The sequence below is a fragment of the Paenibacillus sp. J31R98 genome, from assembly GCF_056269245.1.
The window spans coordinates 115343-230685 of the sequence record NZ_JBWDNO010000001.1; the positions used below are offsets into that span (position 1 = coordinate 115343).

The 115343-nt window shown below is 50.2% G+C and carries 100 protein-coding genes and 1 tRNA gene (2 of these 101 running past the window's edge); 72 read left to right on the forward strand and 29 right to left on the reverse strand.

What is annotated here, in order from left to right; genetic code table 11:
- Positions 1-198, forward strand: partial view of an excinuclease ABC subunit UvrA gene (uvrA, locus tag AC0YNX_RS00445; RefSeq protein WP_475813692.1) — the 3' end only. The gene continues 2721 nt to the left of window position 1, outside the view; 198 of the gene's 2919 nt are visible here — the last part of the coding sequence; its start codon lies beyond the left edge, outside the window; it ends in the stop codon at positions 196-198.
- Between the two features lie 60 nt (positions 199-258).
- Here the strand turns inward: uvrA and fabV are convergent, their stop codons facing one another.
- Complete coding sequence (gene fabV, locus AC0YNX_RS00450) at positions 259-1449, reverse strand: enoyl-ACP reductase FabV (RefSeq protein ID WP_475813693.1); 1191 nt, start codon at positions 1447-1449, stop codon at positions 259-261.
- Positions 1450-1681: 232 nt separating this feature from the next.
- Between fabV and AC0YNX_RS00455 the strand changes: the two genes are divergently transcribed.
- Positions 1682-3487 carry an MBL fold metallo-hydrolase gene (locus AC0YNX_RS00455; protein ID WP_475813694.1) on the forward strand — a complete coding sequence of 602 codons (1806 nt, stop codon included), beginning with the start codon at positions 1682-1684 and terminating at the stop codon, positions 3485-3487.
- Between the two features lie 463 nt (positions 3488-3950).
- Here AC0YNX_RS00455 and AC0YNX_RS00460 read toward each other — a convergent pair whose 3' ends face one another.
- Positions 3951-4679, reverse strand: a complete 729-nt coding sequence (locus AC0YNX_RS00460) for a YwaF family protein (RefSeq protein WP_475813695.1) — start codon at positions 4677-4679, stop codon at positions 3951-3953.
- Positions 4680-4763: 84 nt separating this feature from the next.
- Here AC0YNX_RS00460 and AC0YNX_RS00465 point away from each other — a divergent pair, with 84 nt between their 5' ends.
- Positions 4764-4907, forward strand: a complete 144-nt coding sequence (locus AC0YNX_RS00465) for a hypothetical protein (protein WP_475813696.1) — start codon at positions 4764-4766, stop codon at positions 4905-4907.
- 98 nt (positions 4908-5005) lie between these two features.
- On the opposite strand, the gene AC0YNX_RS00470 is transcribed toward AC0YNX_RS00465, so the two are convergent.
- Positions 5006-5992, reverse strand: a complete 987-nt coding sequence (locus AC0YNX_RS00470) for a phytanoyl-CoA dioxygenase family protein (protein WP_475813697.1) — start codon at positions 5990-5992, stop codon at positions 5006-5008.
- Positions 5993-6086: 94 nt separating this feature from the next.
- Positions 6087-6980, reverse strand: coding sequence for a helix-turn-helix domain-containing protein (locus AC0YNX_RS00475; RefSeq protein ID WP_475813698.1), 894 nt, complete (start codon positions 6978-6980; stop codon positions 6087-6089).
- 130 nt (positions 6981-7110) lie between these two features.
- On the opposite strand from AC0YNX_RS00475, the gene AC0YNX_RS00480 reads away from it, so the two are divergent.
- The 4 genes from AC0YNX_RS00480 (at position 7111) to AC0YNX_RS00495 (ending at position 10635) form a co-directional block, all read left to right on the forward strand.
- The gene (locus AC0YNX_RS00480; RefSeq protein ID WP_475813699.1) at positions 7111-7956 is read left to right on the forward strand and encodes a stalk domain-containing protein; all 846 of its coding nucleotides are present in this window, start codon (positions 7111-7113) and stop codon (positions 7954-7956) included.
- Between the two features lie 117 nt (positions 7957-8073).
- Positions 8074-8871: an IclR family transcriptional regulator gene (locus tag AC0YNX_RS00485; protein WP_475813700.1), complete on the forward strand. Its 798-nt coding sequence runs from the start codon at positions 8074-8076 to the stop codon at positions 8869-8871.
- 26 nt (positions 8872-8897) lie between these two features.
- Positions 8898-9671: an SDR family NAD(P)-dependent oxidoreductase gene (locus tag AC0YNX_RS00490; protein WP_475813701.1), complete on the forward strand. Its 774-nt coding sequence runs from the start codon at positions 8898-8900 to the stop codon at positions 9669-9671.
- A 58-nt stretch (positions 9672-9729) separates the two neighbouring features.
- Positions 9730-10635 carry a fumarylacetoacetate hydrolase family protein gene (locus AC0YNX_RS00495; RefSeq protein ID WP_475813702.1) on the forward strand — a complete coding sequence of 302 codons (906 nt, stop codon included), beginning with the start codon at positions 9730-9732 and terminating at the stop codon, positions 10633-10635.
- 44 nt (positions 10636-10679) lie between these two features.
- Here AC0YNX_RS00495 and AC0YNX_RS00500 read toward each other — a convergent pair whose 3' ends face one another.
- The gene (locus tag AC0YNX_RS00500; RefSeq protein ID WP_475813703.1) at positions 10680-11441 is read right to left on the reverse strand and encodes an endonuclease/exonuclease/phosphatase family protein; all 762 of its coding nucleotides are present in this window, start codon (positions 11439-11441) and stop codon (positions 10680-10682) included.
- A 115-nt stretch (positions 11442-11556) separates the two neighbouring features.
- On the opposite strand from AC0YNX_RS00500, the gene AC0YNX_RS00505 reads away from it, so the two are divergent.
- The 4 genes from AC0YNX_RS00505 (at position 11557) to AC0YNX_RS00520 (ending at position 16685) form a co-directional block, all read left to right on the forward strand.
- Positions 11557-12399: an amidohydrolase family protein gene (locus tag AC0YNX_RS00505; protein ID WP_475813704.1), complete on the forward strand. Its 843-nt coding sequence runs from the start codon at positions 11557-11559 to the stop codon at positions 12397-12399.
- Positions 12400-12535: 136 nt separating this feature from the next.
- Complete coding sequence (locus AC0YNX_RS00510; protein ID WP_475813705.1) at positions 12536-13954, forward strand: S-layer homology domain-containing protein; 1419 nt, start codon at positions 12536-12538, stop codon at positions 13952-13954.
- 516 nt (positions 13955-14470) lie between these two features.
- Positions 14471-15082: a PadR family transcriptional regulator gene (locus AC0YNX_RS00515; protein WP_475813706.1), complete on the forward strand. Its 612-nt coding sequence runs from the start codon at positions 14471-14473 to the stop codon at positions 15080-15082.
- A gap of 67 nt (positions 15083-15149) precedes the next feature.
- Complete coding sequence (locus AC0YNX_RS00520; protein WP_475813707.1) at positions 15150-16685, forward strand: MDR family MFS transporter; 1536 nt, start codon at positions 15150-15152, stop codon at positions 16683-16685.
- A 56-nt stretch (positions 16686-16741) separates the two neighbouring features.
- Here AC0YNX_RS00520 and AC0YNX_RS00525 read toward each other — a convergent pair whose 3' ends face one another.
- Entirely contained in the window at positions 16742-17320 is a 579-nt protein-coding gene (locus AC0YNX_RS00525) for a GNAT family N-acetyltransferase (RefSeq protein WP_475813708.1), read from the reverse strand.
- A 353-nt stretch (positions 17321-17673) separates the two neighbouring features.
- Here AC0YNX_RS00525 and AC0YNX_RS00530 point away from each other — a divergent pair, with 353 nt between their 5' ends.
- The 7 genes from AC0YNX_RS00530 (at position 17674) to phoU (ending at position 25731) form a co-directional block, all read left to right on the forward strand.
- Positions 17674-19071 carry a stalk domain-containing protein gene (locus AC0YNX_RS00530; protein WP_475813709.1) on the forward strand — a complete coding sequence of 466 codons (1398 nt, stop codon included), beginning with the start codon at positions 17674-17676 and terminating at the stop codon, positions 19069-19071.
- Positions 19072-19111: 40 nt separating this feature from the next.
- Positions 19112-19975, forward strand: coding sequence for a phosphate ABC transporter substrate-binding protein (locus tag AC0YNX_RS00535; protein ID WP_475813710.1), 864 nt, complete (start codon positions 19112-19114; stop codon positions 19973-19975).
- Between the two features lie 109 nt (positions 19976-20084).
- The gene (gene pstC, locus AC0YNX_RS00540) at positions 20085-21044 is read left to right on the forward strand and encodes a phosphate ABC transporter permease subunit PstC (RefSeq protein WP_475815143.1); all 960 of its coding nucleotides are present in this window, start codon (positions 20085-20087) and stop codon (positions 21042-21044) included.
- A 71-nt stretch (positions 21045-21115) separates the two neighbouring features.
- Positions 21116-21961, forward strand: a complete 846-nt coding sequence (gene pstA / locus AC0YNX_RS00545) for a phosphate ABC transporter permease PstA (protein WP_475813711.1) — start codon at positions 21116-21118, stop codon at positions 21959-21961.
- A gap of 164 nt (positions 21962-22125) precedes the next feature.
- Positions 22126-23346, forward strand: a complete 1221-nt coding sequence (locus AC0YNX_RS00550) for a methyl-accepting chemotaxis protein (protein ID WP_475813712.1) — start codon at positions 22126-22128, stop codon at positions 23344-23346.
- A 904-nt stretch (positions 23347-24250) separates the two neighbouring features.
- On the forward strand, positions 24251-25021 hold the full coding sequence (gene pstB / locus AC0YNX_RS00555) for a phosphate ABC transporter ATP-binding protein PstB (protein WP_475813713.1): 771 nt from the start codon (positions 24251-24253) through the stop codon (positions 25019-25021).
- A gap of 50 nt (positions 25022-25071) precedes the next feature.
- On the forward strand, positions 25072-25731 hold the full coding sequence (gene phoU / locus AC0YNX_RS00560; RefSeq protein WP_475815144.1) for a phosphate signaling complex protein PhoU: 660 nt from the start codon (positions 25072-25074) through the stop codon (positions 25729-25731).
- A gap of 149 nt (positions 25732-25880) precedes the next feature.
- On the opposite strand, the gene AC0YNX_RS00565 is transcribed toward phoU, so the two are convergent.
- Positions 25881-26804 carry a LysR family transcriptional regulator gene (locus tag AC0YNX_RS00565; RefSeq protein WP_475813714.1) on the reverse strand — a complete coding sequence of 308 codons (924 nt, stop codon included), beginning with the start codon at positions 26802-26804 and terminating at the stop codon, positions 25881-25883.
- 185 nt (positions 26805-26989) lie between these two features.
- Here AC0YNX_RS00565 and AC0YNX_RS00570 point away from each other — a divergent pair, with 185 nt between their 5' ends.
- From AC0YNX_RS00570 to AC0YNX_RS00625, 12 genes are all read left to right on the forward strand, one after another.
- On the forward strand, positions 26990-27931 hold the full coding sequence (locus AC0YNX_RS00570) for a phosphate ABC transporter substrate-binding protein PstS family protein (protein ID WP_475813715.1): 942 nt from the start codon (positions 26990-26992) through the stop codon (positions 27929-27931).
- A 104-nt stretch (positions 27932-28035) separates the two neighbouring features.
- A complete protein-coding gene (gene pstC / locus AC0YNX_RS00575; protein WP_475813716.1) occupies positions 28036-28974 on the forward strand; it encodes a phosphate ABC transporter permease subunit PstC in 939 nt (312 codons plus the stop codon).
- Positions 28971-29858 (forward strand): phosphate ABC transporter permease PstA, encoded by an 888-nt coding sequence (pstA, locus tag AC0YNX_RS00580; protein ID WP_475813717.1) that lies wholly within the window; start codon positions 28971-28973, stop codon positions 29856-29858. The genes pstC (AC0YNX_RS00575) and pstA (AC0YNX_RS00580) overlap by 4 nt, the downstream gene beginning before the upstream one ends.
- A 14-nt stretch (positions 29859-29872) precedes the next feature.
- Positions 29873-30640: a phosphate ABC transporter ATP-binding protein PstB gene (gene pstB, locus AC0YNX_RS00585; protein WP_475813718.1), complete on the forward strand. Its 768-nt coding sequence runs from the start codon at positions 29873-29875 to the stop codon at positions 30638-30640.
- Between the two features lie 157 nt (positions 30641-30797).
- Positions 30798-32342 carry a diguanylate cyclase domain-containing protein gene (locus AC0YNX_RS00590; protein ID WP_475813719.1) on the forward strand — a complete coding sequence of 515 codons (1545 nt, stop codon included), beginning with the start codon at positions 30798-30800 and terminating at the stop codon, positions 32340-32342.
- A gap of 1 nt (position 32343) precedes the next feature.
- Positions 32344-33513 carry an EAL domain-containing protein gene (locus AC0YNX_RS00595; RefSeq protein WP_475813720.1) on the forward strand — a complete coding sequence of 390 codons (1170 nt, stop codon included), beginning with the start codon at positions 32344-32346 and terminating at the stop codon, positions 33511-33513.
- 156 nt (positions 33514-33669) lie between these two features.
- The gene (gene polA, locus AC0YNX_RS00600) at positions 33670-36333 is read left to right on the forward strand and encodes a DNA polymerase I (protein ID WP_475813721.1); all 2664 of its coding nucleotides are present in this window, start codon (positions 33670-33672) and stop codon (positions 36331-36333) included.
- Positions 36334-36879: 546 nt separating this feature from the next.
- The gene (locus tag AC0YNX_RS00605) at positions 36880-39021 is read left to right on the forward strand and encodes an ADP-ribosylglycohydrolase family protein (RefSeq protein WP_475813722.1); all 2142 of its coding nucleotides are present in this window, start codon (positions 36880-36882) and stop codon (positions 39019-39021) included.
- A 156-nt stretch (positions 39022-39177) separates the two neighbouring features.
- The gene (mutM, locus tag AC0YNX_RS00610; RefSeq protein ID WP_475813723.1) at positions 39178-40050 is read left to right on the forward strand and encodes a DNA-formamidopyrimidine glycosylase; all 873 of its coding nucleotides are present in this window, start codon (positions 39178-39180) and stop codon (positions 40048-40050) included.
- A gap of 96 nt (positions 40051-40146) precedes the next feature.
- Positions 40147-40881: an MntP/YtaF family protein gene (locus AC0YNX_RS00615; protein ID WP_475813724.1), complete on the forward strand. Its 735-nt coding sequence runs from the start codon at positions 40147-40149 to the stop codon at positions 40879-40881.
- Positions 40882-40931: 50 nt separating this feature from the next.
- A complete protein-coding gene (gene coaE, locus AC0YNX_RS00620; RefSeq protein ID WP_475813725.1) occupies positions 40932-41528 on the forward strand; it encodes a dephospho-CoA kinase in 597 nt (198 codons plus the stop codon).
- A complete protein-coding gene (locus AC0YNX_RS00625) occupies positions 41525-42121 on the forward strand; it encodes a lytic transglycosylase domain-containing protein (protein WP_475813726.1) in 597 nt (198 codons plus the stop codon). The genes coaE and AC0YNX_RS00625 overlap by 4 nt, the downstream gene beginning before the upstream one ends.
- A 105-nt stretch (positions 42122-42226) precedes the next feature.
- Here AC0YNX_RS00625 and AC0YNX_RS00630 read toward each other — a convergent pair whose 3' ends face one another.
- Positions 42227-42436, reverse strand: coding sequence for an alpha/beta-type small acid-soluble spore protein (locus tag AC0YNX_RS00630; RefSeq protein WP_090572721.1), 210 nt, complete (start codon positions 42434-42436; stop codon positions 42227-42229).
- 133 nt (positions 42437-42569) lie between these two features.
- Between AC0YNX_RS00630 and nrdR the strand changes: the two genes are divergently transcribed.
- Positions 42570-43031 (forward strand): transcriptional regulator NrdR, encoded by a 462-nt coding sequence (nrdR, locus tag AC0YNX_RS00635; RefSeq protein ID WP_475813727.1) that lies wholly within the window; start codon positions 42570-42572, stop codon positions 43029-43031.
- A 226-nt stretch (positions 43032-43257) separates the two neighbouring features.
- Positions 43258-44277, forward strand: coding sequence for a glycoside hydrolase family 130 protein (locus AC0YNX_RS00640; RefSeq protein WP_475813728.1), 1020 nt, complete (start codon positions 43258-43260; stop codon positions 44275-44277).
- A gap of 766 nt (positions 44278-45043) precedes the next feature.
- Here AC0YNX_RS00640 and AC0YNX_RS00645 read toward each other — a convergent pair.
- Together AC0YNX_RS00645 and AC0YNX_RS00650 are read right to left on the reverse strand one after the other, a co-directional pair.
- Positions 45044-45700: a transcriptional regulator gene (locus AC0YNX_RS00645; protein ID WP_475815145.1), complete on the reverse strand. Its 657-nt coding sequence runs from the start codon at positions 45698-45700 to the stop codon at positions 45044-45046.
- A 167-nt stretch (positions 45701-45867) separates the two neighbouring features.
- Positions 45868-46419, reverse strand: a complete 552-nt coding sequence (locus AC0YNX_RS00650) for a pyridoxamine 5'-phosphate oxidase family protein (RefSeq protein ID WP_475813729.1) — start codon at positions 46417-46419, stop codon at positions 45868-45870.
- Between the two features lie 226 nt (positions 46420-46645).
- Here AC0YNX_RS00650 and pdxR (AC0YNX_RS00655) point away from each other — a divergent pair, with 226 nt between their 5' ends.
- From pdxR (AC0YNX_RS00655) to AC0YNX_RS00665, 3 genes are all read left to right on the forward strand, one after another.
- On the forward strand, positions 46646-47959 hold the full coding sequence (pdxR, locus tag AC0YNX_RS00655) for a MocR-like pyridoxine biosynthesis transcription factor PdxR (protein ID WP_475813730.1): 1314 nt from the start codon (positions 46646-46648) through the stop codon (positions 47957-47959).
- Positions 47960-48154: 195 nt separating this feature from the next.
- Positions 48155-48229 (forward strand) — tRNA-Ala (locus AC0YNX_RS00660).
- A gap of 102 nt (positions 48230-48331) precedes the next feature.
- Positions 48332-49693, forward strand: coding sequence for a hypothetical protein (locus AC0YNX_RS00665; RefSeq protein WP_475813731.1), 1362 nt, complete (start codon positions 48332-48334; stop codon positions 49691-49693).
- A gap of 12 nt (positions 49694-49705) precedes the next feature.
- Here the strand turns inward: AC0YNX_RS00665 and AC0YNX_RS00670 are convergent, their stop codons facing one another.
- Positions 49706-49996 (reverse strand): hypothetical protein, encoded by a 291-nt coding sequence (locus tag AC0YNX_RS00670; protein ID WP_475813732.1) that lies wholly within the window; start codon positions 49994-49996, stop codon positions 49706-49708.
- 87 nt (positions 49997-50083) lie between these two features.
- On the opposite strand from AC0YNX_RS00670, the gene AC0YNX_RS00675 reads away from it, so the two are divergent.
- Positions 50084-50314: a helix-turn-helix domain-containing protein gene (locus AC0YNX_RS00675; protein WP_475813733.1), complete on the forward strand. Its 231-nt coding sequence runs from the start codon at positions 50084-50086 to the stop codon at positions 50312-50314.
- Positions 50315-50735: 421 nt separating this feature from the next.
- Here the strand turns inward: AC0YNX_RS00675 and AC0YNX_RS00680 are convergent, their stop codons facing one another.
- Positions 50736-51416 carry a transcriptional regulator gene (locus AC0YNX_RS00680; RefSeq protein WP_475813734.1) on the reverse strand — a complete coding sequence of 227 codons (681 nt, stop codon included), beginning with the start codon at positions 51414-51416 and terminating at the stop codon, positions 50736-50738.
- A gap of 270 nt (positions 51417-51686) precedes the next feature.
- Here AC0YNX_RS00680 and AC0YNX_RS00685 point away from each other — a divergent pair, with 270 nt between their 5' ends.
- Both AC0YNX_RS00685 and bshB2 read left to right on the forward strand, forming a co-directional pair.
- The gene (locus AC0YNX_RS00685; protein WP_475815146.1) at positions 51687-52031 is read left to right on the forward strand and encodes a YojF family protein; all 345 of its coding nucleotides are present in this window, start codon (positions 51687-51689) and stop codon (positions 52029-52031) included.
- Positions 52032-52052: 21 nt separating this feature from the next.
- Positions 52053-52709 (forward strand): bacillithiol biosynthesis deacetylase BshB2, encoded by a 657-nt coding sequence (bshB2, locus tag AC0YNX_RS00690; RefSeq protein WP_475813735.1) that lies wholly within the window; start codon positions 52053-52055, stop codon positions 52707-52709.
- 61 nt (positions 52710-52770) lie between these two features.
- Here the strand turns inward: bshB2 and AC0YNX_RS00695 are convergent, their stop codons facing one another.
- The 3 genes from AC0YNX_RS00695 to AC0YNX_RS00705 form a co-directional block, all read right to left on the reverse strand.
- On the reverse strand, positions 52771-53619 hold the full coding sequence (locus AC0YNX_RS00695) for a carbohydrate ABC transporter permease (RefSeq protein ID WP_475813736.1): 849 nt from the start codon (positions 53617-53619) through the stop codon (positions 52771-52773).
- Positions 53620-53624: 5 nt separating this feature from the next.
- Entirely contained in the window at positions 53625-54506 is an 882-nt protein-coding gene (locus AC0YNX_RS00700) for a carbohydrate ABC transporter permease (protein ID WP_475813737.1), read from the reverse strand.
- Positions 54507-54611: 105 nt separating this feature from the next.
- Positions 54612-55931: a type 2 periplasmic-binding domain-containing protein gene (locus AC0YNX_RS00705; protein ID WP_475813738.1), complete on the reverse strand. Its 1320-nt coding sequence runs from the start codon at positions 55929-55931 to the stop codon at positions 54612-54614.
- 396 nt (positions 55932-56327) lie between these two features.
- Here AC0YNX_RS00705 and AC0YNX_RS00710 point away from each other — a divergent pair, with 396 nt between their 5' ends.
- Positions 56328-57368 carry a cysteine peptidase family C39 domain-containing protein gene (locus AC0YNX_RS00710; protein WP_475813739.1) on the forward strand — a complete coding sequence of 347 codons (1041 nt, stop codon included), beginning with the start codon at positions 56328-56330 and terminating at the stop codon, positions 57366-57368.
- Between the two features lie 853 nt (positions 57369-58221).
- Here the strand turns inward: AC0YNX_RS00710 and AC0YNX_RS00715 are convergent.
- On the reverse strand, positions 58222-58998 hold the full coding sequence (locus tag AC0YNX_RS00715; RefSeq protein ID WP_475813740.1) for an ABC transporter ATP-binding protein: 777 nt from the start codon (positions 58996-58998) through the stop codon (positions 58222-58224).
- A gap of 113 nt (positions 58999-59111) precedes the next feature.
- On the opposite strand from AC0YNX_RS00715, the gene AC0YNX_RS00720 reads away from it, so the two are divergent.
- From AC0YNX_RS00720 to AC0YNX_RS00760, 9 genes are all read left to right on the forward strand, one after another.
- A complete protein-coding gene (locus tag AC0YNX_RS00720) occupies positions 59112-59939 on the forward strand; it encodes a helix-turn-helix domain-containing protein (RefSeq protein ID WP_475813741.1) in 828 nt (275 codons plus the stop codon).
- A gap of 21 nt (positions 59940-59960) precedes the next feature.
- Entirely contained in the window at positions 59961-60563 is a 603-nt protein-coding gene (locus AC0YNX_RS00725) for a class I SAM-dependent methyltransferase (RefSeq protein WP_475813742.1), read from the forward strand.
- A 150-nt stretch (positions 60564-60713) separates the two neighbouring features.
- The gene (locus AC0YNX_RS00730) at positions 60714-61073 is read left to right on the forward strand and encodes a DoxX family protein (protein ID WP_475813743.1); all 360 of its coding nucleotides are present in this window, start codon (positions 60714-60716) and stop codon (positions 61071-61073) included.
- A 122-nt stretch (positions 61074-61195) separates the two neighbouring features.
- Entirely contained in the window at positions 61196-62107 is a 912-nt protein-coding gene (locus AC0YNX_RS00735) for a M15 family metallopeptidase (RefSeq protein ID WP_475813744.1), read from the forward strand.
- Positions 62104-62634 carry a VanZ family protein gene (locus AC0YNX_RS00740; protein WP_475813745.1) on the forward strand — a complete coding sequence of 177 codons (531 nt, stop codon included), beginning with the start codon at positions 62104-62106 and terminating at the stop codon, positions 62632-62634. Before AC0YNX_RS00735 ends, AC0YNX_RS00740 begins: the two co-directional genes overlap by 4 nt.
- A 37-nt stretch (positions 62635-62671) precedes the next feature.
- Entirely contained in the window at positions 62672-63370 is a 699-nt protein-coding gene (locus AC0YNX_RS00745; RefSeq protein ID WP_475813746.1) for a response regulator transcription factor, read from the forward strand.
- On the forward strand, positions 63363-64460 hold the full coding sequence (locus AC0YNX_RS00750) for a sensor histidine kinase (RefSeq protein WP_475813747.1): 1098 nt from the start codon (positions 63363-63365) through the stop codon (positions 64458-64460). The genes AC0YNX_RS00745 and AC0YNX_RS00750 overlap by 8 nt, the downstream gene beginning before the upstream one ends.
- Before the next feature lie 138 nt (positions 64461-64598).
- Positions 64599-65834, forward strand: a complete 1236-nt coding sequence (locus AC0YNX_RS00755; protein WP_475813748.1) for a stalk domain-containing protein — start codon at positions 64599-64601, stop codon at positions 65832-65834.
- Positions 65792-67630 carry a multicopper oxidase domain-containing protein gene (locus AC0YNX_RS00760; RefSeq protein ID WP_475813749.1) on the forward strand — a complete coding sequence of 613 codons (1839 nt, stop codon included), beginning with the start codon at positions 65792-65794 and terminating at the stop codon, positions 67628-67630. Before AC0YNX_RS00755 ends, AC0YNX_RS00760 begins: the two co-directional genes overlap by 43 nt.
- On the opposite strand, the gene AC0YNX_RS00765 is transcribed toward AC0YNX_RS00760, so the two are convergent.
- Positions 67627-69735 carry an ATP-binding protein gene (locus AC0YNX_RS00765; RefSeq protein ID WP_475813750.1) on the reverse strand — a complete coding sequence of 703 codons (2109 nt, stop codon included), beginning with the start codon at positions 69733-69735 and terminating at the stop codon, positions 67627-67629. The two genes, AC0YNX_RS00760 and AC0YNX_RS00765, sit on opposite strands and share 4 nt — an antisense overlap.
- A 153-nt stretch (positions 69736-69888) precedes the next feature.
- Here AC0YNX_RS00765 and AC0YNX_RS00770 point away from each other — a divergent pair, with 153 nt between their 5' ends.
- Positions 69889-70518, forward strand: a complete 630-nt coding sequence (locus tag AC0YNX_RS00770; protein WP_475813751.1) for a hypothetical protein — start codon at positions 69889-69891, stop codon at positions 70516-70518.
- An 80-nt stretch (positions 70519-70598) separates the two neighbouring features.
- On the opposite strand, the gene AC0YNX_RS00775 is transcribed toward AC0YNX_RS00770, so the two are convergent.
- Both AC0YNX_RS00775 and AC0YNX_RS00780 read right to left on the reverse strand, forming a co-directional pair.
- Entirely contained in the window at positions 70599-71498 is a 900-nt protein-coding gene (locus tag AC0YNX_RS00775) for an NAD(P)/FAD-dependent oxidoreductase (protein WP_475813752.1), read from the reverse strand.
- Positions 71499-71533: 35 nt separating this feature from the next.
- Complete coding sequence (locus AC0YNX_RS00780; RefSeq protein WP_475813753.1) at positions 71534-72184, reverse strand: MOSC domain-containing protein; 651 nt, start codon at positions 72182-72184, stop codon at positions 71534-71536.
- A gap of 151 nt (positions 72185-72335) precedes the next feature.
- On the opposite strand from AC0YNX_RS00780, the gene pdxR (AC0YNX_RS00785) reads away from it, so the two are divergent.
- From pdxR (AC0YNX_RS00785) to AC0YNX_RS00800, 4 genes are all read left to right on the forward strand, one after another.
- Positions 72336-73772, forward strand: coding sequence for a MocR-like pyridoxine biosynthesis transcription factor PdxR (pdxR, locus tag AC0YNX_RS00785; protein ID WP_475813754.1), 1437 nt, complete (start codon positions 72336-72338; stop codon positions 73770-73772).
- A gap of 146 nt (positions 73773-73918) precedes the next feature.
- Positions 73919-75106, forward strand: a complete 1188-nt coding sequence (locus AC0YNX_RS00790; protein WP_475813755.1) for an epoxide hydrolase family protein — start codon at positions 73919-73921, stop codon at positions 75104-75106.
- Positions 75107-75247: 141 nt separating this feature from the next.
- Complete coding sequence (locus tag AC0YNX_RS00795; RefSeq protein ID WP_475813756.1) at positions 75248-76525, forward strand: epoxide hydrolase family protein; 1278 nt, start codon at positions 75248-75250, stop codon at positions 76523-76525.
- 227 nt (positions 76526-76752) lie between these two features.
- Positions 76753-80967, forward strand: coding sequence for a GGDEF domain-containing protein (locus AC0YNX_RS00800; RefSeq protein ID WP_475813757.1), 4215 nt, complete (start codon positions 76753-76755; stop codon positions 80965-80967).
- 282 nt (positions 80968-81249) lie between these two features.
- On the opposite strand, the gene AC0YNX_RS00805 is transcribed toward AC0YNX_RS00800, so the two are convergent.
- On the reverse strand, positions 81250-81657 hold the full coding sequence (locus tag AC0YNX_RS00805) for a MerR family transcriptional regulator (protein WP_475813758.1): 408 nt from the start codon (positions 81655-81657) through the stop codon (positions 81250-81252).
- 118 nt (positions 81658-81775) lie between these two features.
- Between AC0YNX_RS00805 and AC0YNX_RS00810 the strand changes: the two genes are divergently transcribed.
- A complete protein-coding gene (locus AC0YNX_RS00810; RefSeq protein ID WP_475813759.1) occupies positions 81776-82540 on the forward strand; it encodes an SDR family NAD(P)-dependent oxidoreductase in 765 nt (254 codons plus the stop codon).
- 85 nt (positions 82541-82625) lie between these two features.
- Here the strand turns inward: AC0YNX_RS00810 and AC0YNX_RS00815 are convergent, their stop codons facing one another.
- Entirely contained in the window at positions 82626-83366 is a 741-nt protein-coding gene (locus tag AC0YNX_RS00815) for a spermidine synthase (RefSeq protein ID WP_475813760.1), read from the reverse strand.
- A 100-nt stretch (positions 83367-83466) separates the two neighbouring features.
- On the opposite strand from AC0YNX_RS00815, the gene AC0YNX_RS00820 reads away from it, so the two are divergent.
- From AC0YNX_RS00820 to AC0YNX_RS00840, 5 genes are all read left to right on the forward strand, one after another.
- Entirely contained in the window at positions 83467-84456 is a 990-nt protein-coding gene (locus tag AC0YNX_RS00820; RefSeq protein ID WP_475813761.1) for an ATP-binding cassette domain-containing protein, read from the forward strand.
- Positions 84453-85274, forward strand: coding sequence for an ABC transporter permease (locus tag AC0YNX_RS00825; protein WP_475813762.1), 822 nt, complete (start codon positions 84453-84455; stop codon positions 85272-85274). Before AC0YNX_RS00820 ends, AC0YNX_RS00825 begins: the two co-directional genes overlap by 4 nt.
- Before the next feature lie 114 nt (positions 85275-85388).
- Positions 85389-86672: an MFS transporter gene (locus AC0YNX_RS00830; protein WP_475813763.1), complete on the forward strand. Its 1284-nt coding sequence runs from the start codon at positions 85389-85391 to the stop codon at positions 86670-86672.
- Between the two features lie 188 nt (positions 86673-86860).
- Positions 86861-87856: a cell wall hydrolase gene (locus AC0YNX_RS00835; protein WP_475813764.1), complete on the forward strand. Its 996-nt coding sequence runs from the start codon at positions 86861-86863 to the stop codon at positions 87854-87856.
- A gap of 186 nt (positions 87857-88042) precedes the next feature.
- Positions 88043-88954: an exopolyphosphatase gene (locus tag AC0YNX_RS00840; RefSeq protein ID WP_475813765.1), complete on the forward strand. Its 912-nt coding sequence runs from the start codon at positions 88043-88045 to the stop codon at positions 88952-88954.
- Positions 88955-88995: 41 nt separating this feature from the next.
- Here AC0YNX_RS00840 and AC0YNX_RS00845 read toward each other — a convergent pair whose 3' ends face one another.
- Positions 88996-89205 carry a uracil-DNA glycosylase gene (locus tag AC0YNX_RS00845; RefSeq protein WP_475813766.1) on the reverse strand — a complete coding sequence of 70 codons (210 nt, stop codon included), beginning with the start codon at positions 89203-89205 and terminating at the stop codon, positions 88996-88998.
- A 423-nt stretch (positions 89206-89628) separates the two neighbouring features.
- On the opposite strand from AC0YNX_RS00845, the gene AC0YNX_RS00850 reads away from it, so the two are divergent.
- Positions 89629-92865, forward strand: coding sequence for an ABC transporter substrate binding protein (locus tag AC0YNX_RS00850; protein ID WP_475813767.1), 3237 nt, complete (start codon positions 89629-89631; stop codon positions 92863-92865).
- Positions 92866-92943: 78 nt separating this feature from the next.
- Here AC0YNX_RS00850 and AC0YNX_RS00855 read toward each other — a convergent pair whose 3' ends face one another.
- A complete protein-coding gene (locus tag AC0YNX_RS00855; RefSeq protein ID WP_475813768.1) occupies positions 92944-93636 on the reverse strand; it encodes an MBL fold metallo-hydrolase in 693 nt (230 codons plus the stop codon).
- A 111-nt stretch (positions 93637-93747) separates the two neighbouring features.
- On the opposite strand from AC0YNX_RS00855, the gene AC0YNX_RS00860 reads away from it, so the two are divergent.
- On the forward strand, positions 93748-95838 hold the full coding sequence (locus AC0YNX_RS00860) for a response regulator (RefSeq protein ID WP_475813769.1): 2091 nt from the start codon (positions 93748-93750) through the stop codon (positions 95836-95838).
- Between the two features lie 61 nt (positions 95839-95899).
- Here AC0YNX_RS00860 and AC0YNX_RS00865 read toward each other — a convergent pair whose 3' ends face one another.
- Positions 95900-96997: an ATP-binding protein gene (locus AC0YNX_RS00865; RefSeq protein WP_475813770.1), complete on the reverse strand. Its 1098-nt coding sequence runs from the start codon at positions 96995-96997 to the stop codon at positions 95900-95902.
- Between the two features lie 238 nt (positions 96998-97235).
- On the opposite strand from AC0YNX_RS00865, the gene AC0YNX_RS00870 reads away from it, so the two are divergent.
- Positions 97236-97898, forward strand: a complete 663-nt coding sequence (locus AC0YNX_RS00870) for an NAD-dependent epimerase/dehydratase family protein (RefSeq protein ID WP_475813771.1) — start codon at positions 97236-97238, stop codon at positions 97896-97898.
- 39 nt (positions 97899-97937) lie between these two features.
- Here AC0YNX_RS00870 and AC0YNX_RS00875 read toward each other — a convergent pair whose 3' ends face one another.
- The 3 genes from AC0YNX_RS00875 to AC0YNX_RS00885 are packed head-to-tail and all read right to left on the reverse strand — an operon-like array spanning position 97938 to position 101591.
- Entirely contained in the window at positions 97938-99074 is a 1137-nt protein-coding gene (locus tag AC0YNX_RS00875; RefSeq protein ID WP_475813772.1) for a Ger(x)C family spore germination protein, read from the reverse strand.
- On the reverse strand, positions 99067-100161 hold the full coding sequence (locus AC0YNX_RS00880; RefSeq protein WP_475813773.1) for a GerAB/ArcD/ProY family transporter: 1095 nt from the start codon (positions 100159-100161) through the stop codon (positions 99067-99069). Before AC0YNX_RS00880 ends, AC0YNX_RS00875 begins: the two co-directional genes overlap by 8 nt.
- A 32-nt stretch (positions 100162-100193) precedes the next feature.
- A complete protein-coding gene (locus tag AC0YNX_RS00885) occupies positions 100194-101591 on the reverse strand; it encodes a spore germination protein (protein WP_475813774.1) in 1398 nt (465 codons plus the stop codon).
- A gap of 125 nt (positions 101592-101716) precedes the next feature.
- On the opposite strand from AC0YNX_RS00885, the gene AC0YNX_RS00890 reads away from it, so the two are divergent.
- Both AC0YNX_RS00890 and AC0YNX_RS00895 read left to right on the forward strand, forming a co-directional pair.
- Positions 101717-102511 carry a phospholipase D-like domain-containing protein gene (locus AC0YNX_RS00890; protein ID WP_475813775.1) on the forward strand — a complete coding sequence of 265 codons (795 nt, stop codon included), beginning with the start codon at positions 101717-101719 and terminating at the stop codon, positions 102509-102511.
- Positions 102512-103084: 573 nt separating this feature from the next.
- Positions 103085-104200, forward strand: coding sequence for a slipin family protein (locus AC0YNX_RS00895; RefSeq protein ID WP_475813776.1), 1116 nt, complete (start codon positions 103085-103087; stop codon positions 104198-104200).
- 65 nt (positions 104201-104265) lie between these two features.
- Here the strand turns inward: AC0YNX_RS00895 and AC0YNX_RS00900 are convergent, their stop codons facing one another.
- Positions 104266-104961, reverse strand: coding sequence for a TetR/AcrR family transcriptional regulator (locus AC0YNX_RS00900; RefSeq protein ID WP_475813777.1), 696 nt, complete (start codon positions 104959-104961; stop codon positions 104266-104268).
- 173 nt (positions 104962-105134) lie between these two features.
- Here AC0YNX_RS00900 and AC0YNX_RS00905 point away from each other — a divergent pair, with 173 nt between their 5' ends.
- The gene (locus AC0YNX_RS00905; RefSeq protein WP_475813778.1) at positions 105135-106592 is read left to right on the forward strand and encodes a DHA2 family efflux MFS transporter permease subunit; all 1458 of its coding nucleotides are present in this window, start codon (positions 105135-105137) and stop codon (positions 106590-106592) included.
- 625 nt (positions 106593-107217) lie between these two features.
- Positions 107218-108237 carry a zinc-binding dehydrogenase gene (locus AC0YNX_RS00910; protein ID WP_475813779.1) on the forward strand — a complete coding sequence of 340 codons (1020 nt, stop codon included), beginning with the start codon at positions 107218-107220 and terminating at the stop codon, positions 108235-108237.
- Positions 108238-108286: 49 nt separating this feature from the next.
- On the opposite strand, the gene AC0YNX_RS00915 is transcribed toward AC0YNX_RS00910, so the two are convergent.
- On the reverse strand, positions 108287-109114 hold the full coding sequence (locus AC0YNX_RS00915) for a helix-turn-helix domain-containing protein (protein WP_475813780.1): 828 nt from the start codon (positions 109112-109114) through the stop codon (positions 108287-108289).
- A gap of 156 nt (positions 109115-109270) precedes the next feature.
- Between AC0YNX_RS00915 and AC0YNX_RS00920 the strand changes: the two genes are divergently transcribed.
- The 6 genes from AC0YNX_RS00920 to AC0YNX_RS00945 form a co-directional block, all read left to right on the forward strand.
- Positions 109271-110080 carry a phytanoyl-CoA dioxygenase family protein gene (locus AC0YNX_RS00920; RefSeq protein ID WP_475813781.1) on the forward strand — a complete coding sequence of 270 codons (810 nt, stop codon included), beginning with the start codon at positions 109271-109273 and terminating at the stop codon, positions 110078-110080.
- A gap of 163 nt (positions 110081-110243) precedes the next feature.
- Entirely contained in the window at positions 110244-110990 is a 747-nt protein-coding gene (locus AC0YNX_RS00925) for a phytanoyl-CoA dioxygenase family protein (protein WP_475813782.1), read from the forward strand.
- A gap of 35 nt (positions 110991-111025) precedes the next feature.
- Positions 111026-111874, forward strand: coding sequence for a helix-turn-helix domain-containing protein (locus AC0YNX_RS00930; RefSeq protein ID WP_475813783.1), 849 nt, complete (start codon positions 111026-111028; stop codon positions 111872-111874).
- 150 nt (positions 111875-112024) lie between these two features.
- Complete coding sequence (gene ant(6), locus AC0YNX_RS00935; protein ID WP_475815147.1) at positions 112025-112879, forward strand: aminoglycoside 6-adenylyltransferase; 855 nt, start codon at positions 112025-112027, stop codon at positions 112877-112879.
- Between the two features lie 654 nt (positions 112880-113533).
- Complete coding sequence (locus AC0YNX_RS00940) at positions 113534-114667, forward strand: metallophosphoesterase (RefSeq protein WP_475813784.1); 1134 nt, start codon at positions 113534-113536, stop codon at positions 114665-114667.
- Positions 114668-114743: 76 nt separating this feature from the next.
- Positions 114744-115343 carry the start of an alpha/beta hydrolase family protein gene (locus AC0YNX_RS00945; RefSeq protein ID WP_475813785.1) on the forward strand. Its footprint extends 1716 nt past the window's final position, so 600 of the gene's 2316 nt are visible here — the first part of the coding sequence; its start codon is at positions 114744-114746; its stop codon lies off the right edge, out of view.

Sequence of the window (115343 nt, forward strand, 5' to 3'; positions counted from 1 at the left end):
CACCTTGATGTCATCAAAGTGTCCGATTACTTAATTGATCTGGGGCCAGATGGCGGCAAGGACGGCGGGACCGTCGTTGCACAGGGGACGCCGGAGCAAGTCGCTGCAGTTGAAGAGTCGCATACCGGGAAGTTTCTACAATCCGTATTGTCCACAGATTATCAATATTGGACGGAGCCGGTGGCAAGTCCTCTGTAAACGAAGAGAAACCCGCGTATCTAGTGTACGCGGGTTTCTGAGTTTATAACGGATTGAGCTTTAGTATACGTTTGGAGCATTGACGTCCGGTTCAACGTCTGCTTCGTAGTCGACGCCTTCGGTCTCAAAGCCGAACAGCTGGAAGAACTCTTTGCGATAACCTACGAGATCCGACATCTCATTAATATTTTCCGTTGTCATGGCTGCCCACAGCTTTGCAACTTCTTCCTGTACATCCTCGCGCAGCTCCCAATCGTCGATGCGGATGCGGCCTTCAGCGTCCACCGGAACTTCACCGCCGGTGTAGAGGCGCTCTGCGAACAAGCGGTACGTTTGCTCGATGCAGCCCTCGTGAATGCCTTTCTCCTTCATCACTTTGTACAGTGCGGAGATATAGAGCGGAACGACAGGAATTGCCGAGCTCGACTGAGTAACGAGCGCTTTGCTGACAGTTACGTATGCTTGACCTCCGATAGAAGACAGCTGCTCGCTGAGATTCTTCGCAGTCGCTTCCAAGTGGTCTTTGGCCTGGCCGATGGAGCCTTCTCTATAGATCGCTTGCGTGATTTGCGAGCCGATATAGGAGTAGGATACCGTCACAGCACCTTCAGCGAGTGCGCCGCCTTGCTGCAATGCGTCAATCCACAGCTGCCAGTCGTCGCCGCCCATAACATGAACGGTGTCTGCAATTTCTTGCTCCGATGCCGGGTCGATGGATACCATGCTCACTTCGCCGGAATGGAAGTTAACGGTCTTGTTCGTGTATGTATCGCCGATTGGCTTCAGCACCGAATTGAACGTTTCGCCTGTGCGCGGGTCCGTTCTGCGTGCGGATGCAACGCTGTATACAACGAGATCGACTTGGCCGAGCTCCTTGCGGATTAGCTCAACCGCTTTCTGTTTTGTCTCATCTGTAAAAGCATCACCGGTTACGCTGAACGATTTCAGTCCAGCCGCTTGCGCCGCTTGCTCGAATGCTGCGGAGTTGTACCAGCCTGCGGAAGCAGTACGGCCGTTCTTGCTCTCGCCTTGGCGGTAGATGCCGACTGTGTTCGCGCCTGCGCCGAATGCTGCAACAATACGGGATGCAAGGCCATAGCCTGCAGATGCGCCGATCACGAGGACGTTCTTCGGTCCTTGGATGGCCTTATGCTCTTTCACATAGTTGATCTGCTCCTGCACTTGAAAGGCACAGCCTGTCGGATGAGCGGTCGTGCAGATAAAACCGCGTGTTCTAGGTTTGATAATCATTGGGATGGATTCATTTCCTCTCATGCGTTGTCGAATGGATAGCCCTTATAAATCTCAATGTTCTGATAGTACCTTTAATGTAGGGAAAAATGCAACTTTATTGTAGGGAAAAGTGCAACATTCCTGATGGTATCGGCAGCTTTTTTGGTTGCTGGACAGGAGGTTTGCGCGTGTGTGGAGAAATTTTACAGGTGAGAGATGACTAGGCGAGATAAAAGGAGCAGATGCAAAGATGAGACAATTGACCGAGCATTTATTCCAACATGAAGATACTTGCAAGGTGTATGTGATCGTGAATGGTACTGAAGCCGTGCTGATCGACTTCGGATCAGGCTCCGTTCTGGATGAGCTGGCGGCGATCGGTGTGGAGCGTGTAACGGATGTGCTGATGACTCATCATCACAGGGATCAGGGACAGGGGCTCTCGCGAGCTGAAGCTGCGGGCATAAGGATATGGGTGCCGCATCACGAGCAGGATCTGTTCGCAAACGTCGACTTGCACTGGCATGGAAGAGGCATCTATAACAATTATGATGTTCGACAGGATCGGTTTTCTTTACTTGCGCCTGTTGCGATTGCGGGAACGTTGAAGGATCATTCACGGCATGATTTTGGCGGACGTTTCTATCAGATCGTGCCGACGCCTGGACATACAATCGGTTCGATCTCTATTGTGACGGAAGTGGACGGCGTGAAGGCGGCGTTCACCGGCGATCTCATCGCTGGACCGGGCAAAGTGTGGTCGATGTCGGCAACGCAATGGACGTACAACGGCAGCGAAGGCGTCGTGAGTACGGTGCTTTCCGTCTCGGACTTGCGTGAGCTGGAGCTGGACATGCTGCTGCCATCGCATGGCGTCGTCATGGAGGAGCCGGTTGCTGCGATTGATCCGCTTGTGGAGAATTTGAAGCAATTGCTGCGGCTGCGTGGCAATGAAGAAGTTCTGGAACAGTGCAAGGAGCCGGACTATAGGGAGATTACGCCGCATTTGCTCCTCAACATGCGATCTTTTGCCAATTCGTATGTGCTGCTGTCGGAGAGCGGTAAGGCGCTGATGATTGATTACGGCTATCCGTCGTTCAATCAGGCATTCTATGCCGGGGTGGATCGTTCATCGCGACGGCCGGATTTGCGGCAAATCGCTTTCTTGAAGAAACGCTACAACGTGAGCTGTATTGACGTTGTTATGCCGACGCATTACCATGACGACCATCTCGCGGGCTTCAATCTGCTGCGGGATGTGGAAGGCGCGAAGACATGGGTGGCGGAGAACTTCGCGGATGTGCTCGAGCAGCCAGCACGATATGATGTGCCATGCCTCTGGTACGATCCGATCCCGGTGGACAGGCGTCTGCCGCTTGGCGAGCCGATTGCGTGGGAGGAGTATACGTTCAGGCTCTACGAGCAGCCGGGTCATACGCTCTATGCAGTGGCGATTTCGTTCGAGGTGGATGGCAAGCATGTGATTGCGATTGGGGACCAGCAGGGCACGGATGGGAAGCTGAACAACTACGTGTACAAAAATAAATTCAGATCTCATGATTATGTGCTGAGTGCGGAGCTTTACCGTCAGTTGCAGCCGGATATTATCATCTCGGGCCATTGGGATCCGCTAGAGGTGACAGATGGCTACTTGGAGAATCTCGCCCGCGATGGCGAGAGCTTGAAGCAGCTGCATGATGAGCTGCTGCCGTTGAGTGAGATTGATATGGGCGCAGAGGGCTTCTGCGCTTGGATCAAGCCGTATCAGATCGAGCTGGCAGCTGGCGGTTCGGCGGCGATCACGGTTGAAGTGCTGAACCCGCTGCCGGTGAAGGAGCGGGTAACGGTGCGGCTCGTTGCAGCGGATGGCGGCCTCGCAATCGAAGCGCCGGAGCAAGTGGTGGAGCTGGCAGCTGGAGCTATGGGAGAGCTGCGCTTCGACTTGGCGGCGGATGCGGGCATGCGCGGCGTGAAGCGCGCGCGCATCGCCGCTGACGTCACCGTCGGCGCGCGAAGACTCGGTCAGCAGGCAGATGCGATTGTGACGGTGGTTTAGGGGCAGATGCAGTTGTTGGCGCGGGTTGATCTGTGATCACACGGGTGCAAAATGCGGCGGTCGCGGCTCGACTTGGTACTGAGAGAACGTATGTGTGCTTTCAGAGCTCCGAAGCGTGAGTTAGGAGGGGGAATTTCCACTGAGAGAATGTATGTGTTCTCTCAGCGAAAATTTAGAGTGGTTTGTATGGTGAGAGAACGTATACGTGCTCTCAGAGCTCTGTAGTGTGGGTTCGGTGGGGGAATTGGAGCTGAGAGAGGCAAAACCCTCTCTCACTTCCGACAACCGCCGAAGTCCTGCGCGAGAGAGGAATAATCCTCTCTCAAGAGCGTAATCCGCCGAAATATCGGCTCAAGTCCCGCTGAGAGAGGCAAAATCCTCTCTCAGCTCCGAAAACCGCCGAAATCCTGCACGAGAGAGGCAAAATCCTCTCTCACTCCCGAAAGCCGCCGAGACAATCAGATTATCTCAGCCTTCGCTCCAATCGCCGCCCTACAACGAAAGGCAAATACATCAAAGTAAATATCGCAACCGCAATGGCTTCCTCGACCAGCAAGTAGTACGGGTACGGCCCAAGCAGCGAGAGAAGCGAAGCGCCCGCTGGCTTGTGACGGAGGAACATATAGTTGGCGTCGAGCCAGTAGTCGATTCCGCCGACAACGATGACGAGAATGTTGAGGAAGATCATCGTGATCCCGATCGACTTCCAAGTTGGACGATAGCGCTCGACCCATGTGAAATAGAGCGGTGTCAGAATGATCGCGACATGCACGATGAAGAAGTGGAAGAAGCGAAAATGCGGATACGGATAGTCGAGATCGGGGGTGAAAATGGCCTGCAATGCTCCCCCGATCCCTGCAAAAAAGACGATTTGGTAAAGCAACCTGCTGCGTGTGACTAGCAAGAGGATCGCAAGCATCTGCGAGATGCTGCACAGCTCGAGCGGGAGCGTATTCCTTGCATTCCACAGATCCTCGGCGGCATACCAATAGTAGAGACCTGCCTCGGGAATGGCGAGTCCGAGGAGCAACAATGCGAGAATAATCACACGAAGCCTTGCGCGTTCACGAATGGCATCACGGAATAGATACAACAACACGGCAAGCCCGAGCAATATAGCGATCATGATCAGGTGTGGAGCCGCGTAAGCGATAAATGAATCCCCTGTATGAGGCGAGAAAAAGGTATCCATAAGCGTAAGCCCCCTTTGCATACAATTACAATTCGGGAAGCAGTCGCGATATTCCTTTACATATACGAGGAGGCGAGCGTGCGCGTGAGAGAGCTAGTCGGTGAGTGCGGGCTGTGCAACAAATCAGTGTATTGCGAAGACGGGTTCCTAAACGGAGTGATCGCGGAGAACGGTGCGCTCATCTGCTCGGATTGCGCGGGCGAGTTGAATGAGCAAGAAGAGAACTAGTGGTGACAGGAAGCGAAGCCAAATTGTCCAGTTGATGTAATAACGCAAACGAAGCAAAAAGAAGCCGAATGCGGCATTAATCCGCATTCGGCTTCTTCTTATTTCTTTTGCACAACCGGCATCATCATGCCGTCCATGCCCATCATGGCCACGTTCTCTCCATCGGAATCGTCTCCGTCGTAGAGATACACTTCAGTGCCGAACTTCGGCTCGGCATAAGGCAGATGCGTGCGGCCACGGGCAAGAATTTGCCGATAGTTGCCGGAATCGCCGTCGAAGTGATCATGATCCCAAGGCACCCACGAACGTGCATTGCAATAGTGCAGCACGTAAGAGCGGCGGAAGCGATCGACCGTCTGATTCGGATAGGATCTGTGGAACAGATGCGAGTGGAAGAAGAGAACGTCGCCCGGCTGCATCGGCACCGAGATCGGCGGCGGGTACTTCGCAACGACGTGGGATAGCGTGTTGACCTCGTCGTCAAGATGGCTTACATGCTGCACGGCATGCAGGTCGGAGAACGCATCAACCGCGTGCACATTGCCGCCTCCGATGCCGTCCGGCGGATAGATCGGCTCATGATTGGAGCCCGGCACAACCCATAGGCAGCCGTTCTCTTCATCGACCTCTTCAAGCGCAATCCATGCGCCAATCAGCGTATCGGGATGCGTCCGGATATAGCAGGCATCCTGATGCCAGCCTTGACCTCCGCGGCCTGGCGGGTTCAGGAACATCATCGACTGCACCGCATAAACATCCGGTCCAATCAACGCTTCGATAACATCGACGATGCGAGGATTGAGCAGCCCACGCTCTGCAGCTGGTTCAAGCCGGGACAGCATATGGATACGCGTCTGCTGCTTAAATTCTTCATTAAGCGGATCGCCGGCATTGTTGCGATCTTCATTCGGTTTGGTCTTCAGGCGAGTATCTTCGGCAAGCTGGTAGAGCTCGTTGATGTCTTCATTTGACACGAGGCCTCTGGCAACCAGATAACCATTGCGGTGATAATGGGTATACTGGTCCGTGCTTACCAAATAACGGTCTTCCCGTTCGCGAGACTTAGGCGTATAGTAAGTTCCCATCGTTATGAATTCCTCCAGTAAACGTGAATTATGCTTCTATTGTGCAGCAGAAGAGGCAGCGTTTTCAATGGAAGGAAGAGAATAAACGATGTGTTTATTTGATATCTGGATTAACGACAATATGCCGGTTGACGAAAGCAGGGTCACGATTATCCTCAATTGCCGCATGCCTAAAGATCGGGGATTTGCTCCTCTCGATATACTCCGTCGCCGTAATGCCGCGAATGCGCTTATACATTTTTGAGAAATGATGCTCGTCCCCGAAGCCGGCCAGATATGAGATTTGCTTCACCGTGCCTTGGCCCCGCATCATCAATTCCTCCGCATAGTGAAGTCGTCGCTCCAGCAGCATCCGCTTCGGCGTCATTCCGACAGCTGCCACGAACATGCGTGTAAAATGCTCATGCGACCAACCGGACTGCTGCGCAATGGTCTCGATGGTAATCGGTTCTGTCAAATGAGCGTCCATGAACGCGATGCTTCGGGCGATCTGCACGGGGTAGCTGCTGGCTGCAAACTCTGGCGTTTTGTCAGCGAAGGCGGCCAATTCCTCCAGAGCGGCATCGAAGAGAGCGGTGAGCCGGCGCTTCCAATGATGCGATTGATGATTGGCAACGACGACGATTTGCTGCATGATGGCGGCGATGAGCGAGCTGTGGTGGGCTGGAACGACGTGCACCTGCTGCAGCATGGAGGTGAATCTGGGATCCTTCGCACGCAGCAACTCGTAATCGAAGTGGACGAACAGATGCCGGACATTACGTTCGCGGTCGAACAGATAGCGGTGCGAAACGCCTGGCTGAGTCAGCACGAAACAGGGGATGTCGAGCGGGAAGGACAGCTCTTCAACCTCATAGACGGTGTCGGTCCCATCCGGAAAATAGACGAGCTCATAATCTTCGATCGCGCGCGGCCCAAGAATATGACCGCCTGCTTGAACGCGAATATCGCCGATGCTGTTAATGACAGGCGTGCCAGGTGCGTCCATCCGCTAAGCCACTTCCTTTCGGTCTTCTACCATTTATTATTGCTGAGAGGCAGCAGAGGCGCAACTCTTATCACGCATCAAACGTCTATTGAAATGATATTATTGGAAGTTGAAAGGAGTTCAGAGACAGATGCGTCTTCGTCATAAATTGGGAATTGGTTCGATCATACTTTCGCTGCTGGGCTTTGCTGCTGCCGCCGCTGCTGAGCCAAACGCGACCGCTTCGCCAGCCGTGCAGGCGACGGCAAGCGCTGGTAAGCAAGTCATGCCGCTGATCATGAAAGGCAACTATGTCCTGTTTCCGGGGAAGCAGGCACCTTTCCTCAAGTCGGGCAAGCTGATGGTGCCGGTATGGGGATTCGCGATGGCAATCGGGGCGGTGCCGGCGTATCGTACTGCGAGCAAAAGCGTCATTATATTTTCGCATGGAGAATCGGTAGGCAATATTCGTGCAGGTCAGGATTCTGCCGTCTTTGAAGGAGACTTGGGTTTCTCGATTGGAGTTGCGCCTGAGCTTGTAGATGGACGCATGTTCGCGCCAGCGACGCCTATATTGAATGGGCTCAAATATTATCAGTGGTCCGTCATGCTGAATCAGTTGAATCAGAAGAAGTTTATTATTGAGGACAAAACATTTTTCAGCCCTCTGGATGACGCCGATCAGACGGTGACCGATCCTTTCCCAACCGAAACAACGGTACATCCCGATCCGCTCTACCCGCTCGCTCTCGGTCAGGACGCACAATCGGCAGGAACAGATACCTACCAGCTCGAGCTGCAAAATCTATCCGGGCAAGTTATCGAGGCGGGTCAAACCGAGCTGCAGCTGTCAGCGGTTAACCATGATCGGAAGTGGATGAAGCTCTCCGTTCCATCCATTACGAAGAAGCTCGCGAAGGCGGAGAAGGTAACGCTCTCCATCCAGCTCCCTAAAAACACGGAATACGTCACTTTCCGAGCCAGAATCATGAAGTAAATCCAAGCACGGCACTAGCTCCTGCATGAAGAGCTGCTGCCGTGTTTTTTTATATTGAAAATACTTGTGGCGCGAGCTATAGTGGAGATAGATTAGTTTACTATATAGAAGTTGGTTTTGTATATTAAACCACACGGATATGGACAAGGCGATGGTGGAGCTGTGGCAGAGGAACGCAAATATTGGGTGCCTGCGCTTGAGAAGGCAGACAAAGTACTGGCTGTACTCGCGAAGGAGCCGGCCAAGCATAAGCTGATTGACCTGTCGCGGCAGCTGGACATTAACAAGAGCTCAATGTTCTCTCTACTGAACACGATGGAGAAGCTCGGTTGGGTGCGGCGCAGCGGGAGCGGGGGCGATACGTACTCGCTTGGGCATGCTTTTGCCGAGTATGGGTCGTCGTACTTGAAGCAGTATGATCTGCATCACTCGTTTCAGGAGGAAGCGTCCGGGGCGAGAGATCGGCTGCAGGAGACGATTCAGCTGGCGAAGCGTGCGGGCGATCAAGTGCTCTACTTAGGGAAGCTTGAAGCGGTATCACCGGTTCGGCTGCAATCCGAGCCAGGAATGCGGCTGCCGGTGCATGCAACAGCATTAGGCAAAGCAATGCTCGCCCAGCTGAGTGAGGAAGAGCTGCTTCGGTTATTCCCGGAGGAGCAGCTTGCACAGCTTACGCCGTATACGATTAGCACCCGAAGCGCGCTGTTCAAGCAGCTGGAAGCGATCCGTACGCATGGCTTCGCGCTGGACGATCAGGAGTCTGTCATGGGCTTCCGATGCGTAGCGGCTCCAATCCGTGTAAGCAGCGGTGAGCAAGCAGCGGTCAGCTGTTCGATGCTGCTGCATCAATGGGCTGTGAAGTCTGATCAGGCAAGAGCAGAGATGCTCGATCTAGCAAGACGGTTATCCGTGTAAAACTTACGATAAGGGAGATGTGCTGCATGCGGTTGCAAAAAAAGGTCATTCTCATTACAGGCTCGGGTTCAGGTATCGGCAAGGCGACGGCGCTGTTGTTCGCAAGCGAAGGAGCGAAGCTGATTATTAATGACTTGTCCGAGCAGAACGGTCAAGAAACGGTGAAAGAGATCGAAGCGGCAGGCGGAGAGGCCATCTTCATTCGCGCTGACGTTACGAAGCCGGAAGAAGTATCCGCGATGGTCGATCAAATTATCGCGCACTACGGCGTCATTGACGTGCTGTTCAACAATGCCGGCATCAGCGGTGTCGGTGTTCTCCACGAGATCGAGCCGGAAGTTTGGGATCGCGTCATCAATGTGAACATCCGCGGCGTCTTCTTGCCGAGCAAATATGTTATTCCGCATATGATCGAACGCCGCAGCGGCTCAATCATCAATATGTCCTCTTGCATCGCGGAGATCGGTCTAGCTCGCCGCGCATCCTACGCAGCAACGAAGGGCGCTGTGCTTGCGCTGACCAAATCGATGCAAGTCGACTACGCGCAATATAACATTCGTGTGAATGCGCTGCTGCCAGGCACGATTATGACTCCTTTTGTAGAGAATTATTTGAAAACGTCGTATGCCGATCCTGAGGAAGCAATCAAAGGCCTCAAGAAGCGCCAGCTGAGCGAAGAGCTTGGTTACCCAGAGGATGTGGCGAAAGCAGCTCTATTCCTCGCATCGGATGAGTCGTCCTTCGTGATGGGTTCGCCGTTCTACGTCGACGGCGGCGTCGTATTCGGCAAGAACGCGTAATTCAGAATTGAGTTCATAGCAGCATGATTATTATTTTGAATGGAGGCATTTAACTTTTATGAAACTGGTTACGATTTCGAAACAAGGACGCGGCGCGCTTGGCGTTGCTGTCGCAGAAGGCATCATTATTGATATTGAAGCAGCGCTTCAGGTTGTAAAGGCTGAGCAAGAGGTGCCAACTACGGTTACAGCTGTTATCGAAGGCGGAGAATCGGTGCTTGCTGCGCTTCGCAGCTATGTAAGCGCGCTGACTGTGACTGGCGGCGAAGCTTATGCTCGCAAGGAAATCGACATTGAATGGGGGCCGTGCGTCACGCATCCGAACAAGATCATCTGCGTTGGTCTTAACTACCGCAAACACGCGGAAGAGACGAACGCACCGATTCCGGATTACCCGATTCTGTTCAATAAATTCAACAACACGCTGACAGGTCACCTGAAGGACATCGCTGTTCCGAAAGTGACGGAGAAGTTGGACTATGAAGCTGAGCTTGTTATCGTTATCGGCAAGAACACCAAATATGTGTCCAAAGAAGACGCGCTCAGCCACGTATTCGGCTACTGTGCTGTCAACGACTTGTCTGCACGCGACCTGCAGCTTCGTACGCAACAATGGCTGCTTGGCAAGTCCTGCGACGATTTCAGCCCGCTCGGACCTTACTTGGTAACTGCAGATGAAGTCGGCAATCCGAACGACCTGTGGATCAAATCGACCGTGAACGGCGAGGTACGCCAATCGTCGAATACATCGGATATGATTTTCCAATGTGATGAGATTGTGAGCTATGTGTCGCAGCATATGACGCTTGTGCCTGGCGACGTGATCTTGACGGGAACGCCTGAAGGGGTTGTGCTTGGCTTGCCGCCGGAGCAGCAAGTGTACTTAAAGCCTGGCGATGTCGTTACGATCGAGATCGAGAAGCTTGGCGCATTGACGAACCGTTTCGTGCCGGATCAAGGATAGAAATTGTAAAAAGGAGTGCCGAGGCACTCCTTTTTTATAGACAGTTAATCTAGGTTTATGGTTGTGGTGATCGGATAGTGGTCAGAAGGATAGCGTCCGTTATAAAGGCCGCGGTCGATGGTCGTTGAAGAAATTCGTGCATCCTTCGATACGTAAATATAATCGATCGGGCTCCCCGTATCGCCGCCTTGAAAGCTGTGAAAGGTACGGCTCAGCGGTTCTTCCAAGACCGAGAAGGCGGAGATGAGGCCAGCTTCATGAATGAGTTCGATAGCCCTGCTTGTCGGTTCGCAATTGAAGTCACCTGCTAGCATAGATGGAACTAGGCTGTTTGAGTTGTTCATTCTGGAGAGGATGAGCTGTATGCCATTTTGTCGCGCCTCTTCGCTGACATGATCGAGATGGGTATTATAGACAATCCATTCCTTGCCTTCACGACCGGCGAATCTGGCCCATGTGCACATGCGAGGACAGGCGGTGTTCCAGCTCTTATAGCCAAGCTCTTCCGGATGCTCCGATAAGCCGAAGTGTTCGTACTCCTTAAGCGTAACGACATCCTGTTTATAGAAGATCGCGCAGCATTCGTCTGGCGTACCGCTGCTTCGGCTTGCTCCAATGGATTGATAATCGGGTAACAGCGCTTGCAGATCTTGCAGCATGGAAGGCAATCCTTCCTGGGTGCAAACGATGTCTGCTTGTGCTTGTTTGATTGCTGCAGCAACCTCTGCTATCCGGTTCGGCCATGCATTGTCGCCATCCTCCAGAACATGAACACGCAAATTGAATGTCATCAGATTTAGTTGCATCAGTATCCTCCTTAAGATAGGGAATGAATAAATAGCAAGCGCTTACAGATTGTACCTATTATAACAGATGAATGGCTATACGATCATCAAAATATGATTAAGAGGTGTATGAGATATGATCAGAATAGATGCGCATCAGCATTATTGGAAGCTGGATCGTGGCGATTACGGCTGGCTGACGCCGGAAGCGGGGCCGGTTCTCTACCGCGATTATGGACCTGGCGACCTTGAGCCGGAGCTTGAACGCGCAGGTGTGTCCCGTACGATTATTGTACAGGCGGCGGCTACCCATGCAGAGACGGAATATATGCTGCAGCTTGCCGAACAATCGGAGTCGGTTGCAGGCGTAGTGGGCTGGCTAGATTTTGCCGATCCGAAGTGGCGTCAGGCGCTGGAGGCATTCTCCTCTCATCCGAAGTTTGTCGGTATCCGCGTCATGATTCAAGAGATGGAGGATGCGAGTGAGGTGCTGCAGCCGCAATACGTGGAGGCGCTTCAAGAGCTGGCGGAGCTTCAACTGCCTGTCGATCTGCTGCTTGTATCGCATCAGCTTCCTGCTGCAATTGAGCTGTTGAAGCAAGTGCCTGGATTGCATGCCGTTATTGACCACATCGCGAAGCCTCGGATTGGCGAGGGAGTTATTGAGCCTTGGGCGAGTCAGATGAAGGAGATCGCGGAGTCGTTCCCAGGTGTGTATTGCAAGCTATCCGGCATGATTACGGAGGCCAACCATCAGGAGTGGAAGCCGGAGCAATTCGCCGCGTATGTGAGGCATATCGTCGACGTATTCGGCACGAAGCGCGTTCTGTTCGGCAGTGACTGGCCGGTATGCTTGCTCGCTGGCAGCTATAGCGATGTGTGTGATGTGCTTTCTTCAGCACTGCCACCTTCTCTCGAATCGGAGGAGCTTGAGGCGATTTACGGCGGGAACGCTGCGACGTTCTATAAGCTGACCTAATCATAGTCAAAATGAGATTCTCGTTTGCTATAAGCCACTACTCCCTTTATACAACTTTCGCATAATATCCAACAGTTGATGACTCTATGTACAATAGAAGTTAGCTGTTGATCTCTTGTGTGGAGGAGGTATTAGGGTGGTAAGTCTGAAACATAGCCGTACTGGGAAAATGCTGCTGCTCGCATGTGCGATGCTGCTCATGATGATCGCGATGCCGCTTCCGAGGGCGCATGCGGAGGTACACATTTCCAAGTTTCAGTTGTACACGCATGACATACCCTACTTGATCGGCGGCATGAAGACCGATTACAGCATCTCAGATGATGCGGCGATTGGGACAGAGGCGGAAAGCACGAATATTAATTACTCTCCCGACAATGGTCTTAATTGGTATCCTACACAAGAGCTTGATGTGTGGGGTCCGGGCTACGGCGGTTCATTCAGCTTGCCGCTGGATCCATCAATTAAGAGCGTGCTGCTGAGGCTGGATTCCGAGTACTCGCCTATGATTGGCTCCAATAGCCATCCTTCGATTAATATAGGCCCTTTTCCCGTGAAGCAGCCCGTTCAGCTTGACGATCTCACGATTACTGAGAATAAAGGCGGTTCCATGACGCTTGCTTGGAATGATAACTCAAATATGGAATCGTATTATCAGATCAAGCGAACAGGCGGCAAGGACGGCGATAAAGTCTTCTATGTCAAAGATACGATGGAGCATATGGGACCACTTCGTTTCACCGATCCCGTAACGAGTCCCGAGACGTTCTATGTGTATTCGGTATTGATGGTTATCGACCAGGAGACGCTGCCTGAGTATTTGGTGCCTGGCGAAGTGCCGCGACTTGTGCAAACGAAGAAGAGAACGATTACAGCTATCATTTCGGACATTGACGAGATAAGTGTAGCTCCGGGGATTAAGCTTCCGGATTTGGGCGAAATTATCGGCGGCAATTCAGGCGGAACGGGAGCAGGTACAGGTACTGGGGAGCCAACGCTCACTGATGAACAGCTCGCTGCGCTGGTTGCAGGTGCGAGTGAGTGGGCGAAGCCTGATCTGATTGATGCTATCAAGCAGAATCTAACAACCGATATCATACTTGGCAACTATCAGAATGCGATTACAAGAGAGGAATTTGCTGGAATCGCAGTCCGTTTGTATGAAGCCATTACCGGAAACCCCCCGAAACCAATATCATCTAATCCGTTCACAGATACGACGGATATGTTTGTACTGGAAGCGAGTCAGCTTGGCATTGTAAAGGGAACAACGGCAACGACGTTCTCTCCGAAGGCAACGATTACGCGCCAGGAAATCTGCGTGATGCTGTACCGAGCAGCGCAAGCGGCCAATCCGGCATTCGTGCATGTAGATAATCTTGCTTCATTCACGGATGCCAAACAAATTGCCGCTTGGGCTCAAGATGCAGTTGGTTTCATGAATAGCAAAGGCATTATGAAAGGCATCGGCGGAGGCAAGATCGATCCCCTGGGCAAAGTAACGCGTGAGCAGGCGATCGCACTAATTATTCGAGCGTGCAGGACGCTGAGGTAGCCGTCCTGTTGCTGCACAATGCACAATAGAGGCCGAGTGTAGAATGGCCGATGTTTATATAAAAGAGAGAAACCCACGTTCAAGACGGTGGGTTTCTTTTTTGATACTTTTCACTCTCAGACTGTGAGACAGCCGATACCGGCAGCACGGCAAAGCTGAGAGTGCAAAAAATGAACTCTCAGCCAGAAAACCGGCCGAAAGTTGCTCCGAGAGTTCGAAAATTTGACTCTCAGACTGGTTGGCAGTCGATATAGGCAGCATGGCAAAGCTGAGAGTGCGAGAAATGAACTATCAGCAAGAAAATTGGCTGAATGTTGCTCCGAGAGTTCGGAAATTTGACTCTCAAACTGTGAGGCAGTCAATATGGGCAGCATGGCAAAGCTGAGAGTTCAAATTTCAATCTCTCAGACCTGCTCCCAAGAAATCAGTCCCGGGACCGTTGACTTTAATCATTCGAAATCGTATAGTCGAAATAGACTATACGATTTTACTGCGTTTCGAAGGAGTGCATGAGTGATGCTCAAACGGAAAGTGAACAACATGCTGGCACTGGCTGTCTTGTCATTGCTCATTGAGCAACCGATGCATCCGTATGAAATTTCCGCAACGATGAAGCAGCGCGGCATTCCGGATGTGATCAAGCTGAACAACGGCTCGCTCTATTCCGTCGTGGAATCGCTGCTGAAGCAGAAGTGGATTGTTTCGCTGCAGACGGAGCGGGAGGGGAAGCATCCTGAGCGTACGATCTATGCGCCGACGGATGCAGGCCGAGCAGGATTTCATGAATGGATCAGGGAGCTGATCTATTCGCCGGTGAAGGAGTACCCGCATTTCCCGGCAGCTCTGTCGCTCATCGGTCACATTGCGCCTCAGGAGACGATCGACCTGCTTGGACAGCGTGTCGGCTACATCGAGAAAGAAATTGTGGAGCGGCGTGCCAGTATGGAGCTAATCCTAAGCAAGGGGCTTGCGCGAATCTACATCGTGGAGCAGCAGTTCATTCTGCATCAGCTGGAATCGGAGTTTTCGTGGCTTCAGAATTTTATTCGGGAGATCAAAGAAGGGAACTTCACTGAGATTCAAGATGGGGAACAGGTATGGGATCAATCGGTGCCAACGATTGATTGATGGTCAGTAATGAATGGCAGGTAACAACACAATGATAATGAACTGAACTGGAGGGGAGCATCACATCATGATGGCAAAGCGTAATAATGTCGGGATCGTAGTTGCCGGCTTGCTGTTAGGTATTCTAATGGCATCCATGGACAACACGATTGTCGCGACAGCAATGGGAACAATCGTCCATGATCTCGGAGGTATGGACAAATTCGTGTGGGTGACATCCGCCTACATGGTAGCGGAGATGGCAGGTATGCCAATCTTCGGCAAGCTGTCCGATATGTACGGACGGAAACGGTTTTTTATATTCGGGATTATAACGTTTATGTTGGGCTCTATTCTATGCGGAACGGCACATTCGATTATTGAGCTTAGTATTTACCGCGCCATTCAAGGCATCGGCGGCGGCGCTCTCGTGCCGATTGCTTTCACGATTATGTTCGATGCCGTGCCGCTTGAGAGCCGCGGCAAGCTCGGCGGACTGTTCGGTGCCGTATTCGGCATGTCAAGTATATTTGGCCCGCTGCTTGGCGCGTACATTACGGATTACATCCAGTGGGAATGGATTTTCTACATCAACCTGCCGCTTGGTCTGATCGCCTTCGTTATGATTGCCTTCTTCTATAAGGAGTCGGTGGAGCATTCCAAGCAGAAAATCGACTGGGGCGGCGCCTTTACCCTGGTAGCCGGCATCGTCTGCCTCATGTTCGCGCTCGAACTTGGCGGCAAACCGAATTATGCTTGGGATTCTGCGCGTATTCTCGGCTTGTTCGCTGGCTTCGTGGTCATGCTCATCGCGTTTATCTTTATCGAGCGCAAAGTAGCTGAGCCTATTATTAGCTTTAATATGTTCCGCAAACGGCTGTACTGGACCAGCAACGCGATGGCGATGTTCAGCGGCGCTGCGTTTATTACGGCGTCCGTTTACATTCCGATTTTTGTTCAAGGGGTGCTTGGGGGCAAGGCGACAAACGCGGGTCTCGTGCTTCTGCCAATGATGCTAGCTTCCGTTGTTACGGCTTCTGGCGGCGGTTTCCTGATGACCAAATTATCGTTCCGCACGCTTATGTGGCCGACGCTTGCAATCCTGGTACTCGGCAATGTTCTGCTTACAACACTCGATGTCGATTCCACTCGTTTCACGGTAACGATCTTCATGATTCTTGTTGGACTCGGCATCGGCGCTTCGTTCTCGGTGCTCAGCAACGCTGCGATTTATTCGTTCTCTCCTAGAGAACGGGGCGCAGCGAGCGCGACGCTGAACTTCCTGCGTTCGCTCGGTATGACGATTGGTATAACGGTGTTTGGTATCGTTCAGAGCCACGTTATGACCGGCAAGCTCAAAGATGCGTTTGCAGGTTCCAGTGGCGGCCAAGTGCCTGCCAATCTGGATCTTAGCGATCCGCGCGCGATTCTGACGCCGGAGTCACGCAAGCTCATTCCAACGGAAGTGTTGGATAAGATCGTCGGGGCTTTGTCCTCCTCTATCACCTACACCTTCCTGTGGGCGATCATTCCTTCTGTACTAGCGCTTGCCTTCGCGTTCTTCATGGGACGCGAGAAGCTCGACGCGATTGCAGAGAACAGCGAATACGGTCCATCTCACTAAAAATGAAAAGCCTGTCGTTCTAAGCAGATTTGCTTAGGCGGCAGGCTTCTTTATTGTTACGAATTAAGCAATAACGCGAGCATCATGACATCCAGAAACTTGTGCGTTACTTCGTGCATCAGATAGTGCTTCAGCACGCCTTCTTCATGAAATCCGAGCTTGTGGAGTACGCGAAGCGACGCTTTATTCTCCGGCAGCACCTCCGCTTGAATGCGATGAAACCCAATGGAATTGCGGCTGAAGTCGAGAACGCCGTCCAGCGCCTCAGAGGCGATGCCTCTGTTCCAATAATCCGGATGCAGATCATAACCAAGCGACAGCGGAAATTGCGGAACCTCATCGAATGTTCCTCTGGTCGGCATAAGGATGACGGACCCGATGACGCGGTCATCTTCACGCTGGGAAATGCCCCAAACGAACAGCCTTCGATCTGTGTAAGCTTGATTCCGTGATTCGATTAACGACTCCATTGCTTCAACCGTCTGCGGACCTGACCAATCCTGATGCTGCATAACGCGCGGATCGGAATAGAATTCGAAGACGTCGGTCGCATCTGCCGCATGAATCTGCCGTAGGAGCAAACGTTTCGTTTGAATGAGCGGGAAGGTATGAAACAGTGAATGGGATGCAACCATGAATTATCAACCTTCTTAACTATAATGAGTGTCGATAGCATCGTACATCGCAATTCTTAAATGTAAATGAATTTGAGATGAAGAAATAATGTCCATTACTAATACGAACGTAACAGAGCTGCTCTAGTGTCGTTTATTGGCGATAGAAGCGGCTTTTTTGAGCGCTTTGAATAAGTTCTCAGGTACAACGACACTCATTTACAATACCTCCACAATAGATTAACTCTTACTTTACAATACCGTAGACCTAGATTAACGACCTCTTAACATTAGGTAAATATAATCAATCTTGTACATAGTTGCTAGAGGAAAAAAGAAACCATACCAGAAGGGTGAGTTCGAGCCAAATGTCTATGAAAAAAACGCTTATGATTTCTGCACTGGCAGCAGCGCTGAGCACTACAGCAACTGGGGTTGTTTCAGCAGCGACAGCGAATCAAGTTACTTCGGCTACAGCTACACTGAATGTGCTCGTAAACGATTCGGCAGTTCAAGTTCGCACTGTTGGAGCTGGAGTCGACTCGCTCGTATCGCTTCGTGACCTGGGAACAGCGGTAGGCGCATTGTTCGTTGTCAACGTGAAGGCTGGCGTAACGGCTTACTTCCAAGGTCATGCAATTGAGCTTCACTCAAACTCGAACGAAGCTCTTGTTGACGGCGAAGCAGTAACGCTGGCGCAAGCCGTGCAAAACGTAAGCGGAAGTTACTATATCTCGTCCGAAGATTTCCTGAGCGCGTTTGGTCTGGAAGGAAACGTTGACGCATCTGGCACGCTGTCGATTGACGCGACACATAAAGTGCACGCAGACACAGCTAACTGGGTTGATGCAAGCCACCTGCTTGTTTCGGAGCTGACAGAAACTGGCCGTAACGACTACATCGTAGACGCTCAAACAGGCGCAGCTACTTTGGTTCTTAGCTCCGAATCAGCTTCTGATCTGACTGTTTCCCCGAACGGTGCTCTTGCAGCCTACACGAATGAAGATGGCATTGTGAGCGTTATCGACCTCAAGAGCCCGAACTTTGCTGCGAAGCAAGTTTCGACTGACAACACGATCAAGCCAGAGCTCGTATGGTCTGCTGACAGCAGCGCGATCTACTTCTTGCAAGGCGACAAAGGCACTGTCATCGCGAAGATGAACCTCGCTGACGGCGCAGTTTCGAAAGTGCTCGACGACAAAGTAGATTACAAATCTTCCCTGAGCGTATCGGCTGATGGCAAGAAATTCTTCTACGTAGTTACGAAGCCAGGTACAGTAACGGCAGATGCGACTAAGCCAGTTGACGCTGACGACGTTGCAATCGACACCAAAGGCACTGAGCCACAAGTATTCAGCTTTGACGCTACGGTAACAGACGGTAAGCCTGTTCAAGTTACTTCGCAAACAGATGACAAAGTATTCATCGGCTCGTCGACAGACGGTACGAAAGGCGTTTACATCAGCTCTGTAGACGGCAAGAATTCTTCGCTAATTCAAGTAGCTCCTGACAAATCGACAGTTACGCTGATTGGCGACCAAGACGTGTTCGCAGCTACAATTGCTGGCGACACTGTGTATGCGCTCGTTGATTCCGGCACGGCAACAACCCTTGTTAAAGTAAACCTAGCGACAGGCGGCAAAGAAACGGTTCGTACGGTAGATGCGGATGCAACTGAAGTTCTTGCAGCACCAGGCACACCGCTTGCCATTGTAGTTGACGGCATCGTTAATGTTGCAAACGGCAGCACATTCACTAAAGTAACGAAATAATATAACCTTTGTCCAAAATTGAGAGGAGATTTTACATTTTATGAAAACAAAATGGTTTAAAGGCTTTGCATTTGCTGCAATCGCACTCACAGTTGCATTCGGTTCCCTCACTTCGGTTGCCAGCGCTTCGAGCAAGCTGAGCGGACGTATCGTTATCAATGGTTCTTCGGCGCTTCTTCCACTGACGCTGCAAGCGAAGAATGAATTCCAGAAGCTGAACCCGAAAGTGAAAATCTCGGCATCGGCAGCAGGTTCCGTAACAGGTCCACAATCTGTCCGTAAAGGCATCGCGGACATCGGCGCATGCGACTGGGATGCATCGCTTGACGTACCAGGCTTCAAAGCTTTCACAGGTCTTGTAGCTAACAAAGTAGCGGTTACGCCTTTCGCAGCAATCACGAACAGCAACGTTGGTGTTAGCGGCCTGACAACAGCTCAATTGCAAGGTATCTTCTCCGGCAAAATTTCGAACTGGAAAGAAGTTGGCGGTAAAGATGCGGATATCATCGTCATCAACCGTGCTTTCGGTTCCGGTACACGCGTTAACTTCCAAGTAAAAGCGCTGAATGGCACTGATTTCATGACTAAAGGCGACAACTACAAAGAGGTTAAATCGAGCGGCGACATGAAGACTGCGATCGAGACTACGCCTAACGCTATCGGTTACATCGACCTTGTATATGTAACAAGCAAAATGACAGCTCTCAAAATCAACAATGTTGCACCTACAGCAGCTAACGTAATCAACGGCTCGTACAAAGTTTGGGGCTACGGTTACTACATGACAAAAGGCCAACCTACTGGCGCTGTAAAAGCATTCATCGAGTACATCCAAAGCGCGAAGTTCCAAAACGGCTCTCTGAAAAAGCTTAAATTCATCCCGCTCTCCGCAATGAAGAAGTAATTGAGGGACGAATGAGCCAGCTTCTGCAGTTGATACTTGCGAAGCTGGCTTTTCTTTGGCGAAAGCCGTTTACGCTTGGATAATCGAGAGGAGTTATAGCGCCATGAGCATGATGGAAGTTCCCACCTCGGGCAAGGTATTGAAGGCGGATGAACTGGGGAGCAGTCTCAAAGCTTCATCAGGCAAGAAATTCGGCCGTAAGGCAAGGCTATCTCTGTATAATCGTACGTTTAAGATCATCTGCATCGCCAGCGCCGTATTTGTATGTATCATCCTGTTCTCGATCTTGTTCCTGATGGGCCGCACAGGGGTGCTTACCTTTGAAACGGTTTCGGTGAAGGACTTCTTCTTCAGTACGGAATGGGTACCTGAGAATGATCAATATGGTGCGTTCATATTTATTTTTGGTACGTTTGCGTTAACTTTATTGACGATGTTGATTTCCGTGCCGCTCTCCGTTATCATTGCGGTTTTCCTAGCCGAAATGACACCGAACTGGCTGAAAACAGCGCTGCGTCCGGTCCTAGACCTGCTTGTCGGCATTCCTTCCGTCGTTTACGGTTTCCTTGGCATGACGGTGCTCATTCCAATGCTTCGTTCATTAACAGGCACGAATATGGGTGATGGTATTCTAGCTGCAGCGATCGTCCTCACGATCATGGTGCTGCCTACGATCAGCCGGATTATTGATGATTCTATCGTCGCTGTACCTAAGAAGTTCCGCGATGCTTCGTATGCACTTGGTTCAACAAGGTTCCAAACGATTACTCGAGTTGTTATTCCCGCTGCAAAGAGCGGCATTATGTATGCGGTCATTCTTGGCATGGCCCGTGCGATCGGTGAAACGATGGCGGTCGTCATGGTTATCGGCAATACGCCACAGCTGGCGAATGCATTATTCAAACCAACATCTGTTCTGACAAGCAACATCGTCATGCAAATCGCGAATGTCCCGTTTGATTCCACTTGGAACTACGCGCTATATATGATGGGCTTTATTCTGCTCGTAATCTCACTCATTATGATTGTGGTTGTTCGCATGATTCAAGGTAAAGGAGTGAAACTATGAGCACGAACACGAGCCCTTCTAAATCTACGACTTTGCCGGCGCAGGGGAACCCTTTCTCTTCGCGCAGAGGTATGAGTCACTTGAACAATCGCTTATTTACCGGTGTCGTGTGGCTTGTCGGCATATGCACGATTGTCTTTATTTGCAGTCTCTTGTTCCTTATCTTGCAAAAAGGGCTTCCGAAGCTGGACTTTGGCTTTCTCGTTGGGCTGCCTAGCGAGATTGACGAAGGTGGAGGCGTGGGTCCGGTCCTATTCAACTCGTTCTATGTGCTGTTTATCTCGCTCGTAATTTCAATTCCGCTTGGCATGGCAGCAGGGATCTACTTGGCGGAGTTCGCACCTGCGAACAAATTTATCGCGTTTATCCGGATTTGCGTGGAAGGACTCGCATCGGTACCTTCGATTATTTTCGGCTTGTTTGGTATCGCGTTGTTCGTCGAGCAGTTCGATGTCGGTCTGACGATTATCGGTGGTGCGGTAAGCTTAGCGTTCTTGAATTTGCCTGTGTTGACACGCGTTACGGAGGAAGCTATCCGTGCGGTTCCGCAGGAGATGAAGCAGGCGTCATTCGGGCTTGGTGCAACACATCTGCAGACGATCCGCCGCGTGATGATTCCGGTTGCGCTGAACGGGATTATTACAGGGATCTGCTTGACAGCGGGCCGTGCGTTCGGAGAGAGCGCCGTTATTATTCTGACAGCAGGCGTATCATCGTCCGGTGTTATGTGGGATTTGAATCCGTTCTCGCCAGGCGCGACGCTTGCAGTTCACTTGTGGTATGTGCAGTCGGAAGCGATTGTTCCGGACGCGCAGCTCATTGCAGAGAAATCCGCAGCAGTGCTCGTATTCGTCGTTTTGCTGATCAATCTCGTGTTCCGCGTTCCGCTTTGGCTGAATGCTCGTAGAATGCGTTAATAATGCATATTTTGAATAAACCCGTGAATGGCATTGCAGATTTCGATCTGTTATGCCATTTTTTTAGTGATTTTGACATTCTATTAACATTAATCCGCAATTACGATAATGCTTTATACCTATAGTGATGAAGTAGATACATAGCCCCAGAAGGGAGAGAGCGAATGTCTATCTTATTGCTAGAACGAGATTCAGAGCAGGATTGGAAAGTGACCCCGGCAGCGTATGCTGCAGCAACAGCTAGTGCAGAGACAACAATGACTAACAACATAGATCATGCAGAAGCAATATCGGCAATAACTGAAATTGGCTATGAAATGCTCAAACCTTTCATTCGTAGCGTACCGATTGTCGGTATTCGCCATACTTGTGAGGAAGTAATTGAGCAATTCGCCCAGACGCCAGACAACGAATGTGTCGTTGTTTGCGATGAAGCGCATAAACCGCTAGGACTTGTGATGAAGAATAGGCTGACTATTATTCAGACACATCGTTTTGGCAGAGAAATTTATTACGGCAAATCCATTTCGAAGCTCATGGATGAGCAGCCGCTCACAGTGAACCAGCATATTTTGCCGCAGCAGTTGCTCGATCTAGCCCTTGGTCGTGATGATAAGACGGTATATGACTGCGTAATCATTGCTGAGGATGATCGTTTTGTCGGCATTCTGACGATGTCGGATTTGCTTAAGCTGTCCCGGTTGATCCAGCAGAAGACGGTACAATCGCAAGTGGCGACCATTCGCGGTGCAGAAACGATGATTCATGAGATCGACCGCTCCGTCGTTCAGGTGCACGAAGCCTCGCAGCTTGGCGAGTCGATGTCGCAGTCGATGTTGGATTTGACGCTCAAAGGGAAGAACGAGCTGGACAAGGTGTCGGCAGCCTTTCATAATTTGTCGGAGCGAACGAATGTGCAGGAGGTTCAGATCAGCGAGCTGCAGGAGCGGGCAGGGGCAGTGGGCAAAGTATCGAAGCTGATTCGCGAGCTCGCCAATCAGTGTAACCTGCTCGCGGTGAACGCAACGATTGAGGCAGCACGCGCAGGCGAGCATGGCCGCGGCTTCGCTGTCGTTGCGGACGAGGTGCGCAAGCTTGCGACGCAGACGAAGCAATCTGCCGATGATATCAACCTGCTCATCGGCGCGATTCTTGAAGCTGTCAAGGAGACGGTGCATCTGGTCAGCGAAGGCAAGTCGGAAGCAGATGCGAGCCAAGCGTATGTGAAGGAAGCTGCGGATGTGTTCCAGCAGCTGTTCCACACGGCTGCAGGCAACAGCAGCAGCGCCGGCGAAATCGGCAAGCTCGCAAGTGATGCGTATCAGCAATCGCAGCGCGTTACCGAGCAGATGAAGCAGCTGATGGCGGATATGCAGGATCATTGAAGTGAGGAAGCGACCCGGTTTGTGGGTCGCTTTTTTTAGCGCACCCGCGAACCCGAACCCGAACCAGAACCCGAACCAGAACCCGAACCCGATTGCTAGCTCTCATGCCAGCATCAAACTTGCCAAGCTTATGGAGTCACCAAACTAACTCAACCGGTTCCTCGAACTCACCACTTTACTGCTACATTGAGCTGAGAGCACATATATGAGCTCTCAGAGCCAAATCTAACTAATTTGTAAGCCGAGAGAACGTATATGTTCTCTCGGAGGTGATTTCGGTCATTTTCGCAGTCGATGTGCTGCTGAGAGAACACATATGTTCTCTCAGCGCTAGAAATGCTTCAGTTTGGAGTTGAGAGAACGTATATGTTCTCTTTGAGTTAAGCAGTTGCTGCTGAGAGTAGAAATTTCGACTCTCAGCACGAGAAAGGTGTTATTTCAGAGGTGAAAGTCGGATTTTGCGGCTCTTAGACCATTAGACATGCAGGATAGTAAAAGTGTGCGTTAGCGAGAGAGGCAAAACCCGCTAATGAGCGAGTTTAGGCGATGATTTCAGGAATGAGAGAGGCTTTTCCCGCTCTCATCGGTCGAATCTAGCGAATTTGCCCGCATAGCGCGCCTGAGAGAGGCAAAACCCGCTAACGAGCGAGTATAGATGATGATTTCACGAGTGAGAGAGGCTTTTCCCGCTTTCAACAGTCGACTCAGGCAATTTCCCGCTCTCATCACTCTCATCACTCGAATCCCTCCGCATTACTCTAACGTGAGCACCAAGCACCAACGCAATTTTAATACAGAGTTTACAAAACGATCATATAAACATGACAATTAAACGCTAATCTAGCAGAGACACGATTGAACTGATAATAAAATGAATAGTCCACCCACATGAAAGGGGTACAGCATGCAAGCTACAGCGACGCAAACCTTAATTGATATTAGCAAACTCAATTTACATTATGGAAACTTTCACGCGCTCAAGAACGTGACGATGGATATCCCTGAGAAAGCGATCACCGCTTTTATCGGGCCTTCCGGCTGCGGGAAGTCGACGTTACTGCGTACGCTGAACCGGATGAACGACATGATTACCGGCACACGCATTGACGGTAAAATCACGATTGGCGGCGCGGATATCTACTCCAAAGAAGTCGATGTGGAGACACTGCGCAAGAAGGTCGGCATGGTGTTCCAGCAGCCAAATCCGTTCCCTAAGTCGATCTACGACAACGTGGCATACGGCCCGCGTCTGCACGGCATCCGCAGCAAGAGCAAGCTTGACGAGATCGTGGAAACTTCGCTCCGTTCCGCTGCGCTGTGGGAGGAAGTGAAGGACCATCTCAAGCGCTCGGCGCTTAGCCTCTCGGGCGGTCAACAGCAGCGTCTTTGTATCGCTCGCGCAATTGCCGTAGGTCCGGACGTTCTGCTCATGGACGAAGCAACTTCCGCGCTTGATCCGATCTCCACGCTGAAGATCGAAGAGCTGGCGCAAGAGTTGAAAGATAAATACACGATCGTCATGGTAACGCACAACATGCACCAAGCGGCGCGTGTATCCAATCAAACGGTGTTCTTCTTGAACGGCGAAGTCGTAGAGTACTCCGACACGGAGAAGCTGTTCTCGAACCCGCGCGACCAACGTACGGAAGACTATATTAGCGGACGTTTCGGATAACTCAGTACCACCAATAAGCCACAAATAAAGGAGAGCATCTAACGCATATGATGACGAAACGCAGAGAACTCGATCATGGTCTTGAAGAGCTGAATGAAATGATCGTTGAGATGGGCCGCCGTGTTGAAACCGCGCTGGCACAGTCGATGCAAGCATTGGAGAAAGTCGATGTGCCCTCAGCGAAACGGCTGATCCAAGAAGATAAAGAGCTGAACAAGCTCGAAGAGAAAATATCCGAAGTTGGCTCGCGTCTTATCGCAACGCAGCAGCCGGTAGCGAAGGATCTCAGAAGAATCCTTGTCGCATTCAAAATCGCCAGCGACCTTGAAAGAATGGGCGACCTTGCCGTTGACGTAGCGAAAGTCGTTGTGCGACTCGATGGCCAAGCGCTGATCAAGCCGCTGATCGACCTGCCGCGCATGAGCCAAATCGTTCAAATGATGACGTATGAATCGATCCAGTCGTATGTCCAGGAGAATGTAAACATGGCGTACAAAATGGCCAAAGACGACGATCTCGTCGACGCCCTGTACGCTCAGATCATTCGTGAGCTGCTTACGATCATGATGGAGGATCCGAGAACGATATCGCAGGCGAACCTGCTGAGCTTCGTCGGTCGCTACATCGAGCGCTTCGCGGATCATGCAACGAATATCGGCGAATCCGTTGTTTACCTTGTAACTGGATCCCGCCCAGACTTGAACGCATAACAAGGAACACGTAATTCTTTACAAGTAAATAACTACGCGTGAAACACGCAGCGATAGCCGCTTTTATCGTACCCTTTAATCCAATCCCATATCCGCAGCAGCTGACCCGAAGCGAGCATCACAGGCGCCTTCGACATCAGCTGCTTTTTTTATTGCGGGTATTGTTCAGAGAGCAGCTCCTTCATCAAGCTGATCAACCGCTGCAGCATTGCCGGATTCCAATAATCGCTGCGCCAGATCGCACTCACTTGGTAATGCTTCTGCGCCCCGGTTAACGGAATCTGAACAATACCCTTCAGCTGCTGCTCAGTTGTCAGAGCCGGCATAATCGCAGCTAGTGAGCCGGTGCGGACAGCACTCAGCGCATGCTGAATCCGATCCGTCGATAGCTTATAGGTCAGCTGGACTTTCTCATGTGCTTCCCATGCCGCCATCGCATCTTCCAGTTCAGCATCCTCAACCTTCACAAAAGACAAAGCGGCTAAACGATACGATGGAATCGCCGCAGATTTCGCAAAAGGATGCGAGTTCGCCATATAGATAGCAAGCGGTCTCTCGTGCAGAACTTCATCTATTAATGATGTTGAATCATTCAGAGGCAGCTCGTTCGTAACTGCGCCACCGTTCAGTCCGCCATGTACAATAAGATCGACTGTGCCGCCACGCAGCTTCGTCAACAACTCGCTGCTCGATCCTGTCACAAGCTTAATCTGCACCTCGGCTGCTCCGGTAATGCGCGCATACCAATCGTCATCGAATAGAATTCCAGCCGCACAGTCCGTACAGCCAATGACGAGCTGGTGTTTGCCCGTCTGCTCAAGCGCAGCGAACCGAGCTTCGGCTTCCCGATATAACCGGTCAATGCCCGCTGCATAATGGCATAGAAGCCGGCCGGCCTCGGTGAGCAGCACTTTGCCAGTCTTCATCTCGAAGAGCGGCGTGCCCCATTCCTCTTCGAGTTTCTTCATATGAAAGCTGACGGTCGGCTGCTTAACGCCGAGCTCATCAGCCACTGCGGTGACCTTCTTTAACCGATCTAGCAATACCAAAATTTGCAATCTTAATATATTCATAATGTTAGAACTCCTAAACGGCAAGATTATATATGAATTTTATAATACCCCCATCTATTATTCAATTATTCTATACACTTTTATCATTGCGTTAACACTTCGAAAATATCACATTAATACGGCACACGTACAATAAGTCTTGTAAAACAAATAACCGCTTGGGTGCGGAAGGAGAAACTTACGAAATGAAAAAGGTATTATTCGTTGTTGTAGCACTGATGTTGACGATCGGACTTGCGGCTTGCGGCTCTAAGAATGAGAGCACTAACGGCAATTCACAAAATAGCAATGCAGGTAACACAGCAAACGCAGGCGGCGAAGCTCTTAGCGGCTCACTTCTGGCAGCAGGCTCCACAGCGCTTCAACCACTCGTTGAGCAAGTTTCGAAGAAGTTCATGGAAGACGCGAAATACGCTGATATCACGGTTCAAGTTCAAGGCGGCGGCAGTGGTACTGGATTGACTCAAGTATCCGCAGGTCAAGCAGATCTCGGTAACTCCGATATCTTCGCTGAAGAGAAGTTCGTAGATGCAGATGCAGATAAAGCTAAAGAATTGGTTGACCATCAAGTAGCAGTAGTTGCAATGGCGACTGTTGTTAACAAAGAAATTTCTATCGACAACCTGACTAAACAACAACTGGTTGACATCTTCACAGGCAAAGTAACGAACTGGAAAGACGTAGGCGGCAAAGATGAGAAAATTACAATCGTGAACCGTCCAAGCAGCTCCGGTACTCGTAAAACATTTGAGAAATTCGCACTTGGCACGAAATCCGAAGATATTCAAGGTTCGATCCAAGAAGATTCCTCAGGCACAGTTAAGAAGCTTGTTGCTGAAACACCAGGAGCAATTGGTTACCTTGCACTTTCCTACCTCGATGAAACGGTAAAAACAGTGAAATACGATGGCGTAGAACCTAAAGAAGAGAACATCGTTTCCGGCAAATATCCAGTATGGGCTTACGAGCACATCTATACAAAAGGTGAGCCTAACGCAGTAGCAAAAGCATTCATCGATTACATCATGAGCGATGAAATCCAAAACGCTGACGTAGTTGAGCTTGGCTACATCCCAGTTGGCAAAATGGAAGTAAAACGTGATGCAGCTGGTAACATCACAAAATAATAAATAACCCACAGGTGAGAGCAAGGGGTGGAGCGATCCGCCTCTTGCTTCCTCTGATGTTTACCGAAGAAACAAAGAAATGCTTGGAGAAGGAGAGAAAATCCATGGAGCGGCCCGCTGCTACTGATAAACATAATGTGCAACCTGCAAAATCAACAAGAGCTCTCGTTAAACCGCATTTGGTTGAAGAATGGGTAGGCAAGGTGTACACGACGCTATGTATTCTTGTGCTCGTCGTGACAATTGGAGCTATCGTATATTTCGTCTCTTCCCGCGGTTTGACTACGTTTGTAAGTGATGGCGTCAGCCTCAGCGGGCTGCTTAGCGGATTGAAATGGGATCCTGAAGGCGACATTCCGCTATATGGCGCATTGCCGTTCATCTTCGGCTCCTTCAGCACTTCTCTGCTCGCAGCACTTATCGCAGCTCCGCTCGGCGTATGTGCGGCGGTGTTTATGACACAAATTATGCCCGGTCTTGGCAAACGTATTCTGCAACCGGTCATTGAATTACTCGCAGGTATTCCATCCGTTGTATTCGGTTTTGTAGGACTGAGCATTGTCGTTCCGGCGCTTCGCGCGATTTTCCCAGGTCAAGGAATTGGTATTGCAGCAGGTGCAATCGTGCTGTCGCTGATGATTCTGCCTACGATTACGACAATCGCTACGGATGCACTCGCGGGCTTGTCCTCTGGTCTGAAGGAAGGTTCCTTCGCACTTGGAGCGACTCGTTGGCAGACGATATATCGGATCGTTATTCCGACGACATTGCCAGCGCTTCTGACAGGGGTTGTACTCGGTATGTCCCGTGCATTCGGTGAAGCACTCGCAGTTCAGATGGTTATTGGTAACTCCCCGCACATCCCGCACTCGCTGTTCGAGTCGGCATCGACATTGACTAGCGTCATCACGCTTGATATGGGTAACACGGTTATGGGCTCTGCACATAACAATGCACTATGGTCCTTGGCACTCATTCTGCTCGCTATGACATTCGTGTTCGTATTCGTAGTCCGCTTCCTTGAAAGGAGAAGAAATCGATGAGCGCAAAAACTGCAGATCGTATCGCAACCGGGGTCATTTACGCTGTTTCCGCACTCATCGTATTGATTCTTGCGGGCTTGCTCGGCTACATTATTTTCCGTGGTATTGGTCACATCAGCTGGCACTTCTTAACTTCTGCTCCGCAGACGATTAAGGCTGGCGGTGGTATCGGACCGCAATTGTTCAACTCGCTGTTCTTGCTTGTTCTTACACTAATCATTACAATTCCGCTCGGCCTTGGCGCCGGCATCTATATGAGTGAATATGCGAAAGCAGGCCGTATGACGGACACAATCCGATTGATCGTAGAAGTGCTTTCCTCGTTCCCATCGATCGTTATTGGTTTGTTCGGCTTACTCGTTATCGTTAACTTGTTTGGACTTGGCTTCTCGTTATTCTCGGGCGCACTGGCGCTCACCGTATTTAACTTACCGCTTATGGTGCGTATTACAGAACAAGCATTGAAGGGTGTTCCGCGTGAACAGAAGGAAGCAAGCCTTGCGCTTGGCCTCTCCCGCTGGAAGACGATCACATCCGTCATGCTGCCGATCGCAACACCTGCCATCGTAACAGGAACCATTCTCGCAGCAGGCCGCGTATTCGGTGAAGCAGCAGCATTGCTTTTCACAGCCGGCATGAGCTCGCCGCGTCTTGATTTCACGAACTGGAATCCGCTTGATGAGCGTTCACCGCTTAACCCGTTCCGTCCGGCAGAGACACTTGCCGTGCATATCTGGAAGATTAACAGCGAAGGACTTGCACCGGATGCTGCGCAAGTCGCTGCAGGCGCTTCGGCGGTACTGATTATTATGGTACTGATCTTCAACTTCGGAGCTAGATGGTTCGGAAGATATCTGCACCGTAAATTTACAGCGACCAAATAAGGAGGGTGAGATCCATGCAAGCTGTGCAAACACAAGGCTTATCAGCAAAAAATGTTCATGTGTATTATGGCGAAAAGGAAGCCATTAAAGGTGTTTCGCTTGATTTCGCTCCTCGTGAAGTTACGGCTCTTATCGGTCCTTCCGGCTGCGGCAAATCCACGTTCCTTCGCAGCTTGAACCGGATGAACGATACGATTGACAACGCGAGTGTTACCGGGGAAATTTGGATTGACGGCCAGAACATCAATGAACCAGGTGTTGATGTCGTTCTGCTTCGGCAGAAGATCGGCATGGTATGGCAGCGCCCGAATCCTTTTCATAAATCGATTTACGAGAACATCGCTTTCGGTCCTCGCTATCATGGCATCAAGGACAGGAAGCAGCTTGACCATATCGTAGAGGACTGCCTCCGCAAAGCTGCGCTGTGGGACGAGACGAAGGACCGTCTGCACAATTCCGCACTAGCGCTGTCCGGCGGTCAGCAGCAGCGTCTGTGCATCGCACGTTCCATCGCGGTTAAACCGCAGATTATTCTGATGGACGAACCGGCATCCGCGCTTGATCCGGTATCGACGGCGAAAGTAGAGGAGCTTATCTCCGAGCTCAAGCAGGATTACACCATTGTCATCGTTACGCACAACATGCACCAAGCTGCTCGCGTTTCTGACAAGACGGCGTTCTTCTACATGGGTAAAGTCGTCGAGTACGATAAGACGGACAAAATCTTCACGAATCCGTCAGAGAAGGCGACGGATGATTATATTTCCGGCCGTTTCGGCTGAACCGAAGATCCGAATGCTGCTTATGCGATAAGCGGCGCGGATCTTTTTTATTTTACATGAATTTAACAGTGTTTCATGTTCCCTTCACAATCGTGTCCTACAATAGTAATGATTGGAAGCGTCTATTACATGACTGGATACCTAAAGAGGGATACAAGTGGACGAAATCGGATATGGGCTATTAGACCGAACGATGATTCAACGCCTTCGGGAGAGGTCAGGGAGCGGAGGCATCGGAATCATCATCGCGCAATTATCCGCAGCAGTGCCGTTATCGGTCCAAGACGCTCTGTCACATTGGGTCGATGAGCAGCGCGGACTTGTTTGGCGGTACAGGATGGAGAACGATTATTTCTTCTTCCTGCAGTACGGAGGCAAATCGGAAGTGAAGCTGGACAAGCTGCTGCATACTGCGGTGGAATCGCTCAAGGAGAAGCTGATCCAGGGCTATGAAGGCGTTCGTGAGCATGGAAGCGGTATGGACAGCAAGTTTAACATTGGTTATGCAAAGGCTGTTCCTTCAGCGATGGGGCGTTCTACGGAAGCGACGATCTACAAAGGAATTAGGGAAGCGGTTATTTCGATGCTCAACCAGCAATTGCGGTACACGGCGATGGAACAAGCGGCTGTGGCAATAGAGCAGGAAGCCTTTTCTAGTAGAGGCCGGGAGTTGGAGCAACCGGAATGGAGCTGGGGCAATGGGACAAAAGGACTGTCCATGGACTCTGCTGCGCCTTTCTTTATTGGGGCGCTCGCGAAGCCGATTCCGACTTTCTCTCCAAACTCGCTTGTGTCGGATCTTGCGCGTATGTTTGAGATCAACACGCATGTGCAAGGCGCGGTAATTGCGAGTGAAGGCAGGCCGCTCGGGCTCGTCATGAAGGAGAATATGAATCAGCTGCTCGCAGGACAGTTCGGCTTGCCGCTTTATTGGAACCGTTCGATTACGAGGATGATGGACGAAGAAGCGCTCGTCGTCGATGCGAATTTGACCGTTGAGCAGGTGGCACAGCAGGCGATGGCGAGGGATATTTCGAGGCTCTATCACGTTGTCATCATCACAAGGGATGAGAAGCTGATTGGGGCCGCATCCATTCGATCTATACTGGAATGCATGACGCAGCTGCGTACCGAGGAAGCGAGAACCGCCAATCCGCTGACCGGGTTGCCAGGCAATGCGACCATACAACGAGAGATGCAGCGGAGAATTGACGCAGGCAAACCGTTCTCAATTATCTATGGCGATCTGGATTATTTCAAATGGTATAACGATTGCTTCGGCTTCAGCCAAGGTGACGAGCTGATCCGGTATCTCGCCACTGTGCTGACGGATGTGACGCGGCATGCAGGTGAGCAGCATGATTTTGTCGGACATATTGGCGGGGACGACTTCATCGTGTTGACGGAAACGGTTGATCCAGGCAAGTTAAGCAAATATATGATTGCGCGCTTTGACGGAGGAGTCGGAGCTTATCATCAAGGAGCGAAGACCGGCACTGCCGTAATGGACCGAAGTGGTAAGACGGTGGAGCAAGACGGCGTTACGTTGTCGTTGTCATTACTGCGTTGGGATGGAGAGCAAGAGGTGACGACAGCGATGATCTCGCAGGCCGCTGCCAGACTGAAGAAACATGCGAAGGCGGTGAACGGCAGTGCCTTTGTTACAGCCGATGTACCTGAGAGCATCCGAGAGAGGGAATAATGTGATTGTAACGAATGAAGAGCAGATGGGGATCATCTATTTCGCTTGGCACGGCAAGGCACAGGAGCGAGTAGATATTAACGTTAGGTTGCGGGCGGACTGGAAGCTGTTCGCCGAACGCGCGCTGCAGGAGCAGAAGAGGGAAGGGTTAAACCATGTATCGAAACTATGGCTGCGAGACGATCTGTTCGTCTGTATCAAGCTGCCTCATGTAGGGAGGGAACTGATGGAAGAACAGCTGCTTGAGCTCGGCAGCCACCTGAAGCAAGATTGGCAGCAGCAGTTCATGGAGACGGCTTTCGGAGGTCATGTACCGGAGCTGAGTCTCCATGCTGGTGTTTCGATCCTCGACGGTAGCATTCATTCCGAACAAGAGCGGTTGTATGAAGGCATCAAACAGGCCATTATACATGGCCAATCGACCAGTGCGACAGAGCGTGGATTGAAGCGGCGTACGCTGGATCAAATTCTGCAAGGTCGTCTCATTCAGCCGGTGTACCAGCCGATTATATCGCTGCAAGGAGGAACCGGTGCGACCTATGGCTACGAAGCGCTGACGAGAGTGCCAGCGCAGCAGTGGTTTGACGGCCCGCTGCCGTTTTTTGATTTTGCAGCGGAAGAAGGGCTTACATATTCCGTTGACCGGCTTGCACGGGAAAGGGCAATTGAATGCAGCGCGGGACTGGCGAGCGGACAGAAGCTGTTCATCAATATTACGGCGCAGATCATGCAGGACCCGACATTCACGCCGGGGCAGACGCTTCTACTGCTGGAGCGGTTCGGCTTGTCGCCGCACCATGTCGTGTTCGAAATTACCGAGCGCAGCTCGATTGAAGATTTCGCTTCAGCGAAGAAGCTGCTTGAGCATTACCGGAGTCAAGGCTACCAGATTGCGATTGATGATGCGGGAGCGGGCTATTCGTCCTTGCAATCCATCGTGGAGCTGAAGCCGGACTTCATTAAGATCGACCGCTCGCTCATCAGCGGTATCCATCAAGATGATATGAAAGGTCATCTCGTTCATACCTTCACTGAGCTTGCGGCGCAGATGAACATCTCGCTTGTCGCGGAAGGAATCGAAGAGGAAGCGGAGCTTCATTATGTGAGGGAGCTTGGCGTGCAATATGCGCAGGGCTATCTGCTAGGGCGGCCAAGACCGAGCATTGGTTAATTGAAGGTAATTGAAGCTAAACGCATTTAATCGATGAGAATTGAACCAGGCTTTTTCACTTATGCGCGGGGCTTGCCCCGCTTCTTAGGTGGGAAAGCTTGTTTGCTTTATGCTATGATAAAAAGTAGGAAAAATAAGGTGAGGTGTGCCACTCTAATGGCGAAATGGATATTGATTGACGGCAATAGTATCATTTATCGGGCATTCTTCGCTCTGCCGCAGCTGACCAATTCGGCGGGGCTGCATACGAATGCCGTGTACGGCTTTACAACGATGCTGCTGAAGCTCCTGGAAGATGAGAAACCGACGCATATGCTTGTCGCGTTCGATGCCGGAAAGACCACATTCCGTCATGAAGGCTATGCCGAATATAAAGGCGGACGGCAGAAGACGCCTTCGGAGCTGTCCGAGCAGTTCCCGATCTTGAAGGAGCTCTTGAAGTCCTTCGGCATCGCCCAGTATGAACTACCAGGTTATGAAGCTGATGACATTATCGGAACGCTTAGCCGGATTGCAGATGAAGGAAGCATCGAGACAGTTGTCGTCTCCGGCGATAAAGATATGCTGCAGCTTGCTTCGGACAATGTGACGATCGCGCTTACCCGTAAAGGGATCAGCGAAGTCGAGCGTTACAATCCTGCTGAGATTAATGAGCGTTATGGCCTGACGCCGCTGCAAATTATTGATCTAAAAGGACTCATGGGCGATACGTCCGATAATATTCCGGGTATTCCCGGCGTTGGAGAGAAGACGGCGCTGAAGCTGCTTCACGAGTACGGCAGTGTCGAAGGCGTCATCGCAGGCGTGAACGAGCTGAAGGGCAAGATGAAGGAGAAGGTCGAGGAGCATCAGGAAAGCGCCGTGATGAGCAAGAAGCTCGCGACGATCTACCGCGAAGTACCGCTTGAGCATCAAGCGGACGAGCTTGTGTACAGCGGTTATGACGATGCTGCGCTCGGCGATGCGTTCCGCAAGCTGGAGTTCAAGTCGCTCATTGAACGTCTTGGCTTGTCTGAAGCGGGCAGCACGGCGGATGTGCCGGCAGCTGAAGTGACATATGAAATCGTGTCGCTAAGTGATTTGGCATCCTCAGCAGCGGCAGTGACCGAGCTGCTCGCATCTTCCGAGAGCATCTATATTGAAGCAATCGGCGACAACCCGCATCAAGCGAGATTGATCGGCATTGCGGTGGCAAACGGCGACCGAATGCTGACGGCAACCTATGACGAGCTGATGGATACGAAGCTGTCTGCGCCTGTTCGCGCTTGGCTCGAGGATGCGGACGCGCCGAAGAGAGGCTACGACCTGCACAAAGCGGAGCTGACATTGTCGTGGATCGGAATTGAGCTGCGCGGGGTGGCGCTTGATACGATGCTTGCCGCGTATTTGCTCGACCCGACCGATACGAGCTTGACGCTTGCTGCGCTTATCTCGCGCTACAAGCTTGCAGCGATTCAGTCGGACGAGGCGGTATACGGCAAGGGAGCGAAGTTCCAGGTGCCAGGCAGCGACGTGCTTGCCGCGCACTTGGCTGCGAAAGCAGATGCGGTTCGCAGGCTGGTTCCGGTTCTGACGGAAGAGCTGGAGAAGGGCCATATGAGCAAGCTATGCTACGAGCTTGAGCAGCCGCTTGCGGTTGTGCTTGCAGGCATGGAGAAGCAGGGCATTAAGGTGAATCCTGCCGTGCTCGAAGAGCTCGGTGCAGAGCTGGAGCGCAATATTGCTCAGTATATGAGCGATATCTACACTCATGCGGGCATGGAGTTCAACATTAACTCGCCGAAACAGCTTGGCGAGGTGCTGTTCGAGAAGCTTGGCTTGCCGTCGTGGAAGAAGACGAAGACCGGCTACTCCACGGATGCGGAAGTCTTGGAGAAGCTGGCGCCATACCATGAGATTGTCGGCTTGATCCTGCACTACCGTCAGCTGGCGAAGCTGCAATCCACGTATGTGGAAGGGCTGCTCAAGGAGATTCGCCGCGATACGGGCAAGGTGCACACGTATTACCGGCAGACGATTGCCGCGACAGGCCGTCTGTCGAGCCAATTCCCGAATCTGCAGAATATTCCGATCCGCCTCGAGGAAGGCCGCCGCATTCGGAAGGCTTTCGTGCCGTCGGAGCCGGGCTGGACGATTCTCGCAGCCGACTACTCGCAGATCGAGCTTCGCGTTCTTGCGGAAATCTCAGGCGATGAGAACATGAAGGAAGCGTTCATTAAAGATATCGACATCCATACGAAGACGGCGATGGACGTGTTCGGCGTAACCGCTGATCAAGTCGATTCGAACATGCGCCGCCAAGCGAAGGCGGTCAACTTCGGTATCGTCTACGGCATCAGCGACTTCGGTCTCTCGAACAACTTGAACATTACGCGCGATGAGGCTGCAAGGTTCAAGGAGCAATATTTTGCCGCGTTCAAAGGAGTTCGGGCGTACATGGACAGTATCGTCGTGCAAGCGCGGGAGAACGGCTATGTGACGACGCTGCTGGATCGTCGCCGCTACTTGCCGGACATCCATGCTTCGAACTTCAACATCCGTTCGTTCGCGGAACGGACGGCGATGAATACGCCGATTCAAGGAACAGCCGCGGATATCATCAAGCTTGCGATGGTCAACATGGACAAGGAAATCCGTGCGCGCGGTCTGCGCAGCCGGATGCTGCTGCAGGTACACGATGAGCTCGTCTTCGAAGTTCCGCAGGAAGAGCTGGAACTGATGAAGACTCTCGTGCCGGAAGTGATGGCAGGCGCGTTGAAGATTAGCGTGCCGCTTCGTGCGGACGTCAGCTACGGCGACAATTGGTATGAAGCGAAATAAGATGTGGGGCAGCCTGATGGGCTGCCCTTTTTTATTATAGCTTGGAGCAAGGTTATAGTCCGTCGCACCCTCAACGTGGATCGGCTATTCGTGAGGGACTTCGCGGCTGGCTGCGGTTCAAATATTTGATTTCTACGGACCTAACGGAACGTACAACGCTTATACGCCACTTTTTCGCCAATTTTGCGCTCTAACGGATCTCAGACACGTTATTGCGTGATTTTCCTTCTATACGAGCTCATTTGTTGGCAATAAGGTCTCTGTGTCCCGTTACATTTTCGAAGAGGTAGAATTTGCCTTAATAACGCGTCTAAGTTCCGTTAGCACAGATAGCTCATCAGAGCATCAGAGTTTTGTCGGCTAGATTTCTGGCATCAATTAATTTGCAGGTCGAGTTCTCGCTAACTTCCCAATGGCAGTTACAGGGATTTACTTGAAAAATACCAATATTCCACCTATAATAATGCCAAATGTGTAACCGCTTACTTATTTGATTTTGGCAAGACCTTAGAAGCGATTAGCAGCAAAATCAAGGAGGGTTATGAAGTGACACAGACAACGATTCCGAACGATTATGTACAGCGGGTATATGCCGGCTGGCTGGGCAAAGTCATTGGCGTGCGCCATGGCGGTAATATTGAGCAGTGGTCCTATGATCGGATCGCGAGAACATTCGGTGAGATTACCGGCTACTTGCATACGTTCAAAAATTTCGCGGCGGACGATGATACGAACGGCCCAATGTTCTTCCTGCGGGCGCTGGAGGATTATACGCATACGAGCGAGATTACAGCTGAACAGTTTGGCCTCACTTGGCTTAACTATGCGCCGGATGGCCACAGCTTCTTCTGGTGGGGCGGTTATGGCAAGTCAACCGAACATACCGCTTATCAGAACTTGAAGAACGGCATCATGGCTCCTCGTTCCGGCTCAATCGAGCAGAACGGTGCAGCCGTCGCCGAACAGATTGGCGGACAAATCTTCATCGACGTCTGGGGACTCATTAATCCGGGCAATCCGAAGCTTGCTGCCGAGTATGCGGAGAAGATCGCAAGCGTATCCCATGACGGCAACGGAAAGTACGGCGGCATGTTCATTGCGGCGTGTATCGCAGCCGCTTTCGTTCATAACGATATTCGCAGCATCTTGCAAGAGGGCTTGGCGGTCATCCCGGCAGATTGCGAGTTTACGCGCATGACGCGGGCTGTCATGGATTATCATGCGGAGCAGCCGGATAATTGGCGCGATGCTTTCTTCTATGTGAGAGAGAATTTCGGGTATCAATTGTACCCGGGCGAATGCCATATTATCCCGAACGCAGCCGTAATCGTGCTATCGCTTCTCTACGGCGGAGGAGACTTCTCGCGCGCCATTAATATCTGCAACATGTGCGGCTATGACACGGACTGCAACGTTGCCAATGTCGGCACGATCATGGGCGTTATGAACGGACTGGACGGCATCGATGGTTCTTGGCGCAAGCCGATCAACGATTTCCTCTGCTGCTCCAGTGTCATCGGAACGCTGAACATACTCGATATTCCTTGGTGCGCTTCATACATAGCGAACTTCGGCTTCAAGATCGCAGGCGTTGAACCGCCAGCGGAGTGGGCTGCTGTGCTGCGCGGCGAGGGTCATCGGTTCCATTTTGAATATCCAGGCTCTACGCATGCGTTCCGTACCGATTCCGATCCAAGCGGCGCGCACGTAACGAGCTTCGTGGAGAATACGACAGAAGCGGTGGCAAGCGGCAGCCGAGCGCTTAAGGTGCTGTTCGACCGTGCATCATGCGGCTATGGCTATCGCGTGTATCATAAGACGTATTATCGTCCGAATGATTTCAACGACAGCCGGTACGATCCTAGCTTCTCGCCGCTTCTGTATCCGGGGCAGACGATTAGCGCGAAGGTGATGGTGCCTGACTTTGTAAGAGCAGGCATTCGAGCTCGCTTGTATGTGCGTGACGGCAATGCTGATGTTCGTCATTATGGCGAGACGGTAGAATTGGCACGAGGCGAATGGGCATCGCTTGCGTTCAAGCTGCCATACATGGACAATGTGTGCATCGAAGAAGCCGGCATCGAATGGATCCCGTCGGAGGGCTGGAACGATAATTTGGTCGCTTACGTCGACCATATGCACTTCTCGGGCACGCCGCAATATGCGGTTAACTTCAAGCACGAGCGGGCCGAACGCTGGCATGGCTTGCATCTTCCGGTGAGTCAGTTCACGAACCTCCGCGGATTGTGGGCGCTCGAAGGCGGGGAGCTATCAGGCAGCTACAGCGGTGAACCGGCAGAATGTTACACCGGCGATCTGAAGTGGCAGGACTACGTATACGAAGCGGTTGTGCATCCCATTTCAGGCAGCCATCATAACATCCAATTCCGCGTCCAAGGCGGCATCCGATCGTATGCCGTTGGTCTCGCGCCTGGAGATAAAGTCACCTTGTACAAAAATGCGCATGGCTACAAAGAGCTCGCTTCCGTAGAGTTCCCATGGTCGCTGAATACCGATTATACAATCAAAGTGGCTGCGATACAGAATCGCTTCCTCGTCTACATCGACGGACAGAAGGTGCTCCAGGTAGAGGATACGAATGCGCCGTATTTAAACGGGCAAATCGGCTTCTCGAATATGGCGGGCAGCCATACGCATTACAAGCAATTTGAGGTTCGTGGCCAGTAAGCTAATTTGCGTGATATCGCTCTCGTCGCTTCGTGCGGCGGGGGCTTTTTTGTATGCACATTTAGCTGAATCCGGCGAGCTCTAGCGCTAGGAGTTTTAGCCGCGCTGAGGTATAATGGTGGTTGAGCTTTTTGGCATGGGAGGGGAAACAAGGTAATGCCGGAATTACCAGAGGTTGAAACCGTTCGGCGCACGCTGAACGAGCTTGTTGCAGGCAAACAGATCGAACGGGTTACGGTTACGCTGCCGCGAATTATTCAGAAGCCGCATGAGCCCGAAGTATTCGCTGATGCCCTTACGGGCCACACGATTCAATCCGTTGAAAGACGGGGTAAGTTTCTTAGGATCATACTGGATGGCCTGGTGCTCGTGTCGCATCTGCGCATGGAAGGCCGTTATGGAGTATATAAGCAAGATGAACCTGTTGAATTGCACACGCATGTCCGGTTTCATTTCGTAGACGGCACGGAGCTGCGCTACAAGGATGTGCGCCAGTTCGGGACGATGCATCTATTCGCGCCGGGCGAGGATTTGACGCTGCCGCCGCTGAATAAGCTTGGCATCGAGCCTCTCGATGAGGCGTTCACGCTGCAAGCGTTCAAGAAAGAAGTGGCGCATCGCACGACGAAGATTAAGCCGCTGCTCTTGAACCAGGAATATGTTGTTGGGCTTGGCAACATCTACGTCGATGAAGCGCTGTTCACAGCTGGCATTCACCCGGAGCGAACGGCAAATTCGCTGAAGGCTGCGGACTGGAGCCGTCTATACGACGCCATTCGCGCAACGCTTAGCCGCGCAGTCGATGCAGGAGGCTCTTCGATTAAGTCCTACGTGAACGGACAGGGAGAAATGGGCATGTTCCAGCATGAGCTGCTCATCTATGGGCGCGAGAAGGAAACATGTCGCAGCTGCGGCGGTCCGATCAACAAGACAGTTGTCGGCGGGCGAGGGACACATATTTGTCTGCGCTGTCAGCCTTTGCCGAAGGATAAGAAGCGAACGAAGCAAGTCAAGCAGCCTGCCAAATAAGGCACGACTTGAAGCGGAGCGCATATGATGTACCATTCGTGTTCTAGGCGAGTGCACAGAAGCCTGTGCTTTCGTCATCATGGGAGGGACATCAAAGTGCTTATACATGCCGCATCATTGCTGCTGCTTGCTTTTGCCGTAAGCGTCGATGGATTTGGCGTTGGAGTTACGTATGGCTTGCGTCGCATTCGGATTCCACTCTTCTCGGTCGTCATTATCGCGTTCTGTTCAGGTCTTGTCGTCTGGCTGGCGATGCAGATCGGTTCGATCTTAACCGGTTATATGTCGCCGGCCATAGCCAAATGGATCGGTGCGCTTCTGCTAATGTGTATCGGTGTCTGGGCGCTCGTTCAATATTGGAAGCGCCGTAAAGCTGGTACTGATGCAGATGCCGATGGCGCAGATGAGGATAGCGCAGATGGAGCAGCGACGCAAGTGAGCGGCATTGCCGTCACGGAGGTGAAGCCACCAGCTGGCGAGCTTGCCGCATCGGCGATTATCAATCTTGAGCTCAAGCGGCTCGGCATCGTCATTCAGATCTTGCGTACGCCTCAAGTGGCTGACGTGGACCGTTCCGGAACGATCTCGGCTTCAGAGGCAATTCTGCTCGGCTTCGCTTTGTCGCTCGACAGCTTCGGCGCAGGGCTTGGCGCTGCGATGGTGGGGTTCAACCCGCTGCTGACGGCCTTCGTCATTTGTACGGCCAGCGCTGTATTTCTGCTTAGTGGCATGAGGCTCGGATTCCGCTTCGCCGGATGGCGGGGCATGCAGGCGTTATCGGTATTGCCTGGCATTATGCTTATTGTGATGGGCTTTTTGCGGCTCATGTAGAATAGAATGGTATTGTAAGTGTAGGCTTATTCCAATATGAGGTGAATGGATTGAAACTCGGATTAACAGGCGGCATCGCTTGTGGCAAAAGCACAGTCAGCGCGATGCTTCTCGCTCGCGGGGCCAAGCTTGTTGATGCAGACCAGGTCGCTCGGGAAGTCGTGCTTCCCGGCGAGCCTGCGCTAGCAGCGATCGCTGCTGAATTCGGACAAGCTGTCTTGAATACAGAAGGTACAATGAACCGGGCAGAGGTTGGCAAGCTGGTGTTTGGCAACCCGGAGAGGCTCGCGAAGCTGGAATCGATTCTCCATCCTGCAATTCGGAAGCGAATGTGGGACAGAATAGAGGCTTATGAAGCAGCGGACCCGAAACAGCTGATCGTCGCGGATATTCCTTTATTGATCGAAACGGGACAAGATGCGTTCTACGATGCGGTGATGGTCGTCTATGTTCCGCAGCACATTCAGCTTGAGCGGCTGATGCAGCGTAATCAGCTTACAGAGGAGCAAGCTTCGCAGCGAATCGCGCTGCAGCTCGATATTGAAGAGAAGAAGCGCCGGGCTACATACGTAATTGACAACAGCGGATCGCTGGCGGAGACGGAAGAGCAAGTGGATCGATTTTGGCGTGAGCAGGGATTGCCATGAGTGTTGTGAAGAAGAAACGAAGAAACAAATTTCGGCGCAGAGTGGTCCTCATCCTTGCAATTGCACTACTTGCTTTATTATTCGTACGCTCGGAATGGATGAGCCATTGGATGTATCCGGTGAAATACCGCTCGGATATTGTCATTAGCGCGACCAATTACAAGCTCGAACCGCATCTCGTCGCTGCCATAATCCGCGTTGAGACGAACTATAAGCCAGGCGTAGTATCCAAAAAAGGCGCAATCGGCGTCATGCAGCTCATGCCGGATACGGCCAAATGGATAATCGAGCGCGGCGGATTCTCGAATGTTACACTAGAAGCGATTTCAAACCAGCCTGATATCGGAATTGAAATGGGCTCGTGGTACTTGAATGCGCTGTATAACCAGTTTGATGGCAATATGTATACGGTAATTGCGGCTTATAATGCAGGACCCGGCACGGTGAACCGCTGGTTGAAAGCCGGAACATGGGACGGGAAGCTGGAGACGGTAGATCAGGTGCCGTATGGTGAAACAAGGCACTATGTACAGCGAGTCATTTATTATTATAATAAGTACAAGGACCTATATCCGGATTTGCTCACCGAGTAATTAGGTGGTAGTGTGTGGTGGTGGTCTGCTGTGGATATAATTGAAAGAAACTTTGGCCGGCTACCTGTCGGCAACCAGCCAAAGCTTGTTGATTAAGACCTTAGATTAACGACCTGCGAGAGATTGCTCTGCAATTTGCACCAGTTTGCGGGTAATGCTACCACCGATGGAACCGGCATCTTTTGTTGTGATGTTGCCGTAGTATCCATCTTGCGGAAGGGAAATACCCAGCTCTTGTGCGACCTCATATTTCATTTGGTCTAGTGCAGCGCTAGCTTGTGGTACAACTAGTTGGTTGCTGTTTCCGTTAGCCACTGTCGTTCACCTCCTTGCGGTTGGTAACTGTATTATGTGCGGAATGCCTTTTTTAATAACAGGTAACAGCTGGGAAACGATTGCTGAAGAGATTTGGCGTTCACTTTGCTATGAAGACGGAGGATATTAACCGATGAAATGCCCGTATTGCGACTATGCAGGGACAAAAGTGCTTGATTCCAGACCCGCTAACGAAAATAAATCGATTCGCCGCCGCCGTGAGTGTGAGAAATGCACAAGGCGGTTCACGACGTTCGAGATGGTGGAAGAAACGCCGCTGATCGTCATTAAGAAAGACGGCAGTCGCGAAGAGTTCAGCCGTGATAAAATTTTGCGCGGACTTATTCGTGCCTGCGAGAAACGTCCGGTATCGATTGATCAGCTTGAAATCATTGTGTCTGAAGCGGAGAAAGAATTGCGCACGACGGCGCTTGCCGAAGTGGAGAGCCGCGAAATCGGCGAGCTCGTCATGTCACAGCTGTATCCGGTCGATGAAGTCGCTTATGTCAGATTCGCCTCCGTCTATCGCCAGTTCAAGGACATCGACATGTTTATGAAAGAACTGAGCAATTTGCTGAATAAGAATCCGTTATAGCTGTGCGATGATTAGTCGCGACTAGTCTCGCGTCTTCGTTCGCGAAAACGTCCAAACCTTGTGGTTTGGGCGTTTTTTTTGTTCCGATTCGCGGGAGGCGATTAAGGGATAGGATGAAAAATGTTTGAACTAGGGTTGTTTTTGTTTGGACTTGTCCATGACCCGTTCCAGGGCCTGTAGAAGCATGCTATAGTGGGGTGAATATCACGAGAGAGGTTGAACCAGGATGAAAATAACGCGTTGCGAAGCAAACCCGATTGTCACTCCCGGCCTTTACGACTGGCGTAAAGCTACGGTATTCAATCCGGCTGTTATTATCGAAGGCGACAAATTCTATATGATGGAGCGGACGGCGGGCAGTCTGGATCCGTTTCAATGCTTCTTCGGCTTGCTGGAGAGCGAGGATGGCGTGAATTTCAAGCATGTGCTGGATCGTCCGGTTATTCATCCGGAGCAGTTCGGCTTCCCGCATGGAAGCATTCAAGATCCGCGAATCGTGAAGATTGATAATACGTTCTATTTGAATTACGCGCTGCGTCCGTGTTCGATGAGCTACTACCCGACTGGCGTCGGCATTCCGAATAACTCGCGTCCGTCGTTCCCGGATGGCTGGGGCGAGGAAGAGGTACATTGGCGGACGCGTTCATCCATTGCAACGTCGAAGGATTTGATCAACTGGGAGTTCCTCTGCGATACGACGCCGCTTGAGATTAATGACCGTGACAATATCTTGTTCCCTGAGAAAATTGGCGGCAAATACGCGCTGCTTCGCCGTCCGGAGGAATATATCGGCGAGGCGTATGGTACAGACAAGCCAGCGATGTGGATCTCGTACTCCGATGATCTGATCCATTGGGAAGATCCGATTCTGTTCGCGACGGTGGAGCAGGAGTGGGAGTTCAAGAAGATCGGCGGATCGACGCCTCCGATCAAGACCGATAAAGGCTGGCTCGTGCTGTATCACGGCGTCGGCCCAGACCATGTGTACCGTGTCGGCGCGATGCTGCTCGATCTCGAACAGCCGGAGAACGTCGTCGCGCGTGCGCCAGGCTTCATCATGGAGCCGGAGACGTATTATGAGAAGTTCGGTTTGTTCATCCCGAACGTCGTATTCCCGACAGCGAATGTCGTGAAGGACGGCTTGCTGTACATCTACTACGGCGCGACAGACACGGCGATCTGCCTCGCGACCGTGCCGCTGGATGAGCTGGTGGATTATGTGATTGCGGAGAGCGCGAAGCGGTAAGTTGGAAAAACACACCTGGGTGCAGGTGTGTTTTTTGTTTGTGTGGGAGTGCATGGGGGCGAGCATAGTGCATGCGCGCGCGAGCAGTTGAGGCGCATGTTTAGCTAATGCAGCGTGCTTGCACGCATTGCGTGTGCTCGCTAACTAGCTCAGCTGACGCTGCGAAGGCTGCTCCGCGTGTTCATCAACTAACTCAGCTGACGCTGCGTTTTTCCACTTCAAGTGTGCGGGCTCTCCAACTAACTCAGCTAACGCTGTGTTCTTTCGTTTCATGTGTGCATACACCAACTAATTAAGCTAACGAATCGTATAGTGCTTATTTACCCGAAATCGACAGTTCTTTTCGGCTAACGAACTCCAGTCACGCTATTGCCCTATTTACCCCTGCAAAGTAGCAAATTTCCGCGGAATAGCGTTACCTGAGTTCGTTAGAAAAACAAACCCACCAAATTTGGATGAATAACGTTTCTGGAGTTCGTTAGAGGAGGAACAGGTGGAGCAGGACAGGAGCTTTTTGGAACTCTGCCCAGCAGCCCACTACCGGCTAACGAATCGTATAGCGCTTATTTAGTCAAAATCGACTGTTCTTATCGGCTAACGAACTCCAGTCACGCTATTGCCTTATTTACCCCTGCAAAGTAGCAAAATTCCGCGGAATAGCGTTACCAGAGAAAAACAAACCTGCCAAATTTGGACGAATAACGTTTCTGTAGTTCGTTAGAGGAGGAACAGGGCTGGAGTTAGGTAATCAAGTGTAACAAGCAAACTAACTGGTCCGTATCGCATATGTACGATACCTCTGCTTGCCCCCGGTAACAATTAAGAGCTGATGACCCACCAGTTTGTGTAAGAGCCGCCGAGCATGTTGGTCTGTAACTCGCAAATGCGCAGCAAGCTCAGCAGGCGTGAATGGTCGCAGAAGGCGGCGGGCGAACCGTGCGGTTTCCGCTTCCAGCCACCCCAGATGCTGAGGTAGTTCCATCGTGGTCACGAACTTCCCGATAAAAGAAAGCACAAGCTGTTGGCAGCGCTGAGTTTCTTCCGTTAACGACAGATAGGCGATCGGCAACAATAGCCAATCGTCCAGTGCGAGTAAGCTGTGACGCCAGCATAAATCTTTGAACCTTCTTACATCGAGATCTCGCGCATGAGGACCGTATCCTTGAATCTCTATGCCGCCTTTCATCTCACCGCCGGGCATATAAGCGAGGTCCACATAGCGATAGCCGCTGTTGAAATCTCTCACCTCCCATTCCGGATAGAGATGGTTGAAGTTGCGGACGGCGGGGTACCAGATTACTCTCAGAAACTCCCGAGTGCCGTGGCCGAGCCCTTTTTCAAGCAATTCGCGCCTGCGAAGGTTACTTTCTTCCGAGATATGATTACTCAACCATTGCTCATATGCCTCTTCGAACGGATTCATTATACTGTCACTCATCCTCTCATAATCGGCCGACTAGACGCAAAAAAGCCGCCTTGCGCACAAAGTCACCTCTTCTGGTGAACCTTGCAGCAATGCGGCGTGTGCTTCACGACCAACATATATGTACAGCTAGTATAACGAATGCATCAGCAAAATGCATCCAATTCTTATTTCTGCTGCGTTTGATGAATCGTCCTCCCCGGATAAAACATATGCTCAGGCTGCGCTTCATTTTCCTTAGCGGTTACGGAGGTGGAAACAAGCTTATACACGGAGGTTTTGCTGCCCATCGAAGACACATATCTCTCCAAGTGGCTCTGCGGAAGCGGCTTGTCATAGTAGCCGGGGACGTACTTGTTCAGCATTCCTTGCATCGCTTCCGTTGCTTCGACGATGTCGGTCACCTTAACGATAGTGCCATCAACAATGGCGCTCATGTAGGCGGTATCCGTATGGGCGGGGATCGGCGATGTGATAGTCCCGTATTCTTCGCTCACGGTGAAGCAGGCACGCGGGTTGCGGTCGATCATTGTAATTTTGCGGCCTTCAGCTGCGCCATGGAAGTAGATGGAACCGTTGCTCCAATAATAATTGAGCGGTACGACATAGGGGATGTCATCTGTGGATAGGCCAAGATATCCGATTTGGGCTTTCTCGAGGAACTGCTGGATTTTGGTTTGGTCGGTGCAAGCGCGCTTTTGCAATCGTATTGGAAACATGGTTATCTCTCCTTCTTTTCTTTTGCAGCTAGCATCTGATATGTTATAGTCATTTTAGATGGAAATTGTCCCTGTCTGAAGTGACAGTTATGAATAAAATAATGGGTACAGATGGTGAGTAGATATGATTAGCTTAACCCCCAAACTGGAAAAAGAATGCGAAAGTCCGTTATACGACCAGCTCTATCGATATATCCGGAAGCAAATTGAGGATGGAGCTTTGGCGGTGAATGACCGGCTCCCGTCGATTCGCCAATTGTCCGCACACTTAATGGTCAGCAAAAATACAATAGAAGCCGCCTATCAGCAGCTGCTATCAGAAGGTTACCTCCAGAGCCGGCAGAGGAGTGGGATCTTCGTGCTGCCGATGGAACAGCTGCCTGAAGTAGAAGGGAAAACAAGCTCGAGACCGGTGAGCGAATGGTCTATTCAGGAGAGCGGTGTTCAGGGGCGAGCGGGGACGATAGATTTTGAGTATGGGGATGTCGAGCTGGAGCTTTTTCCGGTGAAGGTATGGAAAAGGTGTTTGGCGGAAGCGATGGATGACCGGTTATACGAAGTCATTGGCTACGGAGATCGGCAAGGACACCCGGGGCTACGTGAGGAGATTGCGAGGTATTTGTACCAATCGCGCGGCGTTGCGTGCTCGGCTGATCAAATCTTCCTGAGCGCTGGAACTGCGCAGGCCATTAGCTTGCTTTGCCAGCTGCTCCCGCTGACGGAGCGGATTGGGATGGAGGAGCCCGGATACAATGGGGTCCGAGCGGTGTTCACCAACCACCGGAGAGAGGTGGTTCCGATACCGCTGGAGGAGGATGGGCTGTCGATTGAGGCGCTTCGGAGCAGCGGGGCAAATGTCGTCTACGTGACGCCTTCGCATCAGTTCCCGATAGGCATCGTGATGCCCGTTCAGAAGCGGATGAAATTGCTGCAGTGGGCATGCGAGCAGGACGGATTCATTCTCGAAGATGACTACGACAGCGAGTTCCGTTATCAGGGTCAGCCGATTCCGGCGCTCAAGGCGCTTGACCGTTCCGACCGCGTTATTTACTTGGGTACGTTCTCGAAGTCCTTCTTGCCTGGTGCGAGACTTAGCTATATTGTGCTGCCGGAATCGCTCTCGAACACATACAAGTCAGGACTGCAAAATTACAGCCAGTCCGTATCGACGCTCGTCCAAACAGCGATGTACCTGTTCATGAGAGATGGAGCGTTCGAGCGGCATATCCGCAAGATGCGGAAGCTCTATCAGACGCGGCATCGGGTATTACTTCGGTCGATCCATGATCAGTTCGGGAGTCGGGTCGGCGTCATTGGGCAGAAGTCTGGGATGCATCTGCTGCTTGATGTATACGGACGCGACTGCGAAGAGCTTATCCGGCTGGCAGCTGAGCGTGGCGTGCAGGTGTACTCGCCGATGAGGCATTGGACGATACCGGCGGAATGCCCGCGATCGTATGTCATGCTTGGTTTTGCCGGGTTGCAGGAGGAGCAGATTCGTGAAGGTGTGTCGCGGCTTCAGCAAGCTTGGTTCGGGTGAGGTGGAGCGGACATGTGGCGTGTTACTTGGGAAAATAGTGCTTGTTCAGCTAGCGCTGGGCGTGCTATAATTTCCTTTGTGACACGCTCGTTTACGGGGCCATAGCTCAGCTGGGAGAGCGAATGATCTGGTCGCACTACCCCAAAAATTTTTTATTGAAGTAATAGAAGTTGGTTTTCAAATTTAATTAGATTTGGGGCGTTAGTTCAGTGGGAGAACGCTTCGCTGGCAGCGAAGAGGTCAGGGGTTCGACCCCCCTACGCTCCACCAAAATGAAAAAATATACCACCAATATGGTGGTTTTTTTATTATATAAAACTTATTTTATTTAACGTATCGAAAATGTTGCACTCAAGAGGAGCATTAATAAAAATGAAAATTCTTGCTATTGGGAATTATTTTGAGCATGAAGATTTCGTGGATTGTTATTCCTTCAGATCATCTGTTTCGTTTTTCGATTACGATATCGTCATTATTGATTTTAGTACGATTCTTGGAGAGTACAGAGAAACACGATATGGAAATGGGAAGTATCAAGGTTATAAGTGTTTAGATGACGATGATTCAGTGCAGTTAGTAAATGACATAAAAAGACGGAAGTTTGAAATAAATGAACTTTTAAAACTTGGTAGAACGATAGTCGTTTTTTCTCCAACACGACAAATTTGTTACGTTGATACAGGAAAGAGGGAATATTCAGGAACTGGTCGTAACAGACAAACAACGAGAATAGTTGATCAGTTGGATGTAACAGAAGTATTGCCATGCACTTTAAAAACAATTGAAGCATCGGGGGCAAATATTGATTTTATTGGAGATAATAATTTCTCTGAATATTGGAAAAAGCATAAAGAATCTATGTGCTATAATGCGTATTTCGAAGTGAATATTGGAAAACCAATTTTTAAGATAAAAGGTACAAATAAAGTTGTAGGGTCCTCCTTGGAGCATGATAAGGGACATATATTACTCCTTCCTACATATAACAACGAGAATGATGAAGAAGAAGATGAATTGAAATTTTTTATTTCCTTAAAACAGTTATTAGTGAATATAAAGAAAGAAACTGGTGATTTTAAAATACCAGATTGGGCCAATGATTACATACTCCCCGAGGAACTGAAACATGAGAAAGAAATGCAAAAAAATGAACGCGAGATGCAGAAAATATTGCAAAAAATAAATAAACAAAAAGAGTTACTCTTGAAGATAAGAGAATATAAAATTCTGTTCACAGGTACCGGAAAAGCTCTAGAAGTACAAATTGGAAAAGTGTTTGAAGAACTTGGATTTACGGTAGCAGAAGGGCTTCCGGGTAGGGATGATTTGATACTTGACTATAATGGAAAGATAGCGGTGGTGGAGGTAAAGGGAGTTACTAAAAGTGCTGCAGAAAAACATGCTGCACAGCTAGAAAAATGGGTTAGTGAATATATCTCTACTAATGGAACTCATCCAAAAGGAATTTTAGTAGTAAATACCTTTAAAGATATACCATTGAGAGATAGACTGGAAGATGACTTCCCATCACAAATGATCGGTTATTGTGAAAGAAGAAACCAATGTCTTTTGACGGGTGTCCAATTATTGGCTTTATATTTACATGTTAAGAGTAACCCAGAAAAGAAAGAAGAAATTATTGAAGCAATTTTTGAAACTGATGGAGTATTAAAAATAGTTGATTGGACAAGATTTTTAAATTTTGAGGAAGTCCAAGAAAATAAAATAGTCTAATAAAAACCCACCTTAAACAGGTGGCTTTTTGTTTTCAGATGCTTTTTCTCGAATATTTTTAAGCTCTAGTCCAATCCAATTGCTTTCTAAAAATAGAGATTTCAAGATAGGTAAACACTCTATTTCTATTTGTTGTATAAACATCTCTTCTACCTGTTCAAATTGTATATCAGGATATGGGCAAGGAAATATAACTTGTGTAACAAATTTTTGACGTCTAAATATGCACTCATATTCTTTGATATATGATTTTTGGGATTCGTCATAATAAGTACGAAGATGATTTCGAACTATTGGACTCACCTCTTTTCGTTTCTTTGATCTATCATATCACAATGATGTGACTTATAGTCCGTGGAATTATAGTCTACAAGAAATAATTATTTATATATGACTACTTCAAACAGTAATCCCAAAATCATGTTCGGGAAGCGTGTACAATTATTGCGTAAAGAAAAAGGATTATCGCAAGAAGAACTTGCACATATCGCAGAACTAGATCGTACTTACATTAGTGGAGTAGAGAGGGGGATAAGAAACATTTCATTGCTGAATATTTGTGCTATTGCAGAGGCATTGCAGACAACCCCAGAAGTATTAATGAAAGGTGTTCGATTGTAGGTAATTGGTCTTGCAAAACCGGATCTTAAATAGCGAATTACAAGTGTAATTTATATTGATTAAATGGGAATCTATGCCACTTGTATGGGAGAGCGCTTGCATGGCATGCAAGAGGTCAGGGGTTCGATCCCCCTTGGCTCCATATGAACAGAACAGTACAGCCACCTTTCGAGGTGGCTGTTTTTTGTATTGCCGCGCAACAAGGGGGCGAATCCCGGTGTTCGCCCGCGCGCAGGGGCGTTAGCGGATGAGCACGACGTCTGAATCTATCGCTAATTGGTCTGCATCGGCTAGGCTGTTAATTCGGAGGACATTAATGACCGTTAGCATCGATTATTTGAGATTCTAGCTTTCATGCGGTCATAAATGTCCATTAGCGAGGGAATTGCCAGAAGAAACCGCGATTAAATCTCTCTAACGGTCATTGATGTCCGTCAAAACTGCGAATGCACATGATTATCGTTCTAACGTCAAAATTGACCACTTGGTAGGTCCGATATCGCTGTTGTCCATTTTGAACATTAAGTACATTCAAGGCAACAAGCTTGTCTAATATGCGTCTGGTCTGTCTAGCAGATCGATTCAGGTGCAAGGAGAGTTCATCCGGGCGAAAAGGGCGAATGATTCCGCGCGCAAACCGCAATGTCTCTGCTTCAATCCAGCTGAGCGAATGGTTTGTTGACTTCGACACAAACTTACCGACAAAAGACAATACCATCTGCTTGATCACCTCCGGCTCTTCCTCGATCGATAAGTATGCAATAGGCAGGAACAGCCAATCTCCCAGTACGAGGTATACTTGTTTCTTGCATAAATCCTTGAATCGCCATGCTTCGATATCTCTGGCGTGAGATCGGTAACCGTGGATTTCGATACAGCCTTTGGCTCCACCAGGCATATAGGCGAGGTCCAGATAACGATATCGATTGCCATAATCCCGAACTTCCCATTCCGCATACAAATGATTAAAGTTGCCTACAGCAGGATACCATATCGTTCTCAAAAACTCTTTCGTACCGTGCCCGATATCCTTCTGAAGGAGTTCGAGTCTCCTTGGATTATTTTCTACAGCAAGTTGATCCTGAATCCATTGGTTCATCATAGTCTCAAAAGTACTCATGGTGGCATGCCCTTCCTTCGATCTGGAAAATAAAATGCCGCTTTGATTATCAGGAATCCCATGAGATTCCTGATAATCAAAGCGGCATGTGCTTCACGCCAATACATAATTTGACACTAGTATATTTCACGAGTTCAGCTTTTGGCAATCCTATTCTAATTCTAGGGGGGGCTATAAATTTGTCTTACTCTCCTGAAAAGGTTAAGCTAGCTATACACAAGTTACTACGGTAGAGGAGGCAATCGCGACATGATGCAGCCGATCAACACATCGGATGTCCAAGCTAGAATCGATGCTTTAAAGGAACAATCGCTTTATATTCACCTTGAAATGACTACCGGAGCGTATGCCGCTCATTTAGATAGCTCGAAGCATCCCGGATCGATCTTCATTACGAACACGATCGTAAAGTATTCGCATGGATCCATATCGGGAAGCGGTCCATATCGGATCGGCTTGAAGATGGAGCGAGGTTGGATATACGCGGAAGGCCTCACTTATTATGAAGAGCAGGAGAAGGAACGATTGATCATGGCTGGACATGACAGTCAAGGTAAGCTGATCGTTGCCTTCCAGCTGAGCACAACCCCATTCTAATCCAGAGATAGGAGACTTCAAGTGGAAAGTCATATTCTAGTTGTACTGCCTCATCCGGATGACGAGGCGTTCGTGGCCGCCGGCACGTTGGCAATGCACATTGGGCAAGGTACGAAGGTGACATATGCTTGCCTGACCTTAGGGGAAATGGGGCGCAATATGGGGATCCCTCCCTTTGCCAACCGAGTGACGCTGGCTGACATTCGTAAAGAGGAATTGGAAGCATCCTGCCGGGCAATCGGCATACAGGACTTGCGGATGCTCGGCTTCCATGACAAAATGATCGAATTTGAAGATAAGCAGCTATTAGACAGTCGAATCGAAGCATTGGTGAAGGAGCTTCAACCATCACTTGTCATTACGTTCTATCCGGGATATAGCGTTCATCCCGATCACGATGCCTGCGGAGCAGCTGTTATTCGCGTCATTGCGAAGCTGCCTGCAGACAAGCGTCCCGTTGTTCATTGCATCGCTTTCTCTAGAGATCACGAGCTTACGATTGGGCATCCTGATGTCGTAATCAACGTTACTCATTATTTGAAGGAGAAGATGGCCTCGATTCAATCGCATCGTTCACAGTTCCAAGCCGCAGAGCTAATGGGCAAAAACAGCTTGTCGGATCAGGAAATACAGGCGAGATACGGAACAGAGCGCTTCTGGACATATCGCTTCGACTAACCCATTCATCTAACGAGCAAGCCCCTTGCTGATAACAGCAGAGGGCTTGCTTTTTAATTGCTCAACCTTTAACACCACCAGCAGTTAAACCTTCTATAATCTGTTTTTGCAGGACGGCGTAGATAATCATGACCGGCAAGATGCTGAACACGATGCCTGCCGACATTTGCGCGTAATTCGTATTATAGATATCGCGGAAGCCGACCATCCCGACTGGCAGCGTTCGCAATTCATCGGTGGAGATGAAGAAGTTCGCGAGCAGGAACTCATTCCAATTTCCGATGAAGTTGATGATAAATACGGTTACCAATGCGGGGATTGTAATGGGCAAAATAATTTTAGCGAATATTCCTTTCGGCCTCAAACCATCCATGACAGAAGCTTCTTCAATTTCACTTGGAATCGAACGCATGAACGCCGACAGAATGATAACCGTGAATGGAATAGCCCCAGCGGTATAAGGAAGAATTAACGCCATATGGGTACCCAAGATGGGTTGGCCGAAAATCACGAGTTCATTCAACATTTTGAAAATAGGCAGCAGCAACGCATTGCCGGGAATGAGCATGCCGATCAAGATGAATTGGTACAGCCATTTGCTTGATTTCAAATATCGCATCCGCGTAATCGCAAACGCTCCCATAGAGGAGAAGAGAATCGTCGCGATAGAGCATAGGGTCGCGATATACAAACTATTAAAGAAGTAAACACTGATCTTCGCATTCACCCATGCTTCATAATAGTTTTCAAAATGAAACGAGGAAGGGAAACCGAATGGATTACTCGCAATCGCTTGATTATCTGACTTTATGGAAGAGAAGAGGACGAAGACGAACGGGTAAAGGGTCATGATCAAATAAGCGATTAATAGGATATGAGGGATGCTTTTTTTCACGGATCTAAGCGTCATCGTCATTAGTATTCGACCCTTTCCACTCTTCTGGCAATTAAGAATTGGTACAATGCTGTAAGAATGAGAGAGAATGCGAAAATCAACACCCCAATGGAGTTGCCATACCCGTATTTGGCATTCGTGATTCCGTATTTAATGAGATAGGTTGCCATTACATCCGTTACCCCGCCTGGGCCGCCATCCGTCATAACGATGATAATATCGGCCGCTTTCATCGCGCCTGCGATGGAAAGCATGATCACAACGGAGATGACCGGCATAATGAGCGGCACCGTAATTCGGGTTGCACGCGTAAATGCGCTTGCCCCATCGACAATGGCGGCTTCATCTATTTCTCTAGGAATCGCCAAGATTGCAGCAAGAACCATAACGATGTAGAACCCCGTCCATTGCCACGCATTGGTGATTAAGATCGAGAACATGGCCCATTTGGTATCGGATAACCACATGACAGGCTGTAATCCAAGCTTGGTCAAAATAAGGTTAAACAAGCCAATATCCGGTTCGTAGATGAAGCTCCACAGGATTCCGATTACCGCCGTTGACATAACAGAGGGGATAAATACGGCCGTTTTATATAACCCTTTGAGTTTTTTAACGTTGCTGATCAAGAGTGAGAAGAAGATAATGATCGGCACTTGCACGAAAACCGAGAACAGAATGAATTTACCGTTATTGAGAACGGAGTCCCAGAATAAAGAGTCATTAAACGCATGCTCAAAGTTGGTTAAACCATTAAAGCGCGGTTCGGTAAGGCCGTTCCATTTCATAAAGCCAGTAGTGAAGGCAGAGATCATCGGATAAATGAAAAACATGACATATAGGATAAGGAGAGGCAGCAGAAACAGCACATACGTCCATGGGTTTCTTAATGTTTTGTTCATCGTTTCCTCCGCGATAATCAGACATTTGCTTGATGAATCAGTTTTATAAAAAAGTACCACCCACACTGAGGAGGGTGGTACTTTTCTCACCTATCCTATCCTAGCTTAGAAATCGTCGTCGCTGTTCACTGTATTCTGAACCTTTTGAACCCCGTCGAGCATCGCTTTAGGTGTGATTTTACCGCCAATTAGCTTCTGAATGCCTTCGCTAATCGCCGTGTTTACGTCTGCTTGAACCAAGGAATCGAATGCAGGGAAGGCACCGCTTGCTTTGTTGCCTACTGCAATGATTTCTTTCACCAGAGCGGAAGCTTTGGCGTTAGCCAATTTCGAGCTGTTTACTTTCATGGAAGGCAGCACGCCATCTGCTTCTAGTCCGCGAATTTGCATTTCGTCATTGTACATGTTCTTGATAAACGATTTAACGAATGCCAATTGTTTTTTGTCATTTTTCACTTTTGCCGAGAAACCGTAACCGTTGGAGAATCCGCCGTTAACGTAAGTTTGGTTGCCTTTGCCGCCAGCCACTGCCGGCATTGCGAAATAACCAACTTTGTTCGTCAAACTGCCGGCTTGTTTAGGATCCGCGAATACGCTGGAAGCCCATGATCCGTCATACATCATAATGGCTTCGCCGCGAATGAGTTGGTTGCGCTGTTCGGCATAATCCAATCCGAGCTCGCCTTTCTTGAAGTAACCTTTTTTCACCCAATCTTGGTATTTTGCAAAGGCTGCCACCATTGGAGCGCTATTCCATTTTGTTTTTCCAGTCGCGAACCCATTCGTAATGCTCGGACCTGCGTAACGGGACCACAACGTATTTGCTGTCATTAACGGCACCCATGCGGCTTTGGAAGCTTGGGCGAAAGGCGTTTTTCCGTCTTTCTTAATGGTATCCGCTAACTTCTCAAGATCGCTTAAGGATTGCGGAACTTTCAGACCTTTGGCCTTGAAGTATTCTTTATTGTAGAAATATCCTTCTTGGTAGCCACCGATAGGCAAACCATATACTTTTCCATTTACTGTAAATTCATCCAAGGAGATAAACTTTTTATCCAAGCCGAGCTCTTTCAGAATCGGTGTTAGATCTAGCAGTCGATTAGCTTCTACATACAATTGAGTATCGGATCCGCCAAAAAGATCGAAGATCGCTGGAGCTTTGTTGACGACCATTTCGGAACGCAATTTCTCTTTGCGGTTAACGTCCGAATCTACGCCGTCCAGTTTGTATTTGACCCCTGGAACTTCTTTTGTAACCTTTGCCAATACGTCTTTCAGGATATTGAAGCGTTGTTGTTTCGCTTCGCCCAATTGCGTGTGTCTGATCACGATAGTGCTGGATTTTGTTGCTGCACCAGCCGTACTTAATACAGTTGTCGCTGCAAGGACCAAGCTAAGCGATGAGACCAGAAGACGTTTCTTCATGACAATGGAACCCTCCCAAATAGGATATATGTATCTATTTCAGGATAGAATTATTGGAAAATTTTGAATAGGGATAAATTTCAATTAATGGAGGATAAATTTGTACAACTTTAGTCTTGGTTGGTAGAGAGTTCATGATCGTATGTGCCCAACTTTGTTGGGTTTGGGAGTTGCTTGTTCTAGCCGAACATCGGAACCTAACGGTTGTGACAGCGCCTAATTAGCTCAAAATGCCCATGTTGATCTTTTGACGGGGGCACTTCGAAAAACACGACAATTACTGGCACGCTTCTTGTGTTTTAATAGGATCTTTAAGAGGGCATACCGAGGGTTCATTCCTCTGTGCTATAGTTAAATTAATCTTTTTTTAACTATTTTTTACATGGAGGACTGTGAATGGAATCCTATAAAGACGCTAATCAATTATCCGAAATTCGCAGCTTGTTTGAGGGAATGAAAGGTCATAACTTCGGCTTGCCGGATTGCATTCATTTTATTTTGGAACGTGTAGGAGAGCATGAGAAGCTTGATTACTGGGATATTGCAGCCATTACAGGAGATACCGTCGCGCAGGTTTACAATCAACGTTTGACGACCAGCTGCGAATATTGCGTGTCAGGGTACTTAGCGGGACCTGAACATATCGAGTATGTATTCGACGTGCTCGGGTATAGCCATGAATACGTTAGAGCGGGGCAGATCATTGCCGATCAGACTCATTACCAGCAGAAAATAGTAGAGTTTATTAACAAAGGTGTTCCAGTTCTTGTGAAATCTAATCTTAACGATATACCGGCATGGGAGTCTGACGTAGGGACATTCGTCCTTATTGTCGGATACGATAACGGCGGGCAAACGTTGAAATTGCTTATCCATGACACTGTTACAATTGACTATGAAATGAATGATGAGAATAAGCTGGATTTGATCTTTATCGGAGAGAAACAACGCGAGGTTTCACTAGAGGAGATTTACCTTAAAGTAATCATGAAAATGTCGCATTGGCTGACCCTGCCGGAACGTGGCGGCATGTTCTTCGGTTCGGCGGCATACCGCGCATGGGCGGATGACATCGAAGCCGGTCGATTCGAGGATGAAAGCCTTGGATTATGGGAGAACTACGGCGTGTATGTCTGCAACCTTGCAACTAGCGGTGGAGAGCCTACATACATCTTTAGCAAACTCGCTGATATGAATCCTGCTTATTCCGAGTTGAAGTTTCTAGGCAAACAAATCCAAGAGCTGCTGCCCGCTGAAACACCTACAGGCGGAAGAAGCCGATTGTGGATCCAATTGGAAGAACTAGGCGGTGGCATGAATATGGGTGAGGTTAAAGCGACGATGCGCAACAAAGAGAAACGTTCCCAAGTCGCCGCCGCTCTCCGCGATTACGCGAAGCGGCTCGACCAGGTGCTGGAGCTGTTGAGAGATGCGTGATGAACCGAGAGAGGAAATACCCGCTCTCGGTGAGAGAAATTAGCGAGAACAGGGCAGAGAGAGGGGAAAACCTCTCTCAGCGGGGGAAACCCGTTTCGAGCTCTGATTTTCTGCGTCGAGAGAGGAAATACCCGCTCTCGGTGAGCGAAAATAGCGAAAACAGGAGCTGAGAGAGGAAAAAACCTCTCTCAGCAGAAGATCGAGCACGAGCTGGGTTATTAAAAGATGCTGTGAGATCAAGTATGATGACTTCGAACCCCGGGGCGACCCAATCCGCAAAACCTCGCAAAAAACAAACTGAGAGAACCTAACGTGCTCTCAGCACCCAAAATGCGCCGAAGTTGAACAACTAACCGATATTCTGTGTCTGAGAGAACCTATACGTGCTCTCAGCATCCAAAATGCGCCGAAAGTCCGCTGAGAGCACACATATGTGCTCTCAGCGTGGAAGTAAGTTGAACAAACGAACCACTACTCAGTGTCTGAGAGTTCAAATATTGCGCTCTCAGAGCAGCAATCAGCCGATTTCTTCACTGAGAGATCGAATTTTGCACTCTCAGCCTCGCAAATCTGCCGTTATCGGCTGATTCCCAGTCTGAGAGTTCAAATATTGCACTCTCAGAGCAGCAATCGGCCGATTTCTTAGCTGAGAGTTCGAATTTTGCACTCTCAGCCTCGCTATGCTACCGATATCGACTATTTCTCAGTCTGAGAGTTCAAATATTGCACTCTCAGAGCAGCAATCAGCCGATTTCTTAGCTGAGAGTTCGAATTTCGCACTCTCAGCCTCGCCATGCTGCCGAATTTCGCACTCTCAGCCCCACACGCAGCCGCATTCACCGCAAAAACCATATCATTCCGACACTCGCACATACACTCGCTCATTATGCGTCTCCACAACAACCGGCGCTTCGAAAAACTCGCTAAGCCGCTCAGTTGTTAGGACATCCTCTGTTTTTCCGCTGTACACGACCTCGCCGCTGCGGATAAGCAGCGCATGGGTAAACACGGGCAGAATCTCCTCGGTATGATGCGTGACATAGATGAGCGTCGGCGCATCGTCGCTTTCGGCCAGATCCTTGATGCTGGCAAGCAGCCGTTCACGGGAGAAGAGATCAAGACCGTTGCACGGCTCATCGAGTATGAGGATGCGCGGCTTTGCCATCAGTGCACGAGCGATGAGCAGCTTCTGCTTCTCGCCCTGCGAACAGGTACGGAACTCTCGGTCCCACAAGTGGGCACAGCCTAACTTGTCCATTAGCGATCGCGCGAATGTCAGGTCTTCTTCTGATATCGAATCATAAATCCCGATCGTTGCATGTTTCCCGCTGATGACGATGTTCTGCGTCCGGTCGCTGACATAGAGCTTCTCCTGCAGCGACGAACTGACCCAGCCGATTGATTTGCGCAGATCTCGCAGATCAATCTCGCCGAAGGCTTGACCAAGTACGCTGACGGAGCCAGCAGATGGCCATAAGTACCCATTCACGATATTCAGCAGCGTTGTTTTGCCAGAGCCGTTCAGACCAAGCAAAGCCCAGTGCTCTCCTGGCGCAACCTGCCAATTCACGTCCTCCAGCAGACTTAAGCTCTCCCGGCGCCAAGAGACATGTTTCATATCAATAATCATTGGAAGATCCCCCTATTCGATTTCTACATTATAACAAACCGAAATGGGAAGGGTCGTTGCAATAAGTGCGGCACAAAAGCATTTTTTGATATACTGGGTGCAGGTGATGCGACATGGAACTGAGAACCGAAACAGAATGGGTAGAGTTATGGCAAGGGAGCGGCGATTTCAAGAATGCGCCTCATCAACATGACGATTGGATCCAATTCACGCTGCCGATAAAAGGCACCTGCTATTTCACGCAGGAAGAGCGCAGCTATGATTTGAAGCAAGGGAACGGCTTGATTCAGCCGCCGGGAACGAAGCACTATTTTCACCTTGCGGAAATGACCTCTGTTATCGTTCTGAAGGTACGCGAAAATGGAAACGGCGGTTTATCCTCCATCATTCCTGGGTTCAAGAATGGTGTGGAACAATACCTCAGTCAGAGCTTCGATACGGACGACGTCATTAGCCGATTTCGTCAATGGATGCTTGCACTAATTCAAGGCCAAGCTGTCGCTGATCCATTAGCAAAGCATGAAGTAGAGCATGACGTGATGACCTATATTGCCGCTCTGCTTGGGCTTCAGCGGGAGACGCCAACAATTTCAACCGACTTGCCGAAGCCGAATGGCGTTACTGATCCTCATATCTTGCTGGCGCTAACGTATATGCACGACTGCTATACGAACACCATTACAATTGACGAACTGGCAGCAATCGCCTTGCAAAGCCGGTTTCATTTTATACGGTCCTTTCGCGAGGCGATGGGCACTACGCCGTATCAATACTTGCTGAGGCTTCGCATGGCAGAGGCGATGAACCGTCTGCGTCACTCCCGGGCGACGATCGGGCAGATCAGCGCAGATCTTGGATTTTCGAATACAAGTCAATTCCATCGGGTTTTCTTAAAGTCGATGGGCATGACTCCACAGGCGTACCGATTACTATCCTGTTGACAATGAAGTGGAGGCAAAGGCATGGGAAATACGGAGATCTTCGAAGCAATGGCGCGTAATTACGATACGGCTGAAAGAATTCAGATCGCGAAGATCGCATCAGATGCCATTCGTGAATATGTAGAGAACGGAACAGACCAAAGTGCGATTGATTTCGGATGTGGAACTGGACTAGTAGGGCTGAATTTGCATGATGCTTTCAAGAGCATCGTTTTTCTGGATACATCACCCAATATGCTTGAATGGGTCGATCATAAATTAGCTGCTGCTCATGTCCGGAATGCAAGCACGTTTTGCTTTGATTTCGAGACCGGAGTTCGTTCCGACATCCGCGCCGACTATATATTTATGGCTCAAGTGTTACTCCACATCAAGGACGTCGAGCATATCTTATCAAGGTTGTATGAGGTGCTGAATCCGGGAGGACACTTGCTGATTGTCGACTTTGACAAGAATGAGAATGTTCCGTCAGATATGGTTCATAATGGATTCGATCAGGAAGCCCTTCGTGATCTGATGGCCAAGATTGGATTCAGAGATACGAACTCGAAGACCATTTATAGCGGCAGTAAAATATTCATGAATCAAGATGCCTCTTTATTTATTATGGATGCGAGAAAATAAGCATCAGTATCCAAACGCGACCATCTCCATGGGTTGCGTTTTTTAATTTAAATTACAATAAATTGCATCTTTACAGGACACCTAATGGTGTCGTATTATGAAATAGGACACTAAGTGGTGTCCGATTATGAAATGAAATGAGGATTTCAAATGCACATACTGTCCATCGTTCTTCAAAGCTGGCTGCTTTTCTCTATGGTTTTCTTCGGTGTAAGCAAGCTTACCGGAGCCAAGCATCAAGTTGAATTGTTCGAATCAATTAAGTTCCCGCAGTGGTTTCGAAGCGTTACGGGAGTTGTCCAAGTTGCTGCCGCAGCAGGGCTCATCATTGGTTACTGGTATCCGGCATTTGCCGCATGGACCGGAATCGGGGTTGGCATTATGATGCTGGTTGCCGTTCTCTCGCATGTTAGGGTGAAGCATACATTCGCGAAGATTTTCCCGGCTGTCCTCAACATCGCGATCGCTGTTGCTGTCTTGCTGTTATTCGCAGATGATCTATCATTCTAGAACCATACTCCGGACACGCCGATCACCCGGCGTGTTTTTGTTTTTATAAATTCTTTATGTTTTCCCATCTTAATTTTTAAATTTTCTCCTTTACTCTAGGGTAAGTAGAGGAGGAATGAAGCATGAAGAAACTTATCGTTCTCATGATGTTGCTGCTGATATGCGGCTTGATCATATTTGGGAGACAGTATGCTGCTAAAGATAATGAGGCGGCCCTTAAAGGGCCGAATCAAGCTCAGTCTCAATCCGAATCGGAATCGGAATCATCTCCGAAGCAAACGATGCTCGCAATTAACAAGGATGACATCTACGAAGGTGATTTGCTGCTCGTTAACAGGGAGTTTCCTGTGCCGGACGATTTGAAGATCTCCCGTGTCGTCAATCTGTTCGATCATCAAGAGTTAATGAAGGGCTTTGGCATTATGGACAACAGCGTCGAGCTTCCCGAGGATATCCTCATTCGATTTAACGATATGATTGGAGCGGCAAGAGAGGATGGCGTCAGTCACTTTCTGATTAATAGCGGCTACAGAGATAATGAGAAGCAAGCAGAACTGTATGAGAAGCTGGGAGAGGATCAAGCGAATCCGCCAGGCTACAGCGAGCATAATCTTGGGCTATCCATGGATATCGGCTCTTCGCTCGGAGCCATGAAGAGTTCGCCTGAGGGGGAATGGCTGAAGAAGAATGCCTGGAAGTATGGCTTCGTGCTGCGATACCCGGAAGATAAGACGGATATTACGGGCATTATGTATGAACCTTGGCATTTTCGCTACGTAGGTCTTCCGCATAGCGCCATTATGCAGGAGTATGGCTTTGTGCTGGAAGAATATTTGACTTACTTGAAGGAGCAAAGCAGCATTCACGCAGAAGTTGCCGGCAAGATGTATACCGTCTCCTATTATCCAGCCCAAGGCAAGCTAGAACTGACGGTTCCGAATGATGGAAGTTATATGATATCAGGAGACAATAAGGATGGAGTCATCGTAACGACCTGGGAAGATGATTCGACAAGCAAGAAGGTGGCTGGATGAGACGCGAGGAACGAGTGATTATGCTGCGAGTTCTTCTTGTAGCTTATTTGTATTTTATAGTCAAAATCATTCTGTTTAAAGGCGGCTCCATGGACCTCGCCTACATGAGGCAGTCGCTCGAGATGAGCCTGTATGAACCCAAGCATATTCTTACGAGGATGGACCAAGGGAATTTGATTCCTTTCCATGAAATCATGAGGACGATGAGTGATACGACCAGCAATGGGTTAGTCAATCTGGTTGGGAATGTAGCGATATTCGTGCCTTTCGGTGTGCTCGCTGGCTTGCTGCAATCGCATAAGCGATTCACGATCATTACTGTGACGGCGCAATCGTTTCTCCTTAGCCTAGCTCTGGAAAACTCACAGGCGGTATTCTCCATAGGCCAGTTTGATGTAGATGACCTCATTCTGAATACATGCGGGGGCTTGACGGGATTCATTATGTATGGCCTGTTTGCCGGCATTCTCGGCCTGTTCGCGAATCGAAATGCCAAACAACTGACATCGCCTGGACAAAACTGTTAAAATAGATAGGAACGAAGCAAGTAAAGGGGTACTTTTGATGCAGCCGATAACGATTCTAATTGCAGATGATGATGCGGAGATTGCAGAGCTGGTTGAGCTGCACATGGTGAAGGAAGGCTATCGCTGTATTAAGGCATATGACGGCTTGGAAGCCGTTGACGCGATTCTGAAGAACCATATTGATTTGGCCATTCTGGACATCATGATGCCGAAGCTGAACGGATACGAAGTAACGAGATTAATCCGGGATAAGCATCATATGCCGATTATTTTCCTAAGTGCGAAGACATCCGATCTGGATAAAATAACCGGGCTTGTGCAAGGTGCGGACGACTACATGACGAAGCCGTTCAACCCGATGGAGTTAGTGGCGAGGGTGAACGCACAGCTCAGACGTTCCTTGCAATTCAGCCGACCTTCTTCATCAGGCAGCAAGCCTATTGTTGAAGCGGGCATCGTTGTCATTAATTCTGAGGAACGCTCGGTGCTTATTAATGGCAGTCCCGTAGCGCTGACGCCTAAGGAATTTGATATCTTGCACTTGCTTGTCAGCCATCCGAAGAAAGTGTTCAGCACGGAGCAAATTTTTCAGCAGGTATGGGGAGAAGAGTACTACGAGGGCAATAATACGGTAATGGTGCATATCCGTACACTGAGGAAGAAGATTGGCGACGATATGAACAAGAACAAGCTGATCAAAACAGTATGGGGAGTCGGTTATTCCTATCATGGCTAAACGATTTCAAAGCTTCAGGTTCAACATGATTGCGCTGGTTGGCCTTAGCATGATGCTATCCGGGGCCATTACGTTCGTCATCTACAAGATCGCACAGCAATATTACCATACGACCAAACAAGAAGATCCTTCGACACAAGTTCGTTATTTGATACGGCAGGTTGGAGATGTGAATTTCTTTCTGATCTTCTTTATCCCGATGTCCATTGCGTTCTTCTTCTTGCTTACGAGACAATATGCGAAGTACTTTCAGGATATATCCGGTGCTATTAACCAGCTAGCTTCGGGCAATTTCGAGACGAGAATCAACATTTCATCCACGGATGAATTCGGTGACATCGCAAGGGACATCAATTTGGCGGGAGAGAAGCTTCGTCAAGCGCTGGAGCGGGGAGACTTTGCAGAGAATAGCAAGGAGCAGCTCGTGCTGAATTTGGCGCATGATCTCAGAACACCGTTAACATCGGTTATTGGTTATCTGGATTTTATAATGAAGAATGAGAACCTGACTCCCGAGCAAGCTAGGCATTACACCTCCATCGCTTATAAGAAATCGCAGCGGCTGGAAGGGTTAATTGACAAGCTGTTCGAAGTCGCACGAATGAATTATGGGAAGCTCACGATCGACGATAATCGTCCGGTTGATCTTAGCGAGCTGCTGCTTCAATTGAATGAGGAGCTCTATCCGCTGTTCGAGAAGCAGAGCTTGATCTCTCGTCTGCATGTGACACCTGCGCTAATGGTCCGGGGCGATAGCGAATTGCTGGTCCGCGTGTTTGAGAATTTGCTCAGTAATGCTGCACACTACGGTGGCGAAGGCGAGTATGTGGATATTGAATGCGAAGCTGACTCCGAGGATGTCGTCGTTCGAATCATTAATTATGGAGACAGCATCTCTGCCGAGGATTTGCCGCATATCTTCGATATGTTCTACACAAGCGACAAAGCGCGTACCTACCATGAAGGCAGCACTGGCCTCGGACTGTTCATCGCCAAAAATATTGTGGAGCAGCATCACGGGACGATTTCAGTTACGAGCAGTGTAGTAAGCACCGTCTTTGAAGTGCGATTGCCACGGGAGCAACCTTAGGAAGACATCCAATCTCATTGCTATGAGAGGGGATGTCTTTTTTGTTTTTGATAATTGGTAGTGAATTGGTAGTGCACGTGGAAGCGTCTAACCGCTAAGATGCGAATGGGTCACAATTATCATTGGGGAGGCAAGAAAATGAGATTCATTCGTATGATGCTGCTCGTCGCCATCTTGGCGCTGACGGGGGCAACAGGTGCATTCGCAGCAGATGCGAACGCGCCGCAAACTTGGGAAGTATCCGTAGGCAAAATGATGTCGTCGGATACAGAGATGTTCTCCATGCAGCCAGGCGTTATCTACATTCATGAAGGGGATACGGTAAAATTCACGAACCACGACATGCTCGCTCCCCACTTGCTCGGCTTCTTGATTGGAAATCCGCCACCGGGCGACGACTTCGATATTACGAAATTCTCACCGGCTAGCGGCTCCGCATGGGCAGGAGACACCATGCTGTTCTCGCCTGAAATGCAGACTATGCAATCGTATTCGATCACGTTTACGAAAGCAGGGGCATACGCCTATTACTGCTTGATTCACCCCGTAATGAAAGGAACAGTTGTCGTCATTCCAAGCGGCGGCCTCCTCCCGACCAAGGCCGAACAGGCTTCGGTGAACAATGCACTCATTGACGATCATATGATGGTTGCCGCAGATTGGAAAACCTATAACAACAAAGCAACCTACACCAAGAACAGTGATGGAACGCTGACATACAAAGTATACGCCGGCATTGGCAATTCACAGGTAATGGTCAACGCTTTCCTGCCGGGCGAAGTGTACATTAGCGCGGGAGACTCGATAGAGCTGATAGCCGGAGCGCCAGGCGAAGCGCATACGGCTGTCGTGAATGCGCCGAAAGGGATGCAGGTCTTTACGGAGAAAGGACTTAATCCTGACGTTATAACACCGCACGGCCCGGTATATGACGGCAAAGGCTTTGCATCGGCAGGCGTTCTCATGCCGAATGCTCCGGGCTTTGGCCAGCCGAGCTTCAAGCTCACCTTTACGAAGGCAGGTACGTATACGGTGACCGATGTGCTGTGGGGATATAGCGGCAAAATCATCGTTGCTCCGAAAGGTGCCGTGAAATTAACCGTAAATGACAAAGCGCTCTCTACGACGGCCATCGTGAAGAACGGTCACGTATTCGCCCCGCTTTCCACGGTTGCCAAAGCTCTGGGAGCTTCCTACCAAGTTTCCGGCAAGACGGTTCTGGTCGGTGGCAAGAAGCTCGTAACCACAGCCGATACGGCTCCATATGTGTCCAAAGGCGTGACCTATATCGCTGTTGAGACCGTGGCACAACAGCTCGGCAAAACCTATACATGGGATCAAACCGCGAAGCTGTTGTCTATTCGTACCAAATGATACGATCCTTCCAAGCAATGAACGTTAGGGAGCAAGCGCTGCTGTTAGTAGCGGCGCTGCTCCTTAGCTCGTTACTGGTAGGGTTCTTGCTCCCCATTCCCGCCGAAGGCGCCACTCAAGCCGCCGCTCCAACCACTACCCAAACCGCGCAGGTCAAACGATTCCATCTCTATGCGACCGATGGCGAAGTCAAACTGGCGGACGGCAAACGTCTCTATATTTGGGGCTATAGTTTAAAGAATGAGCCAGGAACAGCGGTATTGCCCTCCCCGACGCTTACCGTGAACGAGGGTGAGAAGGTCGAAGTTACGTTGACGAACATCGGTCCATCCAATTCCCATATTAAGAAGCTGGCACACACCATTCATTTTCACGGATTGGATACGGATCAAGCGAATGACGGCGTTCCCCATACGTCTCACGCGATACTGCCAGGCGAAAGCTTCACCTACCGTTTCGTTGCAACACATGCGGGCACTTATTTCTACCATTGTCACGTTGACACCATTGAACATTTGCAGATGGGGATGCATGGTGCATTCATCGTAAGAGCGAAGGGGAGTGCTCCGGAAGCTTGGACAGGAGGTCCGCGTTATGATAGAGATTACGTTTTCCTGCTGAATGAGATCGACCCGTTGTGGCACGAGTCGGTGGAGAAGGGGGAAACGTACGATCGAACGGACTATCACCCGCGCTATTGGACGATTAACGGCAAATCTTATCCCGATACAGAGAGTGATCCGTTGACGATGGTGGAAGGGCGGGTAGGAGATGCCATCCTTATCCGGCTCATCAACTCAGGCTATGACACGCATTCCATTCACATGCATGGTGAACATTTTCAAGTTATCGCTTCAGATGGCAGGCCGCTTCCGGCTCCAATTACGAAAGATACGATCGAGATCGCTCCCGGTGAACGGTACGACATTCTTGTCAAGCTGAACCAAAGCGGACATTTTCCCATCCACAGCCATAACATTAAGGACAATACGAACGATGGCCAATACCCTGGCGGTATGCACACCATGATGATGGTTTCACCTGCGCTGCCAGGCAGAGCGGTTACGTTGACAACAGGGAAGAAGTCTGTGCTCGTAGATGGTAAAAGCAAGCCGATTCCAGCGGCACCGTTCCTGCAAGGCAAGGAGCTGTACATCCCCTTAAAGCTGCTACAGGATGAGATTCGTTTCGGCATGCGTCAAGGCGCGAGTGCCGGTGAGTATGTACTGACATTGAAAGCGAACGAGCTGAAGTTAAAGACTGGAAGCCAGAACGCCGAATATAACGGGGTGAAAATTCCATTAACTGCTCCCGTTCAACTACTGAAAGGGACAACGTTCGTTCCGCTCAGTGCAGCCGTGAAGTATATGGGCGCGAAGCTCCTGTCTTCCAGCGCAGCTGAGTGGCGACTGAAGCTGCCGCAATTGCCGCCATCGCTGTCGACATTCCCGGTGAAGGCGCCGACGACATCGGAAGCAGCACCGGAAACTGCACCAGCGGAGCCAACAACTACGGGCACCGATCATACGATGCATAACGAGCAGGGGACGAAAGTGACCATTAGCGCATCAGGCTTTTCTGTGAAAGAGCTGCATGTAAAGGCTGGAACGACTGTGACATGGGTGAATGGCGACAAACAAGGGCATACGGTTACCGATTTGGACGGTCGTTTCGACAGCAAGACGATTCCGGCTTCCGGCTCGTGGAGCAACACGTTCAAGGAAGCGGGTACGTACACGTACTACTGCTCGGTCCATCCAACGATGCAGGCAATTGTGGTCGTCGATCCCGTCTAAAGAAGCAGCTCGTCGGCAAGACGTCCGATTCCTTTTTTCATATATCTGTAGTAAGTCGTCATCGCAAGGCCGAGTCTCGTTGCGACGGTCTCGTGAGAGCCAATTCCTTCGATATAGAAGAGCTGCAGCATTCGAGCTTGCAGCTTCTCTTGATTTCTGCCGCATGCCATTCGTTCAAGTCGATCTGTAATTCGCTGTGCAATGCGCGCCGCAAGTGGCTCGTTCCTATTCTCGGAATCGTTATCCGGCAGCATGCTGCCAAGCTTCTTCACGAGGGGAGGATCAAGGCCGAGCGAGTGGAAGCATTCAAGCGCCTGCTTGACGAGCCGAAACCGTGTATCTTTCGAAGGTGTATCTGCCAGATCCGTGTCCATTCCCAAGCCTAAGTCCAGACCAGAGCCCAGACTCAGGATCGTATCCGTGACTGGAATTCGGTGAAAGAGTTCATCGTTTCTAAGGTCGATTCGCGCCGCTTTCCAGTGCAGTCCGCCTGCCGAGACGTAATCCGCCCATGGAATCCGTTCGAAGCCAAGCTTGCAGAGCGATTCGAGCGGTCCTTCAATTGGAACGACGATGGATACGCGCTTCCCCGTAATGCCTGTAGAGAAATGCTCTTGAACGATGACCGAGCTAAGCTCCGGTTCATATTCGCGCTTTGCGCCAAGAATCCAAATCAGATAGTCCATCTCTTGGAGAGGAGTTTCCCGGACGAAGGTGGCGTAGACAGGATTTCTCGCAAATATAGGGCGCGTCTTCTCGTTTAACGGTACGAAGGTGTAAACGCCTGCGACATCTTGATCATGGTAAACAACTCGAAACGAGGCAGGCTCCACTTCCCAGATGGCGTCAAGGTAAGTATGCTGCAACGTGTCATCGTTCAGAAATGGAGGAAACGCGAGAAAGAACTGCTGCACAAGCTCGCGCAGCACAGGAATGTGCTCCTTGCTTGCTGCGCCGATTCTGAACCCCGACCGATCAGTGGCAAAATAAAAGCTTCTCATAAACTCATCCGACATCAGAAAAGCCTTCTCAAGACGCAGAAGCTTCTTGCGTTCCTCATCCTGCTGCGTCGTATGCGTCCATCTTCGTTCGATCGCAGCCAGTGCCCGCTGCTTGTAGAGGGCATGCGTCTCGGGGGCGCGGTGCGCAAGCTCGGCATTCATCCATTTGCGTACGGCATCCAGAAGGTAATAACCGCCTTGCCGGAACAGCTTGACGTAGGGGATGTTGCAGAATTCGTTGAACTGTTCTTGCGTAATGTCCTCGCCGACAATCCATTGCAGCATATCTTGATCGAATCGCCACGGAATCGAAGCGGCCCCCAGCAGCTTCTTGACATGGAGGGGCTCTTCATCCCGGAATAGGGCTCGATCCATCGAAGCGATAATCGCTTGCGTCTGATCTCCGCTAAGAAAAGAAGAGGCACCGTGCTTCAGTACGGTGCTGCATGCGAGCGAGAGCGCCAGAGGGATTCCGCCCGAGAATTGCTCAACGGCGTACCGCACTTCAGGTTCATTAATGCCAGAAGTGACTAAGTAACTCTCCATTTCTTTGCGGTTCAGCGGAGCAAGCCTCATGTTACGGAACATGCTGCTCCAATCGGTGGCGGAGATCGTTCCTTCATCGAGCGGTTGTCTTCCAGCCGAGCATACTTTGACGCGCACGGTCAGCAGCGGCAGCCACTTATCGAATAGCCACTCCAGTAATGTTCCCCATCGTTCCATGCTATCGAGGAGCAAGATGATACCGCCGCACTGCTGCGCGACTTGGTTAATCAGTTCAGCCTCATCTTCCCCTGGCTGCGTCCCTGCAGGCGCATCCATCTGGTATCCGGCTTTCGCGAGTCTCATTCGAATGGTTTCCGCGAAGTGTGCCGGCTGCGTAAGAGAACGCCCTTCGATATAGAAGACGAGAGCATCTCTTGACGTCCACTGGAAGGCGCGAAGCAAAGCGCTCTTGCCGATGCCTCCTGGTCCGCATACGTGGATGAGACACCAGTCATCGTTGCAGTCACTTAGCTCCTGCTCCATAATGGCGAGCTCTTTCTCCCGCCCGACAAATCTCTTCTGCTCTAAATCGCTCAGCACTTGGCGAACCAGCTTCATCGTGGACTCATCGCTCCCGTTAGACGGTATGTAACCTAAGTTTGATATGATTTTAACCCTTCCTGAACGTAGAAAGCTGTCGAATGGTATAACCGTTTGGAAAATATTAACTTATACGTTATCTTCGGCATTTTTAAGAGGAGGATGGTTGTTATGTCAACTGTCGTCATACGATTTCTAGCGATATCCGCGATGCTTGGAGGCTTGCTTCAAGTGGCTTCGCAAGCTGTTTTTGACATTAAGGGCAAGACGAGTACGGACATTATCGACAACAAATTGGCGGTTACGGATGAGTTGATTGCGAATGCGGTTCTGTCAGGTGTGCTTGGTCTGGCGGGGAATGTGTTGATATTGCTCGGTCTCATTGCAATCTTTGTTTACGAGTCTCGGATCAGATCGACGACGAACACGCTCGCAGCCTTTATCGCGATGTTCATCGGCACTGCGCTTAGCGCATGCTTGTCCTTCTACTTCGCTTTCGTAGAGCCGATGCTCCTGAAATACGCGCAGGATGTCATTATTCCGGTACGCTCTCCATTTATTGAAGGGGAGGCAGCTTGCTTTCTTATCATGGCATTAACAGCGCTCTACTACGGAATCAGCCTAGTTACGGCACGGGCAGTTCCGCTTATCGGAGCTATATTAGTTACGCTATATCCGCTAGCAGGCTTCTCGCCTGGTGGACAGTTCTTCGCACAGGCTGTACTCGGGCTCGGCATGATCTGGCTGGGTCTGGCTGTGTACCGAGCGAATGAGAAGGAAGGGAGGGAAGTGGTGGGCTAGAGAGGATTAAAATGTTGAAAAAAACATGAACCCCATGTCCTCGGAGACATGGGGTATATTATTTGGAATTAATTAGGAATTCAGAAATCTGCTTCAACGAGGTCGGTATTAACCGCGATGGCAGCTTTGCAACCTTCAGCAGCGGCGACAATGACTTGAGCAGGCGGCTGGAAGGAAGTATCGCCAGCGACATAGACGCCAGGAACACTCGTCCTGCCATAATGATCCATCGCAACGGCACCTATCTCATTCGTCCTGCAAGCTAGCATGTCGAGGATCGGAGAGGCATGTGTCCATTGCGGAGTAACGAAGCCGCCTGCTCGCTCTACGGTTAATCCATCCTCGAATTGAACCCGTTGCAGCATCCCGCCTGCTCCGATGAGAGCTGCGATCTTGGTCTCGATAACCGCAATTCCGCGATAGCGGAGCTTATCCTTCTGCTCAGGATTTAGAAGCGGAAGTCCGTTTGTGCAGAACACCAGATCCTTGCTCCATTGGTACACCTTCTTAGCTAGATAATAGGCGCTCTCATGATCTGCGATTAATACGAGCGGTTTATCTCGAAGCTCCCAGCCGTCGCAATAGGGGCAGCTGAATAAGCTTTTGCCATAGTAATCTTGAATCCCTCTTACCGGGGGAAGAGTTTCTCTTACTCCTGTAGCCAGAATGACGCTGCGGGCCACAAAGTTGTAGCCTTGCTCGGACGTTGCTTGAAAGACGCCGTTAATTTGACGGACGGCAGTCACTTTCGTCGGACTGATGAGAACAGAAGGGTATTTCCGCAAGTCCTGTTGCGCCAATTGGCGGAACTCGGTCGGGGCAATCCCGTCTCTGGTAATAAACCCATTGGATTGATGCGTGACAGCATTTCTAGGTTTGTTATCGTCGAATAAGATAACGTTTCTCCTTGCTCGGCCTAGTACAAGCGCTGCGTTAAGCCCAGCCGGACCTCCTCCGATAATGATGCAATCCAGTAACATGCTTAGATCCCTCCCATCCTAGATTTATATGTGGATTAGCTTGTTTTATTGCGGCGTTTCTCGAGCTTGCTTCTCCAGCTCGCGGACAATTCTTCCACCCGGAGCAATCTCTCGAGATCTTCGAGATTGTCCTTATCATGGAACATGACACGGTTCGCGAATGCTACGGATAGCGCTAACGAATGCTTCTGCAACAGAATCATTCTATCGTTGAAGAACACCTTTCCTCGCTGAAGCACCCGGCAATAGTACCCGGTAAATCCGGTGTCCTGCACCTTCAAAGGCATCTCGGGATATTCGTAACGAGCGGCAAGCTTGAAACACGGCCGTCTTGGCTGGCTAATCTGCACAATCGCGCTGCCGAGCTGATAGATGTCTCCGATGCACACGTCTGTCTCCAACAGGCCGCTTGCCGTCAGATTTTCTCCGAAGCCTCCAAGTGGCAACGGTCTTCCAAGCCATTCATCCCAGAATGGATAATGCTCGTAAGCATATACGCAAACCGCTTTATCTCTGCCTCCGTGGTACCTCAGATCGGCTTGCCCGTCCCCGACAAAATGCTCCCAATCCAGCTCCAATGGGCCATAGACAGGTGATTTGAAAATACCGGTGGTCACTTCTTTCTCGTTATATATCATCGTAGTCGGCATCCCGACATTAAGCGAAATGAGCTGTCCGTGCTGCATTGGACGATCCTCCTTTGCGAACAATAGAACTTGATTGGCTTCTTCAATCTCGCCACTATAACAGAGTATGGTTTGGAGATACACATCCAAAGCGTCTCATTTAGTCCAATCCATAACTTTGGCAATTCATATAGAAACGCAGGTGTTCCTCATGTTGCAAGTTAATCGCAATGATGGCAAGCCGATCTGGCAGCAGCTGCTGGATCAAGCAATCAGCCATATCGCTAACGGGAACTGGCCGCCGGGCGAGCAATTAATTCCATCCCGTGAGCTAGCTCAGCAGCTTGGCGTGTCCCGATCAACCGTGCAGCTTGTTTACGAAGAGTTGCTAGCCCGGGGGTACATCGTCACCTCAAGAAGAGGGGGCACAAAGGTTACGTCATGCTGGATTAAAGCGGCGGCAAATTCCAATTTATCAGGTCCGGAAGGTCCGGTTCTACCTTCCATTCCTTTCGTCAATTCGTATGCGGAGCAATTGAAGGAATGGCTTAAAGGGGAAGAAGCTCATGAAGTGAGGATTGATTTCAGCCCGCATGAGCCGTATGTGGACCCGGTCTTCCAGAAGCTTTGGAGGCAAACGTTCCAGCACGCCGCTACAAACTTAAGTCCGGATGACTGGGCATATGGGGATACATACGGATACTTGCCGCTTCGTGAACAGATCAAGCGATACTTGTCGCTCGAACGCGGCATTCATGTGCAGACGAATCAGATCTTGCTGACAACAGGCGCGAATCATGCCATTAACTTGATGGCGCAAGCATTGTTGTCTGAAGGAGATACGGTATCCGCCGAAGATCCGGGCTTTCCAGCCTCTTGGATGATCATGAAGCATCACTGTATGAATGTCGTGCCTATCCCGGTAGATGAACAAGGACTCGTTGTCGAGCAGATTCCGCCGGAAACCAAACTCACATTCGTAACCCCTTCTCATCAATGCGCGGTAGGGGCAGTGCTGTCTGAGCCGCGAAGGCAGCAGCTGCTACATGTAGCGATGACCAATCGGAGCTGGATTATCGAGGACGATTATGACGGCGAGTATCGGTATCGAGGCGATCCGCTGCCGACGCTGTTTAGCCAAGCGCCTAATCATACGCTCTATATGTTAAGTTTCTCGAAAATGATCGCACCAGGCATCCGTCTATCCGCGCTGGTCGGCTCGGCGGAAGCGATTGCGCAGCTCGCGGGAGTGCAAGAACTGATCTATCGTCATGTTCCGATTATGGAGGCGGCGACGCTCACTCGGTTTATTGAGCAAGGCCATTTCATGAGGCATATGCGCAGGGTGCGGAATGTGTATCGGAGGCGTCATGAAAGGATGACGAAAGCGATTATTGCCAGCGGTCTAGCGAGAAGGTTTGCTTTATCAGAAGTCGATACGGGATCGCATATGCTGCTGGAAGCAGAACCGCTGTTTGACGAATCCATTGCCACCGCGCAGTTGCTGGAGAGGGGAATTCGCATTTATCCGCTCAGCCCCTACTGCTTGGATAGCGCAAGGAGGGGATGGGTACTCGGCTTTGCAAAAGTGGAAGAGGAGTTGATTGAGGAAGGGATCGCTCAACTGGCGGATGTCTTGTTACGATAGAAGCGCGTAGTTATGGATTGATCAAATAGATGTTCTTTGGATGTGTACGTTCATGCCAACCGTTGTTATAGTTCATAAGCGGCAGATTTGCTGCTTCAGGCTTGGCCGGTCAAGCAATCCAAAACAGTGATAGGGGAGAGAGATTAATGACTCAAACAAATAAAGAAGTTCGTCCATTTCACGTGAATATCTCGGAAAAAGAAATTACAGATCTGAAACGACGCATCAACGCGACAAGATGGCCAGACAAAGAAACGGTATCGGACCAATCCCAAGGCACGACGCTCGGAACGATTCAAGAGCTTGCTCGCTATTGGGCGAATGAATACGATTGGCGCAAGATTGAATCGCGGATTAACTCTTTTCCGCATTTCCTTACTGAAATTGACGGCTTGGATATTCACTTCATTCACGTTCGTTCGAAGCATGAGAACGCGATGCCAGTCCTTATTGCGCATGGATGGCCGGGCTCGATCATCGAGCAGATGAAGCTGATTGAACCGCTGACGAACCCTACGGAGTACGGCGGAACAGAAGCAGATGCGTTCCACGTCGTCATTCCATCGATGCCTGGTTATGGCTTCTCGGGTAAACCGACGGAGACGGGCTGGAATCCGAAGCGCATCGCGACTGCATATAGCGAGCTGATGGCGCGTCTTGGCTACGACAAGTATGTGGCACAGGGCGGCGACTGGGGCTCGATCGTCGTCAACATGATGGGCGTTCAAGAACCGGAAGGCTTGCTCGCCATTCACACCAACATGCCTGAAGTCATTCCACCAGAAGTGGATGCGGCGATTTGGTCCGGCAATCCGCTTCCAGAAGGGCTATCGGATGAGGAGAAGAAAGCGTGCGAGCAGGTTCGTGAGAACAAATTTTATTACGCTTTCTTGATGGGCACGCGTCCGCAGACGCTGACTGGCCTTACGGATTCTCCTGTAGGTTTGGCTTCCTTCATGATTGATCACGACTGGAAGAGCCATGCCCTGATCGCAAGATCGTTTGCTGGCGTGCAAGAAGGACTGACACGCGATGACGTTCTCGATAACATCTCGCTCTTCTGGTTTACGAACAGCGCGATCTCTGCAGCCCGTCTGTACTGGGAGAACGGTCTTGCAGGCATCTCCTTCTTCGCTGTCAAAGGCGTCAAGCTGCCGGTTGCCGTCAGCGTATTCCCGGATGAGATGTATGAAGCGCCGAAGAGCTGGACAGAGAAGGCTTACCCGAATCTGATTCACTTCAACAGACTGCCTAAAGGCGGACACTTCGCTGCTTGGGAGCAGCCTGAACATATGATTACCGAGCTTCGCAACGCATTTAAGTCGCTGCGTTAATATAAATGAGAGACCCGTGTCATGGCAACATGATGCGGGTCTTTTCTTTATTATGTGCAGCACGATCCGCATAAGAATCACATTTCGGATGGAACTTAATACTAGAGCATCACACTGTTCTCGACAAAGGAGCGTTGCATCATGAAACTATGCACCAATTGGTTCCGTTCAATCATGTGTTCGGTAATCGTGTTAGGAGTGACTGTCTTCGGTCCGATAGCCCAAGAAGCGAATGGACAACCGGGTTCAGATGCCATCCGTCCGTTTCAGGTACATTTCTCCGATGCGGAGCTAGCGGATTTGCACAAGCGCATACTCGCGACGAGATGGCCGGATAAAGAGACAGTCTCGGATCAAACGCAAGGCGTGCCGCTGGCGACGATGCAGAAGCTCGCGGACTATTGGGCGAATGATTACGACTGGCGCAAGTTCGAGGCGAAGCTGAACGCCCTGCCGATGTTCGTCACGAATATTGATGGGGAGGATATTCAGTTCATCCACGTTCGTTCGAAGCATAAAGACGCCATGCCGATCCTCCTCATGCACGGCTGGCCTGGCTCAATCGTCGAGATGCTGAAGGTGATCGATCCGCTAACGAATCCGACAGCTTATGGCGGCAAGGAATCAGATGCGTTCGATGTCGTCATTCCGTCGATGCCTGGCTACGGGTTCTCGGAGAAGCCAGCTAAGACAGGCTGGGATCCGGATCGTATCGCGCGAGCATACAGCGAGCTGATGAACCGGCTCGGGTACAAGAAGTATGTGGCACAAGGCGGCGACTGGGGGGCCATTATGGCAGATGTCATGGCTGTCCAGAAGCCGAAAGGTCTGATTGGTATTCACACCAACATGCCCGGCGCGGTTCCGGAAGAGATTGAGAAGGCCATTCAGTCAGGCAAAGGCTGTCCTCCCGGACTAACAGGCGACGAGAAACATGCGTGCGAGCAGCTAGCGTTCTTCAACATGCAGCTAGCTTACTCTCAGATGATGGAGACGCGGCCGCAGACGCTCACAGGACTTGCGGATTCGCCTATCGGTTTGGCTGCGTTCATGCTGGATCACGACGCCAAGAGTCTGGAGCTGATTGCCGATGCTTTCGATGGAAAGTCAGTGGGTCTCTCGCGGGATGATGTTCTCGACAACATTACACTCTATTGGCTCACGAATACGCCGATTTCGTCGGCACGTCTCTACTGGGAGAACAAGTACCCGTTCTTCAGCCCCAAGGGCGTTACGCTTCCGGTTGCCGTAAGCGCCTTTCCCGATGAGCTCTATCAAGCGCCGAAGAGCTGGGCAGAACGGGCGTATCCGAATCTGATTTACTACAACAAGCTGGACAAGGGCGGTCACTTCGCGGCATGGGAACAGCCGCAGCTGTTCGTGAATGAACTTCGCCAAGCATTCAGGCCGTTGCGTTAAATTCTGTAACGAAGATTGAAGTTAAATTGAAAGTTATATGGAAGCCAGCCTCATTCCCGAAGAATGAGGTTGGCTTTTTCTTGCAAGGAACGAAGAGGAAGTCAACTACCCATTTAGATAATTGGAGAGGTTGTATTAGTAGTCATTTTGTCACAATTTCCTGTTATACTAAAAGTGAAATTTCGACATGAAGGGATTGACGCCTAGTGAACGAACGATTGCTTTCTATGGATACTGCGACTTCGCATTTAGGCGAAGCTTATATGAGATTCAGCCCGAACACTTGGCGCTTCTTCGAGCGTGGTCAAGTGATGAAGCGGATCGAGCAGTGGCAGGAAATTGCTGCGAGTGGACGCGGGTTAAGAGGAATCGAAGATTGGACAGAGACCGAATTACATCTAGATCTTAGGCTGACGCCGTTACCGGAAGGCTTCATCCCGTTCGCAGCCTTCGCGAGTCAAGAGGGGCTTAGCGACTCCGATCGCGCACGGGTGATGGCATCGTTATTCGATACACTGGGATTGCTGCATGTGAACCAGTTCTATATCGGGTTTCTATCGCCTGATTTGATTAGCGTGAACCCGAGCTCGCATCAGGTGATGCTGAGCTTGCAGCCGTTCCCTTCCGTGCATCCTTTTCTGGACTTTTATATACAAGACTATCCGTTTGAACTCTTTAGCGCCTATTGCCGAACGCATACGATAACCCGGGCTTCCGACTTCTACGCAGCAGGAACGATTATGCGCGAGTTGTTCCGCGGTCATCTGGTTTATCCGCCGCTCAAGGTGCTGTATGAACGGTTAATTGGCGAGCCATCCTTCTTGTTTATTGAAGAAGCGGCCTATGAGATTAGCCGCATCTATGGACTGACTCGCGAGCCTTGGGAGCAGGTAATTGGTCTTCATCCCCATGCATGGCTCTATCATGCGGAGCCGCCAATCTCGCCGGAGAGCCAGCGCCAATTCAGACGATTCCTGCGTGCCGAAGGAGCGAAGCAGATTGCGCTCATTCACGAAGATGAGTCGCTCATTGCCGAAGTGCTCCGCTTTCATATGAATGAAGTGCTGGAGAATCAATCATTCGTTACGATTAAATGCACGGATGTACCATTCTCCACCATCATCGAGATGGTCAACCGGATCATCGGCGCTTTAACGCTGACTTATTATCCGCAAGCAGAGCCGCAGTTCCGAGCGCTAGCCAGACGTCAACGTCAGCTGGTGCAGCAATACTACTTCGGACATGACGTATCCGAGGCATTCGGCGAATGGATGCTTCGTTTCTATACCCAGTTGATTGCGATTATTCCCGCAGACAATATTTTTCTTATTTTCGATGAATGCTCGAATATGGACCTGGAATCGTTCCAGCTGTTTAAGTATACGTGGAGCCGTTACAGCGAGCAGCTGCCGCGGTTGTTCACGATCTTCTGTGGCAAGGCGCTGGTTGAGTCGGATATGAATGAAGAGATCTATAATATTCAATTTCTCCCACGGAATGCTGCTGCTTACAGCGGGCTCATGCGCAAACGGCTTTGCAAGGTCGAGCCGCAAACGCTGCAGCGTCTCGCGCATTGGCTGAATGATCAAGCAATCGATCCGAAGTATACGAGCATGATGCTGGAGTCATTCATTGATCAAGGGCTGCTGCAGCTGACCTCTTCAGGATGGATTGCTGGCGCTCGCGAGCTTCCGCAGGAGGGTACGAATCCAATTACCATTACGGAGCAGAAGCTGGATCAGTTGAGCGCAGAAGAAACCGATCTGCTTGCGCTGTTCTGCTGCTTGCCGGCGCCGATTCGCGTATGGAATTTGTTCAACGCGAACAAGCTGCCGCTTGGCCAGCTGTATGTCCATTTGCACCGTTTGGCGCAGCTCGGTCTCATTCTGTTCTTCCACCAGAACAGTGTGTTCGTACATAACAATGTGAAGGAACGGCTCGCTCTTCGCTACGATATGGCACATGCCTATTCGCAAGCGGTCGCTTATATGCTGAATATCGAGAAGTATCCATCACTGACGATGCTTAATCTAGTACGTAAATCCGGTGATAAACGGCGGGAGTATATCTTGCTGATGCTCTATTTCCGGAGAAACCGCAAGGCGCTCTCGTCAGAGCAGACGCGGCTTCTTCTGGAGCAGATGATCGGTCTGCACGAGACGCTTCAGCGGTCGACGATGCAATGCTTTTATCGGCAAATACTGCCGGTTTACAATGGATTCCGCGAGCTGAAGCGCTGCGAAGAAGTGTGCATGAAGCTGTATGAGCTGAGAGGCCGCGACGGCGACCGGTTCAAATGGATGTTCTATAGAATGATGCAAAATGAACTCGATCTGGCTGACCACAAAGATGAGCTGTTCGCCTATCTGGAGAACCCGAATCATCAGCTTAGCGATAAGCTCGATGCACTATGTCCGCTCGTTGCCAACCGAGTCTTTCTCCATCTCGAGCCTCATGAGAAGGAGTATATCAAGGAGCTGTACATTAGGCAGATTTACCCGAACCGTCATCTCATTCCGGAATGGGAGTTTGTCGACTCGTCCTACTATTGCATCGCGTTTATTTTCGAGAATTTCCCACAATTGAACGCATGGGGACTTGCGCTCTTGAACAAAGTGGAGTCGATGCTCCATTACAGCTTCTACCCGGATCTTATTCTGCGCGTGTATAACATGTACATTCATCAAAATAACGCACGTATGGCAAGAAGCTACATCGAGAAAGTAATCACCGGCGCAACGCAGCTGGGACATCCGAATATGCTCGAGGTTGGTCACGCTAACGGCATGGAAGTATCGCTCATTCTCGGTGATATGCCGGCCTTCCATTATCACTGGAACCAGCTCGTCGACATTAAGCGCAGGGACGTCCTTGAAGGCGTTCGCGATATGATCCGGATGTATGCCTGCGAATCGCGGCAATGGGAGCTGCTTGACCGGATGGGGCAAATTCCTGATACGAGCGACTATACGAAGTCAAGAATGGAGCTATACCGAGTCTATGCCGCGCATCGCAGAGGAGAGCGGATTAGTCCGCTGCCCGCGACTCATGAGGAACAACCGGCTATGTTTGTTGGGGCGCTGCGGCTTCTCCAGCTCGGAGCAGTCGAAGATGCTTGCCGGCAGTTCCAGCAGTGCATCGGCTCAGCAGAGCGTCAGGGAAGATTCCCTATGCTCGAGGGCTGGACATACCGCGAGCTGCTGCAGGCGATGCTTAGCGTTCAGCCGGTGAGCGATACCATAACGATGAACGAGATTGGCGAGTGGCTGGAGAGGTTCAAGCAATTCATTGAGACGGACGCCTATGACTTGTTCTGGGCGGACTATCATTATCTATCTGCACTTTGGGAGCTAGGGCAAGGCGCAGTGACGAACGGGATGCTGCTGCTGCGCAAAGCGATCAACGCTTATTATCTGATTCAGCAGAATGATCGGGCTGAGGAAGTGAAGCGGGAGATGGAAGTTTATATGGAGCCTGCAGGTTTGCCTGACCGCTGGGAATTGGCAGACAACGAGCAGGTTGTGCAAATTATGCAAGAGCGCCGAGGCTTCCTGAAGCAGTCGCTCGACTACTTGACGACGATTCGATTGTTCGATCGGTTGCCGGATTCGCTTAATCTGAGCATGGTGATCGACCGCGTCACGTTTGCGCTGTTTGAATATTATCCGGTTGCTTACGCATCCATCCAGTTCGATCTGCCGTTCCATACATCGCAGAACTATTACTCCGCATTTGGTCCGATCGGCCGAAACATGCTCTCCGAATATCGGGCAGGGGAGAGCCAGCTGCAGCGAGTCAGCTTCACGCTGTTTGGCGCAAAGCACCGCTCGATCCGGATGGACGTGTTCCTGCATCAGTTGAACAATAATGTCGCGCATCAATTGGACCAGCTGATCCATATCGTCAAACCGCATATCGCGAATGCCGTGCTCTATGAGCAAATGATGATCGACAGCTTGACCGGCCTCTACTTGCGCCAGCACTTTATGGACAGGCTTCTGCAGGAGGTTGAGGTATCGAAGCAATACGGTCTTGACGTCTCCGTGCTGATGATCGACTTGGACAACTTCCGCAAGGTCAATGAGCTTGGTCATCAAGTTGGCGATGATGTGCTAAGGAAGATCGCGGGCACGATTCGCTCGCTGCTTAGCCAGCAGGATATTCCGGGGCGCTACGGCGGCGAAGAGATGCTCATTATTCTGCCTAAGACAGACGGGAAGCATGCGCTGCAGCTGGCGTCTGATATTCGCAAACAGATTGAGCTCGAGTTCGGCAGCGGCGTCGGCCAACCGTATCAAGTAACTGTCAGTATAGGCGTTGCTTCGATGGAATTGTGCCGCGCCAATACGGCTGAGGAGCTTATAAGGTATGCCGATGATGCGGAGATCAAGGCGAAGAAGACGGGCAAGAACAGAGTAGTTGCCGCTTGGCTTATGGCTTGACGAGGGGTTTTGTAATAATGCTAAAATTGAACTCTCAGACTGGGAGGCAGCCGATATCGGCAGAATGGCGGGGCTGAGAGTGCAAAAATCGAACTCTCAGCAAGGAAATCGGCCGTTTTCTGTTCTGAGAGTACAAAATTCGAACTCTCAGACTGGGAAGCAGCCGATATCGGCAGCATGGCGCTCTTAGAGTGCAGATTCAGCACTCTAAGATTATCGAGACGTTCACGACAGCAAGAAGACCATCCTTACTAGGTAAGGATGGTCTTCTTGCTATTGCCATTAATTCGCGCGATCGCGCACGCGTTCTTTCATTTTCTCCATGAGCGCAATGTTGCCGGGGTCATTATAGAATTCGATCTTCTCGTCAATGAGCTTCATATTCTGCTGCAGCTTCTCGATCTGGCGCGTGACCTCAATGCGGTGCTCGGTCAGCATGTGCTTTCGTTCCTCGCTCGTTGCTGCTCCTTGCATAGCCATCTCGCTGTATGACTTCATTTCTTTGATCGGCATACCCGTATCCTTCAAGCAGCAGATTAGAGCGACCCAATTCAGATCGGCATCGGTGAAGCTGCGATTGCCGGACTTGGTGCGCTCCACGAATGGAAGCAGCCCTTCTTTGTCATAATAGCGCAGCGTATGTGCCGTGAGTCCGAATTTCTGCGCGACTTCGTTGATGGAATAATTCATATTTTTACAGCCTCCTATGGCTTGACTTAGAGTTAACTCGAAGTGATATTCTCACTTTAGACCTCGATCGCCGATTGGTCAAGAGGCCAAACCACTTCATCAAAGGAGAAATGACAATATGAATCATACGACGAGAATCGCGCTTGTTACCGGAGGAAGCCGCGGGCTTGGCAGAAACGCAGCATTAGCGCTAGCTGGCAAAGGAATCGGTGTCGTTATTACTTATCTTACCCAGCAAGCGGCAGCTGAAGAGGTGGTTCGCGAAATTGAGCAGGCAGGCGGCACAGCGGCAGCCATTCAGCTGGACACGAGCATGGTGTCTTCGTTTGAAGGCTTCGCGGCTGCACTTAGCGATGTGCTAAAGTCCAAGTGGCACCGCGATAGCTTCGACTTTCTTATTAACAATGCTGGTATTGGCAAGAATGTGCCGTTCCCAAGCATGACGGAAGAGGTCTTCGACAGCCTGATGAACATTCATTTCAAAGGCGTTTATTTCTTAACGCAGAAGCTGCTTCCGCTGCTCGCGGACAATGGCGGCATCGTGAATGTGTCCACTGGCTTAACTCGTTTCTCGATGGAAGGCTATAGCGCATATGCATCGATGAAAGGCGCGATTGAAGTGATGACACGTTACATGGCAAAAGAGCTCGGCAAGCGCGGCATCCGCGTGAATGCCATTGCGCCAGGCGCGATTGAGACAGACTTCGGCGGCGGTACGCTGCGAGATAATCCGCAGGTGAATGCTCACATCGGATCGATTACGGCTCTCGGCCGTGCAGGTGTACCGGATGACATCGGCGGCGTAATCGCATCGCTCTGCACAGAGGATATGCGCTGGGTGAATGCGCAGCGCATTGAGGCTTCGGGCGGTATGCTGCTTTAATAACATAATTTCCTCTCATCACAAAGCATGAGCTGGCCTCGGTCTCTGAACCGATGCCAGCTTTTTTATTTCCGCTATGATAAGACTAGTGGTCTTCGATGATATAACCTTGCTCCAGCTCAATCGGGACAAAACCTGCCATCTTGCTCTCTTGAAAGCGGATCGGCTGATCGCTCCCGGCAATAATGATATTTCGCAGCTCGGACGAGCTTGATGAAGGAAGCGCGAACACGCGAGTATTCGCAAATACGGTTTGCAGCGTCGAGTGGACAGCGGCTGTGACCGTATCATGCCCGCCTTTGCCCATCATATTCAGAATAACTGCACCGCCTTCTGCGAGCTTAGCTGCTGTCAGCTCGAAGAAGGATCTGGAGGTAAGATGCCGCGGTGTTCCTCGTGCCGTGAAGGCGTCCAGCAGGACGAAATCGAATGCATGTGAATCCTGCTCTTCGAGGATGGCTCGCCCGTCGCCGATTCGCACATTGTCATCGCTGCAACCAAACAGCTCTTTGCTCAAGCAGGCGACCCGAGCATCAAGCTCGGCAGTCGTGAAGCGGATGCTAGGGCAGCTGCGAGCAATTGTGCCGATACCATGGCCGATTAAATAGACATGTCCGTAGGAGGGATTATTGAACTTCATTAGATGAATCATCGCCCGCGGATATTCGAATACGATTCGATCGGGGTTGTCCAGGTCCATTGCGCCTTGCATGGCATTCTCTGCGAACTGGAGCACCCGGAAGCTGCCGCGTTCACCGCCAAGCTCAGACGCGTCGCAGACCGTAATTTCATGCTCGCTTGTCTTTTCATGAAATAAGATACGCACTAATAATAAGCTCCTTATCTGGTTCATAAAGTTGTTCATATTGAGTTCATGAAGTAAGCGTAAGATTCGTTTTGTCATTAGTCAACTAGGAGGAATTAACTTGAAACATGGATATAGCATAGAGCCGAATAACGGCGATTTAGCGGTTGAAGCGCAAGGGCTTGTAAAGCTGTTTGGCGATAACCGCGCAGTAGATGGTGTTGATTTGAAAGTAAAAGCAGGCTCGATCTACGGCGTTCTCGGACCGAATGGAGCAGGGAAGACGACGACGATTCGGATGCTTGCGACGCTGCTTCGACCGGATGCAGGCTCGGGGCGGATCTTCGGTTATGATGTGGTGAAGGATTCGCAGATCGTCCGTCAACTCATTGGCGTAACCGGCCAATATGCTTCGGTTGACGAGTCGCTGAGCGCAACGGAAAACTTAGTTATTTTCTCCCGCCTGCTTGGACTTGGCCGTGCGGAAGCGAAACGCAAAGCAGTGGAGCTGCTCGAAGAATTCGGCCTCACGGAAGCCGCGAAGCGTCCGCTCAAGAACTTCTCCGGCGGTATGCGCCGTAGACTCGATCTTGCGGCAAGCTTGATTGCACAGCCGCCGCTTATTTTCCTCGATGAGCCGACGACGGGGCTTGATCCTCGTACTCGCGCCCAAATGTGGGATACCATTCGCAAATTGGTGAAGACCGGCTCGACCGTACTGCTCACGACGCAGTACTTGGATGAAGCGGATCAGCTGGCGGATCGGATCGCCGTTATTGACCGCGGCCACGTCGTTGCTGAAGGCACGGTAGATGAGCTGAAAGCATCTGTAGGCACATCGTCCTTGCAGCTGCGTGTACAGCAGGGAGCGAATATTGCGGAAGCGCGCCGTATCGTTAATCATGTGCTTGAGGTTCAGTCGAGTGTAACCTCGGAAGCGGCGAAGATTACAGCGCCGATGGCCGATGCCGACCGGATCACGGATTTGCTCCTCGCGCTCCGCGAAGCGGGTATCGCGCTTGATGAGGTTAGTGTGCAGAAACCGACACTTGATGAAGTATTCTTATCTATTACAGGTCAAGGCGTTAAAGAGGAGGCAGTAAGCCAATGAGCAGCAACACCCAGACAATAAGAACAGGCACGAACCGCCCATTACGGAGACATATGAGCTTCACCCAATCCATCCGCAACTCGCTTACAATGGCGTACCGGGGATTGCTCAAGATTAAACGAACGCCAGAGCAGCTATTCGACGTAACGCTTCAACCGATTATTTTTACACTGATGTTCACGTACATCTTCGGCGGCGCCATCTCCGGTGACGTACAAAGCTACTTGCCTGTTATTATTCCGGGCATACTCGTTCAGACCGTCATCACTACATCGATCGTAACCGGCGTCCAGCTGCGAGAGGATATGGACAAAGGCGTCTTCGACCGGTTCAAGTCTTTGCCGATCGCCCGTATCGCTCCGCTCGCAGGCGCACTTATGGCCGATACGATCCGGTATACCATCGCAACGGTTCTCACGTTCTCAATGGGCTACATCATGGGCTACCGTCCAGACGGCGGACTTGATCATGTGATTCTCGCTGGCCTGCTCGTTATTCTTGTATCTTGGGCAATGAGCTGGATCTTTGCATTCTTCGGCGTCATCGCGCGTACAGCGTCCAGCGTACAGGGCATCTCGATGCTCGTGCTATTCCCGATGACATTCCTCTCGAACGCATTCGTCCCTACGGATACAATGCCGAAGTGGCTGCAATGGTTCGCGAACATCAACCCGGTCTCGCATGTCATCTCTGCAGTTCGTGATTTGACCAACAAAGGAACGGTTGGCTGGGATATGGCGATTTCACTTATCGGTGCAGCAGTTATCGTCTTGGTTTTCGCGCCAATTACGGTTCGTGCTTATATGCGCCGCACATAATGGAATTAAACCCTTGAGCGATCAAGGGTTTTTTCTTGTTTGGCTATGTTCTTTTTGCTGCTTTCAACTTAGAATAGCAATAGAGCATGACCACAACAGGAGTGAGTGAATGAGATGAAAGCTGTAAACCGCGTCCTGCGGCAAAATATTAAACATAATCTATATAACGGGATTGCGTGGTCGATCGGATTCAACTTCGTAACGCCATTTATCCCGATTCTGGCAGCCAGGCTTGGCGCGTCGAACAACGATTACGCGTTGCTGTCTTCGGTACCCGCGATCCTCACGATCTTGCTTACGTTCCCGGCATCGATGCTGATTGGCAGGTATCGGCAGCAGAAACGCATTATATCCGGCATTATTCTGCTTAGCCGCTTCTGTTACCTGTTGCTGTTCTTCCTGCCGTATTGGCATGCTTCGCCGATGGTTGCCTTGATTGCACTGGTCAGTGCTTATAACGCGACCAATACGGTCATCGCCGTGTCCTATCAATCCATGATGGGCGAAATCATTCCTTCGAGCTATCGGAACAGAGTTTTCGCGCAGCGAAATCTATGGATCGGGATCACAGGGATGGTGACGGCGCTTGTAGCGGGCTACGGCATTGACCATTTGCATTATCCATACGGGTATCAGGCAGCGGTTGTCCTCGGGTTTATCGCTTCGCTGGTCGAGACCTGGTACTTCCATAAGCTGCGTATTCCGAGCGAAGAGGAAGAAGGGCAGGTCAAGCTGGAAGCAAGGCCAGCGGTTACCCGGAAACGCTTAAGCCTGTCGCTCAACCCGGCAAAGGCCTTCCGCAAAGTGTTCGCTATAGGCGGCGGATGGCCATTTATCTTGTTTTGCGGCTGTGCGACGTTGTATACGTTCGCTTGGATGGCTGCTTGGCCGATGTATTCGAAGCTGAAAGCAGACATCCTGCACGCGACCAATACGCAGATGAGCATTGATACGGTCGTAGGGGCAATTGGCTCATTGATCTCCTTCGGTATATGGGCAAAGCTGGCGGACCGCAGAGGAAACGGCTTTACAGTGTTCGTCTCGGCTCTGGCGCTAGGGCTTGCTCCTTTCTGGTGGACGCATGTTCCTTCCATGAACTACGTTTACGTGTATGATTTTATCGGAGGCTTCGTTACGAGCGGATTCCAGCAGTCCATTTTTAATCGTCTGCTCGAAATCGCTCCTGAAGAGACGCGTCATCCGGCCATCTCGCTCTATACGACGTTATCCCAGATTTCTGCCGTGTTCGCTCCGCTAGTCGGCATGCGGCTATATACCTGGTTTGATTTCGCGCCGAGCATGACGTTTATTGGCATCATTCGGGTTGTCGGCGCCGTGTGTTTCCTGCTTATCTTGCTTCCGAAGCGGGACAAGCGTGTGTCCAAAAGCTTGAATTAATTGTATAGAAAACGGACAGTCAGGAGCCTGCCTCCTGGCTGTTTTTTTGCGTTTACTGCCACTACGTGGGAGTTATCGCCCATCAATTCTGTGAAAATGTTAATGAAACTTATGTAAAGAGCTGTGTTATACTCTGGCGAGAGAAATGTGGATTGGCAGCTTAACCCAAAGCTAACAAGGAGGTACACATGATTAAAGCAAATAAGCCTGTTCATGGGCTTCTTCTCGCAATGATTCTGGGGTTACTTCTTAGTTGCGCGATGCCACTCGCCATTGCAGGCGCACAGGAAGCTGATGCCGATCAAGCGGTATCCGTTCAAGTGAACGGCAAGCTTCTGAAACTATCAGGCTCGGCAACCCTTATTAATGGAAGAACTTACGTACCGGCCGCTCGCATTGCGAAGCTGCTAGGAGCATCTGTAAGCTGGAATAATAACGATGAAGAACTAACGATACATACGGCCTTAAACGATGAAATTGTAATCGGAAACCGCGTTCCGGTCGTTTATTTCAATGACGTCCGTTATCGGATGGACGCGCTTCCTATCTTGAAGAATAACCGGCTGTACGTACCGGTACGCCAGCTGGCAGATATGCTGCATGCAGATTTAACTGCCGATGCGCAAGCGGATTCCGTTGAGCTGGCTCTGACACAGCCTGCGTTCGTAAGTGAAGAGAAGGGCATCAGCGAAATTAGCCAAGAAGCCGGCATTAGCAAGGCACAGCTGCTGAAGCGCAATAAACTTGGCAGCGAAGCAGAAGCACCTGTTGGCACGAAGCTCAAAGTTGTAATTCCTTCTTTCTTCAGCAAGCCTGCGGCAGCGTACACGGAAGCAGATCTCAAGCTGCTTGCGAAGATTACGATGGTGGAAGCAGGCTATGAACCTTACGAAGGTCAACTTGCGCTTGCGAATGTGATCCTGAATCGGGTGAAGGATAAGAGATTCCCTGATTCCATCAAGGATGTTATCTATTCAGGCAGACAGTTCCCGCCGGCTCACAACGGCATGCTCGCTAACAGCACGCCGAATGAAAGCTCGCTGCGTGCCGCGAAGGATGCGCTCAACGGGCGCAACAACATCGGAGATGCCGTCTATTTCTACAATCCGGAAGTGACGAGAGGGACGTTCTGGTCGAGCCTTGACGTTGTTGTGAATATTGGCCACCATAGCTTTGCTAAATAAGAATGAGAGTCCGCGAATGCCTATTCGCGGGCTTTTTTATTGTGAAAGTCGATTGGCAGATAAACAGCAGCAGAGTGTGTCAGACCTTGTCTCAAATCTAGTAAACATTGGTTTCTTCTTCCTCGTTATCTGGTATAATAGTCCTGTTACTTGGGTTTGTAGAACTACTTTGTGGGGGAGAACATAATGAGGCTCGTTACGAGAAGCGATTTCGACGGATTGGTAACTGCTGTACTGCTCAGAAAGCTTGGTATGATCGACGAGATGAAGTTCGTGCATCCAAAGGACATGCAGGACGGAACAATTGAGATTACGAAGAATGATATATTAACGAACATTCCGTTCGTGCCAGGCTGCGGCCTGTGGTTCGACCATCACGCCAGCGAGCTGAAGCGGTCACAGGAAGAGAAGTTTGAATTCGAAGGTGAAATTCGTATTGCAGACAGTGCTGCGCGAGTTGTCTATGAATATTACGGCGGTCGTGAAAAGTTCGGTCCGTTCTTCGACAGCATGATGGAAGGCGTAGACAAGGCGGATGCGGCCCAATTCAGCAAGGACGATATTTTAGAACCGGAAGGTTGGGATTTGCTGTCTTTCATTATGGATTCCCGCACGGGACTTGGCCGTTACCGTGATTTCCGAATCAGCAACTATCAGCTGATGGAGAAGCTTGTTGGCCTCTGCCTGGAGCAGCCGCTTGATCTCATTATGCAGGATGAAGATGTGCTGCAGCGGGTTGAACGGTATTATGAGCTGGACTCGCTATTCCGCGAAATGCTTATTAAGCATACGCGAGTTGAGGGACACGCCATTGTGACGGATCTAAGAGGCGTAGAGCAGATCTATCCGGGCAACCGTTTCCTCATATACGCGCTCTTCCCTGGGCAAAATGTTTCTCTTTGGATTGTTGACGGTTTCCAGAAGCAGAATTGTGCGATTGCGTGCGGTCACAGTATCGTGAACCGGACTTGCGAAGTTCCGGTCGGGTATCTAATGCGGGAGTATGGCGGCGGCGGGCATGAAGCGGCAGGAACCTGCCAAGTGCCGTACGATCAAGCGGATGAGACGATTGCAGCAATCATCAAGCGATTCAATTAATAGTAATCCCGCTCGAAGCAGGTTCGCTTGCTCGAGCGGGATTATTTATTTGCGCGATTCTGTGGCGGCGCAGGCAGCTGCTTCGATTCGAAGTTCATGCATGGCTTGCCGGAGGAGGCGAGCACTGCGGCGCTAGGCATCGCTGATCCTTTGAAGTTGAATGCTTTACAGCCTCTTGGATAGTTCTTATCCCAAGTGATATAGAAATGACGGCATTTCATACAATCGATACGAGTTTGCTCGGTCGTCATGGTGCTAAGGCTCCTTTTGCTGCTGTCCGATATGAAGCTTGCAAAGAAGATGCTAGAGCTTCAACAGCTTTTTATTCATCCTAATTCTACTCGATCATTGGCTTTTTGTCTTATGTTTGCATGGATATAGGCGGAGCAGAACAGGAGGCTGAGCAGGAGTTAAGTTGAGAGGTTGGGAAGTTGAGAGAACATATACGTGCTCTCGCACCCGAACTCCGTCCAACAACCCAGCATCCACTCGAACCCGCATGAACGAGAGAAAATATCCATTTTAACTTGCTTTTGCTACGTATTTCCTATTTCGACACGATTATGACATGAAACGACAAAATCCCTTTACATTTTCGACTCTCATTCAATACAATGGTGAAAAGGTAGGCAATTTCTTTCCATTTGCATAAGCAAGGAGGGCGGAGCGAGCACATGACCAGCCATTTCAAGACTGGATTGAACCGAACCATTGTACTAGCTCTTTTCGCGCTCATATCGATGCTATTTGCGGCAGCGCCATATAGTTATGCTTCAGAGACCGTGTCGCAAACACCAGCCCAGAAAGTGCTTATTCTTCATTCGGCAGCTTCGGATTATCCAACGACCAAACAGTTCGCTGATGCGTTCTCAAGTAAGCTCAAGGCGCAGGCGGATGTTACGATATATCAAGAATATTTGGATTTGACGAGGTACGGCTCCAAGCCAGGCTATTACGAAACGCTCATGTCGCTGCTGAAGCAGAAATATGAGGGTAGCCAGCCTGACTTGATCGTGACGACGAGCTACCCGGCGCTTCCATTCATGATGAAATTCGGTGAGCAGCTCTTTCCTGGAGTACCAGTCATCTACGCTTACAATGAGTATGAAGGCGTGTTGCCGGCAGATATGCCACCTAACTATACCGGCGTAGTCGGTGACTTCGAGCTGTCTGGTACCATTGATCTTATTCTGAAGACGAAGCCGCAGACGGACAAAATCTATGTCGTCATCGGCAGCTCGCCTAACGAACAGACTGCTCTTAGGATGGCGAAGGAAGAAACAGCTGGGTACGAGAAGCAAGTGCAGTTGGAATATTTAAACGGTCTTACCTATTCGCAGCTGATGGATAAGCTTCAGAACGCGAAGGACGCGCGTGCGTCGATTCTGTTTGTTTTTCTATTTGAGGACAAGCTGGGCAAATCCTATATTCCTGCCGAAGTTGTGAAGAAGATCGTGGCAGACTCGCATATGCCTGTCTATTCGCCTTTCGCTCAATACATGGGAAGTGGTATTGTCGGCGGCGCCTTGCACAGCTTTGCTGATATCGGCGTAACGGCTGCCCAGCGTGCCGAGCAAATTCTACAAGGAGCGAATGCAGACGATCTGGAGACAATCATAAATCGGGATCAATCAGTCCAAGTCGATTGGAGAACGCTTACAAAGTGGAACATTACGGAGCAGGAACTGCCTGAGGGCAGCGAAATTATGCTTAAGAATCCGACGGTGTGGGAGCAATATCGCTGGTACATCATCGGAGGTATTGCGCTAGCGGTGTTGGAATTTGTACTTGTTATGGTGCTGCTGCTCACCAGAACGCTTCATAAGAAGGCCGAGGAAGCGCTTCGTGTACATAAGGAGCATCTGGAGGATCTCGTAGAGGAGCGCACGCAAGAACTGGCGCTGAAGAATGTTCAGCTCAGCGAGGCCAAGGAAGTAGCCGAGAGCGCAAGCCGGGCTAAGGGTGAGTTTCTTGCCAATATGAGTCATGAAATCCGGACACCGCTGAACGCGATTGTCGGGTATAACTACTTGCTGCAGAAGACAGTATTGTCCGATAAGCAACTCGATTACGTCGATATGACCATTCAATCGGCTAAAGGTTTGCTGACGATTATTAATGACATTCTTGATTTCTCCAAAGTGGAAGCAAAGATGATTACGCTCGAGCATATTGACTTCGATCTGTACGAGGTGCTGAACAACATCTCGAATATGGTCAGTTTCAAGGCGTTTGATAAAGGGCTTCGCATGCATATCTCAATTCAGCATGAGGTTCCGCAAGTGCTGCATGGCGATCCATTCCGGCTCAATCAGGTGCTGCTCAACCTCGTTAACAATGCGGTTAAATTCACGGAGCACGGGGAAGTAACCGTTGCCGTCAGTGTCCTCGAGCAGCAGACGAAGCGAATGAAGCTGCAGTTCCAAGTATCGGACACAGGCATCGGAATTTCCCCGGAGGAACAAGAGCATCTGTTCAAGACATTCTCGCAAGGCGATATGAGCACGACACGCAAATACGGCGGTACGGGACTTGGTCTTGTCATTAGCAAAAGTCTTATCGAACTGATGGACGGAACAATTGCGCTTGAGAGTGAAGTTGGAAAGGGCAGCACCTTTACGTTCACGGCTATGTTCGAGGAAGGCGACTACGATCTATTCAAAGAAATCCGGCAGATCAATTCGACGTACCTGCGCGTCTTGCTCGTATGCGATAATCATCAAATGCAGCTAGTTATGAAGCAGCAGCTGGAGCAGTTCAAATACATTGTGACGATAGCTGCTTCTGCGACAGAGGCGTTTGACAGCATTCATAAATACGGCGGCTATGATCTGCTGCTTATTGATTGGAAGCTGAAAGATCACGATGGAACGGAAGTATTCAAGCAGATTTATGAATCGTTCCCGTTCCTGAAGAAGGCGATTGCGCTTATTAGCGACACGCATAACTATGAGCTTCATCGTCATCTGGACGATACGGACCTCGACAAGGTGCTCCCTTATCCAATCAGCCAGTCCCAGCTGTACAATGAGATTTCATCCGTCATCAGGCAGAAGCCAGCATCGGTAGCCGGCGGCTCGGTGCAGCAGGAAGGCATGGAGAAGTTCGCGATGCTGAATGCTGCGCGTGTCCTGCTCGTTGAAGATAACGAGATCAACCAGCATGTCGCGAGGTCGATTCTGGAAGAGACAGGCGTGGTGGTCGAGATTGCTGAGAACGGACTGCAGGCCGTCGAGAAAACAGCGGAGGCGCAGAAGTTCGACGCGATTCTGATGGATGTGCAAATGCCTATTATGGATGGTTACGAGGCGACACGGAAGATTCGCGAGGCGGAGGTTGCGGCGGCGAGCGAATACCGCATTCCGATCATTGCAATGACCGCCGATGCGATGAAGGGCGTCCACGATAAAGTGCTTGAAGCAGGTATGGATGGCTACATTACGAAGCCGTTCGAGCCGATTGAATTATTCGTCATGCTGCAGAAGCTCATCCTGCAATCGAAGTCGATTGTCGTTGCTGTACCAGCTCAACAGCAGACAAGCGCAACAGCACAGCTGCCCGACCAGCTTCCGGGACTTGATATTAGCCTGTTCATGGCGAGGTATTCGATGAAGCCGGAATCGTATCTTCATATCCTTAGTCAGTTCGCGGCAAAGTCAGCCGGGGCAGTGAAGGACATTTCCGCTGCATTCTCGAACGGTGATATTGATAAAGCACGCTTCCTAACGCACACGTTGAAAGGCGTCGCGGCGAACATCGGGGCGAATGCTCTGCATGTGGCGGCGCTCAAGCTGGAGACGATGATTCATGAGGGCAAATATGCGAAGCTGGAAGTTGTACTGGATACGCTCGAGGAAAAGCTGAGAGAAGTGTTGGACTCCATTGCGAGTCTTGTACGGCATTACAAGTAGTCATAGAATGAAGAAGGCGGTTTTCCTAAGCTCGCATCTGTACAACAGATAGCTGGAAAACCGCCTTCCCTATAATGGCTACACGTTCTGCTCTGCTTGAGGCGCAGTAACGATCGCTTGCAGACGTTCTTGCAAGTTCTCTGTACATACTCCGCCGTGATAAGCGATTACACTTTCTAGCTCAAGCTCTTGAAACTTCGTGATGGATTGCAGCGCTGTCTTCTGATCAGGCGTAAACGCCGGATTAAATGAATGCAGCACACCGTCTTGTGCTGTAAGAGCATCGCCAGCAATTAAGGTGCGGCTTGGGATATGATAGAATGAAGTGTGATCCGGCGTATGACCCGGTGTGAATACTGCTTGAATGCCGCCGGCATATGGCAGAATATCTCCGTCATGCAGCACCGCATCGACGTGCACGGGTTCCGCGAGCGATTTGCTCTTCACAAGCGGTTCTTTACCGGTTAAGTAAGGTACGGCAACCTCATGGGCGATAACCTGCACTTGATCGCCAAACAGCCGTTTAAGCTCCGGAAGGCCGCCGATATGGTCGCGATCCTGATGCGTAATGATGATTTTGGTCAGCTTCTCGAACGGGATTGAAGCTTTCTCGAATGCGGCGCGAATAAGCTCGACTTGGCCTGGGAGTCCAGTATCGACGAGGATAATCTCCTGCTCATCCCATAGAACAGTTGGATAGATGACGAACGGATTGCCTTGGATGGACATGCTGATTTCGATGGCTTTAATGCCAACGCCAGATTGCGTCACAATGAACACCGCCTTATTGGTTATAAATATGTACGATACTATTATTTATCGGAACCGTCCTTAATAGCAAGTTTTAGCATCATGACTTTGCACAGAATAGGAGGGACAATCGTGATCAAAGACTTCGCGCTAAGTCTGTTTCTATTAACCTTCTTTCTATTTTTTCTAACTCGATTCTTCTATTGGTTTCGCACGGACACGGAGCTTAATTTGCCCAAAAAGCTGATTCTTGGCGTGGTATGCGGATTGCTCGGCATCCTGCTGTTATATAACGGAATCTCCTTTAATGGTTTCGTATTCGATGTCAGATCGGTCGCCCTGCTGCTTGCCATCTCGTTCGGAGGGCTAACCTCCAGCTTAACCGCTTTAGTTATCATCATCATTCCTCGCGCGATTATGGATATCTCTTCATTGCCGAGGGTAATGATAGTCGGTCTTCTGATTTGCTTGATCAGCTCCTATTTCTATGCGAAAGCAAAAGGACATTGGAGCAAATGGCTGCTCATAACGCTGGCTAATAGTGTGATACTAGGAACGTTTTCCTGGATTCATCATATGCCCTTCTATTACTATACTCTTCCTTATGGCATGGCGAACGCAATCGCCACGATCGTCGTTGCAGGCTATCAAGAGTTTCTGCTGCGCACCTTTAACCTGATGTCAGGAATGAACAAGCTGCGCAAGGATACGGCTGAGATGTTGCGCATGCAACCTGGGCTTACTTTTAAATTCGTTCGCCTCGGCGATGGCAGTTTCTTGCATACGATGGCGGAAGGGCAGTTCTTCGAGTCGGTTCAGCAGACGAGTGATTACATTTTAGCGAAGCCTTTCACGCCAGAGATGATGAGGCCAACGACCGTTCTCTATTATGAACAGGCTTGGGCCGGTGAAGAGGCGGTTTTCCAGAGCGAGCTGATGAATCGCGATATTATGGTCTTTCTGAAGCCGGTCAGATCGGAGCATGGCACTGTCGTTGAAGTCATCGGCAAGTTCATTGATATCACAGAGAAAGTGAGCGCAGAGCGGGAAGCGGCTCAGAATGAGCGGCGCCGCCTGGAGGCGGATGCGGCAAGTGAAGCGAAGACGCGATTCCTGGCGAAGATGAGCCACGAGATTCGAACGCCATTGAACGGAATCGTCGGGCTCGCTCAGCTGCTCCAGAAGACAAGCCTAACGAAACAACAATCCGGGTATTTGATGGGCATGCAGTCTTCATCACGGATACTAATGGGCATTATCAATGACATCTTGGACTTCTCGAAGGTGGAATCAGAGAAGCTGGAACTCCATCTGGATGCCTTCCGAATTCGTTCATGGGCGAACAGGCTGACAGAGACGTTGACCGTCCTTGTCGGAAGTAAGCCAATCGAGGTTCGCGTGCTCATTGAAGAGCATTGTCCGGCTATCGTTCAGGCTGACGAGCTGCGATTGGAGCAAATTATGCTCAATTTATGCAGCAATGCAATCAAATTCACGGAGCAGGGTCACGTTGAAATTAGCGTTCAGCTCGTTGCTCTAGATGCTGCGGGGCAGGAAGCAAGGCTTCGCTTCTCGGTAGAAGACACAGGTATCGGTATGAAGGAGGAGCAGTTGGAGAGCTTGTTTCAACCGTTCAAGCAGGGAAGTCCCGCAATTGCCCGCGTATACGGCGGTACAGGGCTTGGCCTTGTCATAAGCGAGCAGCTGCTAGCGCTCATGGATAGCAGCCTTCAAGTGAAAAGTGAATACGGGCGAGGCAGCCGGTTTACTTTCGAGCTTACCTGCACTACGGTAGAAGCGAGCTTGACGGGTATGGCCGAGGAAGCTGCAGCGGCATCGGAGGATGCATGCGTCCAGACCGGATCTATCTTAGTCGCAGAAGATAACGAAATTAACCAAATTATTGTGAGGGAGATTCTCGAAAGCCACGGCTTCAAGCTCGACGTCGCCGTGAATGGCGTTCAGACACTGGAGATGCTTGCAGAGCGCAGCTATGATCTCATTCTGATGGATGTGCATATGCCGGAGATGGACGGGATTGAAGCGACGAGGCAAATACGCGAGCTAGCCAAATATCAGGAATTGCCGATTATCGCGGTCACTGCGAACGTGATGGAGTCGGACCATCGCCGCTATTTGGCCGTCGGCATGAATGGCATCATTACCAAACCATATGATGACAAGATCATGATTCAGATTATTACCGATCATCTGAACAAATAAGGAGAGCTGCCCTCGTAAGCATCCAGTGGAGATGCGGAGGACAGCTTCTTTATTTGACCCACTACCCCTCCATAACCGGCATATAAATGTTGAAGCTGGTGCCTTCGCCAGCTGTGCTGCTCACTTCGATTTCACCGCTCATCCCTTGAATCAGGCTGTAGGCGACCATCATGCCAAGGCCAGTGCCTTTCTCCTTCGTCGTGAAGAATGGCTTGCCGACTCGCTTTAGCATCTCAGCGTCCATTCCCGTGCCGGTGTCGGCAATGACAATGTGGGCGATGCCGTTAGCGTAACCGGCATAGACAAGCCGCAGCTCACCGCCTCTTGGCATAGCTTCAATGCCGTTCTTGATGAGATTGATCAGCGCTTGCCGGAATTTCTTGGAGTTGCCAAGGATATGTATACCTTCGGCCTGATTCTGCAGTTGGAAGCGGATATCTTGGATGGTAGCGTAGGGTATCATGATTTTGGCGATATATTCGAGTTCGTCATAGAGGGAGAATTGAACGGTTTCGTCAAAGATGGGCTTGGCGAAGGAGAGATAGTCCGTAATGATGCCTGCTGCGCGATCGAGCTCCTCGAGACTGATCTTGATGTAGTCCTTCTTCTTCTCTGGCGTCAATCCAGGGGTATTCAACAGTTGCAGAAATCCCCGCGTAACCGAGAGAGGATTGCGGACTTCGTGGGAAATGCTGGCTGCGAGCTGGCTTACGGTAGCAAGATGCTCCATTCGATTCATATCGTAGGATGCAGGAGCTTCGGCAGTCTGTGATTGATGTATAGATTGTTTCATGATCGGTGTGAGATAAAATGTGAGTGAGTGAGCGGCGGCAGATTCGACTTGTTCGGCATGCGGTACGAGCATGATGCGAAGAGGTGTGGAGGCTTGTCCGGTTATCGAAAGTGGCAGCTCGAAGAGTTGAGATTGGCCGAATGCAACGGCTTGCTGAATGTGCTGTTGAAGGGTGGGCAAGTCTTCGAGTGTAAATAACGTATGTACGCGTTGTCCAATTAGCAAATGCAACGGTGGCTGAGCGAGTGCTTGTACAGCTGCCGGATTCGCATAGTAGACGTAGGCTTCCAAATCTGTTGCGAGAATAGCCTCAGGGTGACGGTCGAATAGAATCGGATACAGAAGTGATGTGCTTCTTGGATTCATCTCTTTCACCTCAAGCGATTTAGTTTTTCTGTAAATAACTACCATCATGATAACATATGTTTCGCCGTCCGTGAACAAAATAAGCTGCAGGCTCCTATTAGCCAATCATAAGCCTTTCTATTCTTGTTCATGTTGTTGTGAATCTTGTTATATTCGCCTCTGTACGCTCGCTTTCCTCTTCCATCTCCGATGTGCTATCGTTGTAGTTATCTATGGAAGGAAGCGAGGCGTGATCGGAATGAAAGTATTGCTATTCGGTGCAACGGGCATGATTGGCCAGAGCGTGCTGCGCGAGTGTCTCTTAGATCCAGAGGTTGAGCAGGTGCTTTCCGTGGGAAGAAGCGGGGCAGGAAAGACGCATCCGAAGCTCGCAGAGATTGTGCACGCCAATCTACTCGATCTCTCAACGATTGAAGCTCAGCTCTCCGGTTATGACGCATGCTTATTCTGTCTCGGCGTCTCATCAGCAGGGATGTCAGAGGAGAAATATCGCGCCATTACATATGACCTAACGATGAGCGTCGCGAAGACGCTTGTCCGCTTGAATCCAGGCATGACGTTCCTCTACGTTACGGGAAGCGGGACGGACAGTACGGAGAAGGGCCGCAGCATGTGGGCGAGAGTAAAGGGCAAGACGGAGAATGACTTGATGAAGCTGCCTTTCAAAGGAGCTTATATGTTCAGGCCAGGCGCGATTCTGCCCAAGTTCGGCGTCAAGTCCAAGACGGGATGGTATCAGCTGTTCTATACCATTTTGAGGCCGCTTTATCCGCTCCTGGAACGCGGATTTAAGAATGCGGTCACAACATCGGACCAGCTAGGACGAGCGATGGTCAAAGTAGCGAAGCACGGATATTCGAAACCGCATATCGAGAGCAGCGATATCAATCGCATTAGTTAAATAGAAGACGGAGCCGGAATTCGGCTCCGTCTTCTATTGTTAAGATTCAATCATTCCATAATCTCGTACATGGAGATGCACATTGACCTTAATTTTCGCCTTCGGATATACCTGATCCCAATTCGTTTTCTTCCATGCCGAGAAGCTCATTTTGTTCCGAACCGCTGTCCCGATGCCAACGGAATCTGCTCCGAGCTGCTGCAGCCGCTTCATCATGCGTTCTAGTTCCTCCGTAATCGCCTTGGTGATTTCTCGTGTCAATTGCTCCCGTTCCGCGATCAAATTCAGCTTAATGTCACCAATGTATTCAAGAAGAAAAGCTTCCAGGGATACATCGATGTTCACTTGTGGCGCGGAATCCCCGTCTCCAACGTTAGTGACCGTCACCTTTCGTTTGCTTATAAGAGCATCCAATACCGCACTTTGCTTCTTCCCGGATCGGCTATCTTTCATTCGAATGATGGTGCCTCCATTCTTGAAATTATGCCTCAGCATCATGAAGAGAGTGGACTTCTCCGCTTCGATAGCTCCAACATATCGGGAGTCCTTGAACAGGGCGATGCCATCGGCTTCAACCAGCTCGTTATTCTGCTTGATAACGGTGCCGATCGGATCAACGCCATCGTCGAAGTAATCGCGTATGAATTCATGCATGCTCCCGCTTGTGGACTCATTAATGAGCTCCCCTTGAATGAGCAGCGTGCTCAGATAATCGCCAATTGAAGGAATATCCTTATAAGAATGAGAGAGCAGATCGATGCTGCTCCCTTTGGAGACAATAATTCGCATTCTTTCGCTCACCGTGTAATCGCGGCGATAGGAGTCCAAACATTCGTATATGCCCCGTTTGGCGAGATTTTCACCGATAATCATATTTTGCAGCTGTCCGGATACGAGCACTTGGCTTGTTTTGCGGGAGAGCTGGTTCCGAGCTTCCTTCGGCGAGTTATCTGCCGTCTGGATGACTTTCTCCTGGGCTCCGCCCTTCGTTTCGGTAAGCTTGATCGCGACAGCGACTCTTAATAATTTAGCATCTGGGTCGTCTGAAGCTTGATTGAGATCCAGGGCAGCCGTAGTCACGATGCCGAGTCCTTCAAGCTTCCTGGGTTCGGCACAGCTTTGAAGAAGCAGTGGGATACCAAGCAGCAGCATCGACAGCTCCTTAAGCTTAAGCATATTTACGCCGCTCCTTTAGCTTCGCGATGGCAATCATAATGAGCAGAAGCAAGGGCAGGATGAAAGCTACGCCAATTTCAACGTTTCCTAATCGATCCAGCCAATGATTCGTCCGCACGAGATCAGTTGGATAGATAAAGAAGACCACAATGGCAATAACGAGCAAGAAGATGTAAGTCCCGGTCTGACTTCGTGCTTGCGGCCGCATGCGACGGAAGGTTTCGACAGCCATCCACATATAAAGGGTCGTAATAAACAACGCTCTCAGCAGCGTCAGGTTAAAGATGATATCATCCAATCGTTGTGCGAAAGGATACTTGACATTCGACAGCATATTGAGAATGGGATAGGACAGCTGCTTCAGCTGCTCGAAGCTGAAGAACCCGAGTGCCAAAAGGGAAATGAAACTATAGAAAATCGTTGTCATGACGTTGCCAATTTGAAAAGCTAGATGTAGACGAGACTGCTTATTCGTATAGGGGATGAGGAGAATTGCCGTCTCATAGCCTAAGAAGGAGAAATACATGCTCATCCAGCCCGAGAGGCTGTGCTTCGCTTCTTCGAACCAGAACGTCGTTAATCGAGATCGATCAAAGCCTTCCATGAGTGCACCTGGTGTCGTGAAGACAAGCAAAAGCAATAGGGATAGAAATATCGGAGCAATATTGGAAATGCCCATGATTCCTTTGGTTAGCAGCATGAAGATCAGTGCCCCCATCAGAACGTAAAGATAGGCAGGCTGAAGAGTTGGGAACGAGAGAGACCGAAGGATAAGCAAATATTCTTTGCTGATCATCAGTCCAAGCACCGTCCATTGGATGGCGAGCAGAAAGAATAGCGGGTTTACAATAAAAGCGGGTACTGCCCGTCTGGCAATCGTTAAGATATCAGCGCCATTACCAAGCCGATAGACAAGGCCAATAAGAAGAATGTTTAGCGCCGCAATAGCCCCGAAGATAAATAGAGCAGCCCAGCCGTTTGTCCCGATATAATTGGCTACTAGACGGGGGAGGATGAAAGCGGTGACTCCATATTGCATTGAGAGGGCAACACTGATCAGATGGCTGAATTTAAGCTTGGCTGTCATGGCGTTCTCCTTTCTTCGTGAGGGTTTCCAGTTTAGGATTGCGGTTTGCGTATCTTATCCAGCAGCTGCATGGGCGCGCGGACAATCATATCAAGCCACTTCCCCGGTTTAGACGGCGTGAACGGGAAGAGGAAGGACTGTCCGAACAAGTTCGGCGTCACGAGCTGAATGCAAATATAAGCAAGTCCGATCATAAGCCCGAAATTACCGAAGAATCCAGCAAGCACAATAATGCCGAACCTGAGCATTCGGATAGCTGAACTCATCATATAGCTGGGGATGACGAAGGAGGCTATGGCTGATATCGAGACCGAGATGATGAGAATATTACTCGTAATGCCCGCTTGAACAGCGGCCTGGCCAATGACGATACCGCCAACCGTACCGATCGTCGTTCCGATCTTTGTCGGCAGCCGCGCGCCAGCTTCCCGCAGCAGCTCGATCGTAATTTCCATGACGATCGCTTCCATAAGCGGGGAGAAAGGCACTCTTTGACGGGATTCCATCAAATTGGTTAGCAGCTCTTGAGGAATCATCTCATAGTGATAAGTAACGATAGTGACGTACAATGCCGTGAACATCAGTGTGATGAACAGTGCAAAGATACGCAGCAGTCTAACCGTTGACCCAATATTCCAAGTCATATAGTAATCGTCCGGCGATGCGAAGAACTCGAAGAAGTAAGCAGGCGCGCTGAATGCAACCTGGCTGCCGTCCATCAGACCGACGATTTTGCCCTCTGCGAGCTTGCTTGTCATATGATCTGGACGAACGCTTGTTAAATACTGCGGCATGAGTTGGAACATTTTTTTGCCCAGGTACTGCACAAGAACATTCGTATCGAGCATGATATCAGTTTGAATCGCTTCTATTCTTTCGCGCAGCACCTTGAGATGGTTCTCATCGGCTGTCCCTTCAAGATAGAGCAGCATAATGGTGCTTTTGGTCTTCGAACCGCATGTGAGCGTGACGGCTTTGAGGTTAGCATTCTTGAAGCGCCTTCGAATCAGGGATAAATTGGTGCCAAGCGACTCGGTAAACGAATCTTGAGGACCGCTTATAACGGTTTCGATTTCACTGCTTTCCACGGAACGAGATTCCGGACCGTATGCATCGAACAGATAAGCGAGTTCCTTGTAGAAAATCGCGACTTGTCCCCCAAGAATGCCATCGACTAGAGCTTTCGTATCCGGCGTCAAGGCATACTGGGACTGGCCCAGCCGTTTCTCGATTTCATAAGCTCCCGCATCGGTCGCTCCGAACGGCTCAAGCACTTCTTTGCGCAAGCTTTCCTTGTCGGTCAGATGATCGAAATAAAGAAGCTGAACCTGCTGCGCCTTATATTCACGATGTGTAATATCCTCGCATTGTTCAAGCAGAAGGAGCGTTTGTTCGGCTAAGCTGCCCGCGGCTTTGCTCTTCTCCTTCATATGCGATCATCTCCTCTCTTCCCTTAATCTGGAGTAGTATGTGCAAAATTGTGCTAATTACATTCGTTTGCCCCGCCTAATCGTGGTAAACTAGATCGAAAATAGAGATTTAAAGGGTGGGCAGCATGCGACTATTGAAATTTATCGTGCTTCTTGTTATTGCGCTTTGCGTCACAGCTTGCGGTGCGATTTATGCTTCATCGGACAGTACGTCCAAGGTGAAAGAGGTAGATGCGGAGTGGGCGTTCACGCAGGCGAACCAGCAGCCGGATAAGCTCTTGGTCAGCGTCATTAATGAGGCGACAACTACGCTCGATATTGCGATCTATAGCTTAACGAAACCGGAGATTGTTGATGCCATCAAGAAGGCGAAGAAGCGCGGCGTTGCTGTGCGGATCATTACCGACCGGATCCAATCGGCAGGCAAGACGCAGAAGGAAGCGCTCAAGCTGCTTGGCAGCGCTGGCATTCCGCTTAAGATCAACAAGCACAGCGGTTTAATGCATCTGAAAATGACGATCGTAGACGGGAAGACGGCGACAACAGGCTCCTTCAACTATTCGAAATCGGCGAGCACTGTTAACGATGAAGTGCTGATGGTGCTGCGCAGCGCCGAAGTAGCTGAATCGTTCGCGCGCCAATTCCAGGTCATGTGGGAAGATACCGGCGCGTTTGAAGCCATCACGCCGATTATTGCCGAGGATGCCGTCGAGGTGACGGGGGATGAGGAAGAAGGCGAGCAGCCTTCGGTTCCGGCATTGCAAGCGCCGCGAGAATCGTCCGGAGCTGGTGCAACTGTCACGTACAAGAGCTGCGCAGAAGTCCGCAAAGCCGGCAAAGCGCCGCTGCATAAGGGCGATCCGGGCTACAGCCGGAAGCTCGATGGTGACGGCGATGGCGCTGCTTGTGAAGTGAAATAACGTTTGAAGAGCTCGCAATTTGCGAGCTCTTTTTCTTTTTTACAGCTGGTCGTAATACTTCCGCCATGTTCGCTTGTTCAATCTTGGGTGATAATCAAGTTGTTCTTGTGAAAGCCACCGGCTTCCTAGGCTGGAACTTCGAGTTGGTTCCGCAGTGCTCGGCACATGTGCTACTGAGTATGCTGATGACCGGCTGGCGCCAGGAACTCCATTTGAAAGGGGTTCGATTCCCCACTCGCCTGCTAAGCGATCTATGGTATAGTCATTTATTTCATTGGGCGTACGGAACGCTCACGCTCGTTTGCAGAGCACGAGGGAGAAGAGCTTTGCAGCTCGCGGATACCGATAGCAGCGATAAGGTGTACGGAATGCGAATAAGCGGTGATCGCTGGTAGCAGCAGCCTGTATTCGGGGCTTGCGGCAACCGATCTGTACGCTTAGCGCAGCAGGTGCATGGAAGCTTCTTTCTTAAGCGCAGCTCCGTTCTTCACTCTCGCGAGCGTTCCTGGCTTGATGAACCGCCACATGACGATAACGGATGTATTTTCGATTCTCTTAAGGGAGGTTTTATAGATGTTCAGAACAATTACAATTCAGAACGACCAGCGCGGCCTGCTCTTCACGAAAGGCAGCTACACGCGATTCTTGCAGCCGGGCACGTATCGGTTCCCTATCTTCAAGGATGTGAAAATCGAAGTGCTCGACGTGACGAAGCCATTCGAGGTGCCAGGCAAAGACTTGCAGCTGTTCCTGCAGGATGAGCAGCTCCGCGCTGAGCTCGAAGTCATCGACGTCCGAGATTCAGAATATGTGCTGCTTTATGAAGACGGGAAGTTTGCTGGCCTATACAGGGCGGGCAAATATGCGTTCTGGAAAGGCATTAAGGAATTCGGGATAATCCGAGCGAACCTGCTGGAGCCTGAGCTTGCTGAAGATATTGACCGTTCGATTCTTCCTAAGCTTGGCAATATAGTCGTGCAAAGCTATGATGTTGCTGCGGAAGAAGCGGGGCTGCTCTACTACAACAACCAGCTCATTCGCCGCCTGGAGCCGGGCAAATACTACTTCTGGCGCTGTCCCGTTGCCGTCATGGTGAAGACGATTGATCTGCGCAGACAGCAGCTTGATATGACCGGACAGGAGATGCTCACAGAAGATAAGGTGCCATTGCGGCTTAACTTCGTTTGTCAGTATCAAGTGACCGACCCGCTGCAGACGGTGCGGATCCGTTCGATGGAAGAGCAAATTTATGTAAGCTTGCAGCTTATCCTTCGGGAATACGTCGGCACGCTGAAGCTGGACGATCTTCTGCGCATGAAGCATGAGATCGGCTCATTCGTGCACAAGCGGCTCTGTGAGCGTGAAGGCGAGTATGGAGTTCAGTTCTTGTCTGCAGGGGTGAAGGATATTATTTTGCCCGGAGATGTGAAGGACATTCTGAACACGGTGCTTATTGCGGAGAAGAGGGCGCATGCGAATCTCATCATGAGAAGGGAAGAGACCGCGTCGACGCGCAGCCTGATGAATACGGCGAAGCTGATGGATGAGAACGCGACGCTGATGCGACTCAAAGAGCTTGAATATCTGGAGAAAATATGCGAGAAGATCGGCACGATCTCCCTCACGGGCAGCGGCGGAGGCCTGCTGGAGCAGCTGAATGTGCTGCTGAAGCCGAGAAGTGACGCGTAATGATGCAGACGAAAAAATGGTGGCATAAAGGGACGAGTTACGTTGTCCTTTATGCCACCATTTTGTTATGCGACGCCATATGTTACTTTGCGCACCAAATGCTCGATTTTGTCCATCATCTGCGTGTCATCTATTGAAGCATAAATATCCGGCTTAAACAGCTGAAGCTTCTTGATCTGATAATAGTCTCCAATCGCATTCCGAAGCGTCAAATTATTCTTCATCAAGTACATCGGATCAAGCAAATGGCGGAACATGAGCTCGTCCTCCAGGATTAGCAGCGTTGCATTAAGGGAATTCAGGTGACCCTCCGCCATGCCGCGCTCATAGAACTTGCGCAGCCGCGCATTGCGTTCGCTAATAGATACTTCAATTGCAGCCATAAGCTGAGGATAGATCTCGCGCAGATCTTTGAAGAAAATCTCTGTGCCGTAGTTGGCGATCAGTAGTGTTTGGCTGAATGTCGATTGGAACTTCTGAATATAGGCTTCGCTGGTGCCAGAGGCGGGTTCAGCTTCACAGCCGGCGCCGACAACATACTTGACGAATAAATTCGTCAAGCGCTCCATGATCTCATCCCGCGAAGGAAAATATTTGTACAGGGTCGCCTTGGATAAGTCCATTGCTTTGGCGATATCGTCCATGCGCAAGTTCGCAATGCCGTTCGACTTGATTGGGTGAAGCAGCTTTGCAGCATATTTATTTAGAATGGATTCGTCCGTATATCGGCAATTCGGTGTTTCGCCGCTTGTCGTTTCCATAGCGCTCACACTCACTTTCTAAAAAATAGTATACATGATGTCGACAGACAAATAAACCTTTTGGTCAAACTAAACTAAAAACGACTAAAGTAGTTTACTTTATCTGAGTTATAGGATATGATCATTTTTACATAGAGCCCACTTGGGCAAATAGGATAGGAGTAGATAACCAAATGAGCACAACAACAACGGCCGCTCCGAACATTCGGTTCTGGCCGATTATGATCGCCATTTTCTTTGGCGCTTTTCTAAGCATACTCGGGATCAGTACCATTAACGTGGCATTGACGATCTTCATGCAAGATTTTCATGCATCGCTGAGCACGGTTCAGTGGACGCTAACGGGATTCATGCTCTCGCTTGGTACAATTGCACCGCTAACTGGCTACTTGGGCGATAAGTTCGGCTACAAGAACGTTTACTTGTATGCTATGGTCGGTTTCGTCGCTTTATCTGTGCTATGCGGCTTCGCATGGAGCGTTGAATCGCTAATCGTCTTCCGTATTCTGCAAGGTCTCTTTACAGGTCTGGTCGTTCCGGCGACGATGACGATTATTTTCCAAGTGATTCCGAAGGAGCGTCAGCCTTTCGCAGTAAGCATCTGGGGTTTGTCGGCGATGCTTGCGCCTGCATTCGGTCCAACGCTTAGCGGCTGGCTCATTCAGCAGTTCAGCTGGAGATGGCTGTTCTTTATGAATATACCGATCGGCATTATTGCTATTATCTTTATTATTGCGATGATTCCTAGCTACCGCATCGGTACAGCGAAGAAGCTGGACGTTTGGGGGCTCATTACAGTTGTACTTAGCAGTGCGTCACTGCTTGTCGGACTCAGCCAAGGCCGCACATGGGGATGGGACTCCGCTCGCGTAATCGGCTTGTTCGCCTTCGGCGCGATTATGCTCGTGCTGTTCATTGTCCGCGAGCTGATGGCGAAGCATCCGCTGTTGAACCTTCGCGTATTCGGCAACTACCGTTTCTCGATTACGCTAGTCGCGAATACCATCATCACCATTAGCCTATATTCCGGAACATTGCTCATTCCGTTATTTTTGCAAAATGTTCAACAAGAAACGCCGATGGATACAGGGTTAATCCTGCTGCCGGCTTCGCTCATCATGGCGCTTGCCATGCCAATTGCAGGGAAGCTGTACCCGATTCTCGGACCGCGCATAATGACGATCTCTGGTCTTGTGCTGATTATCTACGGCAGCTATGAGCTGACGCATATGCATAGTGACAGCACGCACCTCTACATCATCCTGTGGATGTCCATCCGTAATCTCGGGGTATCGTTTGCGGCTGCTGCGACAAGCACGGCAGGGATGGAAGAAATTCAGCCGACGATGGTCGGCCATGCTTCATCGGTTACGAACTGGGTACGTAACGTCGGCGGCTCGTTCGCGATTGCGCTCTTCACATCGTTGCTGGCATCGCACACCATCACGCATGTGGCGGAGCTGACGCAACAAGGCAAAGAAAGCGCGAAGCTCATTCCGCTGTTCTCCTTCACAATGAGCGTGAACGACGTGTTCCTCGTAGCGACTTATATCGCAGTTGCGGCGATTCCGTTCACACTGCTCGTCGGCAAGAAAGCAGCTCGCGCACGTACGGAAGCGGCTGCTGCGTAATGATAAAGTTTTGAAGCGTTAGAGAAGAGAAATCCGCCGTTTTTACAAAAACGGCGGGTTTTTCTATTTAGTTTGGGGAATTAGTTTGCGGTTCGATTTCAGGGATTCGGAGGGTTGAGGGTAAATCATCATGCGCGTAACGCGGCAGTCATCAGCACATGGTTTTTACGCAGAGAGAGGCTTTTACCTCTCTCGGACCCTCGATCATACGATTTTCTTCAAATATTTGCTCGGAGAGAGGCTTTTCCCTCTCTCGGGTCACGAAACTGATCATTTCGTGTGATGAGAGAGGATTTTGCCTCTCTCGGCGAAATCGTAAAATACTCGATTGCCAGATCCGCCGCAAAAAAACAGCAGGACACTATCTATGTGCTGAGAGAACAGATACGTGCTCTCAGTCCCCATAACCGTGTGAAAAAATAGCTGAGAGAACATATATGTTCTCTCACTCTCAGCCAGGAAAACCCTCGATTGTCTACCTAGGTCCCACGTGAAAGCATATTTTTTTGTTCGATGTCAAATTCTCAAATTCCTTGTCAATAACAGGAAAACGCTTACTTATGTGGAAGTAGTGTACGGATAGACGAAAGCTAACATCTAATTCGAACGCAGGAGCTGATCGGGGATGGACATTAAGCAAGTCGTCGTAACGGGGAAAAATGAGGTTGAGCTGCAAAATTTGAGTTTGAGGGATGAACTTGGACCGGAGGAAGTGCTGATTGACACGGAGTACTCGTTCATCAGCGCGGGCACCGAGCTCGCTAACTACACGGCAAAGGACGTCAAAGTATTCGAGCCTGGCAATTGGCACTCATATCCTTGGAAATCCGGTTACGCCAATGTAGGCATTGTTCGCGAGGTTGGTAATAACGTGAAGCGAATGAAGGCAGGGCAGCGGGTCTACACATTCGGGCCGCATGCTTCTTCGATTATTATGAGCCAGAGCCAACTTATCATTGAGGTTCCTTCGGATATTGATCCGAAGATTGCGGCATCCTCTCGGATGGCGGGCGTTGCGGCGACCTCGATTATCCTTAGCGATATTCCGCATAATGCTTGGGTTGCTGTATTCGGCCTCGGCATGGTCGGCAATCTGGCTGCGCAAATGTACCGGAATTTGGGCTGTAAAGTAATCGGCATCGAGCCGAACGAACAGCGCCGCGAGCTTGCGAAGAAATGCGGCTTGTCCATTACAATCGGCGGCAGCAACGAAGAAATCCAAGAGCAGATCCGCGCTCTTACTGGCGGCAAGCTTGCGCATATTACGGTCGATGCCGTCGGCCATAGCAGCGTTGTTATGCAAGCGCTTCAAGCTACGGCCAGCCTCGGCCAGCTCGTGCTGCTCGGCAGTCCGCGAGTGCCAGTTGAGGGCAATTTGACCGAGCTGTTGTCCGACATTCATTTGCGCTGGATCACGATGCGCGGCGGGCTGGAGTGGTTCTTGCCGGTTTACTCCGAAGTGGCGACTGCGGTGTCGCTCTACAGCAAGCAGGAGCTGGTGTTTGATTGGATTCGCCAAGGCAAGCTTGCCCTGGAGCCGCAAATTTCGCACTATGTGAACCCAAGCCAAATCAAGGAAGCGTACGATGGCTTGCTCTATGAGCCGCAGACGTATACAGGCGTCGTACTGGATTGGACGAAATAACAATTGCATAGCAGTATAGCAGTATAGAAGCGCTACCCAAGGTGGCGCTTTATTTATTTTCCCCCGTTGTGCGCGGTCCTTTCTTATACGCACGCGGGCTGACCTGATACCGCATGCGGAATTGGTTAGCAAAATGATTATAGTTCTGGAACCCGACATCGAGCGCGACCTCTGAAGGGTGACGGTCAGTGTGTTCGAGGAGCAAAGCCGCTTGGCGGATGCGCATGTCGTTCAGCGTATCCACGATCGAGCTGCCGGTCGATTCTTTGAACAGGTGAGAAAGCCGCGACGGAGACAGGCCGACAACCTTCGCCAGCTCGTCAATGCGGACAGGCTCCTGCATGCGCGTTGCGAGCAAATGCTGAATCTCCTCGATACGCGGATCGAGCTGCTTCGTCATCCGCTTGGCGAGCAGCAGAATAATGTGCCGCATCGTGTTCTCACACAGCTCGTTCCAATACATACCGCGTTCGATGGAATCGGAGACAAGGCTGCGGAACGCCCGGTGGATGCGTTCGCGCAGGGATTCACTGTCAATTGCATGGATCAGCAGCTTGTCGCTCGGCAGCAGATTCGTCTCCATAATGCGCGAAGAGAAATGTGCCCATATAAAATCCCACTGGCTCCCTTGCCGTGTCCCATATCGATGAGGCACGCCTGGCTGCATGAGCGCAATATCTCCGGTTTGGCATAATCGTTCCACACCGTCAATGATGAAATATCCTTCGCCGCTTAGCGTATATGCGATTAGCCAGTCGCTCATACCTTGCGGCCTGCGGACATCATAAATGTCTGACATGCTGAAATGATTAGCAATGACGGTGTTTGCGCCTTGCTCCTTAATATAGGAGAACAGCTCCTCGTTCTTTGAGCTCACTTGAAATTCACTCTCCCGTCAGCATTAGCATATAGGCTCATTATAGCAGGATTGTTGTAGTAATCAGCATAATTGTTACTTTTGCTGCTGCGGCCTTGATCATACAATAAAGCTATAAGTAATGAGCTCATTCCATGATTAATAGGGGGAAGACGAATGACACAGACGCTGCGAGTGCTGACAGAGGAACAGAAGAAACAGTTCGATACGGACGGTTATTTAATTGTAAAAGGGTTATTCTCGTCAAACGATGTGACTGAAATTGTGGAGACATTCGATAAAATGAGCAGCGAAACGATTCCGGGCTACTTCGAGCCGCAGCTGGATGCGGACGGAACTGATCCGCTGCAGCGTTATCCGCGCGTGATGCATCCGCATCGCTTCAACGAAACGGCAATGAAATATATGCTGCATCAGCCGGTCTTGGAAGTGCTTGCCGATCTGTATGGCGAGGAAGCGTATGCCGCACAGAGCATGTTCTACTACAAGCCTCCGGGCTCGAGAGGCCAGGCGCTGCACCAAGACAATTTCTATTTGATGGTGGAGCCGGGCAACTGTATCGCAGCTTGGACGGCAATCGATGCTGCCTATGAAGATAATGGCGGCTTGCTCGTTGTGCCGAAGACGAACACACATGAGATTTCTTGCCCGGATAAGGCGGATACGAAGGAATCGTTCACGACCCATTATGTGAAGCCGCCTAAGGACGGCGTTGTCATGCCAGTTAGAATGGATAAAGGCGATGTCCTCTTCTTCAACGGCAATCTGATTCACGGCTCGTACCGGAATAAGACGAAGGATCAGTTCCGCCGCGCGTTCATTTGCCATTATGCCAACTCATCCGCAACGAAGATCAGTCAGCATTACAATCCACTTTATCGAGCGGACGGCACCAAAATCGAATTGGAAGGCAATCCGGATGGCGGCCCTTGCGGCGTCGAGGTTGGAGCGGCTTTCTATCACTAATGGAATCATTCATGTCAGTGCCGCAGCCGGCCAGGGTTGCGGCTTTTCTTCCGTACCGAAGAAATGCATAGTTTTTCGGTGAAGAAGAGAAGCGCGGCGAGTAGGGGATCAGAGATAATGAAAACATAAACGAAAGCGATTATCTTGAGGAGGTCCTCTACCAATGTCTAATATTGCAAACGGAAAATTGTCGCAAGCTGAGATTGAATTTTACGAGAAGAATGGCTACACGTTATTTAAGAATCAACTGTTCAGCGCCGAGAAACAAGCGGAGCTTACCAATATTTTCGAAGATCAATGGAATGTGCTTGGCCGCCGCTTGAACAGCGAGCTGGATACGCCGCATTTCCGCGACGAGCGTCTCTTGAAGTTTCTGCTGAGCGACGAAGTGCTTGATCTTGTTGAGCCGATTATCGGACCGAACATTGGCCTATGGTCGTCCCACTTCATCTGTAAAGAGCCGCTGATCGGTAAACCGACGCCATGGCATGAAGATTCCGCGTATTGGAAAGGCCGCTTGACTCGCTACGACAAGATCGCTACCGTATGGCTTGCAATTGACCGCAGCACACAAGAGAACGGCTGCATGCGCGTTATTCCTGGCACGCATAATAACGGCTTCTCTGATTACGAAGATGTCGATACGGATGACGATATTTTTACAATCCAGATCAAAAATATCAACGATGCCGAAGCAGTCTACTTTGAGCTGGAGCCAGGCGAATGCTCGATTCATGACTCGCGTATCATTCACGGCGCTACGGCGAACAAGAGTGAGTTCCGTCGCTGCGGCTACACGATGCGCTACTTCTCCACAGAAGCACGCGTCATTCCGGAGAAGAACAGCGGCCACAAAATCTGGCTGGCTCGCGGCAAAGATATCGCGGGAAGCGACTTCGTTAACGTATAATAAGAAAAATTCGAGAGCGTGGAGGGGGACTGGTGATGAGCGTCTATAAAGGGCCGGAACGATTGACGAATGACCGATATATGACGTTGTCCGCTCCTTTCCGCTTGTTCAAGCATTCGATCGACGGGCTTATCGATACCCATTGGCATGAGTTTTTTGAAATGGCCTTCGTGGTGTCCGGATCGGGTACGCATATGTTGAACGGGGTGCCCTTGCGCTTGACGCGGGGCGCCGCTTTTTTGCTGTCACCGGCGGATTTCCATAGCTTGGAGCCGGACCCGGGCGAGACGCTGCAGCTGTATGATTTTATATTCAACGATCATTTCCTCCGCGAGCCGCTGCCGGAGCTGCTGTTCGATCATCGGACGGCGTATACGCATTGGTATGCGGAGGAGCAGATCGCTGAAGTTGAACACGAATACGAGCGGATCTGGGAGGAGTCAATCACCTGGCAGCCGGAGAGCGAGATTCTCATTCAGGGCAGCGTCGAGCGGCTGCTCATTGATCTGTTCCGCAAGAGCCGGGCAGTTGATGAGCAGCAGGGGATCGAGGGCGCTCCGCATCAAACGCTGCAGTCGGCTGTACGCAAAGGGCTGATCTATATTCAGCATCACTTCCGTGAGTCCCTATCGCTTGAGGAAGTCGCAACTTATTGCGGCCTGTCAGCGAATTACTTCAGCGAATGCTTCCGCAAAGGGACAGGCTCTACGTTCCAAAGCTACCTGCAGGAAGTGCGTCTGCAGTTCGCGCGGTCGCTGATTAAGACGACACAGCTGCCGATTACGGAGATCTGCTTCGCGTCCGGCTTCAATACGCTGCCGCACTTTGAGCGGGCATTCAAGAAGCGGTTTCTACTGCCGCCGAGGGAGTATCGTAAGCAGTAATAAAGATTGACTATGAAGAACCTGCAGCTCGTGGAGTCGCAGGTTCTTTTTGTGAGTGGACAGCAAGGATTAGGAGTTCTCGATATCGAATTTGTTCGGATGGATGAGGCAAGTCTGTTGGTGACTTCGTTTGAATCGGAGGATATGGGTATGAGAAGCGAACAGGAAATGATGAAGCTCCTACTGGACTACGCGATTCAGGATGATCGAATTCGAATCGTAACCTTGGAAGGGTCGCGCACCAACAAGATGATTGCTCCCGATGCATTCCAAGATTATGATATTTCTTATTTTGTAACCGATATGGATGCCTTCAAAATGAACGATCAATGGCTCTCTGTATTTGGGAACTGTATCATGATGCAGAAACCTGAGGACATGGAGCTTTTTCCGCCCGAATTAGGCAATTGGTTCTCCTACTTGATGCTGTTCGAGGATGGAACAAAGATAGATCTGACGCTGATTCCTCTACAGGAGGTGGAGGATTACTTTGCGAGTAGCGATGGTTTGGTTCAGCTGCTGCTCGACAAGGACGCTCTACTCAAGAGCGAAGTAATCGCAACAGATCGCCAATATTGGATAAAGAAGCCGACTGCGAGAGAATTCGATGATTGCTGCAATGAGTTCTGGATGGTCTCAACCTATGTTGTAAAAGGGTTGGCGAGAGGAGAAATTCTGTTTGCGATTGACCATTTGAACGGAATTGGACGACCCAATTTATTAAGAATGATGGCTTGGGCGGTCGGATTGGAGCATGGTTACGACTTTAGCGTGGGCAAGAACTACAAATTTATTAATCGGTATCTCCCTGATGAAGATTGGGCGAAGCTCTTAACCACCTATTCCGAGGCGGGTTATCCGGAGATGTGGCAGTCTCTATTCACTTGTTATGCGTTATTTCGCAAATACTCAAGCGTCGTCTCCGAAAGTCTCGGATATCCGTATCCGCATTACGATGATGCCATTACGGGGTATACGGATTCGGTCTATAATTCGGTGAAGTGAACCGCATGCGCTAACGGTTGCCACGAAGGCTAATTAGTTTAAAATAGCTCTGGAAAAAATGTAACGGTTGCTAGCGAGGCTATTGAACAATTTCGACTACGAATTCTTCCGATTGCGGCCGAATAACCGCTCGGGTAACCGTTAAAGTTTTGGAAGGGGTTTTGTTGAGCCAATAAGCACTGAGGCAACCGTTACAAGTTTGGACGCTCAACAATTTGAACAGACATTCTGCAAACCGATGCAAACCACCTTAAACCACCTTCTGCAGGCGGTTTTGACTTTTGAAAAGGCGCTTCCTGCTCTGAGAGTACAGAAACTGCACTCTCAGAGCAGCAAACGGCCAATTTTCAAGCTGAGAGTACGAAAACTGCACTCTCAGTTTCGCCAAGCTGCCGAAATCGGCAATTTTCTTATCTAAGAGTGCAAAATTTGCACTCTCAGAGCCGCAATTGCCCGATTCCGATGCTGAGCGTACGAAAACTGTACTTTCAGCTCAGCGACTACCCGCAAACCGCCTCTTGCCGGCGGTTTTAATTTTTTTAAAAGAGATACGGTTACTCTCTTGAGCTAAGCGAATCTAGCAAAATCGCATTTTGCCTATGAAATCGGTATACTGATAGAAAAGCTAGAACGCTAGTCATTTAAGGAGGAAGTATGGCAGCTAGATTGATAATTATTTTGACGATTTATACAGGGTTGCAGGCGTATATTGGCTGGCACCTGAACTTGTTTATAACGGAGAGCGGCGGGCAGGTGCCCGGTGCGGTCTTCTGGCCACTATTTGTAATTGTAACCTTCGCTTACTTGCTCGCAATGATGCTTCGCAGAGCGCTGCCGAAGAAGGTGACTACACTGCTGAAATGGATCGGCTCCTATTGGATTGGCTTCATGCAGTACAGCGTATTGCTGCTTCCAGTAGCGGATTTGGCTGCATGGGGACTGCGCGCAGCCTCGATGACAAAGGCGGATTCCATAGTCGTTACGGGCTGGGCTACCATCGCTGCACTTCTTCTAATTATGGCGCGAGGCTCACGTAACGCATGGAGCCCCGTTGTCCGTGAGTATGAAGTGACGATTCCGAAGTCCGCGGGCAGTTTGAACAAGCTGCAGCTTGCTGTCGCTTCTGACCTGCATCTTGGCATGACCGTCGGTCGCAAGCATCTGCAGCGGCTCGTGGACGGAGTAAACGCGCTGAAGCCGGACATTGTTCTGCTGCCCGGCGATGTGCTTGACGATGCGGTTGAGCCGTTCATTCGCAACAACTACGCGCAGCAGCTGGCGCAGATTAAGTCCAAGTACGGCACCTATGCGGTGCTCGGCAACCATGAATATTATGGCGGCGGCATCGATACGTACGTCCAGGCGATGAAAGAGGTCGGCATCCCCGTGATGCTCGATGACCATCTCCTCATCGCAGACAGCTTCCACCTGATCGGGCGCAAGGATAAGACCGATCATGGCCGCAAAAGCGTAGCTGCATTAGTCGCGGACCTAGACACGAAGCTGCCGATCATTCTGATGGATCATCAGCCGAGTGCCATTCGCGAAATTGCCGATAGCGGTGTTGATCTATCGCTGCACGGTCATACGCATCGGGGCCAAATGGCACCGAACCATTTTGTGACGCGACGTATCTTCGAGCTCGATTATGGCTACAAGTTCATTGCAGATCGCCTGCACGCATTCGTCTCATCCGGCTTCGGCACATGGGGACCGCCGATTCGGCTTGGCAGCCGGAGCGAAATATGGTCAATCACCGTTAACTTTGCCACCCATGACAACAAATAGCTGTTGGTCATGTCTCTCATCCATCGTATAATCGAGGAATAGCGTATCTACTATTCTGATAGACTAGGAGTCCGATATGGAACTGGAACTCATACCATCGATACCCGCGCCACCTGCGCGCGGCAATATATGGAAGAGAATGGCGAATTGGCTCCTTGGCCGGGGCAAAGCGGCTCTAGGGTTTGATACAGCCGTATGGAAGGCGGCCATTGCCAGCATATGGCTGGTCTGCAACACGATTCTCATTATCGCTGCGCTTGGCATGCCTACGGGCCTCGGCGTTCTGTTCGATTGTGTTGTTGCGGTTCTGCTTTGCACAATCTTGATGGGTGCGGCTTCGTTCGTAATTGCCTATATACTCGCTTTATGTTACATCCCGATCCCGCGTCTGACTGCGGGAGCCAGCCTTTTCACAGGCTTCGTGGTCTGGTATGTATGCGATAAGACGGATCTAGGCGATCCGTTGTCTCTTATATTAGCTGCCAGCATTACCGCAATCGGTCTTATTGGCGGGCTCGTTATCGGCTTGCTGATGAATCGACGCGTGCACCTGGCAGTCAAGCTCACGCTTATTGCCGCTGTTGCCGCAAGTGTCGTCAGCTTCCGCTATTGGCCGGTTAATGATGCGGCTGCGATTCCGGCTGCTGCAGATGTTCAGACGGTGGTGGATGAGCAG

Coding starts and splice junctions, on each gene's coding strand:
- fabV (WP_475813693.1), bottom strand. CDS start 1,449: ATGATTATCAAACCTAGAACACGCGGTTTTATCTGCACGACCGCTCAT.
- AC0YNX_RS00455 (WP_475813694.1), top strand. CDS start 1,682: ATGAGACAATTGACCGAGCATTTATTCCAACATGAAGATACTTGCAAG.
- AC0YNX_RS00460 (WP_475813695.1), bottom strand. CDS start 4,679: ATGGATACCTTTTTCTCGCCTCATACAGGGGATTCATTTATCGCTTAC.
- AC0YNX_RS00470 (WP_475813697.1), bottom strand. CDS start 5,992: ATGGGAACTTACTATACGCCTAAGTCTCGCGAACGGGAAGACCGTTAT.
- AC0YNX_RS00475 (WP_475813698.1), bottom strand. CDS start 6,980: ATGGACGCACCTGGCACGCCTGTCATTAACAGCATCGGCGATATTCGC.
- AC0YNX_RS00480 (WP_475813699.1), top strand. CDS start 7,111: ATGCGTCTTCGTCATAAATTGGGAATTGGTTCGATCATACTTTCGCTG.
- AC0YNX_RS00490 (WP_475813701.1), top strand. CDS start 8,898: ATGCGGTTGCAAAAAAAGGTCATTCTCATTACAGGCTCGGGTTCAGGT.
- AC0YNX_RS00495 (WP_475813702.1), top strand. CDS start 9,730: ATGAAACTGGTTACGATTTCGAAACAAGGACGCGGCGCGCTTGGCGTT.
- AC0YNX_RS00500 (WP_475813703.1), bottom strand. CDS start 11,441: ATGCAACTAAATCTGATGACATTCAATTTGCGTGTTCATGTTCTGGAG.
- AC0YNX_RS00505 (WP_475813704.1), top strand. CDS start 11,557: ATGATCAGAATAGATGCGCATCAGCATTATTGGAAGCTGGATCGTGGC.
- AC0YNX_RS00515 (WP_475813706.1), top strand. CDS start 14,471: ATGCTCAAACGGAAAGTGAACAACATGCTGGCACTGGCTGTCTTGTCA.
- AC0YNX_RS00520 (WP_475813707.1), top strand. CDS start 15,150: ATGATGGCAAAGCGTAATAATGTCGGGATCGTAGTTGCCGGCTTGCTG.
- AC0YNX_RS00525 (WP_475813708.1), bottom strand. CDS start 17,320: ATGGTTGCATCCCATTCACTGTTTCATACCTTCCCGCTCATTCAAACG.
- AC0YNX_RS00530 (WP_475813709.1), top strand. CDS start 17,674: ATGAAAAAAACGCTTATGATTTCTGCACTGGCAGCAGCGCTGAGCACT.
- AC0YNX_RS00535 (WP_475813710.1), top strand. CDS start 19,112: ATGAAAACAAAATGGTTTAAAGGCTTTGCATTTGCTGCAATCGCACTC.
- pstC (WP_475815143.1), top strand. CDS start 20,085: ATGATGGAAGTTCCCACCTCGGGCAAGGTATTGAAGGCGGATGAACTG.
- pstA (WP_475813711.1), top strand. CDS start 21,116: ATGAGTCACTTGAACAATCGCTTATTTACCGGTGTCGTGTGGCTTGTC.
- AC0YNX_RS00550 (WP_475813712.1), top strand. CDS start 22,126: ATGTCTATCTTATTGCTAGAACGAGATTCAGAGCAGGATTGGAAAGTG.
- pstB (WP_475813713.1), top strand. CDS start 24,251: ATGCAAGCTACAGCGACGCAAACCTTAATTGATATTAGCAAACTCAAT.
- phoU (WP_475815144.1), top strand. CDS start 25,072: ATGACGAAACGCAGAGAACTCGATCATGGTCTTGAAGAGCTGAATGAA.
- AC0YNX_RS00565 (WP_475813714.1), bottom strand. CDS start 26,804: ATGAATATATTAAGATTGCAAATTTTGGTATTGCTAGATCGGTTAAAG.
- AC0YNX_RS00570 (WP_475813715.1), top strand. CDS start 26,990: ATGAAAAAGGTATTATTCGTTGTTGTAGCACTGATGTTGACGATCGGA.
- pstC (WP_475813716.1), top strand. CDS start 28,036: ATGGAGCGGCCCGCTGCTACTGATAAACATAATGTGCAACCTGCAAAA.
- pstA (WP_475813717.1), top strand. CDS start 28,971: ATGAGCGCAAAAACTGCAGATCGTATCGCAACCGGGGTCATTTACGCT.
- pstB (WP_475813718.1), top strand. CDS start 29,873: ATGCAAGCTGTGCAAACACAAGGCTTATCAGCAAAAAATGTTCATGTG.
- polA (WP_475813721.1), top strand. CDS start 33,670: ATGGCGAAATGGATATTGATTGACGGCAATAGTATCATTTATCGGGCA.
- mutM (WP_475813723.1), top strand. CDS start 39,178: ATGCCGGAATTACCAGAGGTTGAAACCGTTCGGCGCACGCTGAACGAG.
- AC0YNX_RS00625 (WP_475813726.1), top strand. CDS start 41,525: ATGAGTGTTGTGAAGAAGAAACGAAGAAACAAATTTCGGCGCAGAGTG.
- nrdR (WP_475813727.1), top strand. CDS start 42,570: ATGAAATGCCCGTATTGCGACTATGCAGGGACAAAAGTGCTTGATTCC.
- AC0YNX_RS00640 (WP_475813728.1), top strand. CDS start 43,258: ATGAAAATAACGCGTTGCGAAGCAAACCCGATTGTCACTCCCGGCCTT.
- AC0YNX_RS00645 (WP_475815145.1), bottom strand. CDS start 45,700: ATGAATCCGTTCGAAGAGGCATATGAGCAATGGTTGAGTAATCATATC.
- AC0YNX_RS00650 (WP_475813729.1), bottom strand. CDS start 46,419: ATGTTTCCAATACGATTGCAAAAGCGCGCTTGCACCGACCAAACCAAA.
- AC0YNX_RS00665 (WP_475813731.1), top strand. CDS start 48,332: ATGAAAATTCTTGCTATTGGGAATTATTTTGAGCATGAAGATTTCGTG.
- AC0YNX_RS00675 (WP_475813733.1), top strand. CDS start 50,084: ATGACTACTTCAAACAGTAATCCCAAAATCATGTTCGGGAAGCGTGTA.
- AC0YNX_RS00680 (WP_475813734.1), bottom strand. CDS start 51,416: ATGATGAACCAATGGATTCAGGATCAACTTGCTGTAGAAAATAATCCA.
- AC0YNX_RS00685 (WP_475815146.1), top strand. CDS start 51,687: ATGCAGCCGATCAACACATCGGATGTCCAAGCTAGAATCGATGCTTTA.
- AC0YNX_RS00695 (WP_475813736.1), bottom strand. CDS start 53,619: ATGACGCTTAGATCCGTGAAAAAAAGCATCCCTCATATCCTATTAATC.
- AC0YNX_RS00700 (WP_475813737.1), bottom strand. CDS start 54,506: ATGAACAAAACATTAAGAAACCCATGGACGTATGTGCTGTTTCTGCTG.
- AC0YNX_RS00705 (WP_475813738.1), bottom strand. CDS start 55,931: ATGAAGAAACGTCTTCTGGTCTCATCGCTTAGCTTGGTCCTTGCAGCG.
- AC0YNX_RS00710 (WP_475813739.1), top strand. CDS start 56,328: ATGGAATCCTATAAAGACGCTAATCAATTATCCGAAATTCGCAGCTTG.
- AC0YNX_RS00715 (WP_475813740.1), bottom strand. CDS start 58,998: ATGATTATTGATATGAAACATGTCTCTTGGCGCCGGGAGAGCTTAAGT.
- AC0YNX_RS00720 (WP_475813741.1), top strand. CDS start 59,112: ATGGAACTGAGAACCGAAACAGAATGGGTAGAGTTATGGCAAGGGAGC.
- AC0YNX_RS00725 (WP_475813742.1), top strand. CDS start 59,961: ATGGGAAATACGGAGATCTTCGAAGCAATGGCGCGTAATTACGATACG.
- AC0YNX_RS00730 (WP_475813743.1), top strand. CDS start 60,714: ATGCACATACTGTCCATCGTTCTTCAAAGCTGGCTGCTTTTCTCTATG.
- AC0YNX_RS00735 (WP_475813744.1), top strand. CDS start 61,196: ATGAAGAAACTTATCGTTCTCATGATGTTGCTGCTGATATGCGGCTTG.
- AC0YNX_RS00740 (WP_475813745.1), top strand. CDS start 62,104: ATGAGACGCGAGGAACGAGTGATTATGCTGCGAGTTCTTCTTGTAGCT.
- AC0YNX_RS00745 (WP_475813746.1), top strand. CDS start 62,672: ATGCAGCCGATAACGATTCTAATTGCAGATGATGATGCGGAGATTGCA.
- AC0YNX_RS00750 (WP_475813747.1), top strand. CDS start 63,363: ATGGCTAAACGATTTCAAAGCTTCAGGTTCAACATGATTGCGCTGGTT.
- AC0YNX_RS00755 (WP_475813748.1), top strand. CDS start 64,599: ATGAGATTCATTCGTATGATGCTGCTCGTCGCCATCTTGGCGCTGACG.
- AC0YNX_RS00760 (WP_475813749.1), top strand. CDS start 65,792: ATGGGATCAAACCGCGAAGCTGTTGTCTATTCGTACCAAATGATACGA.
- AC0YNX_RS00765 (WP_475813750.1), bottom strand. CDS start 69,735: ATGAAGCTGGTTCGCCAAGTGCTGAGCGATTTAGAGCAGAAGAGATTT.
- AC0YNX_RS00770 (WP_475813751.1), top strand. CDS start 69,889: ATGTCAACTGTCGTCATACGATTTCTAGCGATATCCGCGATGCTTGGA.
- AC0YNX_RS00775 (WP_475813752.1), bottom strand. CDS start 71,498: ATGTTACTGGATTGCATCATTATCGGAGGAGGTCCGGCTGGGCTTAAC.
- AC0YNX_RS00780 (WP_475813753.1), bottom strand. CDS start 72,184: ATGCAGCACGGACAGCTCATTTCGCTTAATGTCGGGATGCCGACTACG.
- pdxR (WP_475813754.1), top strand. CDS start 72,336: ATGTTGCAAGTTAATCGCAATGATGGCAAGCCGATCTGGCAGCAGCTG.
- AC0YNX_RS00790 (WP_475813755.1), top strand. CDS start 73,919: ATGACTCAAACAAATAAAGAAGTTCGTCCATTTCACGTGAATATCTCG.
- AC0YNX_RS00795 (WP_475813756.1), top strand. CDS start 75,248: ATGAAACTATGCACCAATTGGTTCCGTTCAATCATGTGTTCGGTAATC.
- AC0YNX_RS00800 (WP_475813757.1), top strand. CDS start 76,753: ATGGATACTGCGACTTCGCATTTAGGCGAAGCTTATATGAGATTCAGC.
- AC0YNX_RS00805 (WP_475813758.1), bottom strand. CDS start 81,657: ATGAATTATTCCATCAACGAAGTCGCGCAGAAATTCGGACTCACGGCA.
- AC0YNX_RS00810 (WP_475813759.1), top strand. CDS start 81,776: ATGAATCATACGACGAGAATCGCGCTTGTTACCGGAGGAAGCCGCGGG.
- AC0YNX_RS00825 (WP_475813762.1), top strand. CDS start 84,453: ATGAGCAGCAACACCCAGACAATAAGAACAGGCACGAACCGCCCATTA.
- AC0YNX_RS00830 (WP_475813763.1), top strand. CDS start 85,389: ATGAAAGCTGTAAACCGCGTCCTGCGGCAAAATATTAAACATAATCTA.
- AC0YNX_RS00835 (WP_475813764.1), top strand. CDS start 86,861: ATGATTAAAGCAAATAAGCCTGTTCATGGGCTTCTTCTCGCAATGATT.
- AC0YNX_RS00840 (WP_475813765.1), top strand. CDS start 88,043: ATGAGGCTCGTTACGAGAAGCGATTTCGACGGATTGGTAACTGCTGTA.
- AC0YNX_RS00845 (WP_475813766.1), bottom strand. CDS start 89,205: ATGACGACCGAGCAAACTCGTATCGATTGTATGAAATGCCGTCATTTC.
- AC0YNX_RS00850 (WP_475813767.1), top strand. CDS start 89,629: ATGACCAGCCATTTCAAGACTGGATTGAACCGAACCATTGTACTAGCT.
- AC0YNX_RS00865 (WP_475813770.1), bottom strand. CDS start 96,997: ATGAATCCAAGAAGCACATCACTTCTGTATCCGATTCTATTCGACCGT.
- AC0YNX_RS00870 (WP_475813771.1), top strand. CDS start 97,236: ATGAAAGTATTGCTATTCGGTGCAACGGGCATGATTGGCCAGAGCGTG.
- AC0YNX_RS00875 (WP_475813772.1), bottom strand. CDS start 99,074: ATGCTTAAGCTTAAGGAGCTGTCGATGCTGCTGCTTGGTATCCCACTG.
- AC0YNX_RS00880 (WP_475813773.1), bottom strand. CDS start 100,161: ATGACAGCCAAGCTTAAATTCAGCCATCTGATCAGTGTTGCCCTCTCA.
- AC0YNX_RS00885 (WP_475813774.1), bottom strand. CDS start 101,591: ATGAAGGAGAAGAGCAAAGCCGCGGGCAGCTTAGCCGAACAAACGCTC.
- AC0YNX_RS00890 (WP_475813775.1), top strand. CDS start 101,717: ATGCGACTATTGAAATTTATCGTGCTTCTTGTTATTGCGCTTTGCGTC.
- AC0YNX_RS00895 (WP_475813776.1), top strand. CDS start 103,085: ATGTTCAGAACAATTACAATTCAGAACGACCAGCGCGGCCTGCTCTTC.
- AC0YNX_RS00900 (WP_475813777.1), bottom strand. CDS start 104,961: ATGGAAACGACAAGCGGCGAAACACCGAATTGCCGATATACGGACGAA.
- AC0YNX_RS00905 (WP_475813778.1), top strand. CDS start 105,135: ATGAGCACAACAACAACGGCCGCTCCGAACATTCGGTTCTGGCCGATT.
- AC0YNX_RS00910 (WP_475813779.1), top strand. CDS start 107,218: ATGGACATTAAGCAAGTCGTCGTAACGGGGAAAAATGAGGTTGAGCTG.
- AC0YNX_RS00920 (WP_475813781.1), top strand. CDS start 109,271: ATGACACAGACGCTGCGAGTGCTGACAGAGGAACAGAAGAAACAGTTC.
- AC0YNX_RS00925 (WP_475813782.1), top strand. CDS start 110,244: ATGTCTAATATTGCAAACGGAAAATTGTCGCAAGCTGAGATTGAATTT.
- AC0YNX_RS00930 (WP_475813783.1), top strand. CDS start 111,026: ATGAGCGTCTATAAAGGGCCGGAACGATTGACGAATGACCGATATATG.
- AC0YNX_RS00940 (WP_475813784.1), top strand. CDS start 113,534: ATGGCAGCTAGATTGATAATTATTTTGACGATTTATACAGGGTTGCAG.